This window comes from Pseudomonas sp. NPDC077649 (assembly GCF_044542855.1).
Lineage (GTDB): Bacteria > Pseudomonadota > Gammaproteobacteria > Pseudomonadales > Pseudomonadaceae > Aquipseudomonas.
In genome coordinates this window covers 1-112,953 of sequence record NZ_JBITVF010000002.1, presented here as the reverse complement: position 1 = coordinate 112,953, position 112,953 = coordinate 1, and the positions used below count along the sequence as shown (strand labels likewise).

Sequence of the window (112,953 nt, the reverse complement as noted above, 5' to 3'; positions counted from 1 at the left end):
TCCGCCTGCTCACGCGCATCCTGCGCAACTTCCTCAGCAACGCCTGTCGTTACACCGAACGCGGCGGCGTGCTGCTCGGCGCGCGGCGGCGCGGCCAGTTTCTCGAGCTGCAGGTGTGGGACAGCGGCCGCGGCATTCCCGCCGACCAACTGGACAAGATCTTCCTCGAGTTCAACCAGCTGGACGTCGGCCGCGCCACCGAGCGCAAGGGCGTCGGCCTCGGCCTGGCCATAGTCGAGCGTATCGCGCGCATGCTCGGTTATCCGGTGCGGGTGAGTTCGCAGCCGGGGCGCGGCTCGCTGTTCAGCATCCGCGTGCCGTTGGCCGCCGAGCGCCCGCAACGGCCGGCGCAGCCCATGCCGCAGCCGCTGCTCGGCGACCCGCTGCCGGGGCGGCGCCTGCTGGTGATCGACAACGAAGAGGCGATCCTGCACAGCATGGCCGCGCTGCTCGGCCAGTGGGGCTGCGAGGTGGTCACCGCACTGGATCTGCCCGAAGCGCTGCAGCGCCTGCAGGGCAGGGCGCCGGAGGTGATACTGGCGGATTTCCACCTCGATCACGGCGTGCTCGGCTGCCAGGTGATCCAGCAGCTGCGCGAGGCGTTCGCCCGGCCGATTCCCGCGCTGATCATCAGCGCCGACCGCAGCGACGCCTGCCGCCGCGAGCTGCAGGCGCTGGGTGCGCCGCTGCTGAACAAGCCGGTCAAGCCGGGCAAGTTGCGAGCGGTGCTCAGCCAGTTGCTGCAGGAAGTGTGAGCGGGTGCTGATTTTCGGGGTGAACCCGGACGCCTGCCATACTGTCTATTGGCTACCTAGCCGTCTCAGGAGACAACCACAATGACAATGTCCATGCACCCCGTTCTGCGCCGTCTGGCGTTCTTCACCGCATTGCTGCACCTGCTGCTGGTGGTGCAGATACCCGTCGCCAATGCGGCCATGATCGGCACCCACGAGGTGCTCGCCGAACAGCAGCACCAGGTGGATCAGGCGCAATTGATGGCCATGCTCGACGACGAGCAGGTCAAGGACAAACTGGTGGCCATGGGCGTCGAGCGCGAGCAGGTGGAGTCGCGTATCGCCAGCCTCACCCCGGCCGAGCTGGCGCAGTTCAACCAGCAGCTGGATCAGGCGCCCGCCGGTGCCGGCGTGGTCGGCATCATCGTGCTGTTCCTGGTGATCTTCATCATCACTGATATGCTGTGCGCCACCAACATCTTCAATTTCGTCAAATGCATCAATCGCTGATTCGCCTCGCCTGTATCGCTTCAGTCGTTCTACTCACAGCCTGCGCTCGGTCTCCGCTGTTATCGCCGGAGGCCGAGCGTTTGCCTGAGCGGGTCGAGCTGAGCGATGTGCCGTTCTTCCCGCAGGACGCCTACCAGTGCGGGCCGGCGGCGTTGGCCACCATGCTCAACCAGCGCGGTGTGCTGACCACCCCTGGCGTGCTCAAGGACAAGGTCTACCTGCCCGGTCGCGAAGGCAGTCTGCAGGTGGAGATGGTTGCCGCCGCACGCAGCCACGACATGCTGGTGTATCCGCTGCAGCCGCGTCTGGAGGCGCTGCTGGCCGAGGTGGCCGCCGGCAATCCGGTGCTGGTGCTGCAGAACCTGGCGTTCGACTTCTACCCGCAATGGCACTTCGCCGTGGTGGTCGGCTACGACCGTCGCGAGCGCACGCTGATCCTGCGCTCCGGCACCACGCGGCGCCTGGTGGATGATTTCGCCAGCTTCGACCAGAGCTGGGCGCGCGGCGGGCGCTGGGCGGTGCTGGCCTTGCCGCCGGAGCAATTGCCGGCGCAGGCCGACATGCGCGCCTGGCTCAAGGCCGCCAGCGATCTGGAGCAGACCGGGCGCAAGATGGCGGCGCAGCGTGCCTATCGACGCGCCACCCAGGCCTGGCCGGAGCAGGCGCTGAGCTGGTTCGCTCTGGCCAACAGCCGCTATGCCGAAGGTGATCGCCAAGGCGCCGAGCAGGCGCTGCGCGCCAGCCTGCAACGCGAGCCGGATTTCGCCGCCGGCTGGTTCAATCTGGCCCAGTTGCTCGGCGAGCAAGGCTGCGGCGAACGCGCGCAGCAGGCCCAGGCCTGCGCGCGGCGCCTGGCCCCGGAGGATGCGCGCTTTGCCGAGCCGCTGAAGGCGAGCGTCGCAACGGGTCAATGTCAGGCCTTGCCGGCCTGTCCATAAGGCAAACGAAAACGGCGCCCAAGGGCGCCGTTTTTGTTCCTGCGGTCGTTACACGCCCAGCTTGTCGCGCAGGGTGTAGTACCAGGCGCCGAGGGCGCTGAACGGTACCTGGAACATCCGCCCGCCCGGGAAGGGGTAGTGCGGCAGGTTGGCGAAGGCGTCGAAACGCTCGGCCTGGCCGCGCAGCGCCTCGGCCAGCACCTTGCCGGCCAGGTGGGTGTAGGTCACGCCATGGCCGCTGCAACCCTGCGAATAGTAGATGTTGTCGCCGAGGCGGCCGACCTGGGGCAGGCGCGACAGGGTCAGCAGGAAGTTGCCGGTCCAGGCGAAGTCGATCTTCACGTCCTTCAGCTGGGGGAAGGTCTTGAGCATCTTCGGCCGGATGATCGCCTCGATATTGGCCGGGTCGCGCGCGCCGTAGACCACGCCGCCGCCGAAGATCAGGCGCTTGTCGCCGGACAGGCGATAGTAGTCGAGCAGGTAGTTGCAGTCCTCGACGCAGTAATCCTGCGGCAGCAGGCTGGCGGCCAGTTCGTCGGGCAGCGGCTCGGTGGTGATCACCTGGGTACCGCAGGGCATCGACTTGGCCGACAGCTCCGGCATCAGGTTGCCGAGGTAGGCGTTGCCCGCCACCACCACGAACTTGGCCTTGATCCGCCCTTCGGGTGTGTGCACCACCGGGTTGGCGCCGCGGTCGATGCGGGTGGCCGGGGATTGCTCGTAGATCACCCCGCCGAGCGACTCCACCGCGGCGGCCTCGCCCAAGGCCAGGTTCAGCGGATGGATATGGCCGCCGCTCATGTCGAGCATGCCGCCGACATAGTTGTCGGTGGCCACCACCTCACGGATGCGCTTGGCGTCCATCAGTTCCAGCTGGGTGTGGCCATAGCGCTCCCACAGCTTCTTCTGCGCTTCCAGATGGCCCATCTGCTTGTCGGTGAGCGCGGCGAACACGCCGCCGTCCTTGAGGTCGCACTGGATGTCGTACTTGGCGATGCGCTCACGGATGATGCGGCCGCCCTCGAAAGCCATCTGCCCGAGCAGTTGCGCCTGCTTGGGGCCGACGCTGCGCTCGATCACGTCGATGTCGCGGCTGTAGCTGTTGACGATCTGCCCGCCGTTGCGCCCGGAGGCACCGAAGCCGACCTTGGCCGCCTCGACGATGCTCACCTTGAAGCCATTCTCCAGCAGAAACAGCGCGGTGGACAGGCCGGTGTAGCCGGCGCCGACGATGCAGACGTCCGTTTCCACTTCGCCTTGCAGGGCAGGGCGTTGGGGAACGGGGTTGGCAGAAGCGGCGTAGTAGGATTGTGGGTATGCCGTGTGCGCCATTTTGAACCTCTGTTCTTTATTTTTTACGAATGAGCCGATCCTACCTGAGTTGAAAATGCCCGGCTAGTGCCTGTGCAAAATATTCAACGAGCCTGGCTGAAATAAAAAATTTGGCCTATTTCAGTGAGTTAGCGAAAAAACCTGTTGACGGCCAAAAACTTCTGCGTAGAATGCGCACCCATCGAAGGCACATAGCTCAGTTGGTTAGAGCACCACCTTGACATGGTGGGGGTCGTTGGTTCGAGTCCAATTGTGCCTACCAAATCGATTAAAAGGGGTCGTTGATACGACCCCTTTTTTGTTGCTCGTCATTCGTGGCGGCAAAAACTTCCGGGGATTTCGCTCGGATATTGTCTGTGGTTGCTTGTCAGGGTTCAGGCTTTCTGAAAGCATCCGCACTCTTTACTTCCAGTGACTCTGGTTCGGTTCTGGTTGGCCCTTGGGGCTCCTGCCATCGTTCGGCAGGTATACCGCCGGATCGCTTCCTGGCTCATCCCAACCCACGTGACCTTTGGTAGGGGTCACCACTAGGAGAGGAGGCGCCATGCCCATCATTACTCTTCCCGACGGCAGTCAGCGTTCGTTCGATCATCCGGTTTCCGTGCTGGAGGTCGCCCAGTCCATTGGTGCGGGCCTGGCCAAGGCCACCCTGGCCGGTAAGGTCAATGGTCGCCAGGTCGATGCTTGCGACCTGATTGAGGCTGACGCGACCCTGCAGATCATCACGCCGAAGGACGAAGAGGGGCTGGAGATCATCCGCCACTCCTGCGCTCACCTGGTTGGGCATGCGGTCAAGCAGCTCTATCCGAACGCCAAGATGGTGATCGGTCCGGTCATCGATGAAGGCTTCTATTACGACATTGCCATTGACCGTCCCTTCACCCCGGAAGACATGGCGGCCATCGAAAAGCGTATGGCTGAGCTGATCGACAAGGACTACGACGTCATCAAGAAGATGACGCCGCGTGCCGAGGTCGTCGAGCTGTTCAGGGCGCGCGGCGAGGAATACAAGCTGCGCCTGATCGACGATATGCCGGACGAGCAGGCCATGGGGCTGTACTTCCATGAGGAGTACGTCGACATGTGCCGCGGTCCGCACGTCCCCAACACCCGTTTCCTCAAGGCGTTCAAGCTGACCCGTATATCCGGTGCCTACTGGCGCGGCGATTCGAAGAACGAGCAGCTGCAGCGCATCTATGGCACCGCCTGGGCGGACAAGAAGCAGCTGGCGGCCTATATCCAGCGCATCGAAGAAGCCGAGAAGCGCGATCACCGCAAGATCGGCAAGCGCCTGGACCTGTTCCATACCCAGGAAGAGGCGCCGGGCATGGTGTTCTGGCATCCCAATGGCTGGACCCTGTACCAAGTGCTCGAACAGTACATGCGTCAGGTGCAGCGCGAGCATGGTTACCTGGAGATCAAGACGCCGCAGGTGGTCGATCGCAGCCTGTGGGAGAAGTCCGGGCACTGGGCCAATTACGCCGAGAACATGTTCACCACCGAATCGGAAAGCCGCGATTACGCGATCAAGCCGATGAACTGCCCGTGCCACGTACAGGTATTCAATCAGGGTCTGAAGAGCTATCGCGAGCTGCCGATGCGCCTGGCCGAGTTCGGTGCCTGCCACCGCAACGAGCCGTCAGGTGCGCTGCACGGCATCATGCGCGTGCGCGGCTTCACTCAGGACGACGCGCACATCTTCTGCACCGAAGAGCAGATGCAGGCCGAATCCGCCGACTTCATCAAGCTGACCCAGGCGGTCTACGCCGACTTCGGCTTCACCGACATCCAGCTCAAGCTGTCCACTCGTCCGGAAAAGCGCGTGGGTTCCGATGAGCTGTGGGATCGCGCTGAGGCGGCCCTGGCGGCGGCGCTCGACAGTGCCGGGCTGGCCTATGACCTGCAGCCGGGCGAGGGCGCCTTCTATGGGCCGAAGATCGAGTTCTCGCTGAAGGATTGCCTGGGTCGTGTGTGGCAGTGCGGTACTCTGCAGCTGGACTTCAATCTGCCGGTGCGCCTGGGGGCGGAGTACGTTTCCGAGGACAACAACCGCAAGCATCCGGTCATGCTGCACCGGGCGATCCTCGGTTCCTTCGAGCGCTTCATCGGCATCCTCATCGAGCACTACGAAGGGGCGTTCCCGGCCTGGCTGGCGCCGACCCAGGCGGTGATCATGAATATCACCGACAAGCAGGCCGATTTTGCCCGCGAAGCAGAGAAAACTCTCAACCAAAGCGGTTTTCGTGCCAAGGCTGACTTGAGAAACGAAAAGATCGGCTTTAAAATCCGCGAGCATACTTTGCTCAAGGTTCCCTATCTCTTGGTTATTGGAGATCGGGAGGTTGAGACACGATCCGTTGCTGTGCGCACCCGTGAAGGCGTCGATCTGGGCTCCATGCCCCTCGAGCAGTTCGCCGCGCAATTGCAGCAAGCGGTTTCCCGGCGTGGTCGCCAAGATTCGGAGTAATAACTATTAAGCGTGAAATGAGACAGGATAAGCGGGCCGCTCCCAAGGCGCCGATCAACGAGAACATCACCGCACGTGAGGTTCGCCTGATTGGTGCGGACGGCGAGCAGGTTGGTATTGTTTCGATTGATGAGGCATTGCGCGTGGCTGAAGAAGCCAAGCTGGATCTGGTAGAGATCTCCGCTGACGCAGTCCCGCCGGTTTGCCGCATCATGGACTACGGCAAGCACCTGTTCGAAAAGAAAAAGCAGGCTGCTATTGCGAAGAAGAATCAGCACCAGCAACAGATCAAAGAGATCAAGTTTCGTCCAGGGACGGAAGAAGGGGATTACCAGGTAAAACTACGCAACCTGGTACGTTTCCTTGAAGATGGGGACAAGGCCAAGGTATCGCTACGATTCCGCGGCCGTGAGATGGCCCACCAGGAACTGGGCATGGAGCTGTTGAAGCGGGTCGAAGCCGACCTCGCCGAACTCGGCACCGTTGAACAGCATCCTAAGCTGGAAGGACGCCAGCTGATGATGGTCATCGCTCCCAAGAAGCGTAAATAACCTCCCGGGCACTGGCAGGCCTGATGGTTATCAGTTGTTAATGAATGCGGAGTACCAAACATGCCAAAGATGAAAACCAAGAGCGGCGCTGCAAAGCGCTTCCTGAAGACTGCTTCGGGCTTCAAGCACAAGCACGCTTTCAAGAGCCACATCCTGACCAAGATGTCCACCAAACGTAAGCGTCAGCTGCGCGGCAGCTCGCTGATCGGCCCGTCGGACAAAGCTAAAGTCGAGCGCATGCTGCGCGTTCGTTAATCGGTCAAGATATTTAGAGGTAATTACTCATGGCTCGTGTTAAGCGTGGCGTTATCGCTCGTGCTCGTCACAAAAAAATCCTGAAGCTCGCCAAGGGCTACTACGGTGCGCGTTCGCGCGTGTTCCGCGTCGCCAAGCAGGCGGTGATCAAGGCAGGCCAATACGCCTACCGCGACCGTCGTCAGCGCAAGCGTCAGTTCCGTGCTCTGTGGATCGCCCGTATCAACGCCGGTGCTCGCGTCAACGGTCTGTCCTACAGCCGTCTGATCGCTGGCCTGAAAAAGGCGTCGATCGAAATCGACCGTAAGGTCCTGGCCGATCTGGCAGTGAACGAAAAAGCGGCGTTTGCTGCGATTGTCGAGAAAGCTAAGGCCGTTCTGGCTTAAGTCCCCCGACAATCACCGGGCTTGCCCGGTGGCAACGTCAAAGATAGGGGAAGAGCCTTCAAGCTCTTCCCCTATTTCGTATCTGGAGTCCGTACATGGAAAACCTGGATGCATTGGTCTCGCAAGCGCTAGAGGCCGTGCAAAACACCGCAGACGTCAACGCCCTGGAACAACTCCGGGTTCAGTATCTCGGCAAGAAGGGCGAGCTGACCGCCCTGATGCAGACCCTGGGCAAGCTGTCGGCCGAGGAGCGTCCGCAGGCTGGCGCCCTGATCAACGCCGCCAAGAACCAGGTTCAGGACGCCCTGAACGCCCGCAAATCCGTGCTTGAGCAGGCCCTGCTCGCCGAGAAGCTGGCGTCCGAGCGCATCGACGTGACCCTGCCGGGCCGCGGCCAGGCTCCTGGCGGCCTGCACCCGGTCACCCGTACCCTCGAGCGTGTCGAGCAGTTCTTCACCCATATCGGCTACAACGTCGCCGAGGGTCCGGAAGTCGAAGACGATTACCACAACTTCGAAGCCCTCAACATCCCCGGCCACCATCCGGCGCGGGCGATGCACGACACCTTCTATTTCAACGCCAACATGCTGCTGCGCACCCACACCTCGCCGGTGCAGGTGCGCACCATGGAGTCGCAGCAGCCGCCGATCCGCATCGTCTGCCCCGGCCGCGTCTATCGCTGCGACTCCGATATCACCCACTCGCCGATGTTCCACCAGGTCGAAGGCCTGCTGGTCGACGAGGGTATCAGCTTCGCCGACCTCAAGGGCACCATCGAGGAGTTCCTCCGGGTGTTCTTCGAGAAGCCGCTGGGCGTGCGTTTCCGTCCGTCCTTCTTCCCCTTCACCGAGCCCTCGGCCGAAGTCGACATGCAGTGCGTGATGTGCTCGGGCAAGGGCTGTCGCGTGTGCAAGCAGACCGGCTGGCTGGAAGTGATGGGCTGCGGCATGGTGCATCCGGACGTGCTGCGCATGAGCGGCATCGATCCGGCGAAATACTCCGGCTTCGCCTTCGGCATGGGCGTCGAGCGCCTGGCCATGCTGCGTTATGGCGTCAATGACTTGCGCCTGTTCTTCGATAACGACCTGCGGTTTCTGGCGCAATTTCGCTAGTACCGCCTTCGTCATCGAATTCGTTTAAGGAGAACAGACAGTATGAAATTCAGTGAACAGTGGCTGCGCAGCTGGGTGAACCCGGACGTCTCGCGCGACGAGCTGGTGGCCCGCCTGTCCATGGTCGGCCTGGAAGTGGACGCGGTGATCCCGGTCGCCGGCCAGTTCAGCGGCGTGGTGGTGGGCGAGATCCTCAGCGCCGAGCAGCACCCGGACGCCGACAAGCTGCGTGTGTGCCAGGTCAGCAACGGCAGCGCCAACTTCCAGGTGGTTTGCGGTGCGCCCAACGCCCGTGCCGGCATCAAGATTCCCTTCGCCATGATCGGCGCCGAACTGCCGGGCGACTTCAAGATCAAGCAAGCCAAGCTGCGCGGCGTGGAGTCCCAGGGCATGCTCTGCTCGGCCTCCGAACTGCAGATCAGCGACGACAACAGCGGCCTGATGGAGCTGGCGGCGGATGCTCCGGTCGGCCAGGACATTCGCGCCTACCTGGGCCTGGACGATGCCAGCATCGAAATCGGCCTGACCCCCAACCGCGGCGACTGCCTGTCGCTGGCCGGCCTGGCACGCGAAGTCGGCGCCATCTACGCCGCCCCGGTAACAGCAGTCTCCGTCACCCCGGTCGCCGCTGCCCATGACGAAGTGCGTCCGGTTGAAGTGCTGGCGCCCAAGGCCTGCCCGCGCTACCTGGGTCGTGTCATTCGCAACGTTGACCTGTCCAAGCCGACCCCGCTGTGGATGGTCGAGCGCCTGCGCCGTTCCGACATCCGCAGCATCGACGCCGCCGTCGACATCACCAACTACGTGATGCTCGAGCTTGGTCAGCCGATGCACGCCTTCGATCTGGCCGAAATCAACGGCGGCATCCGCGTGCGCATGGCGGAAGAGGGCGAGAAGCTGGTCCTGCTGGATGGCCAGGAAGTCGGCCTGCGCGCCGACACCCTGGTGATCGCCGACCACGAGCGCGCCCTAGCCATTGCCGGCGTGATGGGTGGCGAGCACAGCGGTGTGAGCGGCAAGACCCGCGATCTGTTCCTCGAGAGCGCCTTCTTCGACAACATCGCCGTGGCCGGCAAGGCGCGCTCCTATGGCCTGCACACCGATTCCTCGCATCGCTTCGAGCGCGGCGTCGACTCGCAGCTGGCGCGCAGCGCCATGGAGCGCGCCACTGCGCTGCTGCTGGAGATCGTCGGCGGGGACGCCGGCCCGATCATCGAAGTGGCCAGTGCGGCCGACCTGCCAAACGTCGCGCCGATCACTCTGCGCGCCGAGCGCATCAGCCAGATGCTTGGCCTGGACATGGATGGCGCCGAAGTCGAGCGCCTGCTCAGCGCGCTCGGCCTGGGCGTGACCGCCGAGGGTGCCGGCCAGTGGCAGGTCAGCGTGCCGAGCCACCGCTTCGATATCAGCCTGGAAGTGGACCTGATCGAAGAGCTGGGTCGTCTGTATGGCTACAACCGCCTGCCGGTGCGTTACCCGCAGGCGCGCCTGGCCCCGCAGGCCAAGGCCGAAGCCCGTGCCGAGCTGCCGGCCCTGCGTCGCCTGCTGGTGGCGCGCGGTTACCAGGAAGCCATCACCTACAGCTTCATCGATCCCAAGCTGTTCGAGCTGTTCAACCCGGGTGTCGTCCCGCTGCAGCTGGCCAACCCGATCTCCGCCGACATGGCCGCCATGCGCTCCTCGCTGTGGCCGGGCCTGGTCAAGGCGCTGGAGCACAACCTCAATCGCCAGCAGTCGCGCGTGCGTCTGTTCGAGAGCGGCCTGCGTTTCGTCGGCCAGCTCGAAGGCCTCAAGCAGGAAGCCATGCTGGGCGGCGTGATCAGCGGCAGCCGTCTGCCGGAAGGCTGGGCCAATGGCCGCGAGAGTGTGGACTTCTACGATCTGAAGGCCGATGTCGAGGCGCTGCTGGGCTGTGCCGGCGCTGCCGATGCCTTCGCCTTCGTGCCGGGCGAGCATCCGGCACTGCACCCGGGTCAGACCGCGCGTATCGAGCGGGAGGGGCGTCTGGTCGGTTTCATGGGGGCCCTGCATCCGGAGCTGGCCAAGACCCTCGGTCTGGATCAGCCGGTGTTCCTCTTCGAGTTGCTGCTGGCCGAAGTGGCAGTCGGGCGCATGCCGGTGTTCAGCGAGTTGTCGCGCTTCCCCGAAGTACGCCGCGACCTGGCACTGCTGGTCGATCGTGAACAGCCGGCCGAAGCCGTGCTCACCGCCATTCGCGAGGCGGCGGGCGAGTGGCTGACAGACCTCAAGCTATTTGACGTCTATCACGGTAAAGGCATTGATCCGCTTAGAAAAAGCCTGGCAGTCGGCTTGACCTGGCAGCATCCATCGCGCACTCTTAATGACGATGAGGTGAGTACTACTACGCAAAATATCCTCACCTGCCTCGAACAAAGGTTCAACGCCACGTTAAGGAAGTAGCGTATGGGGGCTCTGACGAAAGCTGAAATGGCGGAACGTCTGTACGAAGAGCTCGGCCTGAACAAACGGGAAGCCAAGGAGCTGGTGGAGCTGTTTTTTGAAGAGATCCGCCAGGCTCTGGAGCTGAACGAACAGGTCAAGCTTTCCGGGTTCGGTAACTTCGACTTGCGCGACAAGCGCCAGCGACCCGGCCGCAACCCGAAAACAGGAGAGGAGATCCCGATCACGGCTCGCCGTGTGGTCACCTTTCGTCCAGGGCAAAAACTGAAAGCCAGGGTCGAGGCATATGCTGGAACCAAGTCATAACGACGAGCTACCGGCGATACCCGGCAAGCGCTACTTCACCATCGGCGAAGTCAGCGAGCTCTGCGCGGTCAAACCCCATGTCCTGCGTTATTGGGAACAGGAGTTTCCACAGCTCAATCCGGTCAAGCGGCGGGGCAACCGCCGTTACTACCAGCGCCAGGACGTACTGATGATCCGGCAGATTCGCGCGTTGCTCTACGATCAGGGCTTCACCATCGGCGGGGCGCGTCAGCGCCTCTCCGGCGACGAGGCCAAGGACGACACCACCCAGTATCGTCAGCTGATCAAGCAGATGATCGTCGAGCTCGAGGACGTGCTGCATGTTCTGCGGAAATAGGGCAAAAGAAAAAGTTGCCTTAATTCAAAAGCTTAATGTATAGTTCTTCCCGCTTTCGGTAACACGTAAGCATCATCGGGGCGTAGCGCAGCCCGGTAGCGCACTTGCATGGGGTGCAAGGGGTCGAGTGTTCGAATCACTCCGTCCCGACCAAAAAATCCCTAGAAAATCCAGTCACTTAGCGGTGACTGGATTTTTTTATGGGCGCTTCACACGCTCGAAGCGCAGGGACTTTTGCGGGACTTTTTTCATCCTGCCATTCTCCTCAAAATTGTCAGGGCCGGCCCGCGCGAGTCGGTGGCCGAAATCCTGTTGGCTTCATCGATCAGTTTGCCCAGCTCGGCGGCCGAGTAGTGACTGGTGATGCTGCCGTTCCTGTGGCCCAGCAGAGCCTTCCTGTCTTCCTCCGTTACCCCAGCAGCCCGAAGTCTTCGGCCGAAGGTGTGCTTCAGATCGTGAACGCGGATCGAAGCAAATCCAGCTGGGGCAGGGCGCAGAAAACGCTCCTGGAACTTCTTCGCTGCTCTGACCCTGGCTTTCTTCCATGCCGAATCGTTCATCCGGTGAACCGGAGTGGCCTTGCCGTTTCGATCGGGTTGTCCGTAAGGAAATACCCAAACTGGATCAAGCCCACGCTGTCCCTCGATGACCGACTTGGCTACGTTGTTGAGCACAACGAGGCGCTCGTCGCCGTTCTTGACCCCGGAGCTCTCATGTCGGCCACCAAAATCCGCCGGTATGAGAAATACGCTGGTGTTGAGCTCAGGAATCGGTATCTCCCAATCCCAGCGAAGCTTCACGACCTCCTGCTCGCGTGAGCCGCTGTTGACCTTGTACAGGGCCATGCGGCGCAAATGATCCGGCAGTTCGGCGAAGAGAATCGACTGCTCTTCCCAGGACATCGGGTAGGGCATGCGTCTGGTTTTCTTCTCTTCCAGCTTGGTGATCATCGGTACCACGTCGAGCCAGGGACGCTTCTGCTCATCACGCCATTTTCGGGCGCAAAGATTCAGGATACGTATGACGCGTTCCAGGGCGATGTTCACCGTGCGGTGTGAAACTCCTGGCTTCAACTTCCCATCGCTGGTTCTACGACTCTTGAGTCGATCCCTTATGTAGGGAGCCAGGGTCTCGTCGTCGACATGAGTCAGAGGCTGGTCGCCAATATACCGGTCCAACTGCTCCAGATAGATGGCCGTGAGGCCTATCGACGGCTGATTCTTGTACTCGGTCAGGTAACGCGTAGCAGCCTCCCGCCACGTTCTGATCTTGCGGACGCCGTAGATCTTCTGTTCCCGGAGCTTTTCCAGCTTGTGTATCAGGTACTGCTCTGCCTCCTTCCTATCGCTTGATCCAGTGCTTTCCTGAATTCGCTGACCTCTGAAGACCTTGTCGATGTGCCAGGTCCCGTTCCTTTTGTAGAGGCCGCTAATGGTTTTTCGCGCCATGGTTTTTCTCCTTGGCGCTCGCTGCGGGAGTGATCATGTCCCTTGGCACCTTCCTTTTCAATGATGGCCTGGTCGATGTAGGTGTCTGCCCAGGCATCCAGTTCTTCGCGATCAAAGCCGATGCCTTGCACCCCAATGCGGAATTCCCGCACGTGAGGCCGGACGGTTTTGTTGAATTCTGTGCGGCACATGCCGAGGTAGGCGGGGGCCGCACTGGCTCGCAAGATTCGGGGTGGGCAGGTGATCAAGCGTGCGGCTGTCTGTTCAGATGATGCGGGCATGAATGTCGCCTCCTTGTTGGCCCTGATCCGTGCTGCAGATGCTGTCCGCTGCTCGTTGGGTGGACAACGTGGTGGAGGGGGCTGCGGAGGGTTTGGTACAACAGCTGTTTTGGCTTGGTTTGACCTGATGGATCGTGGAGTGTGGCCAGTCGTTGGTTGGTACGGTGATATCAGGCTTAAGGATTGAAGCGTGTCTTCCGAAGAGGTATCTCAGCAACCTGGTTCCAGCTCTGGTGGCCCAGTCAGTCGTGAGGAGATGTACGCCGAGGTGTGGCGGCTTCCGATGACCAAGATCGCGGATCATCACCGTGTTTCCTCCAGCTTCTTGGCGCGCGTGTGTACCCGCATGAATGTCCCGCGGCCGCCGCGTGGGCACTGGGTAAAGCTGGAGAATGGAATACCGAGTCCTCAGCCACCCCTGCCTGAGGCTGGGCCTGGTGACCTACAGGTATGGCGCAGGGGAGATACTCTTGGTGCTGTTTCTCGACCGGTACCGAAGGCACCTGCACCGCGCAAAATCAAACCCGAACAGCTCCGCATATCGCGATCAAGGCAGCATCCTGTTGTCGTGGGAGCGTATGAGGTCTTTGAGCAGGGGCGCGTCATCGACCAAGGGTTCCTCAAGCCCGGGAGGCAGCGCCTGGTGGACGTTGTGGTGACCAAGCCGCAACTTGAGTCTGCCCTCAAGCTGGCGAATCAGCTGTTTCTCAAGCTGGAGGCTGCCGGTCATCGCGTGATGTTTGCTCCGAGTGACCGCACCTATGCCCGGGACTCGTTTGATGAGCATGAGCACCCTCCCAAGAAACCAAGGCATCGTCATCCGGCGTTGTGGTCACCATCCAAGCCCACAGTGGTTTTCGTCGGGACGGTTGCCATCGGGCTGACGGTGTTTGAGATGACTGAGGAGCTTGAGGCCCGCTACATCGATGGCAAGTACATCCCCACCTCCAAGATTCCGTCGCAGCAGATGCGTCGCTTAAGCTCAACTTGGAACTGGTCGACTCGCATGGACTTTGCGACCGGCCGCCTATGTATAAGGGCGTTCTCGCCATATCCGTGGACTGATTGGTCTCAGAGTTGGAAGGAGGCTAAGCAAGGCTCGCTACGTGGCCAGCTGGATGAGATCGTCCAGCAGCTCATAGACGCCGCGCCTGTAGTTGCCCGATTGGTAGAGGAGGCCGAGGAGCAGGCCAGAATTCGGCAGCAGGAGGGGATGGAACAGATTCGCCGGCGCGAGGAGAGAGAGCGGATTCAGAGGCAGAGCGAGGCAAGGGCGCAGGCGAGGACTGATTTGCTGAGCGCCATCAAGCAGTGGGATGACATAAAGCGGATCCAGGCCTTTTTCAGTGATGCGGAGAGCTCCGTATCGAATCTGCCCGAAGCTGCGCGATGCATTGCTATGGACAAGCTCGCCCAAGCGCGTGAGCTTGTTGGCGAGCTGGATCCGCTACAGGCATTGCTGGAATGGAAGGGGCCTAGGGAGCGCCTATAGCAATGGCCAAGAGTTCCTTGTGTGGGTTTATAAGAACTAAATTTTGCTCACTAATGGTGAGTATTTTTGGGTTTCTATAAACCTCTTCTTGCTGAAGGTTTAGAAAAGCTCTATTTTGCTCACTATGAGTGTGCAAAAATCTGAAAAACTAAACTCCTTGCTTGCAGGGCTCGGCGACAGCGATCTGGTGTCCAGTAGCTGGTTGAAGGCTCATGGCTACAGCAGCAACCTCGTAGCGCGATATATCGCGAGCGGCTGGCTGGAATCGCCTGCGCGTGGAATCTATCAGCGACGAGGCGGACGTCTCACCTGGGCTGCTGTAGTGCGTGCGCTGCAGGAAGGAGAGCGATTGCCGCTGCATGTTGGCGGGCGTTTTGCCTTGGCTTGGCATGGGCACGAGCACTACCTGCGGTTGGGCGAGCGTGAGAGGGTCACTCTATATGGCCCTGGAAGCCTCCCGGCCTGGGTGGAAAAGCTTCCCTTGAAGGCTGAGGTGATGCTGTGCGGCAAAAGTCCATTCAATCTGTCGGCATTGTCATTCAAGGCCGATATGGATGCCGAAGTCCTAAGAAATCTAGCGCTCGAATGGGTGGATGTTGATGGCGACCGCGGCCGCATCGTCGTCGCGACACCTGAACGCGCAATCCTCGAGCTGTGTGATGGCGTGTCAGACGCATCGCTCGTTTATGAAGTGGATGCGCTGATGCAGGGTGCGGACACCCTTCGTCCCCAAAGGGTAAGCATGCTGCTGCGGCATTGCACCAGCATAAAAGCCAAGCGCTTGTTCCTGGCGCTCGCAGAGCGTCATCGGCACGCCTGGTTGGATCATGTCTCGTTGGACGGCGTCTATCTAGGGAAGGGAAAGCGTTGCCTGGTTCCCGGTGGTCGCTTGAACCCAACCTACCAAATAACCTTGCCGGCGGATCTTGATGAGCACCTGGGATAAGCGCTACACCGACCGAGTCCAGTTATTGGTGGAAATTCTGCCGACCTTGGCGAAAGAAACACGATTTGCCCTCAAAGGGGGTACGGCGATCAACCTGTTCGAGCATGACTTGCCCAGGTTGTCTGTGGATATCGATCTGACCTGGTTGCCGATGCAGGACTATGCGCAGGATGCTAGTCAGATCTCCGATGCATTAGAAGGTCTGGGAAGGGCACTTGGCTCTGCGCCATTAAGGCTACAGGTACAAACATCAGCGCCCGAAAGAGGTGGCTTCATAAACAGGCTGATAGTGAGTCGTGGACGAGCCCGGGTGCAAATAGAAACGACCCCGGTTATGCGCGGCTCTGTGCATCCAGTACGAACAATGGTTGTCCAGCCGCAGGTCCAGGAGGCCTTTGGCTTTGCCTCGATCCAGGTGCTCGACTTTGCGGATCTATATGCGGGGAAAATGGCAGCAGCATTGTCGAGACAGCATCCGCGCGACCTGTTTGATATCGGCTTGCTTCTAGAGGATCCGCGCACAGATGAGCGCCTTTGGCGAACCTTCCTGATATACATGACCTGCAGTCCGAAGCCTGCCTGGGAGATGCTGGTTCCCAATGAGCCCAAGGATTTCGAGGCGATATACGAGACCCACTTCCGTGGTATGACTGCTGCCCCTGTCAGCTCAGAGATACTGCTGGAACACCGCGCCAGGCTTCTTCGACAAATTTCAGAGTGGCTTACCCCGCAGTCGAGAGCATTTCTGGAATCAGTCGAGATGGAGAATCCAGATTTTGACTTGATCGAGTTGCCACAGGCAGCAGAGCTACCTGCGATAAAACGGAAACTGCAGAATCTTGCTTCACGATCAGCTGCGAAGCGGGCTTCCGACCATTCTCAGTTGCAAGCGGCCTTCGAGATGTTCAAACGTTGATAGTGTCTGCAGGCTACCCAGGCTTGGCAGTCGGCGACGGCACTTTAAATTCCGTAAATCTGGATAAGTGGCATTAAAGTGCCTTTATTGCTCCATAAATGCACAAAATCGGCAACTTAATGCCGATTTTGCTTCGTAATATCGAGAGCCACAGTTTCCACATGGTGCATGTCAAGAATTCCTTTAGCTTGGCTCTGGTCCCCAGATTTTCTTGATTGAGACAGGAAAATCTTAAGTTTTGGCGGTTCAGCTGATTTTTTCTTAATTCATTCAGGTCAATTTCGTCCGAGTGCCTTTGGGGCGAAGGCTCGTGATCACATTTGTTACCAGCCTCTTCGGAGGCAAGGGCTTTACAGGCAGCCAGGGCAAAAGGACTCGGTTTTCAGCTCGTTGTACTAAGTCTCCTGAACACCCGATCCCTCGCCATGAAGGCCTCCAGCATGTGAGGGATGAGCGTCAGGGCATCGACTTCTTCACCATAGGTTTGTGAGTGCAGCGTCGCGTAGCGCTCGAGGTCGGCTTTCAGGTTAGCGGGGCAGGTGAAGGTCAGCTTCAGGTTCTCTGTTTTCGGCAGCGGGCCGAGGCGCAGCTTGGTCGTACTCATGGCAGGTTCCTCTGTTGAGCGGAGAAGGGCTGATAGGGGCGCAGCACCAGGTCGCGGTTGACGATCACGCGCAGGGGCAGGCCGGGACGCTGGGTCAGCGTGGGTTGGATATCGAGGTTGCGGCGGGTGACCTCCTGGCCGACCTGATTCACCGTGTCCTGCAGGCTGTCGCGACCGGCGATGATGATGCGGTCGCCGTCGGTGCGACTGGTCGGTGCCGCCAGCTCGGCACCGATGCCCAGCAGGCTGGTCATGGCCGCGCCGGCGACGATGCGATCCCAATGCCAGTCGACGCCATCCTCAAGGCCGGCATAGCCGGCGGCATCGGTACCGACCAGATTGTCGAGCTGGAAGGACGAGGTGTCCGGCAAGATCACCCGCTGCCATACCACCTGCACGCGGCTTTGCCCGTAGCTCACCTGGCTGTTGTAGCGGCCCAGCAGGCGCGCGCCTTGGGGGATCAGCACGTGCTGGCCGGTGGCGCTGTCGTAGACCGGTTCGGTCACCGTGGCGATCACGTCGCCGGGTAGATCCGACTTGATACCGGTGACCAGCGCCGCCGCGATCACGGTGCCGGCCATCACCTGGTAGGGCGAGTCAGACATCTGCAGTAATCCGGAATTACGGATTTGTGCATTTACGGATTTACTGAGAAACGTCTCGTTCCGTTCCTGCTGGGTCGGCGTTCCTGCAGTTGCGGCTACCACGCCTGACGAGGCCATACCCAGGATCATGGGATCGGGTTGGGCGCCCTCAGTGGATGCGACGTTCGATTTCCGCGCGCTGTTGGTCTGGAAAAACACCGAGGACAGCGCCGCTTCCTCGGCCTCCTTGAGCCGGGCAAGACGCTCGGCTTCAGCAGCGTCCGGACCATGGCCATAGCCCTGCGCCTGCTGCTCGGCCCTGAGGATCGGTCCGCCCAGGTCGCCGGGCAGCGGTGGGCCCAGTTGCGGTATCTCGGGAGCAGGTGGTGGTGGCAGCTGAGAGTAGTCTGCCGGTAGCTGCTCCAGTCCCTCCGAGCGCGCCACGCGGTCGACGTTGTACAGTTCGTTCGGCTCGTTGCCCTGGCGGCGCTGCTGCGGTTGCAGCGACCACAGCATGGCACCCAGTACCGCAGCCGATAGGCCACCGACCACTGCCGCCAGCATGCGTGGATTGAGGCGGGTGACAGGGCGCGGCTTGGCGCGCAGCTCCAGCGACTCCGGCGCTTCCTTCGGCGGGAGCGAGTTAGCCGGGCTTTGGAGGTCATCCTTGGCCGTCATGCTCAGCGCCTCCGTGCCACGCCATCGGTGCGCTCGATCCGCACCACGTCGCCCTTGTCGGCGCCCAGGCGCAACTCGGCCGCGCCGAACAGGCGATCGACGATGTAGTAGGGCGAGCGGAAGCGGTAGTTGACCAGTTGCCCGTCGCCCTCCGGGCCGATCACGAACAGCGGTGGCAGCTCGCCCTGGGCGATGCCGGCGGGGAACTGGATATACACCTTGCGCCCGTCATCGAAGGCGCGCAGCGGTTTCCAGGGCGGATTGCTACCGCTGATCGCGTATCGAAAGCGCAGCTGATCCAGCGCCAGGCCGGCATCCACCGGCGCCGCGGCCTGGGCGGCGCTGGCGCGACGTTGCAGGGCGAGCATGCGGTCCTGGGGGTAGTCCCAGGACACCGACGCCATCCAGGTGTGTTCGGTGGAAGTCAGTTCGATCAGGTAGGTGCGGCGCGTGGTGGTGATCACCAGGTTGGTCTTGAGATCGACCCGCGTCGGTTTGATCAGCACGCTGGTGCGTAGCTCGTCGCCGCTGCCGCTGGAGGTATCACCGACGATCCAGCGCACCGTGTCGCCGGCGGCCACGGTGACCAGCTCCTCGCCGGGCTGCAGGTTGATCGCCGTCACCCGACCAGGGCTGGCATACACCTGGTACAGCGCGCCATCGGAGTAGGGCCAGACTTGGATGGCGTTGATGTAGCCCTCGCGGCTCGGCGCGACTCGAGCTTCGCGATTGGCGCGCGAGACCCGCACGCGCTCATCGGCCGGTTCCTTGGCCGGTTTGCTACCTTGATTCGGCAACGTCTTGAGCTGCGCCGGCAGAGCCAAGGGCTTGGGCACTTCCACCACTTCGATGGGTTTGGGCGGCTCCGGCAGGCGCTGCGCCTTGATCGGTTCGTCCAGGGCGATCACCGGTGGCTGCTGGCTGGCGCAGCCGGCCAGCAGGCTCAGCAGCAGCGGGCAGACGCGGAGGTTCAGGGCGGTTTTCATGGTTTGTTGGCTCCTTCCGTAGTGTCCAGCTCACGGCTCCAGGACAGGCCGTTGACGTAGATGCCGAGCGGGTTGCGGCGCAGCTTTTCCTCGGTGCGTGGAGGCTGCAGTACCAGCGAGATCACCGCGGTCCAGCGCTCCAGGCCGGCGGCTGAACCATTCACGAAACGGCGTTCGATCCAGCGCACCTGGAACGAGCTGTCGCTGGCGCGCACCACGCTGGTGACTTCCACCGATACCGACTCCTTGCCGACCCGGGTGAAGGGATCGTTGGCGCGGGCATAGTCATTGAGGGTGGCCGCGCCGCGGTCGGTGGTGGAGTGATAGGCCTCCAGCCACTTCTGCCGCACCACCACCGGATCGATCGATAGCGAGCGCACCTGCTCGATAAAGCGCGCCAGGTGGTGGGCGATTTGCGCATCTTGGGGCTGGTAGGAACTGGCGGCTTCGCCTACGGCGCGCACCTGGCCGAGGTTGTCGACCTCCACCACGTAAGGCGTCACCGTCGACTGCGCCGAACGCCAGAGCAGCCCGCCAGTCATCAGCAGCGCCAGACCCAGGCAACCGAATGCCATCAGCCGCCAGTTGCGTGCCTGTGCCAGGCTGCTGCCCATGCGCAGGTCCCAGGCCTGTGCCGCTGCCTGGTAAGGGGTGACAGGTTGAGGGGTGTCGCTGTAGCGCACCCGTGGACGTCTGAATCGCATCCTCGTCCTCCTTTACGAATTCGATGGGTCGCGGATCTGCGGCCCAGGTGATGAGCCACCGCCATCGCCACCACGCAGGGTGTGGGCGACTGTGCTGGTGGCCTGTGAGAGTTGCTGCCTGCGCTGCAGGCGCTTAGCCCACGCGGGCGGCTTGGCGGGGGTCGCCGATGAGCCAGCAGCGGCCGACGTTCCAACAGCCGCAGTACCGCCGGCTGCAACTCCAAAGGGCGCGCCAGCCAAAGAATGGGCTCCACCCATTGCCACGCGCGCCGCACCGGGTGCCATGCGTGCACCGGCCAATACCGCGCCGCCGACACCTGTGGCTACTGCAGCCGCACCCACTGCCATGCCCGCCGCGCCGAGCGCGGTACCGGCTGCTGCGCCGGCACCGAGTTGAGGCGCGCCGGAGACCAGGCCGGTGGCAATACCCGGCCCGAAGATGCCCAAACCGAGCAATGCCAGCGAGGCGAGCATGACCACCAGCGCATGGTCGATGGAGGGCTCGTCCGGCACGGCCTGGAACTCGGCGAACAGCCCGCTGCCGATGCCGACGATCACCGCCAGCACCAGCACCTTGATGCCGGACGCCACCACGTTGCCCAGCACCTTCTCGGCGAGAAAGGCGGTCTTGTTCCACAGCGCAAAGGGCACCAGCACGAAGCCGGCGAGGGTGGTCAGCTTGAACTCGACCAAGGTGACGAACAGCTGGATGGCCAGGAAGAAGAAGCTGACGATCACCACCAGCCAGGCCAGAAACAGCACCAGGATGCTGTCCAGATTGCCGAACACCTTGGGAAAGCCGCTCAGGTGACGAATCTGCTCGAGCAGCGGCCGCCCGGCCTCGATACCGATCGAAGCCAGGTGCCCCGGCTGCAGGAACTCGGCCGGGCTCAGCGCCGAGCCCGCGGCCAGCAGGCCCAACCCGGCGAAGGAGTTGAAGACGATCTTGGCCAGGGCATTGAAGTTGCCGATGATGAAGGCGAAGGCGCCGACATAAAGCGTCTTGCGGATCAGCTTGGCGCTGACGTCCTCGCCGCCCATGGCCCAGAACAGCCCGGCCAGGGTCATGTCGATCACCACCAGTGTCATGGTGAGAAAGGCCACCTCGCCGCCTAGCAGGCCGAAGCCCGTGTCGATGTACAGCCCGAATACCTCGAGGAAGCGGTCGATCACGCTGACGTCGTTCATTGCACGTCCTCGTCGAAGCTCGGCGGGATCGCGGGCAAGTCGGTAGGCCGGAGAAATTCGCCGGGCCGGGCGCAGCCGGAGTAGAAGCGCTCAGTCGCATCGTCTTGCCGTGCCACGACGCCATCGTCGCCCCGTCCGCAGGCGGCTAGTACCAGCAGCGGCAGCAGTGCCAGGAATCTCATGAGGGCGCCTCCCTACCGATAGAACTGCACGGGGTAGGGGGTATAGGGCGTGCCGCTGCCCATAAAGCGTCGCCGCCGTTCGCGCGCCTCTTCGGCCGCAGCAGCCTGGCGGGCCAGCTCCAGGGCGATGGCGCGGTTCTGGGTGATCTGCAGCTGCTGCGCCTGGATCGACTGCTTGGCCTGCAGGGCCAGCAACTGGTTGGTGGCCTGGGCGGCCTGCAATGCGCCACCCACGGATTGGCTCTGCTGCACCAGAGCGGCCAAGGCGCTTTCGTCCTCGGCCAGGTTCTGCGTCACCTGCGCCTGCACGCGCAGCGCCGTATGCAGCCCGTCGAGGCCCTGCTGCCAGCGCTCGCGGGCTTCCTCGGCCAGGCGCTGGCTGCTGACGTCGCCGGTGTACTCGGCCGGATAGAGACGGACGAACTCCTGATCCAGGCGTTGCACTTCGTAGGCCAGCCCTCGCGCCTCGGCGAGCAGCCGCTCGGTAGTGGCCAGGCTCATGCGCAGGCGGTTGAGCACGTTGTAATCCAGACGCGCCAGGTGACGGCCCTGGTTCAGCAGCATCTGGGTTTCGTTCTGCAGTTGGCGAACCTGGTTGTTGACCATCTCCAGGGTGCGCACCGCGGTCAGGGTGTTCTGCGCCAGGTTGGTCGGGTCGATCACTGTCAGGGCGCTGGCCGGCTGCACGGCCAGCAGGCCAAGCACCAGCAGCGTGGTGCAGGGTAAACAGCGGGCAGGGGATCTCATGGCAGGCACTCCTTGCGTGACGAGGGATAGGCGGTGAGCAGGTCGGCGGCCCAGTCCAGGCCACGATGGCGCAACCAGGCAGGGGCAAAATCGGCGGCGCCGGACGCCTGCAGGATTCGGTCGATCTCGCGCTGCTCGGCCGGGCTGGCCGAGGCGGCGAAGGCCAGCGCCACCGGCCCCAGGCCGAGATCGAACAGGCGGTTGCCCAGGCGCGACTGGTAGTAGTAATCACGCTTGGGCGTGGCCTGGGCGATGATCTCGATCTGCCGTTCGTTGAGGCCGAATCCCTGGTAGATGCCACGGATCTGCGGCTCGCCCGCCTGCGGGTTGGGCAGGAAGATGCGGCTGGCGCAGCTCTCGATGATTGCCGCAGCGATGCTGGAGTCCTTGATGTCGGCCAGCGACTGGGTGGCGAAGATGACGCTGACGTTCTTCTTGCGCAGGGTCTTGAGCCACTGGCGGATGCGGGCGGCGAACAGCGGATCGTCGAGAAACAGCCAGGCCTCATCGAGGATCAGCAGGGTCGGCGCGCCGTCAAAGCGCTCCTCGAAACGGGCGAACAGGTAGCACAGCACGGCGGCCACCGCCGCCTTGCTGTGCATCAGTTCCTCCATCTCGAAGCACTGCACGTCGGCGCTGCCCAGACGATCCTGATCGGCATCCAGCAATGCGCCATGAGCACCGCCCAGCACGTAGGGCTGAAGTGCCTGGCGCAGGGCGTTGTCCTGCAGCAGCACGGACAAACCGGTCATTGTGCGCTGCGCCTCCGGCGCGCCGGCCAGGCTGTCCAGCGCCGTCCACAGCGCGGCCTTCTGCTCGGGGCCGACGGCCACGCCTTCCTGCAGCAGGCGAGCCTCCAGCCACTCGGCGGCCCAGGTTCGGTAGCCATGCTGATCGATGCGCGCCAGGGGCTGGAAGGCCAGGTCGCCGTCGCCGCCCAGGTCGTAGTGCTCGCCACCTAACCCCAGCATCGTCGCGTGCAGTGAACGGCCCATGTCGAAGAGAAACAGACGCGAACCCGGGTAGCGCCGGAACTGCAGGGCCAGGGTCGCCAGCAACACCGACTTGCCCATGCCAGTGGAGCCGGCCACCAGGGTGTGGCCGACATCGCCGACATGGGTGACCAGACGAAACGGCGTTGCGCCATCGGTGCGGGTGATCACCAATGGCGGGCCATCCAGATGGTCGTTGCGCGCCGGGCCGGCCCAGAGTGCCGAGACCGGCATCAGGTGCGCCAGGTTGAGCGTGGAGATCAGCGGCTGGCGGACATTGGCGTAGACGTTGCCGGGGATCGACGACAGCCAGGCCTCCACCGCGTTGAGACTCTCGGCGATGGTGACGAAGCCGCGGCCCTGGATCACCCGCTCGACCCGGCGCAGCTTCTCGTCGGCGACCTGGGCGTCGCAGTCGCTCACCGTCACGGTGGCCGTCACATAGCCGAAGGCGACCTGGTCGGCACCGAGTTCTTGCAGCGCCGCGTCGGCGTCGCAGGCCTTGTTCGCCGCGTCGCTGTCGAGCAGTGGGCTCTCCTGCTGGAAAATCGCTTCGCGCAGCAGCGCCAGGACACCCTTGCGCTTGGCAAACCACTGCCGGCGTAGGCGCACCAGTTCCTTCTCGGCCTCGTCCTTGTCCAAGCAGATGAAACGGGTCGACCAACGATAGGCGAAGCCCAGGCGGTTGAGGTCATCCAGCACGCCTGGCCAGGTCGAGGTGGGGAGGCCGCGCACCGAGAGCACGCGTAGGTGCTGTTCACCCAAGCGCGGCGCCAGGCCGGTGATCAGCGGACTGTCGGCCAGCAGGGTATCGAGGTGGAAGGGCACCTCGGGCACGACCAGCCGCTGGCGGTAGGTCGAAACCGTGGCATGCAGGTAGGTCAGCGTCTGGCTGTCGTCGAGCCAGGCGAGTTCCGACATCACCCCGTCCAACAGATCGAAGAAGCGATCCGTCTCGGCGACAAAGGCGGCCAGCCGTTCGCGCCAGTCGACGCCGCGCTGCGCCCGGTGCTCGTAGAGCAGGCCGGCGGCGCGCGAGCGCGACTCCTCCGGCGGCAGGTAGAGCAGCGTCAGGTGGTAGGTACTCTCGAAGTGGCTGCTTTGGCCCTCGAAGGCGGCGCGGCGCTCCTCGTCCACCAGCCAGGACAGCGGCTCGGGAAAGTCACTATCGGGGTAGTCCGCCGCCGCCAGACGCTCGGCCTCGACAAACAGCGCCCAGCCCGAGCCGAGGCGGCGCAGGGCGTTGTTCAGGCGCGCCGAGGTGGCCACCAACTCGCCCTGGGTGGCGCTGTCCAGGTCCGGACCGCGAAAACGCAGGCTGCGCTGGAACGAACCGTCCTTGTTCAGCACCACGCCGGGGGCGACCAGGCCGGCCCAGGGCAGCCAGTCGGCGAGTTGGGCGGGGCGACGCTGGTATTCGGTGAGGTTCAGCATGGCAGCGCTCCTCACACATCCAGCAGCGACGGCTGCTTGATATGCCGGGCGAAGACCTGGAGGAACTGCGGGTCCAGGCGGGCGCCCCACACCGCCAACGAATGACCGATCAGCCAGAGCGCAAGGCCCGGCAGCCAGAGTTGCAGGCCCAGGCCGACCACGGCCGCCAGGGTGCCGTTGAGGATCGCCACGTTGCGTGGCGCGCCGCCGAGCAGGATCGGCTCGGCCAGCGAGCGGTGCAGCGGCACCTCGAAGCCGGGGATGAGATCGCGCTCGCCGTTCATGCGACCACCGCCCCGCCGGCGAAGCTGAAGAAGCTGAGGAAGAACGACGACGCGGCGAAGGCGATCGACAGGCCGAAGACGATCTGGATCAGCTTGCGGAAGCCGCCGCTGGTGTCGCCGAAGGCCAGCGTCAGGCCGGTGGAAATGATGATGATCACCGCGATGATGCGCGCCACCGGGCCCTGTACGGATTCGAGGACTGCTTGCAGTGGTCCCTCCCAGGGCATGCCGGAGCCAGCGGCGAGCACGGGCAGGGAAGCGCCCAGGCAGAGCGCGCCGAGCATCAAGGCACCGACGAAGCAGCGACGATTAGCAACGCGAGGATGGCAGGCAGTCATGGCTGTTTTCCTGAGTCAGCGAAGGAATGTATGCGGGGGCGATGGAAGTGAGTTGGTAGCCGCGCTCGTCATAGCCGGTGACGCGGGCGATCTGCTGGACATAGCGCGTGCGGCCACGCCCGGCGAGAAACACCACTAGGTTGACCGACTCGGCGATCAACGCCCGCGGCGCGGTCAGGGCGACCTCCAGAATCAGTTGCTCCAGGCGCAGCAGTGCGCCCTGTGCAGATCCAGCGTGAATGGTGGCGATACCGCCGGGATGGCCGGTGCCCCAGGCCTTGACCAGATCCAGTGCCTCACCGCCGCGCACCTCGCCGACCACCACGCGGTCGGGGCGCAAACGCAGCGTGCTACGCACCAGATCCGCCATGGAGACCACGCCGGGCTTGGTGCGCAGAGCGACGTGATCGAGGGCCGGACACTGCAGTTCGACCGTGTCCTCCAGCACCAGCACGCGGTCACCACTGCCGGCCACCTCGACCAGCAGTGCATTGGCCAGGGTGGTCTTGCCGCTGCTCGTACCGCCGGCCACCAGGATGTTCTGCCGCTCGCGTACGGCCACGCGCAGGTGCTCTGCCTGGGTAGCGCTGAGGATGCCGTCGGCGACGTACTGCTGCAGCGGAATGATCCCGGCGGCACGCTTGCGCAGGGCGAAGGTCGGTCCGGCCACCACCGGCGGCAGCACGCCCTCGAAGCGCTCGCCGGTTTCCGGCAGCTCGGCGCTCAGCAGCGGCCTGCCACGATGCACTTCCGCGCCGACATGCGCGGCCACCAGGCGGATGATCCGCTCGCCGTCGGCAGCTGCCAGCGTGCCCAGATGGGCGCGGCCAACTGACAGGCGATCCAGCCAGAGCAGGCCGTCGGGGTTGAGCATCACCTCGACCACGTCCGGATCATCCAGGGCCGCCGCGATCAGCGGGCCCATCGCCGTGTGCAACATGCGGGTGCGACGATCCAAGGAGGTCGCCGCCGCGCTCAGCACGATGGAAGAGGAGCAGTTCATAGGCGCTCTCCAGTGGCCTGAGCCTCTGCCTGAACCTCCTCGTGCACCTCTCTGACCAAGCTGCGCCCGCGCTGCAGGTGACGCCCCAGTTGCTCGACAAACTGGCTGAAGCGCTGCTTGCCCTGCGCGCGTGCTGCTTCTTGGTGCGCCTCGGGTACAGGTGTGCTGACCGTGAGGTAGTAGCGCACATACAGCGCCACAGTCTCGATCAGGATGTGCTGGTCGCGCTCCAGGCGCTCGAACTGACGTGACAGGCGATCCAGGCGTTTGGCCATGGCCACCTCGCGCTGCTCGCCGGACTCGGGCGACAGCCAGGAGGCCAGCGCCGCGGCGATGATCGAGGACTTCGATACGCCCTTGGTGATCGCCAGTTCGTTCAGACGCTTGGCGTGCTCGGGTTGGATAAACAGGTTGAGGCGGGCTCGGCTCATAGGGCTATTCCATCGTCGGGGTCGAGGGCGGCCAGCCGCGCCACGCGTTGCAGGCGCGGATCCGGCTGGGTGGGGAAGGGAGTGGGGATGTCGTCCTCGTCGAGCAGCAGCAGATCGCTGGCCAGCTCGTCGTGATCCGGCAACTGGACGAGCTCCGCCAGCTCGGGCTGACGGCGTGGGCCGCCGTCCTCGACGCTCTCGACATCGGCCAGGCCAGTCGGCGCAGCGCCGGCGGCTGAAGGCACGGCCAGGCCGCTCCAGTCGTCTGGGCGTGGCGCCGGAGCGTCGGCGTAGCGGCCCGGCTGCAAGCGCGGCGCCGGCAGTACCCGGCTCTGGAAGTTGGCGTCGGTGAAGTAGCGCAGCTTCTTCGCGCGGATCGGCGCCAGGCCCGAAAGCATCACCACGGCTTCGTCGCTGGGCAGTTGCATGACCTCGCCCGGGGTCAGCAGCGGGCGGGCGGTTTCCTGGCGCGAGACCATCAGATGGCCCAGCCATGGCGCCAGACGGTGGCCGGCGTAGTTGCGCTGCGCGCGCAGTTCGGTGGCGGTGCCCAGGGTCTCGGAGATGCGCTTGGCGGTGCGTTCGTCGTTGGTGGCGAAGGTCACCCGCACATGGCAGTTATCGAGGATCGAGTGGTTCTGGCCATAGGCCTTGTCGATCTGGTTCAGCGACTGCGAGATGAGGAAGGCGCGCAGCCCATAGCCGGCCATGAAGGCCAGCGCCGTCTCGAAGAAATCCAGCCGCCCTAGCGCCGGAAACTCATCAAGCATCAGCAGCAGTTTGTGCCGGCGCTCGATGCCGTCGGAGCCGTCGAGCGACTCGGTCAGGCGCCGGCCGACCTGGTTGAGGATCAGGCGGATCAGCGGCTTGGTGCGGCTGATATCCGAGGGCGGCACCACCAGGTACAGCGAAACCGGATGCTCGGCCGAGATCAGGTCGGCGATGCGCCAGTCGCAACGTGAGGTGACCTCGGCCACTGTCGGGTCGCGGTACAGACCGAGGAACGACATCGCAGTGGACAGTACGCCCGAGCGCTCGTTGTCGCTCTTGTTGAGCACTTCCCGCGCGGCCGAGGCCACCACTGGATGCGGTGCATCGCCCAGGTGCGGCGTGGTCATCATCCGGTGCAGCGTCAGCTCGAAGGTGCAGGCTGGATCGGAGAGGAAGTTAGCAACGCCGCGCAGGGTCTTGTCCTGGCCGGCATAGAGCACGTGCAGGATGGCCCCGACCAGCAGTGCATGGCTGGTCTTCTCCCAGTGGTTGCGCCGCTCCAGCGCGCCCTCCGGGTCGACCAGGATATCTGCGATGTTCTGCACATCGCGCACCTCATGGGCGCCACGGCGCACTTCCAGCAGCGGGTTGTAGGCGGCCGAGGCCAGGTCGGTGGGGTTGAATAGGAGGCAGTGGGAGAAGCGCGAACGCCAGCCCGCGGTCAGGCTCCAGTTCTCGCCTTTGATGTCGTGAATGACCGCCGAGGCCGGCCAGGAGAGCAGGGTGGGGACTACCAGGCCAACGCCCTTGCCCGAGCGAGTCGGCGCGAAGGTCAGCACATGCTCGGGGCCTTCGTGGCGCAGGTACTGATCGTTGAACTGGCCGAGGAACACACCCGCCGGCTGGGTCAGGCCGGCCTTGCGCACCTCATCGGCATCGGCCCAACGCGCCGAACCGTAGGTGGTGACGCGGCGTGCCTGGCGCGCCCGCCAGATCGCCATGCCGATGGCCACCACCAATGCCAGCAGGCTGCTGCTGGCGGCGATGCTGCCGCCGACGTTGAAGACGTCCGGCGCATAGGCATCGAAGACGAACCACCACTCGAACAGACGCCAAGGGTGATAGACCGGAGTGCCCAGCAACTCGAACCAGGGTGCCCCCAGGCGGGCCTGGTAGCCGAACGCGGCAGCTGTCCACTGGGTAGCACTCCATATCCCGGACAGCGTGATGGCCAACACCACCAGCACCTGGCCGTAAAGCACCGTTGTCGCTTGCATCTCTGAACCCAACCTCCCAGACGAAAACGGACGGCACGCGGAGGTGCCGCAGGCGAAAGGTTCGGTACTGGGAGAGGAGGGGTCAAAGACCGTTTCGGCGGGGATTAAGACGGAGGGAAAAGGCTGCAGACTGTAGCGGTTCGCGAATAAGCTCAGCAGGGCATGGTGTACATGATCGGTAGGTGTCGATCCGCAGCGGCCGGTCGCATCAGGCGAAAACCAGCCAAAACCAGTCAGAAGCGGACTGTTCTACAGAGGCTTAACAGACCCCAAGCATAGGCCGGGGATGTCTACCGGAGCGGGGTAGTCCATCGGGCAGTGTACGAATACAGGAATACAGGGAGTGGGCTGCCGAGAGGATTGCCCTCTCGGCAGATCGGTCAGGCGATAAAACTCAGGTCGTGTAGTCGGCGTTGATCCGGATATAGCCTTCCGAAAGATCACACCCATAGACCGTGAACTGCCCCTGAGCGATGTTCAGATCCACCGAAATGAGTACTTCTTTGCCTTGCAGGTAACCTTTGACCACCTGCAAGCCGGCGTCGTCCAGCTGCTGTGGATAGGCCTCGGTATCGCCAAATACGACCCGTACCTTGTCCGGGTCAATATCATGTTCGGCCTCGCATTTGCCGATCGCCATAGCTACACGCCCCCAGTTCGGATCTGCTCCATGCACCGCAGTCTTGACCAATGGCGAGTTGACGATTGCTTTGGCTACACGTTTGGCTTGTGCATCATCTCGTGCTCCTGTGACCTGTACCTCCAGGGTTTTGCTCGCACCTTCGCCGTCCGAGGCGATCATGCGCACTAGAGTCAGGGCAATGTCGTAGAGTGCCTGCTCGAACTCGACCAGATCCACGTCACCCGCCAGCCCGTTGGCCAGGATTGCCGCCGAATCGCTGGTGGAGGTGTCGGTGTCGATGCTCAGGGCATTAAAGGTCTTGTCGATTACCCGGCGGAATAATAGATCCAGTACATCGGGAGTGATGTTCGCATCCGTGAAGAAGAAGGTCAGCAGGGTGGCCATGTTCGGCTCGATCATCCCCACGCCTTTGGCGATACCCACCAAACTTGCGTTGCCAATCTTGCGAGCAGCATGCTTGGAGCGGGTGTCCGTGGTCATGATCGCCGCTGCGCAACGCTGGAAATCGGCAGACTGCAATGCTGGCACGTTGCCCAGAAAGGTACGTATCTTCTCCATGGGGTACTGGCGACCGATCACGCCGGTCGAGGCGATCACCACTTCCTGTGGGTCGATCCCTACAGCCCGGGCCAGCCCCGTGCGCACTTCCTGAGCATTGGCCAGCCCTTCAGGTCCGGTAGCGACGTTGGCGTTGCGCGCGATCACTACCACTCCTCGCGCAGTATCACGTTTGGCGACCTCGCGGGACAGGGTGACACTGGGGCCAGCGAAGCGCGACTGGGTGAACACGGCGCTGATATTGGCCGGCACGTCGGAGATGACGGCCATGAAGTCGTCACGATCGTCCTTGATGCCCAGGTTGGCGATTATGCTGCGAAAACCTTTCGGTTGAATGTGCGAGTGGCTCATGTCAGGTCCTACAGATGGATGAGGGTTTCCTTGTCCGCGTGCTGTGCGTTGAGTAGCTTGCGCAGGCGCACACGGTCTGGCTTGCCGGTCGGCGTCAACGGTATCCGTTTGAGTACAGCGATACCAGCATCAATGCCCAATTGCTCCAGTATCTTGAGAAGTGCCGAGTGCTGCTCATGGACCGTGGCGATGCTGGTTTGCAGCACCACATGGGCACGACGATGATCGTGTTCGTCGACTAGTACTACCACTCGCTCGATCATCAGCGTCTGTGCGATATGCCCTTCCAGGGCAGGTGCGAATCGTGTGCCATGTGAGGTGAGTAGGGCATCGTTCACTCGTCCCAGGGGCATGAGGCTTCCGTCTTCGAGCCGTCGGGCGATATCTCCGGTGTGATAGGGAGCATCCTCGACCGGGTTGGCCGCGAGAGGGAAGTACCCCGAGCCACGATGCGTGGAGCAGGCGATTATCTCTCCGACATCGGGTTGTGCTGGATCGAGAGTTGCCAATGTGACCGTGACATCTCCCACCGGATACATACCGCAGCTCACTTGCAGGTCAGGTACGAAGTTGGCCAGGATCATGCCGAACTCTGTGGAACCGTAGATGCGCTTGATGTGCACACCCAGCCAGCGTTCGGCTTCTAGCACTACTTGATCGTCTAGGTAGGCACCTCCGCAGAACGGGTGAGTCAGTGCCGGCAAGCGTGTTCCGAGCTTCTGGGCTGCTTGCGCCAGCGCCAGGTACTGCGATGGTAGTGCGCTCATCACGCTGATGCGTTGTTCTTTGAGGATTCGCAGGATGTCGTCGATCTGCTCAGCTTCGCCCAGGTACAACGTGGCTCCGCTCAGCAGCGCAGGGAATACATGTAGATCTACAGCATGGCCGCCATCAAGCGTGTGGATGCTCAGGTATCGTGCGCTGGAATCTAGCCCGGTGCATTCGACCCAGTGAGTGATTTCCTGAAACAGGCGATCCTGACGCCACAAGGCGAGCTTCGGCGTGCCTGTGCTGCCAGAGGTTTCTTGCATGCGCATCAGCCCGGAGTATTCCCGGTATACAGGTGGCTCCAGAGCAGTGGGGGTCTCGGTATACAGGGCAAAGCCTGGCGTGCTCACGCCTTCCGGTACGATGCCGGATACGGTGACCAGTACGACGGCGTTTACTTGGGCAAGACGCATTGCTCGGTGATAGGCGTCGCTGGCTTGATTCACTGGGCAATGGACCAATCCCAGGCTGGCCAGGGCGAACAACAGCGCCACGTAGCCAGTACTGTTGTCCAGTTGGGTTGCCACTACGTCCCCTTCGTGCAGGCCGACTGCCTGCAGGCGCGCGCGCAACTGTTCGATGTCTTGCAGCAGGTTGCCGTAGGTAGTGACATTGCCGTGGTTGTCGATGACTGCCGGGTGATCCCGATGGCGTGCAACTACACTGAGGAACTGTCGCTGGAACATGTGCCGGTATCCTCGATTAGTGGCCGAAGTACAGCTTCAGGTGTTCTCCCGCCACGCTAAAGCCGATTTCACTCAGGCGATTGCGCAATGGGCCATCGACGCAGGTAAAAGTCAGCGGTTTACGCTGACGATGGTGAATGCTGGCGCACACGTCGCTTAGCAGCTTGTCCGAGACACCACGCAACCGGTGTTGTGCTTCGACGAAGATGAAGCCCAGTTGCTCGTGCTGCTCGTCTTGGCTAGTCAAGGCTACGCAGCCACCGAGCCGACCATCCACTTCAATTACGTACAGGGTCTGGCGCTGGGTAAGTTGGCGAACTGTCTGTGTGGCTTGCTCACGACTGGAGACCAGCTTCACGCTGGAGTCTTTCTCCATCTGGATGCGGTAGTCGACCAAGGTGGTTTCGTCCTCGGGCCTGGCCAGACGGGTAGCGAGTGCAGGGGATAAGTCGGTAGAGAAGGGCACGAACTGCTTCAGCAGCACTTCATCCCGCCTACCAATCGGAGGCAGCCAAGTTGCTGGCCAGTGTTCGAGGAGGCTTTCCAGAACGGACTTGGGGCCGATGGCCATCTTTGGGCTGGCATGGTCTTCGGCAATCTGTGCCAGCAGCGCTGCGTCAGGTTCGCCGGCAGCCAGGATAACCGGTACGGCAAATGGCGGTAGGCTCGGCAGCAGTGCGACAGCACCGAGCAAGCGGTTGTCGTCTTGTCGCACGAATACTTGCAGGCCCTCGGTGTGATTGCTCAAGGCTCCGACGAGGAACAGTTGGGCATCGGCATCATCCGATTGGCGGATGAGATCCAGCAGCTGCGGATAATGCTCCGGAGCGAGAGATTGAATGTTCAAGGCAGCGTTCTCGTTCTAGTGGGGTAAAGAGAAAGACAGGTTGTGCCAACTGGTGGCATCCAGTGGCGAAGAGCTGAAGTCCAGCCGCGATCGCTGTACGCCCAGTGCGAGACAGGCGGCTGACTGGGAGGCCCAGAGGCTGTCTCCGACGTTGCGCCGCCACATCAACGCATCGGCCGCGCTGCTGTACTGGCCATCGCCGGCCAATAGGTGAAGCCACTGAGCCCAGGCTTGTGCGGGGGGTTCTTCCTCTGGCCGAGGCAGAGGGCTGCCGGCGAAGCGGGGCAGATGGCGCGCCAGGCGAGGGTGATCCTGGTCGATACCGCGGTAGCATAGGCCGTGGATACCTTTGTCCAAGCGCACCGAACGCAGTGTCTGGGTGTCCCACTGATGAAGCGTCAGGCCGCTGGCATCGGCTTGTCCCAGGATGAAACCGTTGTACTGATGCAGGCTCTCGGTATCCCAGCGCCGCTTGGGCATCTGCAGAGCGATCAGCGGCAGGTCACCACGGCTGCGCGTTTTTCCGGTTGCCAGTTCCGGGCGGTTGACCAAGAAGCTGGCGCGATGCTGGTTCGTATCCAGTGCCAGCCATGTACCGCCAGATCGTAGATCCAGGCCACCTATGACGTGCGGATGATTCTCGGACCAGTGTGCTGCGGGGGATTGCCACGGGCGTTCAACCGACTCGTCCCGTACTGTCGCCAGTAGCACCGGCCACTGAGGTGAAAGGCCGACCGCGGCGATGATTGTACACACCCTCAAGCGCCCGCCAGCGTAGCGCCTGGTGCCGACGCGACCGTATCGAACGTCACTTGGCCGCGCAACAACTTGCGGCAGGTGTCGGGCTGTAACCCTCTACGGCCATGCAGGGTGCGTTGGTTGTCGATGATGAGCAGATCTCCCTTGCACCAGCGGTGGCAGTACAGGTAGGGGGCGGCGGTCAGGTGTTGCTCCAGTGCTGCGAACCAGGCAGCCGAATCCTTCTCGCTCATCCCCGGTACGCGCACGTCCCAGCTGGCCTTGGCCTGGCTCTCGAAGGGAAGAGCAAGGTTGAGCGAGCGGATGCGACCGTAGTCGCGGAAGGTGGAAATCGGATACCAGTCCTCCGGGACAGTGGCGAAATAGCCGCGTTCGAAGGCCAGGTACTCAAGCCGCCCTGTTAGCAAGGGCTGGCGTAGGGATTCAGGCATGTCCTGCCAGGCTGCGAGTTGGTCACACACGACCGTCGCACCATCTTCGTCGATGTTTTTGACGTCGGCGGCATACAGGATGATCAGGTCGACCTGGGTGCCGAGTAGGATACCGTCGGTATGCAGCGGTAGGCTGCCGCGACCTGTGATGACTTTCTCCTTGTCGTGGGTACCGTCTAGATTGAGGATATCGGTGAAACCGTATCCGACTTTGGCGTTGTTCTCGGAGTAGGACACTTTGTCGCCCAGGCTTTCTACGAACTGCCGGAAACTGCTTTCGTCAAACCGGACGTTCTGCAGCAGAGTGACGCCATGATCTAGCACTGCCTGGCGAATTGCGTCCAGAGGGGTGTCGTCCGGCAGATGGATGCCCAGACCAGAGACGGTCAAGGACTGGCTGGATAGGCTAGGTGTGGGAATTGATAAGTTCATGGGCTGCGCCTTCAGCGACGGTTAGCGATTGATTGCAGAGAGCGGTCGAGTATTTCTTCGGCAGGCAACGGCACCAGTGGGGTACGCATGGCCTGCTCCAACTGGACGATCAGGATTTGCCGGTACAGCATTGCCGCGCTGTCGGACTGGCCGGTCGTGGCGTCGATGAGTTGGGCCAGCGCTGAACCCAGTCCGTTACCATGGTGGATGGCGGTTTTCTTGCGCCAAGCAGCTTCGGTCGGAAGCCACTGCTCGGCGGCAAGTCGCAAATGGCCTTTTTCGCGGTTGCGGATGGTCTTTACCGAGGGGCAAGTGTCCAAGGCAGTGCGCAGGACTGGCAGATCCCAATAGGGGTGAGCCAGTTCGCTGCCGCAGGCCTGGGCAGCGATGCCTGTGAGTTCGCTTGAATAGCGGGTCTTGTTTACTTCAAGAGCAATGCTGCTCCGGATGTCTTTGGCCAGGCCGTCGCCAGTAGCCAGTCCGGAGTTGATCAGGTCGGAGCCGTACCCTGTGAAAATCAACCGGCCTTCTTCCAGCTGTCGACAGAACGCGGTGATCGCCACGCCGATTTCTATTGCCTGGGCCTGTGCGTGGCCAAAGGCACGGATAGTCTGGGGCAGTGCTAGCAGGATTGATTGCGGGTCAAGCTCAATACGCTTCAGCGTGAATCCGAGTGCGTCGGCCAGTTGCTGGGCATCATCGAACTCATTGCCCCATGGCGTGCCGATGCTGAATGCCTCGACATCGGGACATTGCGCGGCCAACAGCGCAGCTACCAGTCCGGAGTCAACACCACCGGAAACCAGCACGGCGGTCTTACTGGCTTTTTGCAGGTGTGTGGTGATGCTCTGTTGCAAGGCGCTGATCTGCGCTTGTCCGGCGAGCAGGGCATCATCGTAGAGATCGCTCTGTAGCGCGAGTTCGTCTTTCGTTGTTGTTTGCTCGATGTGCATCAGGTCGCCGAGCAGGGTGACCTCAAGACGGCTGCTATGGGGAAGTCGCTTGATACCATGGATACTTGAGCGATCATCCAAGTAGACGCCCGAGTCTTCACGTACGCCCGGCTGGCTATCTGTCAGGTTCGCCCAAGCACTGGCTGCGATGAGCAGGTCGGTCGAGAGGATGAAGTTTCCGTGGCTATCCGTGCACCAGTACAATGGAGTGACGTTACGACTACTGGTCGTCACAGTCAGCCGTTCGCCTTGTATTTCAATCAGGCTGTCGCCCCCGACACTGAAGCGTGTGCAGGGACGATTCAGGATATTGGGACGTTCCGGCCAGGCCGAGGCATAGATGTGGAAGGCTGTTGCGGTCGGTGCCCAATGGGCATCTTCGAACTGCCCGAGGGGGCGGCTGGAACATAATAGCCAGGGCTGTGCAGTCACGAGATCGCCTCCGCGCTCGCTTGCACAGTGGAACGGTTCAGCACCGTCTTCATACGGCCTTGTGCTTCTCCTGCGGCGAAGGCCGCGCGGTGTGCTTGTTTACCGGCGATGCGGGTTTGCTCCAATCCGGCGATGAAGTCCTTGTTGAGGTAAGTCTTGGTGTTGCGGAACGCTGGCCTGGTGAACGCTGCAGCCCGGCGGGCCTCTTCCAAGGCTTTGCTGCGCAGTTGTTCTGCATCGACCACGGCATGCAGCAGACCGTCGGTCATCGCGCGTTGCGCAGGCCAAGCTGCACAGGACATCAGCATGTTCTGCATCGAGCTGCGGCCGATGATTTTCTCGAGCATGAAGCCGCCAAACGTGCAGGCGATGCCCAGCTCGAACTCGGGCATCTTTAGTACGCAACGGTCGCTGCCAATCCGGTAGTCTGCGGTCAGGGCAATCTGCAGCCCAATACCAATGGCGTAGCCGTCGATGGCCGCGATCAATGGGCGGTTCAGTTGCAGAGCTGCAATGTACAGATCGGTGACGTGATCGATCCACACGTCGACCTCATCACCACCGGTGAATGTCGAGGTTTCGTGGAAGCTACCGCCGGCACCAAATGAGCGATCCTCACCGCTGTACAGCAGCACAGCGCCTACCGCGTCATCTTCATTCAGTTGTTTCAGCAGCCTAGTCAGCTGGGCCATTCGAGGCATTGACCATAGGTTGTGCCGGTGTGAATCGGTGAAGGCTACCAGCGCGACACTGTCCTCGAATGCAATGTCGAAATCGTAACTTAGGTAGTCTTTTTCAAAGCCTGACATTGATAACTTCCCCTTAGCGTTTCTAGTGCGAAGTGTTGCAGCCGTACCTTTATACAGACCGGCAAAACGCTAGTTAACAAGGGAGACGTACAGCCTGATACCTCCCGAGATAGGGAGGTTGTTCTGCTGCTGGCTGTGCACTATTTTCCGCCCGCCAAAATGCTGCCAGGGGCAGCATCTGTATGCCCAAGTCTCCATGGTGAATTAACAGGACTATTGATGTTATCCAAGCACCGATTCTCGAGAGAGATCAAGGAACAGATCAAGACGCTATATTTGTACGACAACCACCACGCCCCTCTCGCGTTATTGCAGAACTTGTTCTGGATAAGCTTGGCCATTTATTTGGGGGAGTCCAGTCCATGGTTATTACCGTTGGCTATTCTGTTGATCGGGGCGCGGCAACGTGCATTGGCTACTCTCCTCCATGAAGCGGCTCATGGGGCACTGTGCCGCAGTAAGCGGTTGGAGAGGTTTCTCGGAACTTGGTGCTCTGGCTACTTTATCTTCCAATCTTGGGTTAGCTACAAGCGCTCGCATACGTTGGATCACCATCACAAGCTAGGTGATTCAGAGCGTGATCCTGATTACCAGTACTATCGGCAATCTGGAGTGTTCGAAGATCGCTCGCCGTTCAGGTTCGCGCTCACGCATATGATAAAGCCGATTTTGTTCCTAAATGCACCTGAAAGCCTGAAGTACCTGCTGATCAATCGGCTGATTCGCTGCCCTAGTAAAGGTGAATTGCTTTCGGTGCTGGTCTGCCAGTGTCTGATCGCGCTATGCCTGACGATGACGATCGGGATAAAGGGCTACTTTCTTTATTGGCTGTTGCCATACCTCACGACCTTTCAGGCTCTGACGTGGTTTATTGAGCTCTCAGAGCACTACCCAATGATAGCCGAGGCCAAGACCGATCTTCAGGCTACTCGCAACCGTTTCAGTCATCCGGTCGAACACTTTTTCACAGCTATGCACGGTGAGAACTTCCATCTGATCCACCATCTCTTTCCTGCCATTCCGTACTGGAATCTGAAGAAGGCCCATCGAATCCTACTGACCGACCCGGCATATGCCTCTGTGAATGCTGGGTTTGGTGGGATCTTCGTATCGTCTAACTTCGCGCCGTCATTATGGGCAGGTATTTTATCTGGCGACAAATCAGCTACAGGGGTAGTTATCAATGCAAGCTAGTTTCACTAGAGGTGTCATCTTTGCGCTTTCAGCCGCCGCACTAAATGCAACGATCGGGGTGTTCAGCAAAGTGCTCATGAGCAATGGATTCGCCGCGAGTAGTGTTGCTGTCATCAAGACTATCTTGGGGTGTCTGCTGCTTTCGGCCTTGCTGCTGTTCCTCAAGAAACAACCGGCGTCGAAGGCCCGGTGGAGCCAGGCTGCGATCTGCGCATTTCTCGGTATCTTCGTGTTGTTCCATTTCGAAACCGCCGCGTACCAGCATTACGCTGCAGCTGGTGTGGTGGTGGTGCTGATGGCGAGCGCTGCTATCTCCGCGATCCTGCTGGGGCGCATATTCCTGAAGGATGCCATCACTGCTAACGCGACTGTGGGGGCTGCACTGGCTATAGCGGGAATCGTGGTGATTCTTGGCACTGACCTACGACAGGGGTTCACCTGGCAGGGGGCTGTGCTGGCCTCGATAGCTGGCTGTGGCTATGGGGCGTTTTCAGTTGCCATGAAGCGGATGCGGGTGTCTGGTGGACTGCACTTTACCCGCCAGTTGTTATTCTTCGGTAGCTTGTACCTGTTGATGCCGGCTGCCACCGATGGCTTTCAGATCGGTGAGCTGTCGATGCTCGCGATTGCAGCATTATTGGCATTGGCCGCTCTACCTACCATCCTCGGCTTCTTCTGCACCACCAAGGCTATCGAGTATCTGAAGCCATCCCAGGTACAGGCGCTGGAGCTTACCGAACCTCTGTTTGCCGCGTTGCTGGCGTTCGTAGTACTCAATGAAGTGCCGCGCGATAGTCTGTATCCAGGGGCTGCGCTGATCATCGTGGGGCTGTGCTTCTCGAATGAGCTCATCCGTTTGGGCAAAAAAGCCCCAGTGCCGTCGCGCGCCTGAGTCATCGCCGGAGGCTATCAACCTCAAAACGCTATATGCTACCCTCCCGACCCAATTTTTTGGGTGGGCGCGAATGCCCCTTCAAATGCGGTCAGGATGAGAGCACCGTTGAACGGTGCCCGAAGGTAGGATGCTTTCGTGCTAGCGATGGATGAGCTGATACATCTCTCCGAGATGGAGTGTTTTGAGGACTGGCTGGCAAGCCTGAAGAAGCTGACCAGCAGGCTGGGCTATGCGAATTTCCTGTTGGGTCTCAAGCCAGGACCTGCCGCAGCTAGCCAGCAGGTATTGATCTACAGTGACTATCCCGATGCCTGGCGTGCTCATTACGACTCCCGAGCCTACGATGCACTCGATCCGGTCGTTCACCACTGCCTGAACTCGAACAGGCCGTTGTTCTGGGATCGAGTGAATTACCACCAGCCCTCGGAATCGGAATTCTTCGAGGAGGCTGCAATGTATGGGCTTCATCAAGGTCTGGCGCTGCCCCTGCATGGCCCGAGGGGTGAGGCGGGTATGCTTTGCTTGAGGCCCTGCGAACCCGGTCCCCAGTCTACCCATGCGATGCTCCAGTCTCTGCCCGTAGTGACTGTGCTGCGCGACTATGCGACTGACTGGATTCTCAAGGCCCTGGCCGAGCAGAACGAACAGCCAATACACCTGACGAGTCGAGAAAAAGAGGTCTTGAAGTGGAGTGCAGTAGGCAAGACGACCTGGGAAATCGCGATGATACTTTCCTGTACAAGCTCAGCAGTTGATTTCCACTTCAAGAACATCCGCCGCAAGTTTCAGGTCAGTTCGCGTCAAATGGCCGTGCTCAAAGCTATCCAGCGGAGATTGATCATGCCTTGAGTTTCACCGCAAGTGCGGGATGAGGTCGCTTTCCTGTATGAACCCATTCAGGTATAGGCGCAGCAGGATATAGACTGGGGCTGGCACCTGGCAGGTGCTCTCGATGCGGCTGGCACAAGCTTGACTGATACCGAATCTTGACCAGAACTCGGTTTGGCTCTGTTTCAGATTCAAGCGCAGTCTAGTCGCTTGGTGCGCAGCTTCGCGTACTGCCGAGGTGTTGAGTAACTTCATCTGTAGTGAATCCTTAAAAAGCCAAAAATATCAAACAGGTGTGCCTTGAGTAACCTCCTTAATTTGGGAGGGTCACATTTATTCATAATGAATATACCGTATGCGGAAATTCTCATTCGGTCGGTATATTGGCATGCTTATTTCCATTGAACGTCGCAACAATATTAATCCTCAGGCTCTTAATGACATGCATAAACTTAGGGCGCGTGTTTTTAAGGCAAGAAAGAAGTGGGATCTGCCGCTCATTAATGGAATGGAAATAGATGGATATGATGCGCTTGATCCTTATTATATGATCATCAGTCGGGATGCCGAGCAATCGTATGTTTGTGGTTGCTGGCGGATTCTCCCTACAACAGGCCCGAATATGTTGGCGCATACATTCCCTGAACTGCTGCATGGCCAACCGGCACCTTGTTCCAAGTCGATCTGGGAGTTGAGTCGTTTTGCCATCGAGGCCCCCCATGACAACCAGTTTGGTTTCTCGCAAGGCACGACTCAGGCTATCCATGCCATTGTGAACTTTGCCATCAGGCGTGGAGTAAAGCAGTTCGTCACTGTTACTACAGTCGGTGTCGAGAAAATGCTGATTCGACTGGGGCTAGACATCAATCGTTTCGGTCCAGCGTTACAGGTAGGCGTAGAGCGAGCTGTGGCACTACGCATCGATCTGAATGATCGAACCGTGGCCATGCTGGAGAGCGCGGTTGCCAGTCTCCATCAAGAAGTAAGTCCACACGTTTACAGCTAAGTTGGCAATCTTCTCAAATCTGTACTCAACAACGCCGGCTACTTCATTAAAGTAGCTGGCGGCGCTGATATGTTGATCAACTTCTTAGCCATGCACCTTTCGTAGCGTTACTTCGCCACCTCATGCTATGGCTATCAGTAAACGAAGCATAGGCTAATGCCCGTTCCTGCCGGTTTCTACCTGTTTTCGCCAGCTGTTATGAGCCGACTTCAGCGGGCTATGATTGCTTGCAGAGGCGGGCTAGGCTGGTCAGCCCGCTTTCAGCTAAGTGGCTAGAAGTGTTGTGATCTGATTGACACTAATAACATGCTCGCTCCAGATCATCTCAAAATGAGCGCTCTGGATGATCGAGGTAACAGGTCGCGGCGTCATCAGTGCCCAACAGATGTTGCCGGGAGAGCGTACCGAGTTGTAGCGCAGACCCGTGCATCCTTCTCGTTTCACTTCGCTTCCCAATCGATTCGAGTGTGCGTAGTCATCCGGCGCATAGATGGGGTCTGAAAGCGGCAGTGCTGTGGCGTCCCTCATCTCACTGTCGCTGAAGCTGGCGGTCAGCCCTCTGAAGACGAAACGCTCATAGTTGAGCTCTGGCACATTTGACCAGTAGCGCTCCTGGTGATGGCGCACCTCGGCAATTGCGGTGTCCATCCTGTCGGCCAGGTAAAGCACGCCGAAGCTGCCGTTGCTGAAGCGTGAGCCGGCCGGGTTGACGTGGGTGAAGGGCGCTATCGCATACGAGCATCCGGGGATACCAAATGGGATCTGGTCGCGCGGAATCAACTCCAGGCGGCCAATCTCGTTCTGCAGCCGTGGATTGGTCAGCGCCTGGATCTGATAGAGGGCCTCGAAGTCCTTTGCGTCGGCGACATCGTCGAACAGGGCAATGGGCGGAAACTTGGAGTTGACCAGGCGGTAGGCCTGCAGGCTCTCACCTTCCAAGGGCGGAAGGTCGCCTAGCATTACCACTGGGCACCTCGCAGCGCGTCGATCCGACGGAATGTCTCGTACAGCGAGATCATGTCGCCCTGCGTCATGATCTCGAGCGGCTTACGGCCGTTGAAGAACTCATTGCGGTTCTCCATCGCGGGGAATCCGTAGACGTTCTCGGGGTTGTCGAACACAACGCGCAGTGCTGCGTGGATGTTCAGCACAAGACTGATGCGCTGCATCTGGTCAGAGTCCAGGCTCACCGCCCACGCCGAATCCTTCTGACTGGCGCGGGTGTAGGTGCTGCGGGAAATCCGCAGCACCCGGCAGGCCTGCTCGCAAGAGGCCTTCCACTTGTCCAGGATGTTCAGCGCGGCACGCAGGCCGGCTGCGCACTGGTTTTTCGAGAAGTCCTGAGCTTGGATGGCGGCAGCTGTCATGGGGAGCCCTTGATTTAATCTGTAGAGCAAAATATAGCATATATGGCTCTGCAGATTGAAGGTGGCCATTTCACCGGTGCCGTCCCTAGCGTCCATCTTCAGTGCCCGAGTGGAAGAATTGGATGGGGTGAGGAGTGTAGGGTGTGCCTTTGCCCATAAAGCGTATGCGCTGGGCATCGCTAACTGCGTTGCACTGGGCCTCACCCAACTTTGCTCGATTGTCCCGGCACTGCAGTCGCAGTTCCTTGAGCCGCTCGGGATTCTCCGCAAGCGCTTCAGCCGACTCAAACGGCATCGGCTTTTCGCAAGCGCTCAACAGCAGGGCAGTCAGTAGCAATGGCATCTTCTTCATCAAGCGATCTCCTCGTGGGATGTGTGGTCAGGCAATAGCGCCTGGCTTTCCGCCGGGCTCACCCGCCCGATAAACCGCGCCAATTGCTCGGCCGGCTCGCCTTCGCGTCGTACCAAGTAGGTGGTCAGCATGGTTGCGCAGCCGTCTAGCGGCCTGGCCACGACGTCCGGATTGTTGAGTTCGTTGATGCGCGCCAGGCTGGAGAAGCCCAGCCCGTATCCCGCGGCGACTAGCGCCATCATCAAGTCCAGGGTGGGGACGCGGTCGGCGATGGTTAGCCGCATGTCCACGGTGCCCAGCACGCGCTGCAGCTGTTGCCAGAATCCCTCGCAGACCTGCGGATCGCAGAGCACCAGCGGGTAGCGCAGCACCTCGTCGAGCGGCACGCGCCGATAGGTCAGTAGCGGGTGGCGGGCAGGTACCGCCACAACCAATGGATCGAACCAGACCGGCTCGGCCACCAGTCCATCGCCCACCTCGTCGGACTGTGCAAGCCCGATGTCGAACAGGTCATCGCTCAGGCCTCTGACCTGTTCGCTGAAGGTGACTTCCGACAGGCAGATCTCGACCTCGGGTTCTTCCTCACGGCACTGGGCGAGCAGGGCTGCCAGGCGCGCCTGGGGAATACCGTCGGACAGTGCTACGCGAATACGCCCACGGTAGCCGGCCGCCGCGCTCTTGACGCTGGCCTTGGCCTGGTCGACCACGGCCAGCACCCGGCGCGCTTCTTCCAAGAGCACCTTGCCGGCCCAGGTCAGGCGCGTGCGCCGCGTGGTGCGCTCGAACAGCTGGACGCCCAGGCGGTACTCCAGCTCCTTGATGATCCGCGATAGGGGCGACTGTTCGATATGCAGGCGCGCGGCGGCACGCGCAAAGTGCAGTTCTTCTGCGACGGCGATGAAACAGCGAAGGTGGCGCAGTTCCACGGCCTTTCCTCCGTCAGTTGTAGGGTTCGGCTTGCACGTCGCCGTTCCAGGTTGGCTGGCGACGCAGGTTGACGATCTGCAGCAGGGCGCCCAGCGCGGCGACACCACCGGCGCTGGCGGCCAGGGTCCAGGTGGGCATCTGCAACAGCAGCGCGAAGCCGCCGGCCGCGGCGCCGATGGCGCTGCCCAGGTAGAGCGCCGACTCGTTCAGGGCGATGGCCAGGTTGCCGTCGCCTTGGGCCTGGCGCGCCAGGATCAGCTCGTTGTTCTGCGGCACCTGCAGCGCCCAGCCGACCGCGCCCCACAGGGCGATGGGCAGCATCACCAGCCAGGTGCTGAGGGCCGCCGCCAGCGGCAGCACGAACAGCGATACGGCGAGGATCAGCATGATGGCGAAGGTCAGCACCGGGCCCTTGATGCGATCCACCAGCGGACCGATCAGGAAGCTGCCCAGCACGCCGCCGATGCCCCAGACCCACAGATAGGGCGTGACCGAACGCACCGCGCCGTAGGCTGCAGCGGGGCGATGAAGGTGTACATGCCCAGGCTGGCGATGGCGGCCAGCAGCGAGACCAGCAGGATGACCAGCACATGGCCGTCGCCGAGGATAGCCAGCTTCTGGCCCAGCGTGGTGGCGGTGGCTGCCGGCAGGGAAGGGAGCTTCAGCAGCAGGCCGAAGAAGGCCACCAGGCCAAGCAGGGTGACCAGCCAAAGGGCGGCCTGCCAGCCGAGCTGTTCGGCGATCAGCAGGCTGAGCGGAACGCCGAGCACCACGCCACTGGCCATGCCACCCATGATGATGGCAATGGCCTTGCCGCGGCGTTCCGGGGTGGACACGGCGGCCGAGGCGCCGATGCCCATGGCCAGGTAGACGCCGGCGCCGATGCCAGCGATGGCCCGCCAGACCATCAACGCGGTGAAGCTCTCGGCCAGCGCGCTGGCAGCATTAGCGATGACGAACAGGCCTAGGGCCAGCAACAAGCCGGCGCGCTGGCGATGCGCCGGCGTCAGGGCCACGAAGATCGGCGAACCCAGTCCGTAGGCCAGGGTGAAGGCGGTGACCAGTTGTGCGGCCACCGCGACGGAGACTGCGAACGAGGCCTCGATCATCGGGATCAACCCGGCGGTGACGTAGGAGGCCATACCGAGGGCAAAGGCCCCCAGCGCTATGAGGTAGATGGGTGATTGGTTGGGTGTGTGCATGCTCGGACTCGCTTGCGTTGCAGGAACGCGTGGGTGGTACAGCGAATGGATGCGGCCCCGCACCGGGGCCGCATCCGGTTGGGGACTAGAGTTCGAGGCTGACGTCGTACTCGTTCAGCCAGGTGTTGAGGCCGACCGCCAGCTCCATGCCCATGCGTTCGTACATGGGCGAGACACCGCCGAGCGGCTTGGCCAAGGTTTGCTGGATACGGCCGCTGTCGAGCAGGGGCGTCACCGGCGCATTGCGATCCGCCTGGATGGCGGCCAGGGCGGATCGCAGCGCCTGCTCGTAGGCCGGATCCTGCGTCGAGGGGTAGGGGCTCTTGACCCGCTCGCTGATCGATTCGGGCAGCAGGTCGCGGGTCGCCGCGCGCAGGATGCTTTTCTCCCGCCCGTCGAAGGCCTTCATCGCCCAGGGGATATTGAAGGCGTACTCGACCAGGCGGTGGTCGCAGAAAGGCACCCGCACCTCAAGGCCGACAGCCATGCTCATGCGATCCTTGCGGTCGAGCAGGGTCTGCACGAAGCGTGTCAGGTTGACGTAGCTCATCTGCCGCATGCGCTGGTCGACCGCGCTTTCGCCCGGCAGCACCGGCGCCTCGGCAATGGCCTGGGTGTAGCTGTCGCGCAGGAAACTGTGCATGTCGAGTTGGGCCAGCAGTCCTGGATCGAACAGGGTCTTACCGTCGAAGTACTTGCCGGTGACCGAGGCCAGCCAGGGGAAGGTATCGGCCTGGATCGCTTCCGGATCGTGGAACCAGCGGTAGCCACCGAACACCTCATCCGCGCTCTCGCCGGACAGTGCCACCGTCGAGTGTTTGCGCACTTCTTGGAACAGTCGGTAGAGCGATGGCCACATGTCGCCCCAGAAGGCCGGAGGGAGGTCAAGGGCGCGAACGATCTGCGCACGCAACGCCGGATCGGCCAGCTCGCGGCTGTCGAGGACGATTTCCTGGTGGCTAGAGCGGATCTTCTCCACCAGTTCACGTACGAAGGGCGCATCCGGCGTGCCGCGCACGGCGTCGCCGGTGAAGCCGCTGCCATGGTCGACGAAGTCGACGGAGAAGGAGCGGATGTTCTCCTTGCCTGCGGCCAGCAGCTTCTTCGACGCCAGCGCGGTGATGATCGAAGAATCCAGGCCGCCTGAGAGCAGGCTGCACAGCGGCACGTCGGCGACGATCTGGCGATCTACGATGTCCTCCAGCAGGTTGCGGGTGTGGCGGATGGTCTCGTCCAGCGTGTGCTCGTGCTCGCGCGCTTCCAGCTTCCAGTAGTGGCGACGGCCCAGGCCTTGGCGGTTGATGCGTACGATCTCGCCCGGCATCACCTCGCGCATGCCGTCGAACACGGCATGGCCTGGCGTCTTCGCCATTTCCAGGATCTCGCGCAGGCCGTCTGCACGTACCTTGCGCGGTACCAGCGGGTTGGCCAGTAGCGCCTTGGGTTCGGAGCCGAACACCACGCCGTCTGTGGTGGGGAAGTAATACAGCGGCTTGACGCCCATGCGGTCGCGAATCAGCAGCAGCTCTTGCGAACGCAGATCCCAGATGGCGAAGGCATACATGCCGTTGAGTTGCTCGACGAAGGCTTCGCCCCATTCGACATAGGCGCGCAGCACCACCTCGGTGTCGCTGCGGGTCTCGAAACGGTGGCCGAGTCGCTGCAGCTCGGTGCGCAGCTCGCGGAAGTTGTAGACCTCGCCGCTGTAGGTGATCGCGGCGACCTCGCGCGGGCCACCGTGCATCGCCGTCATTGGTTGGCGGCCGCCCTCCAGGTCGATGATCGACAGGCGCCGATGACCCAGACCGACCGGGCCGTCGATCCACAGCCCGCCGGCATCCGGGCCGCGCAGCGCCATGGTGTCGGTCATACGCTGCAGGGTGTCGCGTTGCATTTCCAGGTTCTGGCTGTAGGACAGCCATCCAGCGATTCCACACATAGTCGTTCTCCTTGTGATTGGGTTACCCGAGGCTTTCCAGGTCGCTGTCCTCGGCCAGCAGCACGCGCGTCTCGCCATGGACGTAGCGCGCCGGTGCAGGGGTTTGGGCGTGGGTGTCGAGCTCTTTGAGCAGGCGCTGCAGCGCCACAGCGGTGTCGAGGCCGCCGAAGGGCTGGCGGGGCGGTTCCTTGAGCGCCACGGCGCGCACCACCTGCCGGCACAGCCGCGAAAGCTTGTGCAGGGTGTCCAGCCCTGGCTCGTCGGGAGCTGTGGCGAACGCGTGCAGCAGCTCCTCGGCACCGTTGGCGCCGCGCGTCCAGATACGCAACTGGTCGTGATCCCAGCGCGGGGTGTCGAACACCAGGCGCGCATGGATCAGCCGGGCATCGCGGTCGACGAAGCTGAAATCCACGGTGCGCTGACGCACGATGTTGACGAAGCTGGCGTAACCGGTGACCCGCGCTTCGCCCAGGCTGGCGGTGAGTTGCACGGTGTCGAGTACCTCTGCGCCGGAGACGGAGAAGTCCGAGCGCACACCGAGCACACCATCGAGCTTGAGCTGGCCAGCGTGCGGGCAGATCCAGCCGACCAGATCTAGGGCGTGGATCACCTCGCTAGTCACGCCGCAGGTGGGGCGGTAGTCGTTGATGCGGTCCTTGCCCCAGTGGAAGTTGGCGCGCACCAGTTGCCAATCGTGGCGCTCGACCCACTCGCACAACTGCCGGGTTGCGTCCGAGTAGCGCTCCACCAGATCCAGGGCAAAGCCACTGACCTGATCCAGCGCACCTAGCAGCTCGTCCAGGTCGTCACCGGGCGTGACCAGTGGCTTTTCGCAGAGCACGAAGCCCCGGTAGCCGGCGAGCTGCTTGAGCACAGGCGCATGGCTGTGGTCGTTGACGCTGACCACCACGATGTCCGGCTCAAATACCTGTAGCGCCCGCTCGACGCTGTCGAAGTAGGGCAGTTCGGTCGCCTTCTGCCGGCGCCCGACATAGGCCAGCGACAGCGGCAGGCCAGTGCTCGTGGCGATATGCTCGAAGGCTCGGCGGTAGCGGTTGCCGGCGTAGCCCAGGCCGATGATCAGGATCTTCATGCCGAGGCCTCCTGACGGATCAGCAAGCGCTCTTCGCTGACGACGAAACCCAGTGCCTGGTAAAGCGTGCCGGCATCCGCGGTGCTCTGCAGCACAACGCAGCCGACACCTCGGTTGGCGAACCAGCGCAGCAGGTGCTGCATCAGTTGCTTGGCGATGCCACGGCCCCGCCACTGCGGCTCGACCACCACCGACTGCACCCAGCCGGACAGGCCATTGAGGCAGCCTGGTGCCGGCGCGCGCTGGTCGATGATGGCGGTCGCACAGCCCAGCACCTGGCCGGATTCCCTGTGCTCGGCGGTGAGGATCTGAACGCAGTCGCTGTCGTTCAGGCGGCTATTCAGCCAGGTGCGGTAGGCCGCCCGCCAGCGCGCCGCGTCTTCTGGTGTCTTGCTCGAATAGCTGGCGTTGGTATCGTCCAGCAGATACGCGCGCAGCTCTACCAGACTGGCCAGGTCGGCCTGGGTCGCCGGACGTACTGTGAAGAAGGACTGTTCCATCTCAGGCCACCTCCGCAGCAAACACCTCGGATGCCAATGGGATACTGAAGTGGTCGAAGGTCTCGCGCAGCGACACCGCCAGATGTTCGATCTGCGCATCGCTGTGGTTCGGCGTAGCATTGACGCGGAAGCGCTCCGTCCCTACCGGCACAGATGGATAGTTGATCGGCTGCAGGTACACACCATGGTTATGCAGCAGGCGTTCGGCCGCTGCCTTGCAGCGCTTGGCTTCACCTACCAGCACCGGCAGCACATGGGTTTGTGAGCAGGGCATCACCGGCACGTCATGGTGCTTGAGGCGCTTCCGCAGCTTGGCGGTCTGGGCATGCAGGCGATCGCGCTCGGTGCGGCTGGCCTTGAGGTGTTCGACGCTGGCCAGACAGCCTGCGGTAATTGCCGGCGGCAGCGAGGTGGTGAAGATGAAGCCGGTGGCGAAGGAGCGCACGGCATCGACGATCACCTGGGTCGAGGCGATATAGCCGCCGATTACGCCGATGGCCTTGGCCATGGTGCCCTGGATTATGTCTACCTGATCGGCTACGCCCAGTTCGGCCGCGATACCGGCGCCGCGCGGGCCGTACATGCCCACCGCATGCACTTCGTCGAGGTAGGTGAGGGCGTTATAGCGCTTGGCGACCGCGACGATTTCGGCGATAGGGGCAATGTCCCCGTCCATCGAGTAGATCGACTCGAACACCACGATCTTCGGCTGGTCCTGCGGGTAGCTGGCGAGGATCTGCTCCAGATGCTCGACGTCGTTGTGGCGGAAGATCTTGCGTTCGTTGGGTGTCGAGCGAATGCCGTTGACGATGGAGGCATGGTTCAGTTCGTCACTGATTACTACGCAATCGGGAATACGCCGCAGCAGACACTGGAGGGTGGCGTCGTTAGAGCCAAAGCCGGTAGGAAAGACCAGCGCCGCCTCCTTGTCGTGCCAGTCGGCCAGGCTCGCCTCCAGGCTGGCGTACAGCTCGTGCGAGCCGCCGATATTGCGCGAACCGCCGGAGCCGGCGCCGTAGGTCTCCAGCGCGTCGTGCATCTGCTCGCGCACGGCGGGATGTTGCGACATGCCGAGGTAGTCGTTGCTGCACCAGACCACCACCGGTTCCTGCTCGCGACCATCCAGCTTGGCCAGTGGGTACTGGCCACAGATGCGGCTGAGGGTGGTGAAGGTGCGGTACTGGTTGGAAGACTTCAATGTCTCCAGCTGTTCCCGAAGAAGTGCTTGGTACATCCGTTTATCTCCTTAGCGAGTTGATGACATGTCTCTGTGTGGTTCCTCATCAAGCAAGAGCCCTGGCTCGGTCATTCGCGGCCAGGTCGGGGTATTCTTCTCGGGATTTATAGGGGTTACAATTTGACTGTTTATCCTAGTACTAGAGGTAACCGGATGAGCGCGCCCCGCACAGCCGAACGCACTCGGGTAGAGCTGGCCGAGTTCCTGCGTAGTCGCCGCGAACGCATTTCGCCGGAGGAGGTGGGCTTGCCCGCCGGTAGTCGGCGGCGCACGCCTGGGCTGCGCCGCGAGGAGGTCGCGGCCCTGGCCGGGGTGGGTTTATCCTGGTACACCTGGCTGGAACAAGGGCGGGATATCAGCGTGTCCGCGACCTTTCTCGATAACCTCTCACGAGCGCTCAAGCTGGACGCCACCGAGCGCCGCCACCTGTTCCTGCTCGCTCACCAGCGCCTGCCGCCCGAGCCGGGCAAGACCTGGTGCACGGTGCCGGTGCTGATTCACCGGCTGATGGCCGACCTGCCGTCACGTCCGGCCTACGTACTCAACCTGCGCTGGGATGTGTTGGCCTGGAACGCCGCAGCGGATCGGGTGTTCGGTTTCTCCGCGCTGCCGGCGGACCGCCGCAACCTGCTGTGGATGCTATTCACCAGTCCGGCCATGCGCGAGCTGTTCAACCCTTGGGATGAGCAGGCGCTACAGATCCTCTCCAGCTTCCGCCGCGACTTCGTGCGGGCGACCCAGGATCCGGATATCGCTGCGCTGGTAAAGGACCTGGAGAAGGCCTCGCCGGATTTCAGGGGCTGGTGGCGGCAGCAAGACATCCACGGCCCGTGCCAGGGGATCCGCCACCTGCACATCGAAGCGGTTGGCCAGGTGGTGTTCGAACACACCACGCTGACCATCGACGAGGATCGCCACCTGCGGCTGGTCTACTACGCGGCCAAGGAGGGCAGGCCGCAAAGCCGATCCTTCGAGCAGTGGCTGCAGCAGGAGCCGGCGCTGGTCTAGGCCCCGGTGCCTGTTGCTCAACCAATCGACGGCCCGCGCTGGCGACCCAGTTGCCAGGAGACGCTGTTGCCCTGGATCACCGCCGACACGCTCTGCCCGAGCCTCTGCTCGATCACCGGCTTCCATGGCACCAGGCTGAAGCCGATGCCATCGTCGAGCAGGGCATAACGGCCACTGGCCAACTGCACGCTACGCCGGTAGATCCCACTGACGCTCTGGCCCTCGACCGCCGGATGGTACTGCATGCCCGTCTGCGCCGAAATCTCGCGCGCCGCCGCGGTCAGCTCCCGGCCGCGCAAGGTGGCCAGCAGGTTGCGTGCGAGCACCACGCGCTGGCCCTGGCATTCTGCCAGGCCCTGTTCCACCAGAAAGTCCGCACGCTGCCGCAACGCTTCGCGCACCTCCTTGCCGAAGCCCTTGTCGACTAGCTCGCGGTTGCCACTGATTAGCTGTTGGTCCAGCCAGGTCGCACCGACGGCGCGCACCTGCTGCTCGAGGGGCAGCGGCGTGCGCAGCTCGACGGCGACGTCGCCCAGGCGGCGGGCGTCATGCTGCCGGCCTTGCTCGGGCAGATCGGTCGGCACCCGCCAGACGCCCTCGGCCAGCCGCTCAACGATACCGGCCCGGCGCAAGGCTTCCAGGCGGCGCACATGGCGTTCAACCAATGCCTCGGGATCCTGTCCTTCGACTGCCTGTGATCGTGCCAGGGCCGCGTGATGATCGGTGCGATAAAGGCCGTCCGCAGCCAGTGCGGCAATCGAGCGATCCACCGTGCACGGCTCGCTCAGGCTGCGCGTTTCCACCAGGCCGCCGATGGGGTAGTCGGCCAGCTCCGCGCGGGCAGGCAGGGCCAGGTAGTGGGCCTTGCCGTCGAGACCGTCGACCACCAGATATCCGCGGTCGTTGAGCTCGTCGGCCAGCCCCTTGGCCATGATCCGACCGACCACTTCGGGACCATCCTTGCCCGGCTTGAAGACCGCCAGCTCTCGCTGCACGCTACCCATGGCCCGCTGCATCGTGCGCACGATATCGCCACGCTCGCCCATGGCGCGCAGGGTCACCTCAACGTCGTCACGTAGGATCCATTGCCCGGGGCGAACCTCACGAGCCAGCTCAAGCCTCTGCAGCTGCTGCAGGCGGCCGATCAGCAGCTGCCGACGTGGATGGTCGGCGAGCGATTTCAGGCTGAGCACGCCGGCTTGGTGTTCGCGCAGCAGGGTGCAATCCAGGCTGGTGAAACGCTCCTGCTGCACCTCGCGCTGCAGACTCTGCTGGATCTCCAGTTCGGTGCGCGGCCCCAGCCATTCGGTGGCCAGCTCCGAGGCGCGGTTGCGCATGCCCTCGGCGATGTAGTCGCGGGCGATCACCAGGTCCTTGCCGGTGTCGTCCTTGCCGCGCAGGACGATATGGGTGTGCGGGTTGTCGGTGTTCCAATGATCGACCGCCACCCAGTCGAGGCGCGTACCGAGGTCGGCCTCCATCCGGCTCATCAGGTGGCGGGTATAGGTGCGCAGGTCGTCGAGTTGCTCGGCATCCTCGGGCGAGACGATGAAGCGAAACTGATGGCGGTCATCCCGGCCACGTTCCTCGAACGCATTGAGGTTGGCCTGGTCGGTCAATGGCCCGTAGGCCTTGCCCGGATCGCCCTCGCGACTGACGCCGTCGCGCTCGATGTAGCGCAGGTGGCTGAGCGTCGAGCGCTTGCCGGCCTGATGCAGGTTCACCAGGCGCGTCTTGATGGTGACGCGGCGGGCGTTGGACGGCAGTTGCTGCGCGCTGAAACGAGCGGCGACATGCCCGCGGCCGAGGCGGGCGCCGGGCTGGTGGCCCGCCTTGCGCGGCTTTCCGGTGCCGGCCTTGTTGGCCTGGCGCAGCACCTGGTTGATGAAGGGTTGACCGCGTTGCTGCGGCTTGCCCGGCTGTGGGCGAAAGCGCAACTCGTCGTCCGGAAGGCTTCCCTTACTCATATCTAAGACTCCTCCAAGTTGATCGCAGTACGGCGTATCAGGCACGCTCCCAGGCCGTTGCCCATGTGGGGCGAACACGATTGCGGCACCTGACGACGCAGGCGCTGTGTCGCCGCCACCCCCCGTGCAGACTGATTTCCGGGCCAGCGAAGTGCCGCCCCCTTTTATCTTGCCCTCTGCTCTTGCCGTACCTTTGCGCTGCTGGGGTGGGTAATCAGGAGAGGCGGGACGGCGACTTCCACAGCCCCTGGCCGGCAGGCGAGGGCAGAGGTATCTGCAGCCGGGCGGTCCACGACTGTGCACGCCGAGCGCATGCGGTCGGCAGGCGGATCGACACGGAGAAGGCCTGTTCATCGACGCGACTCCAGCCACAAGGGCTGCGCCCGACCGATCACCGCGTCGGCGGATATCGGGCCGAAGTAACGGCTGTCGAACGACGCCGGGTTGGCGGTGCTGAGCAGGAACAGCTCGTCGCCAACCAGGCGCCGACAGGCCTGCCAGGTTGGCAGCGCGCGACCCTGTCGATCCCACCTCAAGCGCCTGGCCACAAGGACGCCATCGATGCGCACCTGGCTGCCCTGTACGCATACCCGCTGCGGCGCCATCGCCGCCACGGTCTTCAGCAGCGGTACGTTCGCCGGTAGGTAGCCGCGCTGCGCCGCCAGCGACCTCACCTCTGCTAGCAGGCGAACCAGCACCAGGTCGCCAGGCGCCAACGAGTTGGCCGGCGAAATGCGGTACCAGCCGACGGGCACGCTGTCGGAGGCGTTGTAGACCAGCCGTGGTGGCGACGTTGTGAGGGCTGCCCAACCCAGGGCAAACAAGCTGCCGGCTAGCAGCGCCAGTGGCCACCTCGCGCCGCGAGCACCCAAGGTCATGAAGTAGCCTCCGGAAACTGTCGCTCCAGCACCTCGCGCAGCATCTCCGCCATGGTCACACCACGGTCGAAGGCCGCCAGCTTGATCCGTGTGCGCAGCGCCGGCGTCACGTCCAGCGTCAGCCGGGCGCTGTAGCGCTCGGCCTTGCCATGGTCGATGGCAGTGCCCTGGCGTATCCAGGTTTCGGCCTGTGGATCGGCCAGCGGGCGTGCACCGATACCGATGCGCTTGCCGCTCATGGCGACCACCTCAGCAACTCGTCCACCAGGCTGCTGACCTCGCGCGCGGCGGCGCTGTCCGGCGCCAATTCGCGCGCCAGGCGACCGGCTGCCACGCTCTCGGCGAAGACGATGCGCTGGCGTACTTCGGCTTGCAGTGCTGGTAGCGGTTGGTCGGCCAAGGCGCCGCGTGCTTCGCGGCCGATCACCGTGGTGCTGACTCGGCGATTGATGGCGAATGCCGCGCGCAGCGTCGGTCTGAACACCTGCGCCTCGCGGATCAGGTTGACCATCTCCGCGCTGGCCCACAGGTCGTAGGGGCTGGGTTGTACCGGGATCAATACGCGATCCGCCGCCAGCAACGCCGAGCGGGCGAGGGCGGCGATGCGCGGTGGCCCGTCGATGATCACGTGATCGGCACGACGAGCCAGCTCCGGGGCTTCCTGGTGCAGCGTCTCGCGCGCCAGGCCGACGGCGCTGAACAGCCTGGGCAAGCCCTGCTGGCTGCGCCGCTGCGTCCAGTCCAGTGCCGAGCCCTGCGGGTCGGTATCGAGCAGGATGACGTTCTGTCCGCGCAGGGCCAGTTCGCCGGCGATGTGGGTGGCCAGGGTGGTCTTGCCCACCCCGCCTTTCTGGTTGAGCAGGGCGACGATCATGGCCGAATCTCCCTGGCCAAACAGCCCCAATCCGCACCTGTCCACACACAGGCGCTGCCCCAATAACAAGTTAGAGCTTTTAAGTTAGTTAAGTTAAGGGCGGCTGGAAGCCCCGCCAGCCGTGGCCTGCAGAGGCGTTCGTGCGCCTGAAGGCACGTGCACCGCGCTCCTGATAGCACGGGCCGGCGTGCGCCTGAAAGCACGTCGGGATTCACAGCTTTTCCCGAAGTTATCCCCGTGCCATCTAAGGCACGCGCCGGAAGGCCAGCAGTTCGGTCGAGCGGGACAGACGCACCACTTCCAGGCGATACCCGGGCAGCGACTGGCGAGCCGCCAGCGCACGCAGGTCGAGGGCGAAGTCCGAGTAGCGCGCCGAGCTGCCGGATTTGCGGTACAGGTGGCGAAAGTCGAACTGCCAGCCGTCCTCCTGCTTGCCGCCGTGCTTGCGCACCAGGCGATACAACCAGCGCTCGATGCCGCCGGTGAGGCGGAAATAGGCCGGGTCGATGGTCAGCACCAGGGCCTGATCCAGCACCCCGCTGTAGAACCAGTCCGGCAGGATCAGCTCGATACCCAGTGGCCGGCCATCCACCGCGGCCAGCTCCTTCCACTCGTTGATCCAGGAAAAACGGTGCAGCCGCCGGCCAGTAGTCTCGCGGATCGAGGTAGCTACGCTGGTCGACTGCAGCCGATCCAGCGCCGCCTTCAGGCGCTGGTAGTCGCGCAGCGAGGTACCGCGGCCGATGAAGCGCAGGATCTGGTAGGGCGTCGCACGCATCAGGCGAGAGGTGGGGATGCCCGCATCGCGCGCCTCGACCAGCTGGCTGGCCGCCCAGATCAGGATGTCGGCATCCCAGATCGTGGCAATGCCATGCTCCAGCGTGCCCTCCACGCGGACCGTCACCTCGCCCGAGCGAAAGTCGATCGGCACGGTGCGTCGCGACTTGGCCAGCGAGAAGAACGGATGCGCCATCAGGTCCTGGGCGTCGCGCGGCGCCATGTCGCCCGGCAGCGCGCGGAACAAATCCAGTTGCCCACTCTGGGCAGGCGAGTCCTGAGAGTTGCGGCTCATGGACAAGGGCTTCACTGATCATCACGCTGCGCTCCCGGGTGGCGGTCGATGTACTCAGGATCGAAGGTGGTCTCGAAGCTGCGCTCACCGGCCCAGGACTCGAGATCGGCGAGCGCGTACATCACCCGCCGGCCAAACTTGTGAAAGCGCGGCCCGCCGCCGATCACCCGCTGCTTTTCCAGCGTGCGCGGAGACAGCCGCAGGAAGGCCGCTGCTTCGTTGTTGGTGAGGTAGCGAGGGGCAGGGCAGGCCTGTGGCGCTTGCGCCTCAATAGCGCCTTCCACGGGCCGCATGGCATGCGCCGTCGGCCCGGCCTTGCGGTGCAGCGACGAATCGAGATCGATGCGGCGCGGCTGACGGGAAAGATCGGTTGAGTGCGACATGGTGTGTCCTCCGTTGACGTGGGAGGTGCACCGTGCGGCAGCCGTCGCGCTCGATCATGCCGGGTTGGGTCTGGGCGAATGCGCAGGCAGGAGGGGCGAGGATTGATACCGGGAAGGTCTGGACGCTGACCGGGTACGCCCAGCTACGCGCGTCACCGGCCACGGTGCCCAATCACGCCAAGCTCCGCGTGCGCAGCGCTACGGATTTACGGGTCTACGGCTTTCTGTAATACCGGATAACCGTATCGGCGGATTTCCGTAAATCCGTAAAAGCGTAGATCCGCTTCCCCACCAATCCATAAATTTGTGGATACGGATCGACGGATTTGGGCAAAACCGTAAGACCACAACGGTCTCAATCAGCAAGCGGTACAACGTGGTTGCTCCAGGCTGATCACCGGGTGCTCGCCCCGTGCATCAGCCTTGCGGGTGGGGCGCGCGGGTGGCCGGCAGGACAGGGGCGCAAAAAACAAGGCACCGGGTCGCCCCGGTGCCTTCCGCAGGCCTAGCGATTCCAGAACACATGCACCTGCTCGAAGCCGGTCTCCAGGGTGAACAGGTCCCCGCTGTACTCCATGTCGCGGGCCATGGCGCGGTAGTCGATGTACATGGCCAGGTGCTGCGGAACGCTGGTGGTTTCCTCGGTCAGCTCCTGGGCGTAGTCGGCCAGCGAGCTGTAGCAGCCGCAGTAATCTTCCTCGGCCGCCTTGCGCGCCTGCTCCAGATCGTTGAAATGCGCGAGCAGGGCGCCGCCGAATTCGGGGTACTCCTCGATGAAACACGCGATCTCATGGGCGTTTTCGAGGCCTTCATACTCGTCGAGACGGTAGCCGTCGAAGCCCTCAAAGTCATGGATGGCGTACTCCTCCGCGCCCTCGACCGGCGAGGCCGCCAGCATGGCACTGACTTGCGCCTGGATGTCGTCCAGCTCCAGGGTGGCATCGATCCAGACGCCATGCAGGTAACCGGCGTTATAGGCGGCCAGGTCGGCAACGTAGATCCTGATTTCTTCGCTCATGGCTTTCGCTCCTTCGTCTTCAGGGTTCTGCGCTTGCGCTGCGCATGAACCCCTGCCGACTAGGGCGACTAAGGCGGTCGTGAAAAAATCAGGAAAAATCGCGGAGGCTCCACCCAGCGCAGCGGCCGGGTGGAAACCGTCTATTTTTCTTGATTTTGAGGGGGCAAGAACCCCTGCGTTTGGAGCAAGGAAAGCGTCGCCACAGGTGGTGACAGCATTGTGGTTCTCATCCGGCAACTGGTAGAAATCGGCCTCTGCAAGCGGACGCTGACCATCTCTAGGACTAGCAGGGTGATTGGTTAAGCCTGTTTTCTTCCATCCATTTCTTCATTTTCCATGATTCTCCAGCTCTGCGGCGATATCCCCATCCAAGTCCTGAAGGCACGAGAGAATGCGTTGGGGTCTCGATACTGCAAAGTTTGGGCAACGGTGGAAATCGGCAGGACTGTATGCCTGAGAAGTTGCAAGGCCAAATCCCGCCTGGACTCGGAGATCAACTGCTGCAAATGGGTACCTTCGAGATCCAGGCGACGCCTTAGCGTGCGCTCATGCAGTGCGATTCGAGTAGCGATATGCTCGGTACGTGCTTTCCCCTCGAGCAGTAAGGGGTATAGAAGCCGCCGTACTTGCTCCGAAGTAGTCAGGCTGGCGGTGGTCGTCGTTATGGCTCGTTGCAGCAAATGGTGTAGGCGCGGCGCTGCCGAAGCTTGTCTCCGATGCAGCTGATGATTGTTGATGACCAACCCTGAAACAGGCGCATCGAATTGGACCGGGCAGTGGAAGGCCTTCTGGTGGTAGGCGGTATTGGCGGGTTGGCGGTAGGCCAGCTGTACCCGGACAGGAGTCCAACCAGGACCAAGTAGCTCCCGAAGCATCCGAAAGCCGATCATGATCACGCTGTCTATGACGGGGGCAGGATTGCTCAAGTCGTGACGGTGAATCACATATCCCAGCAAACTGAATTGGCCTGATAGAGGAAGAAGCAGAGGTGTGCCGCCCCGATCGTGCAACTGGGTGTGAGCCGTCAGGTCGTGCAGCGCCTCGTGAACTGTCCCGGCAAAGCGCATGAGCTGGCCTACCGGTCCGAGGTCTTTGAGCATGAAACGTCTCCCTACTAGCAGCCCAATGTGGTCGCAGCGGGTATGTTGAACGGCGGTGCTGAAAAGACGCGCGATATCCTGGTAATCGAGACAGTGCTCACCATCGTTGATGAACTGGTCCAAGTCGAGCCTTGCGCTTCTGAATACCTGCTGTGGGCTTCCCCCTAACTGAGCGATGACTTGCGGTAGAACCTGTACGGGCCCAGTGCGCAGTTCTCCAGGGGTGCTTGCAGATAGCGGGAGGCGGGCGTAATCGCGGATGGCGGGCTGCGAGTGTGGCAAGGCGGTCTTCCTTGTGTTGCCGAGGTGGGGAGTCATGGTGTGACTCAGGAAAGAAAGATAGACGTTGTCGCGAGCACCTCTCCACTTCCGTGAGGTTCGATGCGGTGGATGCGACCCGCAGATTCAGCTCCTTTCGCTACATGGGGACGGCCTGCGATGTGGCTCACGCTGTGTACGTCAGGGCTTCAGCACTATCTTAGGTGTCCAGCCCAGCCAGCTTTCGTCCGGCTCGTCGAACAATGCGAAGGTCTGTCCCGGCTGGGCCGGTCCGCCCATCATCGGGTTGTCCGGCGTAGCGAAGGCGATTCCACCTTCGATCAGCGCTTCCAGCGATTCAGTGCGCACCTTCATGCCTTTGAATAGCCCTGCTTCCACGCCGATGCCGCTGGCGTTCCAGAAGCGGCTGCCGGAACGCACCAATGGCGCATACTGCCGCTCGATCAGAGCATGGATCAGCACGCGGTCCGAGGTCGGCCCAAGCTCGTAGTCCACCACCTTGCCCACCGGCACCTCGCGGTAGCTGATCAGTACCCCCGGCTTGATCGAGCCGCGTCTTGGCGAGCTGAGCACCAGGCGCAGGCCTTCCTCGTGCTGCGCCTGGCTGGGGGGACCGTTCAATGCGACGAATTCTAACCGACGTGCTCCGGGTTGAGCCGCCGGCAGGACCTCAAGGTACTGACCGCTGACCAGGGTACTGAGATTGGCCGTTCGAATCAGGCCCAGCTCCGGCCTGACCACCCAGAACTGTGTGCCCTCACGAGCGATGCGCTCGGCCGCGTCGGTGATTCGCACGTCCAACATTACAGCCTGCAGGTCATCAGTAAGCGCCAGGGTCTCGACCTTGCCGACCTCCAGCCCTTTGTAGCGGATCACAGTACCGGGTTGCAGACCGTCGCCATTGCCAACCCGGATACCGATTCTCTGCCCATGTTGTAGCGCGCTGTCACGATCGGAGTGGAGCGTAAAGCTCTGCACCCGCCGGTCGCTCTTCGCCGCTTGTGGCTCTAGGGTTTCAAACGCAATGCCGCCGGCCAGCAGGGTCTGCAACGACTCGCTCTTCACCTCCACCCCAGACAGTCCACCCTTGAGGGTGATGCCGCTGGCGTTCCAGAATCGGGTAGAACTGTTAATCAGGTGGGCGTATTCCGGCTCGATGTGCACACCGAGCACTACCTGGCTGTCGTCCCGTGACAATTGGAAGCTTTGCACCGAGCCTACCTTGACCTGCCGGTAGAGAATCGGACTGCCTACCTCGAGCGAGCCGAGCCCCTCGCTGAACAACACCAGATGCAGTCCTGGTGCGCCGAGGTCCAGCGGTGGGGCCTTGTCCCGTGCCTCGAACTCGTGCTGCGGCGGGTTGCCGCTTTCGCCGGGGCGGACGGCGATGTAGTTGCCTTTGACCAGGGCCTCCAGGCCGGTGATGCCGGCCAGCGAGATCGAAGGTTTGACCATCCAGAACTCGGTCCCTTTGACCAAGTGTTCCTCGGTACGGGGATCGAGTATCAACTCGGCCCGGGCTGCTCTAAGATCGCTGTCGACCTTGAACGTTTTCAGGTGGCCAACTTGGATGCCCTTGTACATCACCGGCGTACGTCCCGGCTCGAGCCCTTCGAAGTCCCGTAGCTTCAGCACGACCCGGACGCCGGCCTGGGCGGCGTCGTAGTTCTCGTAGAGGCGGAAGGGAATACCCGGCTCGGCGGCCGGGCTGTCCTGGCGATGCTCGGGTGTAGCGAAGGCGATACCACCAGCGACGATACTTGCCAAAGACTCACTGCGCAGCTTGAGGCCGGACAGGTCAGCATCGATGCTGATGCCGCTGGCGTTCCAGAAGCGCGTGTGCTTGCGCACCAGGTTGGCATATTCCGGCCGGATGAAGATCTTCACCTGCACCGTGGTCTGGTCCGCGGCGAGCATGAAGCTCTTCACGTGGCCGACCTGGATCTGTTTGTAGAACACTGGGCTGTCCTTGTTCAGTGATCCCAGGCGTTCGGCCTCGAGGCTCAGGTGAAGACCTGGGACGTCGTCGGCAAGTGGCGGGGCATCGGGGAGTGCGGTGAACTGGCGGGTCGATTCACCCTCGCCGGGGCTCACCGCGATATAGTTGCCCGACACCAGCGTCTCCAACCCGCTGATACCGCTCAGGGTGACGCTGGGCCTGACCAGCCAGAAGCGTGTATCGCTGAGTAGATGCGGCTCGGTGTCCTTGTTCATCTCCAGCGTGGCAATCACCCCGGCTCGCTCACTGCTACGATCGAGCGTCAGTGCGACAACTTTGCCGACCGCTATTCCCTTGTAGATCACCTCGGTTTTTCCGGCCTGGATGCCGGAGCCGTTTTCGAACAGCACTTGGATCTCGATGCCGGTCTCGGTGTAGGCGCGCCAGGCCAGCCACGTACCTATCGCCAGCGCTAGCAGTGGCAGAACCCAAATGGCGGACCAGTTGGAGGCCGGGCGAGTCTTGGCCGTTGGCAGTTCAGTCATGAGCAGCTTCCGTGTTGTCCCAGATCAGGCGGGGATCGAAGGTCAGGGCTGCAAGCATGGTGAGCATGACCACGCTGGCGAAGGCGGCTGCGCCAGCGCCAGGGGCTATGCTGGCCAGACTGCCGAAATTCACCACCGCCACCAGAATGGCGATGACGAAGATATCGAGCATGGACCAGCGGCCGATCCACTCGATGAAGCGATACATCAGAACACGTTGGCGCGCCGACATCGGTTGATGCCGCTGCACCGAGTACAGCAGCGCGATGCCCACCAGCTTGAAGGTCGGCACCAGAATGCTGGCGACGAACACCACCGCGGCAACCGGCAGCATGCCGAGCTGGATCAGCTCAATCACCCCGCCGATGATGGTCGAGGGCTCACCCTTACCGAGGCTGTTGACCGCCATGATCGGCAACAAATTCGCCGGGACGTAGAGAATGGTCGCGGTGAGCAGCAGAGCCCAGGTGCGCCTGAGGCTGTGGGGTTTGCGCGCGTGCAATCGCGCGCCACAGCGACTGCAGTGTCCATGCTCGGCACCAGGAGCGTGCGGATTGAGCTGATGGCACTCACAGCAGATCAGAAGGTCCGCATCAATCGCCCGCATGGCGCTCCCTCCCGGGCATGTTTTCCACCGATGCTGTGGCAATGCAAGTCATACCAGTACCGATACGACGAAACGGTGTGTCCCACATGGGCTCCGTCCACTCGTTCCGCAAGAGGCTCACTTAGCGCTTCCTGCGGGTAACGTGAAAGGGTACGGCATCGTTCCGACTACCGTACCGTGTCGGCTTACTCTGAGGGATGCTGTTTCAGGCTCACTTCAGGTACTCCACCTTCAAGGCCGAAATCTTGCCGCTGAACTCGAAGGGCTTGCGATCGAAATAGGCGAGAGACACCGGAGAGTAGCTGTCTCGACCCACATCGAAGGCATCGTTGGCCGTAAAGGTCAGCGGGGCTGAGCGCGGAACCTGGCCTTTGATGACCTCCTTGCCGTCGATACGAATGGCAACAGAAAGGGGGCCGGCGCGCTTGTCGTCGAGCTTGTGCGTTTCGACTTCTATCTTGACCTTGCCGGTGGGCAGAGGCGTGGAGGACTCCAGCAACGTCCTTTCGATCTCGAACAGGTTGTATTCGTAGGACAGTTTGCCCTTGTCGACCCATAAGGCGAGGCCGCCGGAGAAGGCGCCCAGCGCATAAAGTACGCCCTGGGAGTCGGGGGCCAGCTCGGCCTCGATGGTGACCAGGTTGCTCCGCGCGCCTACTTTGGGGGCGGTGAATTCCGGGACGCCGAATACCTCTTGCGTATAGTGGAACTCCGTTGCGGGGTTTTTCGGCGCATCTTCTGGATGGAACACCGCGGACCACAGGCCGCCGCCGACCGGATATACCTTGTTGGCTTCGGCGTCTGCTGCAAAGGCCTTCTGGAGCTCTTCAACCTTCTTCGGATGGTCTTTGGCCACGTTATTGGCCTGCGAGAAATCTTTATTCAGGTCGTGGAGTTCCCAGGCATCCTGGTCCGGTGACCATTTCAGAATGGCCGGATCGACACCTGGCACCCAGGGCACGCGAGGGCCGAACACCGAGGCAATCCAATCGTCCTTGTAGTAACTGCGGCTGCCCATCACCTCAAAGTACTGGCCTTTCTTCTGGCCCTTGGCATTCGGTGCATTGAACGAATAGGCCATGCTGACGCCGTCTAGGGGGTCTTGGCTGATGCCGTCGACCAGTTTGGGTGGCTGGATGTCCAGCACATCGTAAATGGTCGGGACGATGTCGTTGACGTGGTGGAATTGCGAACGTGGCTTTGGGTCGGGCTTGATCTGCTTCGGCCAGGACACCACCAGCGGCGTGCGGGTGCCGCCGAAGTGCGCTGCTACGAGTTTGGTGGAACGATGAGGCGTGGAACCCGCCCAGGCCCAGCCCGCGTGGTACATATTGTCGGCCTTGGGCGAGCCGAGCACCTCCATGCCGCCGAGCTCGTTCATCGTGCGGATATGGTCTTTGATCTCGGTGGCGATACCGTTCTGTGCCAGCAGCTCGCTGATGGTGCCGTTCTGGCCTTCGGCGCTGGAGCCGTTGTCACCCCATACGTAGAAGATCAGCGTGTTGTCGCGAACCCCCAGCTCATCGAGGGTTTCCAGCAGGCGGCCGGCCTGGGTGTCGGCATGCTCGGTGTAGCCTGCAAATACTTCCATGAGCCGGCGTTGGAACGGTTTCTCGTCGTCCGGAATGTCCTCCCAGGCGGCAAGGGATTCGGGACGGGGCGTCAGCTCGGTGTTTTGAGGAATCCAGCCAAGCTTTTTCTGCCGGGTATAGATTTCCTCGCGCATGGCATCCCAGCCGCCGTCGAATCTACCTTTGTACTTGTCGGCCCACTCCTTGAAAATGTGGTGCGGACCATGGGAGGCGCCCGGCGCCCAATAGACGAAGAAGGGGCGATCCGGCGTCAGCGCGCGAACCTGCTTGATCCAGGAGACGGCCTTGTCGGTCATATCCTCGGTGAAGTGGTAACCCTCTTTGCCGTGGGAGGGGTCGAGGCGAACGGTGTTCTCGACGACTGCTGGCTCCCATTGCGACGACTCGCCGGCGAGGAAGCCATAGAAGTAGTCGAAACCAACCCCCTCGCCAGCCGGCCAATCGGTGTAGGGGCCTACCGCGGTGGTCTCGTTGGCGGGCGTGTTGTGCCATTTGCCGAAGGCGGCGGTCGCGTAGCCATAGTAGCCCAGCACCTTGGCCACGGTGGCTGAGGTCCGTGGGATACGGCCGGTATAGCCGTCCCAGTCGTTGGCCAGCTCGGCGATCTGGCCATAACCGACGCGGTGGTGGTTTCGCCCTGTGAGCAAGGCCGCTCGGGTGGGTGAACACATGGCGGCGTTATGGAAGCGGTTGTAGGACACCCCCTCTTTGGCCAAGCGATCGAGCGTGGGTGTCTGGATTACGCCGCCAAAGGTATGTGGCAGCGCCGGGCCTACGTCGTCGAGCATGACGACGACAATGTTGGGCGCGTTCGCTGGTATGTGCGATTGCTTCGGCAGCGGGCTGTAGGTCGAGGTCGCTAGGGTTGGGCCGGCCTTGCTCCCTGAAGGTGTGGGAGGAAAGGGGAGCGAGTTCTGGGCGTGAGCCGGAGTGCCCAAAGTCATGGCGGTACTTACCGCCAGCGCCAAGAGACTGCACTTGTAGTGAAACGCGGACTTTTTCATGGTGATTCTCCTTACCTGCTGACACATCTGAAGCCCACATGACACGTAGAGGTGTCTATGGCTTCCGCATGCCGCGCTGCGGGGCGATAGCGACGACAGTAGTTGGGCGCGCACAGATGCGACCCGCCCTTCAAGACCTTGCGAGGAATCTTGACTTCGGGCTGACAGGGGTCATAGCTTTCCGCCTCCCTGCCGCCTCGTGGGTTCTTGGGAATACAGCAGGGCTTCTTTGCATCGGCTTCGTGTCCGGACGCATACCAGTCCGAGGTCCATTCCCATACGTTGCCGATCATGTCGAACAGACCATAGCCATTAGCAGGGAAGGCCCGGACCGGGGACGTCCGCAGGTATCCATCCTGCAGCTCGTTGACGGAAGGGAAGCTGCCCTGCCAGGTGTTGGCCATATGCCGTCCTTCTGGTGTGAACTCATGGCCCCAGGCGTATTCGGCGCGCTCCAATCCGCCCCGGGCGGCCAGTTCCCACTCGGCCTCGGTGGGCAGGTCCTTGCCTTGCCAGTGCGCATAGGCCAGTGCGTCCCGGTAGGCAATGTGCACCACTGGATGATCGTCCAATCCTGCCAGGTCGCTGCCAGGACCATAGGGGCGGTACCAGCAGGCGCCTTCCAGAAAGCTCCACCATTGCGTCCAGTCGCGCAGGTCGATCACCCCTCGGCGAGGCTGAAAGACCAGGGAGCCCGCATAGAGCATGTCTGGCCGGATGCCGGGGTAATCGGCGGGGTCGGGGAGCAACTCGGCGAATGTCTGGTAGCCCGTCGCTGCGACGAACCTGGCGAACTCCGCGTTTGTCACTGGGGTCTCGTCGATGAAGAAGTCGTCGACCGCGACCCGATGTGCCGGTGCCTCCTCTGGATAGTGTTCATCCGAGCCCATCCAGAAGGTTTGTCCGCGGACCAGAATCATGCCCTCTCGTGAGGGGAGGGGGTTCTCCATCTTCCGTATGCTTTCCAGAACCATGTCGTTTCCTTACTTGGAAGTTGCTGGTACGGTTCCGGCCCGCTCCTTTCGCGGATAGAGGCCGGTATAAAACACGTCCCCGAACGCTTGGTTGGAGCTGGCTTCCTCGGGGCATCGAATAGCCTGTGATATCGAGGCGCAGCAGTTGCGGTAGGCCTCCTGCCACCAGCGCGTTCGAATTCCCGTGTCGTCTTAGCGGAACTTCAGCACGTCGGTGGTGAGTTCATCGATGACCGACTTAAGATCGGCAAAGGTGATGGCCTGCTTGTCATTGCTCAGTGTCTTGCCGAAACCTTTGCGTACGACGCGCATCACGGGCTTGCCGGTGCTGGCGTCGATGAACTCACCTTCTAGAAACAGCTCGGAGTTCTGATCGCGTTCGCCTGTAGCGGCCATGGTGCCTGCGACTACCAGAGCGACGGGGATGACCTCGTAAGGCTTGAGTCCTTCGGTTTCAGCACTGATGCCTGTGATCGCACCGCGAAACGCCAGAGTGCCAGGGCCGGATGAAAAGCCCACCAACTGGAATCGCTCTGAAAAAGCCTGGCTCAACCGGGTATTGGCATATCTCAGCAAGTCATCGTAGGTCTGTTGATTGATACGGTCGGTGCTCTGCGGTGTGGGATAAAAATTCACCGGTTGGTAGATCAGTTTGTCGTAGTTGGCCACATTGAACCCCGGGGCCACCCAGCGCAGGGCTTTCTGGCCACTTGCAGTTTCGACGGGCATCAACCCCTCATAACCGGGTAAGAACCCCGAGTACTGGGCTTGGCTAACCGTCTTGCTGGTGCAGCCGGTCAATAACAACGTGGCTGCAATCGCGCTGCCGAGAAACACAATCTTCATCTTCATGGATCAATTTCCTTGTTGAGTATCATCGGGCGAGGCAGGAATATCTCTGGAGTGCGCATTCCTGAGGCGGTGCCAGGGCGGGGCGAGCGAGCTCAGAAACGCCAGCTCGCACTGGCGCTGAGTGCCTGGATCCAAGCGTCTTCGAATTCGCCGGAAACCCGTTTGGGGGCATTCGGAGGCAGTGGTTTCGTTTGCTCAATCGGCATGTCTCCGAGCCAGACCAGTTCATAGCTCAGGTTCAAGTCGGTCTGGCTATCCAGGGCATAGGTCAGCCCTGTGCCAAAGCGCCAGGCTTCCCCCATTGGCACGGTAAGGGTGCGGTCATCATCGTCCACTGGCGAGCTGTCGTAGCCGACGCCGAAGCTCCACATCCATTTGGTGTCGAATTTGTACTGAGTACCGATGGAAAGGTGCCAGGTATCGCGGTAGTTCGCCTTGACGGTGGCGGAACGGGGAGTATCGCTGTCCAAGTCGATCCCCACCTCACCGAACCTGGACCAGTCCTGCCAGTTGGCGCTGGCCAATAAGGCCCAGCGCGCATCGAGCTGATGGAAGAGGCTAAGAGTGAGGGTCTGCGGCACGTGCATCTTGATGCGCGTATCAGCGCCGAGTACGCCGCGATCGCGTAGACGGTCGAGGACGAAGGGAGTAATGCCTTCGAGATCCAAGCCATCTTCGAAGGTGATGTCGACCTCGCTGGTATAGCTCAAGCCAAGGCGAGTTCCATGGCGCGGGGCATAGATGAGCCCAAGGTTGGCACCGTAGCCCCAGTCGTGATCACGATATTTCATCTGGCCATCCGGACGGTCCAGCACGCCCAGGGGGTTGTTATCCACGGCCATCTTGGTATCGAGCATCCCGTAGAAGGCCCGTAGGCCGACGCCCACGGCCCATTGTTCGTCGATGCGATAGGCCAGCGTCGGCATCAGCGTCATACCGAGGATTTCTCCTTCCTGCATGAAGTAGCGGCCGCTCCAGTCGTTCGCGTAGTCGAGGCTGAGACCGAAGTCGCCATAGCTGGCAAAACCGATCGACCAACCATCACCCAGCTCGTGACTGACGAAGAAACTGCCGCCCGGCGACCATTCCATAGCGTTGCCGCTATCGCCGCCCATGATGTTGGTGTCGCCGTCGGTCTTGAAATCCAGATTGCTGTGCAGAACCTGAAGACCGGCGCTGATCTGTGTGCCCGACAGCCAGGCGATGCCGGCCACGTTACTGGCGAGGGTAGCGGGGCCCTGGGCCCGGGCTGCGGCACCCGCATTGGCCAGGCCCACATTGTCCGTTGCGGTTTCGTAGAGCATTAGCCCACCCGCGAGCAATTGGCTGGGTAGCGCCAGCAGGGCTGCTGTAATGGCCTTACAAAGACGTGAATCCATCTCATTATCCTTGGCCGGATTGGTTTTTTGAGCACTAGCGCAGCCCTTCAGGGTGCACCTGTCCTCCAACGGACAAAGCGAGCAACGATCATCCCCTGGTAGGAGGCAGGACTGATCTGTTGGCTGCCGTACGGTAGCTAGGGATGTTCTGAAAAAGCCATTTATCGTCACTCCCGCGAAGGCGGGAGCCCAGGGACTACGCAGGTTCTGGATTATTCCCCTGCGGGCCAGCGCAAGCGCTGTTCAGCGATAAAGCTGCTGTCCCGCCTGCGCGGGAATGACGGCTATTTCAGAGTTTCCCTAGCTCGACTTTACTGTAGACCTTCAAAAAATATCTTGCATTTTTGGACACATCGTGGAAATGGGGGGTAGAACCCAATCAGCGGCGGCGGACTCAATGCTTCAATTTCAACTTCTCGAGTTTCACCGCGGCCGTACCAACAACTCAAACTGGTATACCGTCGTGCTTGCTGGCGAGGTGGTGAACGGTTCAAACGGCTCGGCGAGCAACCGGTCGAGGTGCGTTTTAGGGGCGAGGCCGACTGTAAGGTTCAAGATGTTGCTGGCTTTCGAGTACCGACCAGTACGGGGATATGCGGCCTTCGGGAATGGGGGCTGGTTCGACCAAGTCCTTGCCCGTCCCGATGAGCGTATTTTGATAAAAATAAGCGCAATTGCTGAAAGGCACCTGCGTGACGTCGGGCCAAGATGCTGTGGTGAAACATTCGGAACCGATGAGCAAGTGCCGATGCAGACTTGTTCGCCCGGTTCCATATTCGCGACGGATGGGTCGCAGCCGGTGCAATGGTGTGCCTGTTACGCGATACCTCCCGTTCGATAATAATCAAGAGCATGCAAAGGAACAGCTTCCGATGAAACCCAAACATAGGATGTGCCTGGCCGCCCTGGCCCTGCTGAGTTGCGGATCGGTTGCGGCGGCCGAGAACAAGACGCCGGGCTACAACTATCGGATTCCCGACAAGGTGATGACCCCGGACTCGGTCGAAACCCGGCTCGGTACGTTGCGTTTCTTCGACGGCATGCCGGATGCGCCGACGGTCGCGGCGCTATACGACAACCTCGATTTGATGCGAGGCGTGGAGACCTTCCTCAATGGTATCCCCGCCACCTCCATCGAGGGGCTGCGCCTCGGTCACCTCAGCATGGGGGTGGATGCCTCGAACAAGGCACTGATCATGGACAAGTTGCTGGATTCGGCGCCGCTGATGCTGACCGGCAACACCGACACGGTCTATTTGTCGGTGTTCCTGAATCTCGAGAAGGACGGCGCAACCGTGGTCGAGATACCGCCAGGCTCGGGCCCGGGCACCGTCAACGACGCCTACTTTCGCTTCGTCGCGGACATGGGCGCGCCCGGCCTCGACCGCGGCAAGGGCGGCAAGTACCTGATCCTGCCGCCTGACTACCAAGGCGATCTGGAGCCGCCGGTTGGCGGCATGGAAGCGGTCGTCGAAGGCGAGAAATACTTCGTGTCCAAGTCGACCAGCTACGTCAACTGGCTGATCCTGCGCGGCTTCCTGGTGGACGGCAAACCCGATGCCGCCACCCGGATGTTCGAGAACGGGGTCAGGGTCTACCCGTTGGCCAGCAAGGGCAATCCTCCCAAGATGGAGTTCGTCAGCGCCTCGCGGAAGTTCTTCAACACCATCCACGCCAACGACTTCAATTTCTACGAAGAACTGCATACGGTGATTGATCGCGAGCCGGTGTCGATGCTCGACCCAGAGCTGCGCGGCCTTTTCGCCGCTGTCGGCATCGAGAAGGGCAAGCCTTTCGCCCCGGACGCGCGGATGCAGAAGCTCCTTACCGAGGCGGTCGCCATCGGTAACGCCACCGCCCGCGCGATCAGCTTCCGCCCGCGTTTTGCAGACGCCCCTCTGTACCCGGGGAGTGCATGGACCCATGCCTTCATCGGCGGCGACTATCAGTGGCTGGCGAACAAGGGCCTGGGCGGCCGTAACCTGGATGCGCGGACGCTGTTCTTCTACCAGGCCACGGTCAATACCCCGGCCATGGTGCTGAAGATGGTCGGGGTGGGCTCGCAGTACGCCTACGCCGCGACCGACAGCCAGGGCGCCTATCTGGACGGCAGCAAGACCTACCGGCTGAACATCCCCGGCAATGCCCCGGCCAAGGATTTCTGGTCCGTGGTGATCTACGACCCGCAGACCCGCTCCGAGCTGCAGACAGGCCAGACCTTCCCCAGCAAGAACAACAAGCGCGACGAGCTGATCGCCAACGCCGACGGCTCCGTTGACCTGTATTTCGGTCCGCAGGCGCCTGAAGGCAAGCAGGCGAACTGGATCCAGACCGTACCCGGAAAAGCCTGGTACACGCTGTTCCGGCTGTACGGCCCGCTTGAGCCCTGGTTCGATCAGAGCTGGCGCCTCGGTGAAATCGAAGAGGTGAAATAGCGGCACCGACAGCCGTTGCCGGCTACGCAGGATGGGGGGCAGGTCTCGCAAGGCTTGCCCCCGTTTTTCTGTGGGCTGGGTATTGACGGCATTTCCCCCTGCAACCTCGCAGAGCGCAAAGCGCAGGCCACTACTGCCGGCGGCTGGCGAGCCGGGTGCGAAACTGTGCGGGGGTCACCGCATGGATCGTGCGGAAGCTGGCGGTCAGGTGGCTCTGGCTGCTGAAACCGCATTCTTGGGCGATGCGCGCTATGGGCATCTCCGACAGAGTCAGCAGCTTGCGCGCCTGCTCTATGCGCGCCGCCAGCACATAACGGTGTGGGGCCATGCCCACCGACTCCTGAAACAGACGCCGGAAATGTGCCTGGCTGATGCCGGCGATGCGCGCTAGCGTATCGGCGGCGAGGTCGCCGGAGAGGTTCTGGTGAATGTGATTGAGCACTGCCTGCAGACGCGAGAAGTGAGCGTGGCGCGGGCTGATGCCGCCGGTGGTGGGAGTGGTCAGCACTCGGTAGGTCTGTTCCAGCATCAGCGCCGCCAGGCGCGCCATAAAGGCCTGGTCCGCCCCCGGCCCCTTGTGCAGTTCGCTCACCAGTTGTTGCGCTGCGGCCCCTGTCAGTTGATCGCTGAAGGATAGCGGCTGTCCGCGCGACTCGGCCAGAAGCTCCAGGTTGGCCATGGTGCCGCTGCTGCCGTCGAGAAAATAGAAAACCACGAAGTCTACTGCGCCCGAGTAGTGCCAGTGCGTGGGGACGCCCCGCGGCACCAGTATCGACTGGGTGGGTAAGTTCTGGCTGCGCCAGTGATTCTGCTGACCTTCAAGTACCGAGCCGCCGCCGAACTGATTGACCAGGCCGGTACAGCTCAGTCCGGAGACGGTGCGCTCGATGGTCTGGTACATGTAGCGCTCCACGAACAGGGGCGTCTCGCCTTCGATAAAGCCTTCGAGAATGGGCTTCTGCCCCAATTCCTCGCGCACCTGCAGCCAACTGGATTGCGGCAACCTTCGCCCCTTCTAAATGATCGTATTTTGATAAAGATACGCACGTTTACTGAAAGTCACCAGTGCCGGCCGGGGGCACCATGACTGCGGAAAATAATAAACACGAGGCACCGAAGACGATGCATCTGAGAATTCGAAGTCCCATGAATCAGACGGTTTCCGCCGCTGTCGGTCTGCTCCTCGCCGCAGCATCTTTGCATGTGGCGGCGCAGGTTCCGGAGTCGACAGTGGAATCCATATCGATGCCGGACAAGGTGGAGACCCCCATCGGTACCCTCGAGGCCCTCAATGGCGTGCCCACGGAGGATACCGCGCGCAAGGTGGCCGACACGCTGGTCTTCACTCATGCCCTCAACGTCTTCAACAACAGCTTCCGCGGCGCTTCCGCCTATGCGATCCGGCAGGGCATGCGCAGCATCGGCGTCGAGGACAATACAGTCCTTCTTTATCCCAAACTGATGGACTCCACCCCGCTGTGGCTGACTGGTAACGCCGATACCATCTACTACATGTCGTCGCTGGATCTGAGCAAGGGCCCTCTGGTAATCGAGCAGCCGCCCATGGGCCTCGGTACCATCAACGATATGTGGTTCTCCTGGGTCATCGACGTCGGCTTTTCCGGTCCCGACCGGGGCGCGGGCGGCAAGTACCTGATAGTGCCGCCGGGCTATGACGGGCCGCTGCCCGAAGGCGGTTTCTTCGTCGCCCACGCCAAGACCAATCACGCGCTCTATGCCGTGCGCTCTTTCCTCGTCGACAACGCCCCCGAACCGACTGTCGAGCTGATCAAGAAGAACCTGAAGATTTACCCCTACACCCCAGGCGGTTTCGGTACCAGCTTCGCTACGGCGCTGGAAGGCGAAACCCGTCTCAGCCGGGATCCGCAGGTTGCCGAAACCAAGTTCGTGGACGCGAGCGGTAAGGCCTTCAATACCATCCCGCCCAGCGACTTCGGCTTCTTCGAGATGATCGACGCCAATGTGCAGGACGAGCCCGCGGACAGCTACGACGTGGAGCTCGCCGGGCAGTTGGCCGCCATCGGCATCGTCAAGGGCAAAGCGTTCGAGCCGGACGCGCGCATGAAGAAGATCCTCACGGACGCGGCCGCGGTGGGCAATGCGGCCGGGCGTACCCTGACCTACCGCTACCAGGAGGCTAACCCGGGCTGGGCCCAATACCCCGACTCCCGCTGGGGCAGCATGCTGTGGCAGGGCGGCGCCTATTTCGAGACGCCGCCGCCACTCTTCGAGAGCGGGATGTTCAAACCCCTCCCGCCCACCGGCGCGCGCACCCTCGACTCGCGCACCGCCTTCTACTACGGCGCCATCCTCGACTCCCCGGCGATGATCATGCGTATGCCCAGCGCGGGCTCCCAGTACCTGATGGGTTACCAGGATAGTGCGGGCCAGCCGTTCGACGGTGCCAGGACCTACAGGGTGACCCTGCCCAAGGATATCCCCGCCGCGAAGTTCTGGTCGCTCACCCTCTACGACAACCAGACCCGTTCCATGCTGAAGACGCCGCAGAAATTCCCGCGTGCCGGCAGCCAGAGTTATCCCTCGCCGGCCGCGGAGCCGGCCGCCAACGGTGCCACCACCGTCTGGTTCTCGCCGCAACAGCCCAAGGGCGTGCCCCGTGGCAACTGGATACAGACGATGCCCGGTCAGGGCTGGTTCGTCCTCCTGCGTCTCTATAGCCCGGGAGAGTCCTTCTTCACCAAGGCGTGGCGCCCGGGTGAAATTGAACGGGTCGATTGAGGGGGAAAGACACTCAGCCCCCCCGTCCTGGGGGAGGCGGGCGCCTTCCATAGTCAATTTAATGGCCCCGACCGGTTTCGACACTCGGCTTGGCGAAGGGGCGCTTGCGGACCTCGTACATAGAGTCGCCCGCGAAGTAATGCGGATTATGGCCGCCGCACAGGACAGGCCGTACCCAAGCCTGGTGGCGCGGCGCAAAGGTTTTCCTGTCCCCGGCGGTGGTCGCCTGACAAGGCGCTGTCCTCTCGGCTCCGGTTGGCGTTCCCGTGCGAGCAGCCGATGTCCCACCTGCTCGGCGCCGGGTTCAAGCCCAATGACAGCAGCCATACCCACGTGGTGTTACCTAGCTGCCCAGCGCGCTTCCCATGTGCGCCAGTTGGCGACCTGATTGTCGGCACGCCATGAAGCCCTGAGGAGGTACATGCATTTGATGAGAGCCATCACCAAACACGTCGTTCTAAACATCCTGGTGTCGGTGGCCGTGATTGCCACGCTGCACTGCTACTTCTACCTCTTCGGTTGAGATCGCTTTCATGAAATTGCTCTACCCCCTCAGCCTGCTCGCCCTGTTTATGAGCGGCACCGCCCTGGCTGGCACCCTCAGCGGCACCGTGCTGACCGGCGATGGCACGCCGGTCGCCGGCGCCATGGTCACTGTGTGGAACGAGGCCCGCAATCGCAAGGAAACGGTCTACAGCGACGCCGATGGTCGCTACATGCTGGTCACCAGCTTCTCTGGCAAGCTGCAGCTGCGTGCACGCACGCCCTATTTCAAGGATATCGTGCAACCGCTGGAGCTGGATGCCGACGCCTCGCATCGTGTCGACTTCAGCGTGGAGAAGATCGCCTCGGTGGCGGAGCTGTCCAACACACTGACCGCCTCGGCGCATGCCGCCATGCTGCCGTTCCCCGACCAGGCCACCAGGGAGGCCTTCATTTCCCAGTGCAGCTTCTGCCACCAGCAGGGCAACGCCATGACCCGCATACCGCGTGGTGAGGAGCAGTGGGCACAGACCATCGACCGTATGGAGGGCTACCTGGCGACCCTGACCTACCGAGAAGAGAAGAACATAGCCAAGATGCTCGCCGAGGGTTTCAGCGGAAAGCCGGTGGCAGCCATACAGAGCCATGACTTCACCCAGGAACTGGCTCGGGCCCGGGTAGAGGAGTGGCATGCGGCCACGCCCATGTCTTTCCTGCACGACGCCATTGTGCTGAGCGATGATCGGCTGATGGGCATCGACGAGGGGCGCGACGAGGTCTACATCCTCGACCGCAAGAGTGGGCAGATTGACAAGTACGAGATGCCGGTGACCGACGAGGTCAAGGGCGGCAACTTCCGCGGCATGCAGTTGCCCATCGGCATCTTCACCGGCAAACACGGTCCGCACAGCGGTGTGCAAATCTCCGATGGGCGCATCTTCTTCACCGGCGCGCTGTCGAGCAACCTGCTCATGTTCAATCCGGCTACCAAGGAGTGGAAGCTCTACCCGATTCCCCAGGGTTTCCTCTGGCGCAAGGGGCTGTACTCGCACACCATTCGCGCGGACAAGGACGACAACGTCTGGTTCACCGTGCTGGTGTCCAACACGGTGATGAAGTTCGACACCAAGAGCGGGGAGTTCACCGAGGTCGAGACCCCGCACAATGGCGTGCTGCGCTGGATCACCGATACCTTCATCGGCGTGGTGCTGAAGATATCCGCCTGGTTCCCGGAGAAGAACTATCACCTCTGGCTGTCCCACCACAAATGGCTGAACGGCGGTCGCGATGTGTTCAACTGGCCCTATGGCATCGACATCAATCCGGTCGATGGCGGGGTCTGGTACAGCAAGCTGCTGGCCAACAAGATCGGCCATATCGACCCGGTCACGCTCGAAGTGACCGAGTTCGACGTGCCGCACAAAGGCCCGCGCCGCCTGCGCTTCGATAGCGCCGGCAACCTATGGATTCCTTCCTTCGACGAAGGCTATCTGATGCGCTTCGATACCAAGAGCAAATCCTTCGAGAGCATCCCGCTGCCGTTGCTGGCGCCCAATGAATACGAGCTGCCCTATGCGCTCAACGTCGACAAGCGCGGCGATGTGTGGATTGCCGCCAATAACACCGATCGGGTGATGCGCTATATCCCCGGCGAGAAGCGTTTCATCGCCTACCCGATGCCCAACCGGGTGATCTGGTTCCGCGACTTCGAGTTCACCCAGGATGGGCGCGTCTGCACGTCGAACTCCAACCTGCCGGCCTATGCCCATGAGGACGGCCTGCCCGCGTTCGTCTGCATCCAGCCGAACGTGGCCGACTCCACGTCATTGCAGCCGGCGCATCAGCACTCGGCCGTGATGGCTGCGCGTCGAGAATAGGGCATGAGGGATAGGCGTCTTTCGGACAGGCTGGTGTCGATTAGCGGTGCTACCTGGGGCTCAGGCCGTGGCAGATCCTTTTCGAGATCGGCATGGCGGCAGGTGCCGAGGTCGCAGCAGGGACGGCAGACAGTTAGCCAATAATCGGGGCTGCTTCGTGGGGTGCGTAAGGCGCACCCGACGGCTCGAAGAAAAAACAGGGGACTTATGAAGATTCCACATTACATGGCTTACGTACTGGGCCTGGTTTTCATCATCGGCGAAACCTCCCGCCGCGGCTTCGCATACTTTTCGGTCAACATCACCACGATGGTCGAAGACTATTCGGCCGGAATTTTTTTGCTGACCGCCGCGCTATGGTGGTCGAAAAAATATGCCAAGGCGCCAGCTCTGATGGCGGCAGCCTGGGGCTACTCCGCCGGTGGCATGCTCGTTCCCTTCTTCGCCCACCTCGAAGCCTATGTTCGAGGTGCAACATTCAGACCGGATCACCTCCATGAGGATCTGAATGCTGTCATTGCGAAAGGGATCATCTGGGGCATTTGCCTGGCGTGTCTGGTGATCACTTTACGAAACGGTGATGTCGGCAGGCAGCGGGCCGACATGGCCACCTGAACCGCCCAGCACCGGCGCGCCGCACGGTACCAGTCGCAAATTTATTCACCCTCAGGCTAGGGTCTGTTGCCGTTTCGCTGCAACGCGGCTTGCGCCGAAACGGCAACAGACCCTAATGCGGCTTCTGAGCGCCGAACAGGACAGGATTGCCGTACCCGGCTCCCCTTGCTGCTGCGTTATCGCCGAGTACGACAACCGGGCGTGAGCCCGGAGCTGCCGTCGAATATGGGGCCTGGTTGGCGAGGGGGCGGACACCATGGAGGCGCTACTCGAATTGCCGCAGACCGCCCCGCAATTATCCAGAAACGCGGCCTGCGCGAGCTGTTTCAAAGACCACCGCCTGCCCCAGTGGAGGGATAAACGCCATGACTCAAGATCCGAGCATCACCGCTGAAATGAGCCGCTATGCGCACTTTATCCGGCCGGAGCGGGGGCGCTGGCAGCGGGTCCTCGTGAACCTGCTGCTGCGCCTGCTGGTGAAGTGGCGTATCACCCCCGACACCCTGGTCGAGCGACTGCGCTCGGTCACGGCGCAGGTCAATCGCCGTGCCGCGCAAAAACCGCTGCGCGTCGTCCAACAGCAGGTCGACTGCAACGGCGTCGCCGCCGAATGGCTGATACCGTCGTCCTGCAAGCCATCGAGAGTGCTGCTGTACCTGCACGGCGGCGCCTTCATCGCGCACGCGCCGGATGCCTACGCCGCCATGCTGGCGCCCTGGTGCGAAGCGCTGCAGGCCCGGGCGCTGATGGTGGATTATCGCCTGGCGCCGGAACACACCTGGCCCGCGGCGCCGGACGATTGCTACGCGGCCTGGAGTTGGCTGCTGGAGCAGGGCCATGCGCCCGCGGACATCGTCATCGCCGGCAATTCGGCGGGCGGCAATCTGGCCCTGGCCACTCTGCACAGAATCAAGGCCGCGGGAACGGCCATGCCGGCTTGCGCGGTGCTGTTGTCTCCGTTCGTGGATTTCACCCTCGCCGGCGAAAGCATGGTTCGCAACGCGCGCCGCGACCCCATATTCAGTCAGGCGTTCGCCAACAGCTTCCGTCACCATTACATCGGCCCCGAACACTATCTGGAACCTTCGGCATCGCCCCTGTTCGGCAACTTCGCCGGCCTGCCGCCGCTGCTGCTGCAGACTGGCAGCATGGAAGTGGTGCGGGATGATTCCGTGCGCACGGCGGCGCGTGCCCATGCCGCCGGCGTGGAGGTTCGGCTCGAAATCTGGGAGCGAATGCCGCATGACTTCCAAGTGATGGCCGACTTGCCACAGGCGCTGCAGGCCGCCGTCAGTATCCTGAGTTTCATCGATCTACACACGGCCTGGCAGTCGGCGCCTGATGTCGATGGACCAGCCACCGGAACCTGTCCTCAGGTTTGAGAAGCAGCATCCTGCAGGACTGCTCCGGTATCGGCGCCGCCAGTCGCGCCATAAAGCACCTGGCCTACCCTGGAATCCTTGTGCAATTCGCTCACCGGTGGCTGAGCGGCGGCGCCCACCAGCGCGCGAGTCTGCCAGCGGCTCCAGGCTAGGCCATGGGGTCGCTGCCAGCGCCGAGAAAATAGAAAACCGCACAATTCACGGTGTCCGAATAGGCCAGTGGGCGGGCTCGCCGGGCGGCCTCGAACTGCTTGGTGCACCGTGCATTCGAGGCCGGAAACGGTGCGCTCGCTAGCCGAGCACGGTGGGGTAGCGCTCCGCGAGCGGGGGGCATTTCGCCGTGGATATAGCCTTCGACGAGGATCTGGCCAGGCTCCTTTGGCACCGGCGGCCAGCAGGGTACTTTCCTGTCGTTCGGGATGAGCGGATTTTGACAAATATGAGGGCGATTACTGAAAGGCATCATCGCGCTGCAGGGGCAAGATGAGAGCCGTGACAACAAGAGCGCGAGGCGCCGAAGAAAATGCAACTGAAAACCCAACTGACCCTGCCAAGCGTGGGCCTGACTGGCTTCGAGACGCCGCTTGCCGAAGAGGAAGCTGCCACCCAGGCCTCGGTTCACCGATTTGCCCGCGAGGTCCTGCGCCCCCTGGGCGCCGAGCTGGACAAGATGAGCGCCGATGAGGTGGTCGCCCCCGGCTCCCCTTACTACGAGGTTTTCGCCGAGTACGCCAAGCTGGGCCTGAGCCCGGAGCTGCTCGGCGAGCTGCCGCCGGAGATGGCCGTGCGCCTGGAGTCGCTGATCGGCGAGGAGCTGGGCTGGGGCGACGCCGGTCTCGGCGTGTCCCTCGGCGCGGCCGGCTTTCCGCTGCAGATGGCGGTGGCGAGCGGCAATCGGGAACTGGTGGAGCTGTGTGCCGACAAGATCGGCTGCTGGGTGATCACCCAGCCCGACAAGGGCAGCGATGTGCAGGTGTTCGACATGGCCCGCGAGTGGGTCCCCGGCCAGCCCGGCAACAAGGGCAACCTGTGGGGGCAACTGCGCGGCGACGACATCGTGATCAATGGCCAGTGCTCCGCCTGGGTGTCGAACGGCGCGGTGGCCCAGGTGGCTCTGTGCTACATCGGTGCCGACTATGGCGACGGTTTCTTCGCCGCCGATGGCCGCCCCCACGGCATGGCGGTGATCGTTCCGCTGGACCTGCCGGGGGTGACCCGCGGCAGGGCGTTGGACAAGATCGGCCAGCGCGCCCTGCCGCAGGGCGAGATCTACTTCGACAATGTGCGGCTGCCCAAGCGCTATGCGGTGGCCTTGCGCGACGAGTATTACGGCAACATGGCTTCGGCCTGGTCCTTCGCCGGCACCCATATGTCCCAGGTGTTCACCGGGCTGGCACGCGCCGCCTTCGAGATGGCGCTGCAGTACTGCCACGAGCGCAAGCAGGGCGGCCGCCTGCTGATCGACCATCAGCTGACCCGCTACCGCCTCGGCGACATGCTGCGCCGGGTCGAACTGGCGCGCGCCACGGCGCGCCGCTCGCTGGCCTATGCGCGTCTTTCCCCCAGCAGCCATCCCTACGCCACCGCTTCGGCCAAGGTGACGGTCACCGAACAGGCCATGCGCGTGGCCGACGAGGCGCTGCAGCTGTTCGGCGGCGCCGGCACTTCGCGCGAGTACCCCATCGAAAAGCTGTTCCGCGACGCCCGCGCCGCGCTGATCGAGGATGGCGAAAACCGAGTGCTCACCATGCGCCTGGGGCTGCTGGCTCAGCAGCTGTATGCCGAAGGCTGGGCGCACAACTGACTTCCTTATCCAACAAGAATCAAGAGGACATGCAATGGCCAAGTATCCAGTAGTTGTCTACGGCGCCAGCGGTTACACCGGTATGCTGATCGTGGACTGGTTGATCGACCAGAACATTCCCTTCACCGCCGTGGCGCGCAGCGCCGCCCGCGTCAAGGAAATGATGGCGCAGCGCGTGGTGCGCCTGGAGTCGGCCACCTACGAGATCATCGAGTGCGAGCACAACGTGGAGGCGCTGACCAAGGCCTTCACGGGCGCCAAGGTGGTGTGCAACACCGTCGGGCCCTTCGTCAACTTCGGCCTGGTCGGCGTCGAGGCGGCGCTCAAGGCCGGCTGCCATCACATCGACACCACCGGTGAGCAGGGTTATATCCGCGCGGTGCGCGACCAGTTCGGCGAGCTGTATCGCCAGGCGGGCCTGCTGGTGTCGCCGTCCATCGCCTATATGTACAGCTACTCGGAGATCGCCGCCGAGCTGGCGCTGGAAACCCCCGGCATCGACACCCTGGAGACCGCGGCCCTGGCCCGTGGCCCGCGCGCGGCGGCCGGCGTGACCGTGGGTTCCACCGCCTCCATCTTCGAGCTGTATCGTCAGGAGCAGTGCTTCCTGTGGGAGAACGAACTGGTGCCCCATGCAGCAGACGCCTCCTTCAATGTCGCCTCGCCAGACTTCATGCAATCGGTGTTCGCGCTGCCCTGGGGCGGCACTTCGCTGCCGATCTACTTTCAGCAGGATCCGCGGGTGCGCGCCTGCACCTCCTGCGTCGGCTTCTACGACAACGACGTGATGCGCACCGTGCATGCGCTCGGCGCCAAGTGGGAGACCGAGTACAAGCACCTGCCCAGGGGGCAGCAGGACGTGGTGATCAAGCAGATCGTCGAGTCCACCACCCCGGCCATGCCGCCGCGCGAGCGCACGACCTTGCAGCGCACCGTGGACTTCGCCATCGGCCGAGGCCAGATGGCGGCGGTGCGCGCGACTCTGCACGGTGTCACGCCTTATATCGCTACCGGCGCCTTGCAGGCTGCGGCGGCGATCAGGTTGCTCGACAACGACACCAGCAAGGTGGGCTTCGCCTCCGGCTCCAAGGCCTTCGGCCACCGCTACCTGCTCGGTTTCCTGGAAGAGCGCGGCCTGGCCCGCGCCACCGTCACCCAGCTGTAACCATCTGTCAGGGGCACGGCTCTCGCGACGAGGGCCGTGCCCGTCGCGAGGAGCCCCATGGCCATCATCGATTTTTTTGACCGCGGCTGGCGCGGCAATCCGCAGGGCAGCGCCTATATCCAGGACGACCGCCACCACAGCTTCGAGGAGGTGGGCGCGCTGTCCTGCCGTATCGCCAACGCCCTGCTGGCGGCAGGCCTGCCCAAGGGGACCAAGGGTGCCGTCTGGGCCGGCAACGATGTCACCGCCTGGACCTGCACCCTGGGGCTGTGGCGCGCCAACATGTGCTGGATTCCGGTCGGCGCGCGCAACTCGGTGGAAGAGAACCAGCATGTGCTGGGCAGCTTCGATTGCGAGGTCCTGTTCTTCCAGCAGGCCTTCGCCGACATCCTCGCCGGGCTGCAACCGCGCCTGCCGAAGATCAGGTACTGGATCTGCGTGGATGGCGAGGCGCCGGCGGTCGCCGGCAGTCTCTCGCTGCAACGCTGGGTGGCGCATCAGCTGGCCGACAGGCCCGCGGTGCAGGTGGATCTGGACGATGTGGTCATGCTCTCCGCCACCGGCGGCACCACCGGTGCACCCAAGGGGGTGATGAATACCCACCGCAGCGCACAGACCTTCTGCGCGCACTTCATGATGCGCTGCAGCTACGGCGGCAACGAGCACCCGGTCAACCTCGCGGCGGCGCCCATGACCCACACCGCCGGGCTGCTGTCGCTGCCCTGCACCGCGCTGGGCGGCACCGTGGTGGTGGTGACCAAGCCCGATCCGGCGCTGCTGCTCGGCGCCATTGCCAGGTACCGGGTCACGGAATTCTTCCTGCCGCCCACGGTGATCTACCGCCTGCTCGATATTCCGGGTCTGAAGGAGAAGGTGGATTTCTCCTCCCTGCGCTACTTCATGTACGGCGCCGCGCCAATGTCGGTGGACAAGCTCAAGCTGGCCATCGAGACCTTCGGCCCGGTGATGATGGGCGGCTATGGCCAGACCGAAGCGCCGGCCTCCATCGCCTTCCTGAGCCCGGACGAGCACTTCGACGGCGCCGGCAATATCGCCTCGGACGAGCGCCTGTCCTCGGTGGGGCGTCCCAATCCGTTGATCCGCTGCGAAGTCATGAGCGACGAGGGCAGGATCCTGCCCCAGGGCCAGACCGGCGAAATCTGCGTGCGCGGCGACCTGGTGATGAAGGGCTATTACCGAGCCCCGGACAAGACCGCCGAAACCATAGTCGATGGCTGGCTGCACACCGGCGATATCGGTCATCTCGACGCCGAAGGCTACCTGCATATCACCGATCGCAAGAAGGACATGATCATTTCCGGCGGCTTCAACGTCTATCCCAGCGAAGTGGAGCAGGTGCTGTGGAGCCACCCGGCGGTACAGGACTGCGCGGTGATCGGCGTGCCCGACGCGCAGTGGGGCGAGGCGGTGAAGGCGGTGGTGGAACTCAACGCCGGCCAGGAGGTGGATGCCGCAGAGCTGATCGCGCTGTGCAAGGAAAGGCTCGGTTCGGTGAAGGCGCCCAAGAGCGTCGACTTCGTCGAGGCGCTGCCGCGCAGCCCGGTAGGCAAGGTACTGAAGAAAGACCTGCGGGCCCGCTACTGGAGCGCCAGCGCGCGCAATATCTAGGAGAATTCCCATGAGCACTATCTATATTGCCGGTATCGCCATGACGGTGTTCGGCAGGCACCTGCAGCGCAGCCTCGAAGAGCTGGCCGGCGAGGCCCTGCATGGCGCCTTGAGGGATGCCGGCTGCAGTGCCGCCGACATAGGCTTGGCCTATTACTCGGGCATGACCAATGGCCTGTTGCAGGGCCAGATCTCCATTCCCGGCCAGGTCGTATTCAGCAAGATCGGCATTCACAGCATTCCGATCTTCAATGTGGAGAACGCTTGTGCCTCCGGCAGCTCGGCCGTGCATCTGGCCGTGCAGAGCCTCAAGGCTGGCGCCGCGGATGTGGCACTGGCGCTGGGGGCGGAGAAGATGAACATCAGCGACAAGGCCAAAGCCTTCGCCGTGTTCGAAGGCGGCTGGGATGTAGCGCGGGCCGAGGAAAACTACCGGACCCTGGTGAGGATGGGCGAGGGGGTGGCGATTCCCGAGGGTTCCGAGTCGGACCGCCCCTACAGCAAGTTCATGGCCATCTATGCCGCCATGTGCCGTTTTCATATGCGCACTTTCGGCACCACCCAGCGGCAGATCGCCGCCATATCGGCCAAGAATCATGGGCACTCGGTGCACAACCCCTATTCGCAGTTCCGCAAGCCGTTCACCGTCGACGAGATCCTCGCGGCACCGCCCATCACCTATCCCATCACCCTGCCGATGTGTGCGCCCCTATCCGACGGTGCCGCGGCGGCGATCCTCTGTACCGAGGATGGGCTGAAGCGGATTGGTGCGGACAGGAAGCGCTGCATCCGCATCGCCGCCAGTGTGATCCAGAGCTTCAGCCATCGGCCGCTGGAACGGCCGGAGCTGCATGTGGGCCGGCGCGCCGCCGACCTGGCCTACGAGATGGCCGGCCTGGGGCCGCAGGACATGCATGTGGCCGAGGTGCACGACGCTTCTGCCATGGGCGAGATCATTCAGGCGGAAAACCTGGGCCTGGTGCCGCTGGGCGAGGGTGGACCGGCCGCTGAGCGCGGCGATTTCACGCTCGGTGGACGCATCCCGATCAACACCTCCGGGGGGCTGGAATCCAAGGGTCATCCATTGGGTGCCACGGGCATCGGCCAGTTGTACGAGCTGGTGACGCAACTGCGTGGTGAAGCGGGTGAGCGCCAGGTCGTGGGCGCGCGCCATGCCATCCAGGAAAACGGCGGCGGCCTGCAGGGCGTTGAAGAGGCCGCGCTGGCCGTCCACATTCTGAGCAAATAGAGCACGACAAGAAGATGAACGCACTCCTGAAAATCGGCTGCCTGGCCATCTACCTGCTGGCCTTGGTCGGCCTCTTCCTGCCGCTGCCTTTCGGCGCCGAAACGGCGCTGTGCTATGTGGCCGCCATGCTGCTCGCGGCCCATCTGCTGGAGGCATTGGTCATGTTCCGCCATGTGCGCCGCTACCCGGGGCCACTGGCAACGAGCCTGCTGCTGACGCTGCTGTTCGGCTTCCTGCACTGGTGGCCGCTGCGCCAACAGGAATCCCGCTAACCGACTGCACCCAGAGCAGCGCTAAGGAGATGAAGATGTTCGAGAACAAAGTGGTGGTGATCACCGGCGCCGGCTCCGGCATCGGCCGGGCGCTGGCGGTACAGCTCGCCGAGGCGGGCGCGCGCCTCGCGCTGTCCGACATCAATGAGGCGGATCTGCAGGACACCCTGAAGCAGCTCGCGCCCGGCACTGATGTGCGTGCCTACCGCGTGGACGTGGCGGCCCGGGACCAGGTGTTCGCCCATGCCGACCAGGTGCTGCGCGACTTCGGCGCCGTCCATTACCTGATCAACAATGCCGGCGCCACCCTGGTCGGTTCCGTGGCCAATACCGATATCGACGAGTACGAGTGGCTGCTGAACATCAACCTGTACGGCGTGCTCTACGGCACCAAGGCGTTCCTGCCGATCATGCAGCGCCAGGACGAAGGTTGCATCGTCAATGTTTCCAGCATCTTCGGCCTATTCGCTTATCCCTGCCAGAGCGCCTACAACATCTCCAAGTTCGCGGTGCGCGCTCTTACCGAGTGCCTGTGGCAGGAGCTACGCGGGACGGGGGTGCGTGCCGTGTGCGTGCACCCGGGCGGAATCAAGACCAATATCGAGCGCGCGGGTCGCCGCGTGAAACTGGCCGGAGACATGGAAGGGGAATTTGCCGGCAAGGCCGAAAAGCTGCTGGTGACGCCGCCGGAGCAGTGCGCGACCGAGATCATCGCCGGCCTGCGCAAGCGCAGGAAGCGCATCCTCACCGGGCATCTGTCGCGCACGACCCATTGGCTCGTACGGCTGTTGCCCAACGCCTACCCGAGCATCTTGCGCTGGATCGGCTGACCGGCTCGCGTATCGAGCAGTGAAGGGTTCCCCCCCGTCGAAGGGGGCGTTCGATCAGGCCGAATCGCCGTACTTTGTCTCGCCACGAGAGGCGGGGCAGGGCTTCGTCAGCCATGTCCCGCCTCGCACAACAAGAACAATGGAGCGAAGCCATGCTGGGTTTGATGCAGGATCACCCCCTACTTATTTCCTCGGTTCTCGAACATGCCTTGAGATGCCATCCGACCGGGCAGATTGCCTCGCGGACGGTCGAAGGCCCCATGCACCACTGCACCTACGCCGATATAGGGCGCCGCGCCAAGCAGATGGCCAACGCCCTGACCCGGCTCGGCGTCGAACCGGGCGAGCGCATCGGCACCCTGGCGTGGAACGGTTATCGGCACCTGGAACTGTACTTCGCCGTGTCCGGCATGGGCGCCGTGCTCCACACCGTCAATCCACGCCTGTTTCCCGAGCAAATCGAGTTCATCGTCCGCCATGCCGAGGATCGCGTGCTGTTCTTCGATCTGAGCTTCGCCGCGCTGGTCGAGCAACTGGCGCCGCAGCTACCCGGCGTCCAGGCCTTCGTCGCCATGACCGAGCGCAGCCATATGCCCGATATCCAGGTGCCCAATCTGCTGTGTTTCGAGGAGCTGATCGCCGACCAGAGCGAGGACTTCGCCTGGCCGAGTTTCGACGAGCGCCTGGCGTCCTCCATGTGCTACACCTCCGGCACCACCGGCAACCCCAAGGGCGTGCTGTATTCCCATCGCTCCTCGCTGCTGCATTCGCTGGCGCTGTGCACCCGCGAGGGGTTCGGCCTGTCTTCGCTGGACTCGGCGCTGCTGGTGGTGCCCATGTTCCACGTCAACGCCTGGGGCATGCCCTATGCCTGTGCCATGAGCGGCGCCAAGCTGGTGCTGCCGGGGCCGGCCCTGGACGGCGAGAGCATCTACGAGCTGATGCGCAGCGAGCGGGTGACCCTGGCATTGGGCGTACCCACGGTGTGGATGATGCTGCAGCAGCATGTCGAGGCCCGGGGCCTGGCGCCGGCCGCCGAACTGTGCCTGGAACGGGTGGTGATCGGCGGCGCGGCGGCTCCGCGCAGCCAGGTCGAGCGCTTCGAGCGCGACTTCGATACCCGGGTCATGCACGCCTGGGGCATGACCGAGATGTCGCCGTTGGGCACCCTCTGCGCGCCCTTGCCTAAGCATGCCGGCGCCAATCTGCAGGCGCGCCTGGATCTGCAGGCCAAGCAGGGCAGGGCGCTGTTCGGCGTGGCGATGAAGGTGGTCGACGAGGATGGCGCCGAGCTGCCGCGCGACGGCCGCTCGGCCGGGCACCTGCTGGTGAAGGGGCCGTGGATCGCCAGCCACTACTACCGACAGGCCGAGACCATCCTCGATGCCGAGGGCTGGTTCGATACCGGCGACGTCGCCACCATCGATGCCGACGGCTACATGCAGATCACCGACCGTGCCAAGGACGTGATCAAGTCGGGCGGCGAGTGGATCTCCTCCATCGATCTGGAGAATGCCGCGATGGGACACCCGGCGGTCGCCGAGGCAGCGGTGATCGGCATCCCCCACGAGAAGTGGCAGGAGCGTCCGTTGCTGGTGGTGGTGCTGAAGCCGGGCAAGTCGGCGAGCAAGACGGAGCTGCGTGACTTCCTCGCCGAGCGCGTGGCCAGGTGGTGGCTGCCGGACGACGTGGTGTTCGTCGACCAACTGCCGCACACCGCCACCGGCAAGCTGCAGAAGATGAAGCTGCGTGAACAGTTTCGCGACCATGTGCTCGAGGGAGACTGAGACCAAGGCCCTGTTTGCCGACTGGCGCAGTAGCGGAATCTGCACCGATACTGGTGGGCACCGCAGTTCTTCCCTGTCCGAGGCACCGTAAGTGGAAAGGATCGAGCCAGAGCTGGTACTCAAGACCACCCCGCCAAGAAGCCAGAAGAGCGCCTACCGCCGCGAGCGGCTGAGTCTGGAGGTGGACGGGCTGGCCTCGCGTACGGCTATTTCAGTGCATGCGCCGGCTGGCTTCGGCAAGACCTGGCTGCTGACGCAATGGCGCCGCGAGCTGCTGGCGCGGGGGGCTGTCGTCGGTTGGCTGACGCTGGACAGTCGCGACGACGGCGTGCGTTTCGTTCAAGGGCTGACGGCTGCCATGCTGCTGGCCAGCGGTCGGCAGGTATTCGCCAGCTCGGCCAACCAGATCATGAGCAGGCATGACGCCCTCGGCGATATGACCGAGTGGTTGGCCGAGGTGGCCGACATGGGCGGCGAAGTGGCTCTGCTGCTCGATGAGGTCGATACGCTACCCGATGCCACCGTCCGCGGCGTACTGACCTACCTCTTGCACAATGCTCCGGCAAATCTGCGGGTATTGATGGCTTCGCGCCGCCGCCTCAACCTGCAAGCCGCCGAGCTGCAGGCGCGCGGCGCCTTTCTCGGGCTCGGCCTGGAGGCCCTGCGCTTTCGTGTCGAGGAAACCATCGCGGTGCTGGCCGGCCGCTTCGGCGAGGGTCTCGACATCGACCTGCGGGTGGAACTGCACGAGCTTACCGAGGGCTGGCCGCTGGGTCTGCAACTGGCAGTGGCGGCCATCGAGAGAAGCACGGGGCCCGAGCGGGCGATACACGAGCTCAAGGCCTGCACCGGGGATATCCGTCGCTATTTCGTCGACAGCCTGGTGGCGAAACTCAAGCCGGAGCAGATCGACTTCCTTACCTGTATCGCCCTGCCGGAAAACCTGCACCCTGAGCTGTGCAGCGCGCTGAGCGCCGACCCGCGGGCAGGCGAGCGGATGACCGAACTCTGTGCCAGTACGCCGATCTTTGCCGAGGGCCAGGGCAGCGATTGGGTGCGCATCCATCCGCTGGCCCGTGAGTTCCTCCTGCAGCGCGTGGCGCTGCTGCCGCAGATGCGGCGCAACGAACTGCACCAGCGGGCCGCTGCCTGGCTGGAGGCGCGCGGCTTCTTCGAGGAGGCCGCACGGCACTACCTGAGCGCCGATCTTCCGGCCCAGGCCTATGACATGATCGAACAGTGCCTGTACGAGATCATGCTGCGTGGCCAGTTCAGCCGGGTCATCGAGTGGGTCGGCGAACTGCCCGCCGAGGAGGTCGAGTCACGTCCGCGCATGTGCCTGGCGGCGGCCTGGGCATTGGCCATGAGCGATCATCCGGAGCAGGCCACGCGCCTGATCGCCAAGCTGCAGTCCGACCCCTCGATCGACGAGGAAGCCAGTTGCGAGGCCGCTGCCATTGCCTCCGCGGCGGCATATTTCTCCGATCGCCCGGACGAGTCGCAGGCCATCATCGGGCGCTGGATCGAGTCCCCGCCCACCTCTTCGGTAAAGGCGCTTGCCTTGCTGGCCAACCAGCAGTCGCGCCTGGCATTGTTTCGTGGCCAGGCGGAGATAGCGCGACGGGTTTGCCGTCGAGCGCCCCAGTACAGCTGGACGGATGGTCTGGATGCCATCCGTGGTTTTGCTGAGTGGGTCATCGGCGCCAGCTACCTGTGGGAGGGGCGCATGCTGCCTGCCGCAGAGAGCCTGCGGCGGACCTTGCAGCAGGCCGAGCATGATATAGGTCGACGCAGCACAGTGGCGACCTTCCTCGCCAGCTCCCTGGCAGCGGTTCTGCTGGAAAGCAACGAGCTCGACGAGGCAGCCACCATACTGGCGAACCGTCTGGACGTGATCGAGCGCCTGGCCAGCCCCGATGCGATAGTGTTCGGTTTCGTCACGGCGGCGCGGTTGGCCAGCCTCAACGGGCAGGCGCACCGCAGTCACGACCTGCTCGAGGCGCTGTACGCGCTCGGCGAAGAACGCGATGTGCCGCGGTTCCAGATCGTATCGCTGGGCGAGCAGATTCGCCTGCATGCGCTGCAGGGCCGGGTGGATACCTGCCAGGCGCTCTGGCAGCGGCTTGAAGAGGTGATTCCGCCCTGTTTCCACGACCCCGACAGCCTGCTGGCGCCGGAACTGCGCCTGCACGTCGGGGTCGCCCGCGCCTACGTGCTGCTGGCGCAGCGCGGCTGGCCCGAGTTGCTGGCGGTCGCCGCCGAACTGCATGAGCTCGCCAGCAGGGTGCGGCGCGGTCGGGAGCTGATCCAGGCGCTGCTGTTCAAGGCCCTGGCGCTGCGTGAGACTGGACGCGACGGCCAGGCTAGCCTGCAGGAAGCGCACAGCCTGGCGGCTGAGTACGGCATGTGTCGGGTACTGCTGGATACCCACCCGCTGCTGGCGCGCTGGAGCCAGGAGGACATCGGGCCGCAGGCCGCGGCCGTGCCAGCGCCAGCGGCGGAGCCCGTTGCCCGTGCCGCGCCGGCCAAGGTGGCGCCGAGTCGCCTGCTGACGCCCAAGGAGCAGGAAGTCCTGCAACTGCTGGCGCGCAATCTCTCCAACAAGCAGATCGCTCTCGCCCTCAACGTCGGCGAAGAGACGGTCAAGTGGCACCTGAAGAACCTGTTCGGCAAGTTCCAGGCCGGCACCCGCCGGCATGTGGTGGATCGCGCCTACATGCTCGGCATCCTCGAGGTGGATCGCTAGGTCGCGTTGCGCGCTGGGCTGGCGCCACGCATAGCCCCCGTTGGCCGTGCACGGCCCCCCCAGACGCAGGGGGGGGCACAAGTGCCGAACGGGCATACCTTCTTCTCCATCGAATTCATGGCCCGCAGTCGTGCTCCGGCGGGCGCCGAACCATGGGGAAGCATCATGTCGCAACGAGTGCTGATCGCAGGAGTAGGGGTCACCCCCTTCACCCCGTTGACCACGCGAAGCCCGCTGCCCGAACTCGTCGGGCAGGCGGTGCGCATGGCGCTCGACGATGCGCGCATCGACTACGACCTGGTCGATCAGGTGTTCATGGCCAGCGTCAACTGCGGCGTCGGCGTCAGCGAGCAGTTGCTGATGCAGATCGGCCTGTCCGGCGTGCCGATGTTCTGCATGCGCGACGGCGGCGTATCGGCCAGCACCGCGGTGCACCTGGCGCGCAACAGCATTCTGGCCGGCGAGGCCGAGGCGATACTGGTGCTCGGCTTCGAAGACATGCGCGCCGGCATCAGCAAGCGGACCCTGTTCGGCCTGGACGACTTTCCCAGTGAAGACCAGGGCGATGCGCTGTTACCCGCCAACCCCTTGAGCATGATCGCCCAGCGCGACCACCCGGCCGCGCTGTATGCGGCGCAAATGGCCTGGCTGAAAGACCAGCTGGGGGTCACCGATGCCTGCTTCGAGGCGGTGGTCGAGCGGGCCCGGAAACAAGCCCGACAGTACCGCGCGGCCCTGGCCGATGCGTTCCAGCAGGACGGCTGGCTGCCACCCTACCTGTGTCCGCCGGCCTCTGGCGCGGCGGCGCTGCTGCTCTGTTCGCAGGCCTTCGCCGCGCGCTACGGCGCGCGCGGCGGGGTGGCCATGCTCGGCAGCGCGCGGGCCGGCGAGACGCTCAGCGAGCTGGCCGCCGGCAACCTGCTCGACGTGCTGGGTCGCGCGGCCACCCGCAGGGCCTGCGCCCAGGCCTGCGCTCAGGCCGGCATCGGCGTCGAGGACCTGGACGTCGTCGAACTGCACGACCAGAGCGTGGGCGACTTCCTGATGTTCAGCGCCGCGCTTGGGCTGTGCGAGGAGGAGGGCATCGGCGAGTTCGCGTTGCGCAGCGCGACGCGCCCCGTCGTCTGTCCTTCGGGAGGGCTGCTCGGATGTGGCCTGGTGCCGGGGGCCAGCGCCCTGGCGCAACTGGCGGAGCTGGTTCGCCAGCTGCGCGGCGAGGCGGGCGCCCGCCAGGTCGCGGGGGCCCGCACCGGCCTCCAGCACAGCGCCGCGGTCGGGCGTTCGGTCACGGTCGCGATTCTCCAGCGGCTATGAGGCCGCGACCGCAGCATTCATCACCACACAGCGAGTACCACGATGTACAACAACAATAAAAACTGCCACCCCCTGCGGCTGAGCCTGCTGGCCTCGGCCGTGCTGGTCGGCCTGGGCAGCCTGCCCGTGCACGCCTTCGAGCTGGATACCGGCATCGACGACCTGCAGGTACGCTTCGACAACACGCTTAAGCTCAACTACGCCCAGCGCGTGGAGAGCGCCAACTCCAAGCTGGCCAATGCCTGGAACAACAACGACGGCAACCGCAACTTCTCGGCCGGCAGCGCGGTGTCCCAGCGCATCGACGTGCTGCACGAACTGGATGTGGTCTACCGCCGCCAGTTCGGTTTCCGCATCAGCGGCAACAGCTGGTACGACCATGCCTACGACAAGGTCGGCAGCGCCAATGCCGCGACCAATCAGTACGAGGGCGGCGTCGCCGATTCGCGCGGGCTGAGCAGCTACGCCGAGCGCTATTTCAACGGGCCGTCTTCGGAAGTGCTGGATGCCTTCGTCTTCGGCAGCGTGGAGCTGGGTGAGGAGTCGCTGCTCAGCGCCAAGCTCGGCAGCCATACCCAGTACTGGGGCGAGAGCATCCTGGCCTTCGCCCATGGCAACAGCTACGGCCAGTCCGGCTTGGACATCGCAAAGGCCCTGGCGGTGCCGGGTACCGAGGCCAAGGAGCTGTTCATCCCGCGCAACCAGATCTCGATGAACCTCAACCTGACCCCGGAGCTGTCGTTCGGCGCCCAGTACTTCCTCGACTGGGATGCCTCGCGCCTGCCCGAGTCCGGCACCTACCTGGGCTTCAACGACGCGATCCAGCATGGCAGCGACGACCTGGCGCTGATCGCCCAGCCCAATCCGGGCTTCGGCCTGCTACCCGGCGCGCCGCAGTTCCTCTACCTGACCGGCGGGCACACCCATACCCCGGACAAGCGCGGCGACTTCGGACTGATGGTCAAGTGGAGCCCGGAGTGGCTCGACGGCACCCTCGGCCTGTACTACCGCAACACCTCCGACGTGCTGCCGAACCTGGCGCTGCAACCCGGGGCGGTCGGCATACCGCAACTGATCTCCGGCGTGGTCGGCAGCTACAACCAGTTCTATGTCGACGACATCGATGTGTACGGCATCAGCCTGTCGAAGAACATCGCCGGCGTCAGCGTGGGCGTGGACCTCAACTATCGCGAGAACATGCCGCTGGCCAGCGTTCCGGCCAACGTCAACCCGGCCGCTGCGGCCATCGGCGCGCCGGGATTCATCGCCGGCTTCGACGGCGACAACGGCGTGGCGCGCGGCAAGACGGTGCATGCGGTGATCAACGGCCTGACCACCTTCGCCGACACCCCGGCGTGGGACGGCGCCTCGTTGCTGGTCGAACTGGCCTACAGCCGTTGGCTGGACGTGACGGAGAATCAGCAGTTGTTCAAGGGCGAGGACTGGTACCGCGGCGTCGACAAGGTCACCCGCGACAACTATGTCCTCGGCGTCAACTTCACCCCGACCTGGTACCAGGTCTTCCCCGGCGTCGATATCCATCTGCCGCTGACCTACAACGTCGGCCTCAACGGCCACTCGGCCGTGCAACTGGGCGGCAACGAGGACTCCGGCAGCTACTCGGTGGGGATCGCCGCCGACGTGCGCAACCGGTACCGCTTCGACCTCAAGTACGTGGACAACTTCGGCCCGTTCGACACCTGCGAGTCGCCGACCGACGGCGCGGCGCCGGGCAATCCGGCCAGCCCGTACGCCTGCGTACCGGGCCAGACCACCGCATTCGCCGGGACCCCTGCTCAGCTGAAAGATCGCGGCATGGTCACCTTCACCTTCAAGACAACCTTCTGAGCACAGATCCGGGAGATCAGAGATGACCCTTATCCAATCCTTGATGGTCAGCGCGCTGTCGCTGGCCGTGGTCGCGGCGGCCCAGGCCGCGGTGTCGCCGGAGCAGGCCGCGCAGCTGGGGCAGAGCCTCACCGCAGTCGGCGCCGAGCAGGCCGGCAACGCCGACGGCAGTATCCCCGCCTACGATGGCGGCCTGACCACCCCGCCGGGCGGCTATCAGGCCGGCAGCTCCATGCGCGTAGACCCCTTCGCCGACGAACAGCCGCGGCTGGTGATCGATGGTAAGAAAGCGGCCGAGCACGCCGACAAGCTGACCGTCGCAACCCAGGAACTGCTCAAGCGTTTCCCGTCGTACCGCCTGGATGTCTATCCCACCCATCGCACCGTCGCCTTGCCGCAGCGGCTGCTGGATAACACCCGCAAGAACGCCACGGCGGCACGCACCACGGGTGAGGGGCTGGCGCTGGAGAACGTCCTGCCGGGCGTGCCCTTCCCGATTCCCAACGATGGCTACGAGGCCATGTGGAACCACCTGCTGCGTTACCAGGGCCATGCGATCAACTCCAAGTACGATTCGTGGAACGTCGACGCCTCGGGTAACGCTTCCCTGGCGACCACCGGCGACGCCTACCTGGAGTACCCGCTGTTCGCACCCGAACGCAACGACGTGCCGGCCAACCCGGAGGACCTGTACTTCAAGACCAAGCTCTACTACCAGGGCCCGGCGCGTCGCGCCGGCGAGGCCATCCTGCTGATCGACGCGGTGAACCCGCTGAAGAAGCCGCGTCGCGGCTGGCAGTACCTGCCCGGGCAGCGCCGGGTCAAGCTGGCCCCCGACATCGCCTACGACACGCCGAACCCCGGTTCGGCCGGCAGTTCGACCTACGACGACGCCTGGGTGTTCAACGGCGCGATGGACCGCTTCGACTTCAAGCTGGTAGGCAAGAAGGAGATGTACGTGCCGTACAACACCTACAGGCTCAACTACCACCCGAAAGCGGCCGACATCACCACGGCGAACCACGTCAATCCCGACCTGCTGCGCTGGGAGTTGCACCGCGTGTGGGTGGTCGAGGCCACGCTCAAACCCGGCAAGCGCCATATCTACAGCAAGCGCACCTTCTACCTCGACGAGGACAGCTGGATCGCCCTGGCCTCCGATGCCTTCGATGCCCGTGGCCAGCTCTATCGCGGTGCCTTCGCCCACATGGCCTACAGCTACGACGTGCAGGCGCCGAACTCGGACAACCACATGTTCTACGACTTCGTCTCCGGCAGCTACAACATCACCGGCATCTACGGCCCGCACGGCGGCGTGAAGTACATCGAACCGCTCTCCAAGATCCAGTGGGCACCCGATTCCCTCGCCGGAACCGGTATCCGCTGATTCAGCGCCATGCCACCGGAGCCTGAAGGCGCCGGTGGCCCTCGACGAGATCGACGCATGAACATTCTCAAGTGGGCCCAGCTGATCGCCCTCGCCGGAGCGCTGAGCGCGCCGTTCTGCCGCCCGGTGGTGGCGCAGGGCTTCGTCGACGTGCTGGATACGCCGGCACAAATCAGCCCGCTCGCCCAGCACGGCCTGTTGCTGGGCCTGGCCGAAGTCGGCGAGCGCCTGGTGGCGGTCGGTCAGCGCGGCCACATCCTCTATTCCGACGACCGTGGCCAGAGTTGGCGGCAGGCCAGCGTGCCGGTCAGCTCCGACCTGGTGGCGGTGCAATTCCCCACGCCCAGCCACGGCTGGGCCGTCGGTCACGACGGGGTGGTGCTGCACAGCGCCGATGGCGGGTCGAGCTGGCAGCGCCAGTTCGACGGTCGCCGGGTCGGCCCGGTGATGCTCGAACACTACCGCGAGCTGGCGCGCGCCAACCCGGACGACGAAGCCCTGGCCGCGCTGGTCGGCGAGGCCCAGCGCATGACCGAGGAGGGCGCCGACAAGCCGTTCCTGGATGTCTGGTTCGAGAGCGAGCGGGTCGGCTACATAGTCGGCGCCTTCAACCTGATCTTCCGCACCGAGGACGGCGGCCATAGCTGGACGCCCTGGATGGAGCGCACGGACAACCCCAGCGCGCTCAACCTGCATGCTATCCGCCCGGCCGGCGGCGAGCTGTTCATCGCCGGCGAGCAGGGCCTGCTGCTGAAACTCGATCGCGCCAGCGGGCGCTTCCAATCCAGCCCCACGGCCTACGCCGGCAGCTTCTTCGGCCTACTCGGCAAGCCGGGTGTGGCCCTGGTGTTCGGTCTGCGCGGCAACGTCTTTCGCAGCGTCGACGCTGGCGCCAGCTGGGACCAGGTCGAGACCGACCTGCCGGTGAGCATCACCGCGGGCAGCGTACTCGCCGACGGTCGCCTGGCGCTGCTCAGTCAGGCCGGCCACCTGCTGCTGAGCCGCGACGACGGCGCCAGCTTCCAGCTGCAGCCCCAGACCGCCATGGCGCCGGTGGCTGCGGCCCTGGCGTCCGGGCCGCAGGCTCTGGTGCTGGTCGGCACGCGCGGCGTGCGCCAGCTGCCCGTGCAATGACAGAGAGATAGAGAAATGGGTAACTACGAGCACGACGGCATGCCGGTGGTGCGGGAACTGCCGGGCTTCGATTCGCGCTCCGGCAGCCTGCTGGAACGCAGCATCTTCAACAACCGCCTGCTGGTGGTGCTGGCCTGCATGCTGGTCACCCTGGCGCTGGGTTATGCGGCGGCGACCCGCCTGAGCCTGACGGCCAGCTTCGAGAAGATGCTGCCGCAGAGCCAGCCCTTCATCAAAAACTACCTGGACAACCGCGACTCGTTGCGCGGCCTGGGCAACGCCGTGCGGGTGGTGGTGGAGAGCACTGAGGGCGACATCTTCGACCCTGCCTACCTGCAGGTGCTCAAGGAGGTCAACGACGAGCTGTTCGTTACCCCTGGCGTCGACCGCGCCTGGATGAAGTCGCTGTGGACCCCGGCGGTGCGCTGGACCGAGGTGACCGAGGAGGGCTTCCAGGGCGGACCGGTGATGCCGGACTCCTACGACGGCTCGGCGGCCGGCGTCGAGCAGCTGCGCCTGAACATCGCCCGCTCCGGCATAGTCGGCAGCCTGGTGGGCAACAACTTCCGTTCCAGCATGATCTTCGTGCCACTGCTGGACAAGGATCCGGTCAGCGGCCAGGCCATCGACTATCACGCCTTCTCCAGGGTGATAGAGGACAAGCTGCGGGCCAGGTACGAGAGCCAGGACGGCGCGGCGGTGAAGATCCGCGTGATCGGCTTCGCCAAGCTGATCGGCGACCTGCTCGACGGCCTGCTGCAGGTGATGGCCTACTTCGCCGCCGCGGCGGCGATCGCCACCGCCGTCATCTACGCCTACACCCGCTGCGTGCGCAGCACCACACTGGTGGTGTGCTGCTCGCTGATCGCCGTGGTCTGGCAGCTGGGCCTGGTGGCGTTGCTCGGCTACGCCCTGGACCCGTTCTCCATCCTGGTGCCCTTCCTGGTGTTCGCCATCGGCGTGTCCCATGGCGCGCAGAAGATGAACGGCATCATGCAGGACGTCGGCCGCGGCACCCACCAGCTGGTGGCGGCACGCTACACCTTCCGCCGCCTGTTCCTCGCCGGTCTCACCGCGTTGCTGGCCGACGCCGTGGGCTTCGCCGTGCTGATGCTGATCGACATCCCGGTGATCCAGGATCTGGCGATCACCGCCAGCATCGGCGTGGCGGTGCTGATCTTCACCAACCTGGTGCTGCTGCCGGTGCTGCTGTCCTACCTGGGCGTCAGCGAGCGTGCCGCCGCGCGCAGCCTGCGCCACGAGCGCGAGGAGGAGCGCGGGCGCGGCCTGGGTGCTGTCTGGGGCTGGCTCGACCGCTTCACCGAGCGGCGCTGGGCGAGCGTCACCCTGGCGGTGGCGGCGATCCTGGCGGTGGCCGGCTTCGTCGTCAGCCTGCAGCTGAAGATCGGCGACCTCGACCCCGGCGCCCCCGAGCTGCGCGCCGATTCACGCTACAACCTGGACAACGCCTACATCACCGCCAACTACTCGCTGTCCAGCGACCTGTTCGCGGTGATGCTGAAGACGCCGAGCGAGGGCTGCCTGAAATACGAGAGCCTGGTCGAGGCCGACCGCCTGGGCTGGCTGCTACAGCAGCAAACCGGGGTGCAGACCACCGTGTCGCTGGTCAACGCGGTGCGCCAGATCACCGCCGGCTCCTACGAGGGCAACCCCAAGTGGCTGACCATCGCGCGCAACCAGAACGTGCTGAACTACGGCGCCCAGCAGGCCTCGGTGAACAATCCCGAGCTGTTCAACACCGACTGCTCGATGATGCCGGTGGTGGCCTACCTGAGCGACCACAAGGCCGAGACCCTCGACCATATGGTGCAGGTGGCCGAAGGCTTCGTGCGCGAGCACAGCACCGACGAGCGCCAGTTCCTGCTGGTGGCCGGCAGCGCCGGGATCGAGGCCGCCACCAATATCGTGGTGCGCGAGGCCAACCGGATCATGCTGCTGTACGTCTACGCCGCGGTGATCCTGCTCTGTTTCGTGACCTTCCGCAGCTGGCGCGCGGTGCTGGTGGCCGTACTGCCGCTGATGCTCACCTCGATCCTCTGCGAGGCGCTGATGGTCTGGCTGGACATGGGAGTGAAGGTGGCCACCTTGCCGGTGATCGCCCTCGGCGTCGGCATCGGCGTGGACTACGCGTTGTACCTGCTCAGCGTGCAGCTGGCTCAGCAGCGCGCCGGGGTACCGCTGGCCACGGCCTACCGCAACGCGGTGGCCTTCACCGGCAAGGTGGTCGCCTTGGTCGGCGTCACCCTGGCTGCCGGCGTGGTCACCTGGGCCTGGTCGCCGATCAAGTTCCAGGCCGACATGGGCATCCTGCTGACCTTCATGTTCCTCTGGAACATGATCGGCGCGCTGCTGCTGATTCCTGCGCTGTCGCACTTCCTGCTGAGGAAGGCGCCCTGACGGCGGGCAGGCGCCATGCGTCGCTGGGCATCTCGGCTCTGCCTGCTGCTGGGGCTGTGCGCCTCCGCGCCGGCAGCGGCGAAGGACCTGCAGATCTGTGTGAGCGATCGCGAGTTACCGCCGCTGACCTTCCCGGATCGGGACGGCCAGGCCCAGTACCTGATTCGGCGCGCGGCCGCGCAGATCGAGTGGCGGGTCGAGTTCGTCGCATTGCCCTGGCGGCGCTGCCTGCAGGCGGCAATCTCGGGGGAACTCGAGGGCGTCGCCACCGTCGCCGCCACCGCGGAACTGCGCCGTAGCCTGGCCTTGCCTCTGCACCATGGCGGGGAGGATCCGGCCCGGGCTCTGGGGGAAATAGACACGGTCGTGATCAAGCGGCGCGACAGCCGGGTCGCATGGGACGGCGCTCGCTTCAGCGGGCTGCATTCCCCGGTGCAGCATGAGGCCGGTCTCTCGGCGCTCGGCGCGCGGCTCAAGCAACTGGGCCTGCCGGCCAGGGATATTGCGCATTCGCCCGAGCAACTGCTGCATATGCTTGTGCAACGCCGCGCAGAGGTGGCGCTGGTCCTGGAGCCGCGAGCCGGCGAACTGCTGGCGCGCCCCGAGTTCCAGGCTCTGCAGCGCCTGCCCGAGCCGTTCCTGCAGCGCCATATCTACCTGGGCTTTAATCGGGTCTTCTACAGGCGCGAGAGGAAGGCTCTGCAGCGGATCTGGCAGGAGATCGGGCATACGCGCGGTTCCGAGGAGTGGCGCGCACTGGGCCCCAGGATCTACCCGGGATGGCGTAATCCGGTGCCCCCCCGTCCTGGGGGAGGCGGGCACCGTCCATAGTCGATTTCATGACAGCCTTCATCGGCTTGGCGAGGGAACCGATATGCGCCTGGGTGGGCTGTTGTTGCTGGGATGGCTGTATGCGCTGAGCGCCTGTGCGGACGAACGGGCGCAGCACCTGCACGAGATTCGCACGCGCAGCGCGCTGCTGTGCTCCAGCGCCTTGCTCTATTTCAATCCGGCCCACAAGGAACCGGACTCGCGGGCGCTGGCGGCCAGCTACGACAGCCTGAACCTGCTGGCGACCCGCACGGTTCAGCTCGGCCAGCCGGAGCCGATGGCCACGCACCTGCGCGACATGCAGCGTCTGTTCAAGGACCTCGAGCGCCTGCCCCGGCAGGAGGCCGCCAGCTATCCGCTGTTGTTGCAGCAGATGCTGCGCCTGCAGCGAGCCATGGCGGCCTGGGCCTCGTCGCAACTGGCGCAGGACGAGCTCGCAGTGGGTTCGCTGACCCAGGCGCTGCGCCAGCAGAGCCTGGACATGGCGTATTTGCTGCTCGACTACCAGGCGCGCAGCTATCCCCTGGCCGGCGAAGCCGTTGCGGTGCTGACGGCGAGCGAGCGCCAGGCCCTGGATCGACGCCTTAACCAGGGCTTTGTGTCGCTACGCGCGACCGAGGCCGCCCTGGCCGAGCCGCTCGATGCGGCGCGCAAGGGCTATCGCTTCGTGCGCACGCGGATCCTGGTGAGCACCACCGGGCAACCTTCGGGCGGCGTGGAGTTCTACCTGGCGCGGAGCGTCGTCGACATGGACGAGCTGGCCGCCCAGACCGATTCACCCGGCGCGCTCTAGGGCTTGCGGCGCGCGTTGGTGTGGCGAATGCGGCGGGTTGGCCGAGCGCATCTTCCGGAGAATGGCTCACAACCCGTAACGCTGGCGAATCTGCTCCACCTGCGCGGCCTGCTCCAGCAGGAAACGGTCGAATTCGGCGATCAGCTGTGGTCTCCCAGCACTGGACAGGTAGTAATGATCCTCCACATAGGCCAACTGCGGGTCGAACACCAGCGCGTTGGGGGGGAGACCCAGCTGCCGCAATTGGCGGGCAGCCACCCTTGGGCTGAGGTACACCGCGTCGACCCTGTCGGCCAGCGCCATGCGCAGCAGGTAGTCAATGCGGCTGTTCTGCACCAGGCGGGTGCGCCCGGCGCGGATGTCCTCCAGGTAGGGCCAGGGGGTGAAGCCGTTCACCGTGCCGAGTCGGCGGATGCGCCCTGAGTCCTGGTCGAGGTGCGCCGGCTTGACCAGGACTCCGTCGAGGTAGGGTACCGTCGGCTGGCTGTAGTGGATCAGGTGACCGGCCTTCTCCTCGGCGTTCCATAGCGGGTGGTCGGGGTACCTGAGGTCGACGCGGCCGGCGAGGAAGTCGCGGTCCAGGCGCCGCACCGGCAGCGCCGTGTAGACGAAGCGGTAGCCGCGCTCGGCGGCGAAGGCGTCCAGCAGTTCGCGGGCGTAGCCGCGGTACTCGCCGTCCTGCACCTCGTAGTAGGGCAGGTAGGGTTGCAGCTCGACGCCGACGCGGATCGTCTCCCGGGCCTGGGCATGCAGGTACAGGCAGAGCAGGGGCAGGCAGAGCAGCGTCTTCATCGCAGCGGCCGCCTCAGGTGCGAAAGCGTACCGCCTGCTGCTGCAGGCCGCTGGCCAGTTGCGCCAGTTCGCGGCTGGCTGCGGAGTTCTGTTGGGCGGCGCTGACGACCTCCTGAATGCTGTCGTTGAGGTTGGTGATGTTCAGGCTGATGTCGCTGGCTACTGCGGTCTGTTCCTCGGTGGCGGTGGAGATCTGCACGCTGCCGTCGGCGATGCAGTCGACTGCCGTGGCGATATGCTGCAGCACTTCGCCCGAGCGTCTGGCGTGGCCGACGCTCTCGTCGGCCTGGGCGCAGGACTGGCGCATGGCCTCGACCGCCTGGCGCGCGCCTTCCTGCAGGGCGGCGATCATGCCGTGGATGGATTCGGTGGCTTGCTGGGTATTGCTCGCCAGGCTGCGCACCTCGTCCGCGACCACGGCGAATCCGCGTCCGGCCTCGCCAGCCCGGGCGGCCTCGATGGCCGCATTGAGGGCCAGCAGATTGGTCTGTCCGGCGATGTTCTGAATGACCGTCAGCACGCTGCCAATCTCCTCGCTCTTGGCATGCAGGCGGTCGATCACGCCGGCGCCGTGCTGGACCCGGGCGCTGAGCTGTTCGATGGCCTGCACGTTGGACTGCACCAGGCCACTACCCAGATGGGCCTCTCGCCGGGCGTCGCCGGCATTGCCGGAGGTGTTCTGCGCACTGCCGGCTACCTCCTGGATGGCCGCGCTCATCTCGTGTACCGCCGTAGCGACCAGGGCCGCCTGCTGGCCCTGCTGGGCGGTGGCGTCGCTGACCTGGATGCTGATCGTGCTCATCTGCTCGGAGGCCGCCGCCAGCTGGCTGGCCGTGTCGCCGAGGTGGCGGATCAGGCCGTGGAAGTGCTCGAGCAGGGCATTGAGCTCCTGCGCGGTGGTAGCCAGCTCGTCACGACCCTCGACTGGTGCGCGCAGGGTCAGGTCGCAGTTGTGGCGAACCTCGCCGATGAGGCTGCACAGGCGGCGCAGGGGACGGATGATCGAGAGGGCGATGGTCCAGGAGGCGGCGAGCACCAGCAGCAGGGCGAGCAGGCCCACCGCGACGAAGAGACTGCGCGTCTGCAGGTAGTCGCTGTGCGTCGACTCGCTCAGTTTTTGGCCTTCGTCCAGCTGCAGTTGCACCAGGCCGTCCAGCTCGCTGCTCAGCGGGTCGAAGACATGGTAGAGCCGGCGGTTGAAGCTGCCGGCTTCCTGTGCGCGCAGCGGTTCGCCGAGTTGGCGCAGATAGCTTGCAGCCAGGCCATCGGCCTCCTGCAGCAACGCCCGGATGCGCTCTAGGTGCTGGCGTTCCTGGGCGGTCAGGCGCGTCGCAGCATAGCTGCTCAGGGCCTTGCCCGCCTCCTGGCGGGATATGGCGAAAGTCTGGCGCAGCTGTTCTTCACCGAGCAGCCCGGCGCGGTACTTGTGCAGGGCATCGACCATGTCCACCGCATAGGCATCGGCCACGCTCTTGATCTGGCTGATCGGCTGCATGCGGTCGACGAACAGTTCCTCGAAGTGCCGGTTGAGCCGGCTGGCGATGTCGAGGGCCAGGGCCATCACCAGCAGCAGGGCCGCGAGCGGCGCCAGGGTCAGGATCAGCAGGCGCCGCTGGATGGAGAGGCTGGCCAGCATGGTGGGTCTCCTTGGACTGGGGGCTACAGCTTGATCAGCAGCGGGCCGTGGAAGGCCTGCATGATCAGCTCGGCGGGCTGGCCATGGGCGATGAGCTTGGCCATGGCGTTGAGGTAGGGGGTGAGGTGGCGGAAGTAGCGCTGGTAGCCGGCGCACAGGTAGTTGAGCCCGGGCTTGCCGTCCGGAGTTTCGATGAAGCGGTTCTTTGGGCACTCGCCGTGGCAGGCGAACAGGTAGTCGCATCTGCGGCAGTAGTCCGGCAGCGCCTCCTCCTTGGCCGCGCCGAAGGCCTGCTGGGCGGGCGAGGCGAGCAGCTCGGCCGGGTCTTGCTCGCGGATGTTGCCGAGACGGTATTCGGGATACATGTAGTGGTCGCAGGAGTACAGGCTGCCGTCGTGCTCGACTATCGCCGCCTTGCCGCAGCGCGGGGCGAACAGGCAGACGCTGGGCGGCAGCTGGCACCAGGCGGCCAGCGCCCACTCGAAGTTCATCACGTGGACGCTGCCGACATCCTGGCGCACCCATTCGTCGAAGATGGCCACGAGGAATTCGCCATAGGCCTCGGCCTCGACGCTCTGCGCCGTCACCGCCGTGTTGGTTGCCTGCACGTCGCGCAGGCGCAGCTCGGGCGGGGTGGCGAACTGTTGACCGCGTGCAGCGTCGGGCTGGGTCGGTGCGCGCTCGACCACCGGGTTGAACTGGATATAGCGCACGCCGGCGTCCCTGAGGAAGCGGTACAGTGCCAGCGGCTGCGCGGTGGCCTCGCGGGTCACGGTCACCAGGACGTTGTAGGCCACCTGGTGCTGCTGCAGCAGGCGCAGGCCGCGCATCACCTGGTCGAAACTGGAACGTCCACGCTTGTCCGGACGGTGCAGGTCGTGCAGCGGCTGCGGGCCGTCGAGGCTGATGCCGACGGTGAAGCCCTCGCGGGCGAGGAAGACACACCAATCTTCGTCGAGCAGGGTGCCGTTGGTCTGCAGGGTGTTGCGAATGTGCTTGCCGCCGGCGAACTCGCGCTGGTAGTCCATGGCGCGCTGGAAGAACTCCAGACCGAGTAGGGTGGGTTCGCCGCCCTGCCAGGTGAACTCCACTTCCGGATTGCGCTGCGCCGCGATATAGCGCTGTACGTAGGCGCGCAGTACCTCGTCGGACATGCGGAAGCGGTTGCCGGCAGGGTGCAACCGCTCCTTCTCCAGGTAGAAGCAGTAGTCGCAATCGAGGTTGCAGATCGGCCCGACGGGCTTGGCCATCAGGTGCAGGCCTTGCGGTTGGCGGTCGCTCATGGTGCAGGCTCAGAGATAGCCGATCTTGCGCGCGTCCCTGAGCATGAGGCTGCGCAGCAGACCCAGCGACAGGCGCTTGAGCTGAAAGATCAGGCGGGCGAAGGGACCGACCAAAATCAGATCGCGACCTTCCTTCACCGCGCGCACCATGCTCTCGGCCACCAGATCCGGGCTGCAGCCCTTGCGCAGGTAGTAGTTCTGCAGACGGCCGAGCTGCTCGTCGCTTACCGAGGCGGCAATATTATTGCGGTTGGCCACGATCGGCGTGTTGATCACGCCCGGGCAGAGGGTGGTGACTTGTACCTCGGTATCGCTCAGCTCCATCTTCAGCACCTCGCCGAGGCCATAGACCGCATGCTTGGACGCCGCATAAGCGGCCATGCTGGGGGAGGGGAAGAGAGCGGCGGCCGAGGCCACATTGATCACCTGGCGCGGCCCGCCGGCCTCGATCATGTGTGGGATAAAGCAGTAGCAGCCATGCACGACGCCCATCAGGTTGATATCCAGCACCCGCTGCCAGTGTTTCAGATCGCTGTCTAGAAAGCGCCCCAGGTAGCCGACGCCAGCATTATTGACCAGTATGTCGAGCGCGCCCTGGGCCACCTGGATACGCGCCGCCAACTCCGACATGGCGGTGGCGTCGCTGACATCCACGGTATAGGCAAAACAATCGCTGCCGGTATCCTCGATCTGCCGGCGCAGCGACTCCAGGGCGGCCGTATCGATATCGCACAGCAGCAGGGTGGCGCCTTGGCGAGCGAAGGCCAGCGCGGCGGCGCGGCCGATGCCGGAGGCGGCGCCGGTGATCAGGACTTTCTTGTGCTTCAGGTCGGCGATGGCCATCTGTGCTCCTCGGGGCCACGCCAAGCGTGGCCCCTGCAGTTGGGTCAGGGGGTGTAGCGGACGAGCAGGTCCCGCACCTTGCCCTCGAAGGCGAAGGGCGCGCGCTCGAAGTAGTCCAGGGCCACCGGCGAGCCGAGGTCCTGGGCGACGTCAAAGGTCTCGCTGGCGGTGAAGGTCAGCGGCGGGGCGAAGGGCGTAACCCCGCTGGCTACTTCCTCGCCATCGACCAGCAGGCTCAGTTGCACCGGCGCGCCCGGTTTGGCGGCGGTCGTCTGGGTGCGCACCTCGATGGTCGCGCTGCCGGCGCCCAGCGGCCGCTCGGCGCGCAGCTTGATGCGCGCCACGGCCATTGCGTTGTACTCGTAGACCACGTGTCCCTGGTCGAGATAGAGGGTCACGCCGCCACTGATGCCGCCCAGTGCGTAGATCACCCCGCTGGCCTTTTCCGGTAGCTCGACCTGGGCGCGCACCAGGCTGCCACGGCTGCGCAGATTGGGCGCGGCGAACTCCGGCAGGCGCTTGGTGCGCGCGTCGAAGCGCCATTCCTGGCGACCGTCGCCGGCCAGCACCGTCGGGTCGAGGAAGGGATACAGCCCCGCGCCTATGGGGTAGACGTGGTTGGCCTTGGCCTGCGCGTCGAATTCGGCCTGCAACTCGGCGAGCTTCTCGGGGTATTTGTCCGCCAGGTCGGTGGCCTGCGAATAATCGCTGCGCAGGTCGTACAACGCCCAGCGGTCGTTCTGCGGCTGCCAGCCCATGAACTGGGCGAAACCCTGCACCCAGGGCTTGCGCGGGCCGAACACCGAGGCCATCCAGCCGTCCTTGTAGAGGCCGCGGCTGCCGAGTACCTCGAAGTACTGCGGAGGCTTGCGCGACTCGGCATGCGCCTCGGCGAAGCTGTATCGCATGCTCACGCCGTCCAACGGATCCTGGGCGACGCCGTTGACCGACAGCGGTGGCGCTATGTCGAGGAGGTCGTAGACGGTCGGGGCGATGTCGTTGACGTGGTGGAACTGGCTACGGACCCGCTTGTCCGCCGCGATGCCGTTGGGCCAGGACACCGCCAGCGGCGTGCGCGTGCCGCCGAAGTAGCCGGCCACCAGCTTGGTGCCGGGGAAGGGACCGGAGCCGGCCCAGGCCCAGGTGGCGTTGTACATGCTTTCCAACTTGGCGCCGCCCAGCGCCGGCAGGCCGCCGTACATGCTGTCGAGCACCTGCACTTGCTGTTCCTTGGGGAAGGGGATGCCGTTCTGCGCCAGCAGCTCGCTAATGCTGCCCTCCATGCCCTCGGCAGAGGCGCCGTTGTCGCCGAACACGTAGAAGATCAGGGTATTGTCGCGTTCGCCCTGGCGTTCCAGCTCGTCGAGAATCTTGCCGGCCTGGGTGTCGGCATGCTCCATGAAGCCGGCATACACCTCCATCAGGCGGGCCTGGTAGCGCTGCTGCTCGGCGCTGAGACTGTCCCAGGCCGGCAGCTCGGCCGGACGCGGGGTCAGCTGGGCGTTCTGCGGAATGAAGCCGAGATCCTTCTGGCGGGCGAAGGTCTCTTCGCGGTAGCGATCCCAGCCGCTGTCGAATTTGCCCTTGTACTTGTCCGCCCAGCTCGCGCTGACCTGATGCGGGCCGTGCACGGCGCCCGGGGTCCAATAGAGGAAGAACGGCTTGTCCGGTGCCAGGGTCTGCTGCTCGTGCAGCCAGTTCACCGCCTGCTCGGCGAGATCCTCGCTGAGGTGGTAGCCCGGTTCGCGGGGCGGCTCGATGGGGCTGGTGTTGCGGTACAGGCGCGGCTCGTACTGGGAGGTCTCGCCAGCGAGGAAACCGTAGAAATACTCGAAGCCGTAGCCGGTGGGCCAGGTATCGAAGGGGCCGGCCGCCGTGGTGTGGTGGGTCGGGGTGTTGTGCCACTTGCCGAAGGCCGCAGTGCTGTAGCCATACTGTTTGAGCACTTCGGCCATGGTCGCCGAACTCTTGGGGATTTCCCCGGTGTAGCCGTCCCAGTCGGTGGCCAGCTCGGATATCACGCCGTTGCCCACTCGGTGATGGTTGCGCCCGGTGAGCAGCGCGGCGCGCGTCGCCGAGCTGATGGCGGTGGTGTGGAAGGCGTTGTAGCGGATGCCGCTGTCGGCGACCCGGCTGAGGGTCGGCGTATGGATGCCGCCACCGACGGTATCGGCCTGGGCGAAGCCGGCATCGTCGAGCATGATCACCAGAATGTTCGGCGCATCGGCCGGCAGGTGCGTCTGCGTCTGACGCTTCTGGTGGCGGGACTCCTGCAGGGTCGGGCCGGCATCGCTGGCGGACGGCGCCGGAGGAAAGGGCAGGCTGTCCTGCGCCGCGGCAATCGAGGTGCCGAGGAGCGTACCGACCGCCAGGGCGATCTCTCCCGCACGAGGCTTGTTGATCATCTGGGCTTCCGTCTTGTTGTTCTATGACGAGACCCGCCGGCCCGGAGCAGGCGGGTGGACAGCGCAATTAGGCCGCGAAACTGGTGATGTCCTTAGCCTCGATGCCGTTGGCTGCACAGTAGGCCAGATAACGCTCGACACCTGACCTCCAGTTCTCGATGGCGCAGAGGGTGTCGTTCTCGTCGAAGTACAACAGGTCGCCTTGGGTGATGTTCAGGGTGATGATCTCGTCGCCATACTCGGTCAGGGCGATGGGTGTGTGACTGGTGCCGGCAGTTTCGAACACCACGCCGCCTTCCTTGGAAATCCAGTCGTGTTCAATGTATTTCCAGGCACCCTTGATGGTGTAGACGATCACCGTGCCAGAGTGATGATGCTTTGGTAGCGAAGCGCCCGCCGGGACCTTGAGTAAGGTGATGGTCTCTCCGCGTACGGGATCGCACTTGATGTACTTCAGGAAAACCTCATTGCTGAATGGAGTAAAAGGAATCCAGGGCAGGTCTTCGTCGTTGATGGCGGCGGTATCGATCGATTCGTACAGCATGGAGGTTGCTCCTTGGCTCAGACACAGTGGATTTACACATCGCCGATTGTGAGTAGGAGCTCATTTCCTTCACCCCCCCTTGTTAGGGGGTGAGTGACGGGTTAGCGGAGTCTTGACATCGAGAACGGATTTTGTGCCGGCGGAAGATGGAATGGTCCTGACGGTATCGGTCAGCCGACGCCGTTGGTTTTTACGTAGCAATGCCGAGATTGAGTGATGTTTTAGCTGCCGAGAAGCAGCTCCCTCGGAGACCGACTTTTTCAACAGAATCGGCCGAAAGAGGCCGACTTATTAGATGTCACCCAGTTTGCCACCATGGCCATCCGCGTAGCTTGCATATGGCTGTTCGGGGACGGCCATGGTGGTGGCGAGTCAGTCGACCAGCGTCAGGGTGACGTCGATATTGCCGCGAGTGGCGTTGGAGTACGGGCAGACAATGTGCGCACGATCGATCAGGGTTTGCGCCTGCTCGCGGTCCAGGCCTGGCAGGCTGATGCGTAGCTCGACCTCGATACCAAAGCCGTTGGGGATCGCCCCTATCCCCACTACCCCCTCAATCGAGGCATCTGCCGGAACGGCCAGCTTGTCGCGGCCGGCGACGAATTTCATCGCGCCGAGGAAGCAGGCCGAGTAACCGGCGGCGAACAACTGCTCCGGGTTGGTGCCCTGGCCGCCGGCGCCGCCGAGTTCTTTCGAGGTGGCCAGGGCGACGTCGAGTACGCCGTCGGAGGAGATGGCACCTCACTGCTGCTCTGAATGGCATGCCTCAGTAGATGACGAAAAAGCGACGAGTTTTACGCAATTGCATCAGGCGACCTCTGCACTGAGCGGAGCGCCTGAGAATAAACCCTGGCTCGCTCTTGTGAGGTTTGCAGATGGCGTGTCACTGCTCCGGAACCGTCTCTGCCGATTTTTGATGTAGATGTGCAGCGCGCTCAAGCAGCTCTGAACGCAAGATGAGGGCGCCCCATGGGGCTTCAATGTGAATTCGTGCCTTCGATCTTATCTGGTTGATCTCCACCAGATTGATCGTTATGCCCTTGCGCAGCAGTTCGTCCAGCTCTGCTGCCGACATGGTCGGGTCAAATTGGATATACAGCCCTTGACCGGGTCTGCGCTCGACAACCAATCCCATTTCGCTCTCCTTGCTGGGTATTTGAGCCAGTAGGATAGACCACAACTTGGCCTTATGGCTGAGCCTGGAGATTTACTTCCAGTACCCTCCTGCTGCAGGAGTAGAAGGGGGGCTCGAAGTACCCCCTAAGTTGATTGCCTACTCCGCTTAGGCTCGCACCTCCGATCCCAGTTCGGTTCAGACTCTTGGGCCGACGTCAGTTGTTGAACAAGGGCAGATAGCCCAGCTCGACGAGCTTAGTGTCCAGCGTGCCGACGATGCGGGAGTGCTCTCGATTCCTTTCATCCATGACCTGGGCACAGCTCACCATCAGCGTGCCGCGCTCCGGTATGTCGATCAGCTCGTCCGCATCCGGGAAATCGCCGGGGTTCAGCAAACGTGGGCAGAAGCCGATCCAGCCGATGGTCTGCCGGCCCGGGAAAACCTGTTCGTCCAGGTAGTAACGACCTGGCGCGATCACCACCCAATCGATTTCAGGCCAGATCGATACCGCCAAATGCAGCATCGCCACCAGCACCGGCCTTGGGTTTTTCAGCGCCGAAACCAGCGCTCCGGCGTCCTCGAAATCCATGCTGGATATGGATTCCATATCATGTGCGTCGTAGCTGAAGGCCAGGCCACCTTGCAGCGGATCTTCCTGCCCGTTCCAGACCGAGAGTGAAAGCCATGTCGGAAACTCTGTGTCGAAACGCGCGGCTGCAGCTTGCGACAGGATTCGAGCCTCGCTCAACACCTCATGGCTAAGCACCTCCTGAACGGAGGCGCCCTGCAGGTACCATTTGCCAAGAAGTGGGTGCACCTCACCCAGCGCACCTAGATAGCGGCGTATGCACTCCAACTGTTCCTCATGAGGTACAGCGGCTATGGTCTGCTTGTCGAAGCGTATCTTGAACACGAAAGACCGGAAAGAATTTGCCATGCCCACTCTTCAAGCAATCAGATCGTTCTACAAGCGCTCTGGTAGGGTATTGGTGGCATCCAGATAGGGCTCACTATTGAGCAGTTTGTCGTGCCAGCCGGGTAGGTCGCCATCATCCACGTCAAGGCGCTTGAGCCACTGATCAGCTGACCAGCCTACCAACCGTAGCTCCCCGTCATGTGAGCCACCATGCAAGGAGCCTACGGTTTCGTAGCGGATGCCCTTGAGTGCACGGTTCAGCAGCACATAGGGAGCAGGTCTCGGGTCGTCAGCATCTCCGCCAAGGTAGGGGTGAGCGCCTGCTTGAATGACTACGCCGTTGCCGCACCCATAGAAAGCGAAATGACTCGACGGTAGTTGACCGCGCAGCACGTCCAGGCCGTCCACCTGATCCAAACGCACCTGGTCGAGTAAGGTCAGCCAGTTGATGCTCTTGATCTTGGCGTGCTTGAACGCCGGGCGATTAGCGAGCAGCGCTGCGGTACCTACATCCAGGCCGGGCATGCGTTGAGCCATAAAGGCTTCGGTGGGTTCGTTGTCATCGCGCCGAGTCGGTGACAGGTTGAAGGCCAGGCCGGCGTAACCCTGCTCGGGATCCAGCCGACGGGCGAAGCTCAGGAATAGCTGCTGAAAAAACAGGGGGTTCTGTTCCTGGTAAAGCAGTGGAGCCGAGAACTCCAGAACGCTTAGGCCGTCCCCCATCTTGGCTTGCCACCCACGCTTGCCGTAGATATCGAAGAGCCAAGCGCCGGCATCATGGGCGTTTTTTCCATTGGTGTAGGAGAAGCTGAGGTGATCATCCTCATCCATCTCCTGCATCATTTCCCGCAGCGGCTTTGCGTCCTTGTAGGCGATAAGCGGCTTACCCTTGGGGGGCTCTTCCCGCCACAACCAAGTCAGATGCGGTTCTGCCACCTTCTTGAACTCGTCGAAGCATTGGCAAAGCGCTTCACGTACCAAGGGCGTGTGTGCCTCTCTGAAGTAGAGCGTGCCGCGCACGCAAAGTACTGCCCCAATGTAGTCCTCTGGGCCGCCTTTCATCAGCAGGCTACCGGGCATTTCCAGTAGGTGAGGCTGCTTGGCCAGTTCCTCGGCCAGGTCGAATGGTTGTGCCATGGGTGTTCCTCGAAATCAGTAAGCAGGTGCTGGAAGCGGCGGGCGTGGCGAGCGGCCACGGGTCAGGATATACATCAGAGCGCTTGCCGCCGCAGCGGCCCAGCCCAGTTGTTCGACGGGTACCTCGGACTGCTGGTTTTCCTGGCTGCAGTCGCACTCGGTTGATTTCATTTCCACCACTTTTCGCTCATCCCCAGCGATAGCTGCGTATGCTTCAGTTTGCTCGCGATTCTTCTGATCCGGTGGGAACTTCATCTCCACCACCTGCTTGATATTGTCCTGCGTCGGCGGCTTGCTGGGATCCATGACGATCACCACGTCAGGACGGCGAATCATCCCCTTGCCCGGTTTGAAGGGCGGATGCTCCGGGTCATCATTCCAGTACTTGCTGATCCACCCCGGTATCCAGCCGTGAGCGCTGCTGCCCGTCTGGCTGTCGAGAATGGGCTGCGGTGGGTTCTTGGTCATGTCGTAGCTGACTTCGGGCCGATAAGGACTATGCCCTTGAAGCACCTCATTCAGCTCGCCGAGTCGTTGGGCAACACAGGACTGTTTGAGGTTCTTGCCATCCTGGCTGATGTTAGGCGTGCTGCTGCAGTAGCAGATAGCCGAGCACAACACCTTCTTGTCCTGCGGATCGAGCTTAGGCTCCAGCACACCTACTGGATTGACCTTGCCAGTCGGGCTCATGCCACCTTGGGAGAGGCTTGGCTGATCGCTCATTGCCCATCCCCCTGAACCAGATCGATATGCAGGGTTTCAGAGGCGTTGTGATTGACCCAGGAGGTCATGCCTTCTGCATCTGTCGTGTCGATGGCACTCCACCCGCCGCTCGACCAGACTTTCACCCTACGACCGGCAACAGGTTTGCCGGTCTCCTGGTCGATCAATTGGAAGCGTCCGGAGAAGGGGGCAGTGGAGTTGCTTAGGGCAGCAGGAGGCGTGAAGGCAGCCACGACCGAGGCATCGCCGATCAGCACAGTTGCTGAGCCCCCGACGATCACATTGCCGTGCGCGCCGACACTCCCCAGTGTGGCCGCCGGCAAGCCGTTGATGAACACGGTGGAGGCCACCGCTGAAGCGATTGGGCTTCCACAGGCAGAAACGTCAGTCTGCCTGGCTGCTGGCAGCCCGTCGAACAGGACGTTGGGCGAGCCGGCAGCGATGGGATTGGTGCCATGGCCTGGCAGCGGGCAGGCCGTAGGGTCGGTAACGCGAGCTGCTGGTTTTCCACTCATTCTGCAGATCCTTGCATGAGCGCGATGTCGCTTCGAAGAAGATGGCCAGAGGGGCGGCCGGGACCATCGAGAGGCCCGGACACGACTCGCACCAGCCAGATTTCGCACGCGACCTTAGCAGGACGGAGTTGCGCAGAATTTTGCGCGAATGGCCCCGAAGCCCCGTAAAGTGTGGGCTTGCGGCGAATGTAAGGAAATATTGCGTGCGCCAGCCGAAGGGAGCGACGGACGATCATGCTGTCGCTCCCCATGTGATCCAGCAGCGCTGGGCTGGGAAAGCTGGTCGAGACTCGAGTATCAAGAGATGGAAAGGGCGGATGTGAATCGCCAAGGCTTAAAGCGCTGCTGATGAAGGTTTGCTCTGTGGAGGTGTGGATCGTAGTGATCGGCGAGAGGTCAGCCGCGGCAAGACAATGTTGCCGCTTAGGTTGGTCGTTTCGGTGCAGCTGGCGCCGATGATTACATTGCGTTGACTTGCCCACGCCGCCCTGTGCATCGTTGGCTTGTGGGACTGGTTTGAACAAAAGCCTCCCGGTCAACTGGGATCACTCGATAGGAGCAGGGATGGGAGCTTTCACTCCGGCTGGAGAAACGCGTGTAGCTGTTCTGGTGGATTGCGACAACGTATCGCCCGAGATTCTGGAACACGCATTGCGCGTTGTGGCCCAGTTCGGACGTGTCGTCCTGAGAAGGGGGTATGGCAATCACGGCACCTTGGCGAACAAGTGGCAGGAGGCTCTGGTTCGACTGGCCTTCACGCCATGCCTGCAGTACCAGTATGCAGCCGGCAAGAATACCTCCGATATCGCCTTGGCCCTGGATGCAATGGAGGCGCTCTTCGATCACCGTGCGGATACGTTTTGCCTGGTGACCAGCGATTCTGATTTCGCCTACCTGTGCCGCAAGCTCAGGGAGCGCGGCGCAACCGTCTGCATCGTCGGTGAATCCAAGACTCCCGATGCACTGCGCAACGCCAGCGACCAGTTCTTTGAGTGGCGCCGCGAGGAGCACTTCCAGGAGCCTGTTGCGGAGCAGGCTGACAAGCCCGCAGCCAAGGCTGAATCAAGCGCCAAGCAGGAAACCGCCAAGCCTGAACCCAGCAAGCCAGTCGTTAAACGGCGGCCCCGATTCGTGGTGGATGCCGTATCTCTTCTTGCAGGCGGAACCAGTGAAGGCAAGGTCACCCTGAGCGTCCTCGGGCAGTACCTCAAGCGTACCGATCCGGCGTTCTCGCCAAACGCCTACGGCCATTCTGGTCTGCTCGACATGATCAGAACCTACGACCTGCTGCACCTGATCCAAGAGAACGGCGGACACTGGACTGTGGGGCTGGCAGCCAAGGAAGATGAACCGGCTGAACACGCTGCACACGCCTGAAAGGGCGCAGCAAAAAGGGGGCTCAGCCCCCTTGGTTCATAGCAACCCAAGCTCAGCGAAAGATACTGTGCGTTGGCCTGCCACGATGATGTGATCCAGCGAGCGGACATCGACCAGCGCCAAGGCTTCCTTCAAGCGTTGTGTTAGTACCTTGTCAGCCTGGCTTGGCTCTGGATTTCCGCTTGGATGGTTGTGCGCGAAGATCACAGCAGCTGCATTCAGGCGCAGTGCTTCCTTGACCACCTCGCGCGGGTACACAGACGCACTGTCGATGGTGCCGCGGAACATCTCGACGTACTGGATCAGGCGATGCTTGGCATCCAGAAACAACGCTGAGAAAACCTCGTGCTCAAAGCCAGCCAGCTTCGCGATCAGGTACTCCTTGACCATCTCCGAAGATGTGAAGGCTGCGCCTCGCTGAACCTTCTGATCGATCACCTTGCGAGCGGCATCCAGGATCTGCTCAGCAGTGGCAGGCAAATAACGACCTTGCTCGTCACGAATCATCAGAGAAGCGTCAAAGGCGAGAGAAAGCTGCGACATGATCATGCTCCAGTTGCTCGGGCGGAATTGCCCGGAACCGGCCCAGCGCGGCGCAGCGCAGCAGTCAGGGGGCGATAGCCGGCTCCGCCGCAAGCGCGCGAAGCGCGTGCAGCCCTTGACGGCGAGAACGCCGTGATAGGGTGAGAGGAAACAGCAAGACCGTCATTCCACCGATCTCACAGGCGCCACCAGCAAGCGGAGCGCGCAGGCTCTTTTGACCCCACAACAAGCGCCCAGAGGCGTTGTTGGCGAGTAGCAGAAATGCAGCCATGGTGTGCAGCAGTCAGTGCGAGAGGCGGGAGACAAGTTCTCGCTATGTGACCAATGACCCATCCTGCTGGGTTGGCAGATGGCCGCTATCGAAATACCCTCTGGTCGCTGGGCTAACGAAGTGCAAACAGGCAGGACGCTGACCCCATGCACTCCGTTAGCTCAGAACCTTCCTTCCTGGTCTGTTTTAACAGGCCACTTCATTGGCATTTGCCATGGCTCAGGTCAGCCCTGACACCTCGCTTCGGCGAGCGTCAGGGTCTTTCTGTGGCCGAAGTGTTCACCAGTGTTGTAGGTCTTTGCCTGCTCACCGCAGCCTTGGTGTGAGCACATGCGCTGATGGATACGACTCAGGAAACCCACCTCAAAAGCTCGCCTCTCAATAGCGCAGGGCAGCAGATCGCGCTCCGCGATCATCACTGCCCAGAGCCATCCACTGCGGGCGTTGTCGAGCCAGGTCTGGGCCAGCCTCACGCCTTGGTTGAATGCTTCCCTGCAGTCGGCTGCCCAGGTGATCTCCACGCCTGGGTGGCCATCATGAGGTGGCAGACAAGTCATGACGCCATTGCTCATCTGGCACCTCCTCGCACTTCGGAGAGGGCTCGTCGATAGAGCAAGACCATCTCATCGAGCAGATCCAGGGCTGAGTAAGCAGCGATACGCACGCGCAGATCTGCCGGCTGCAAGCCGTCAGGTTCAGCCAGTTGATCGAGCAGATTGCCGAGCATTACGCCGCGTAGTTCAGCCGCAGCTTCAGAGGGTAGGGGAGAGCGTTCGGACTCATGCAGCGGGCTTCGCTGCAGCGGAAAAGGTACGACGCAGGATTCGAACTCAGCCATGGCGCACCTCCAGATCAGAGGTGAACAGCAAGACCTGAAGCCCAAGGCGGAGCTCTTGGGTAAAAAGGGGGTAGCGCATTTTCCTTATGCTCCTCAGACGATTAAGGAGCCGCCTACCGCCGTTGCTACACGGTAATGGAGGCGGACCGTGCGGGGGTAGCAAACCGGCGTCCGAGGGAACCGGCCAGGCAAAAGCCTGCCCCACACGGCCCACCATAGAAGTTAAGCAACCAAGCACATGAATGCTGGCAGCCTAAGCTATGGCGCTACCGCGCCTCGAACGATTCAGGTTGCTACACCCGGTCGCGGGATTGACCACGACGGGCGCACTCTAGCCCGAGGGTTTCCGGATGGCAACCTACTGTGGCGTAGTCGGGTTTCTAGTTTCGTGCGGCCGCCCTATGGGTCACCTGATTGGGGTAGCTGAGGGAGTACCCCGCTTGTGGTTTTCGGCTTACGCGTCGGCCAACTCGCAGCGGAGGTCAATCAGCTATGCTGAGAGTCACTCTCAAAAGGAGCAACCTATGTCTGCTAGGGAAGAGCAGTTGACCCAACTGCTGGGCCTGATGGCCCGCAGCATGACCCACATGACCGCATCCGTTACCGCCATGGCGTTCGAGCAGCTCAGGTGCAAGGACGAAGCTTTACAAGCCTCAGCCCGGCGAATGATCGAGCGCATGCAGGCCATCAGCGAAGAGCTGGATCAGCAGTGGGAACTGATCGGCCGCATTACCGGCCAGGAGGAGCGGGAGTTTCTGGTCGAGGAGCTGGATATAGCCTCGGTGCGCGTGCATAAGGAGGCGGGCGTTTCCTTAGTCAGCAACTAGTCTGTCCCGGGCTGTGTTGGTCGCACTTCCAGAATTCCGGGAATGCCCCGGATGAACAACCTACTGAGAGATCACACTGAATCGACCCTAGTTTCGTAGACACCTTCAAGCCTCATAATGAGGCCCATCAGGAGGTGCCATGAGCAACCAGCGTTACCCCGAAGAATTCAAG

Annotated in this window: 102 protein-coding genes, 2 tRNA genes and 2 pseudogenes (1 of these 106 only partly in view); 44 read left to right on the top strand and 62 right to left on the bottom strand. The window is 63.0% G+C overall.

The genetic code is table 11. From position 1 onward, the window contains the following. From ACIGFL_RS07585 to ACIGFL_RS07575, 3 genes are all read left to right on the top strand, one after another. Positions 1-755, top strand: the 3' portion of a protein-coding gene (locus ACIGFL_RS07585; RefSeq protein WP_397496731.1) for a NahK/ErcS family hybrid sensor histidine kinase/response regulator. It extends 970 nt beyond the left edge of the window; the window shows 755 of its 1,725 coding nt (coding positions 971-1,725); its start codon lies beyond the left edge, outside the window; it ends in the stop codon at positions 753-755. An 87-nt stretch (positions 756-842) separates the two neighbouring features. Next, a complete protein-coding gene (locus tag ACIGFL_RS07580) occupies positions 843-1,244 on the top strand; it encodes a PA2779 family protein (RefSeq protein WP_021441980.1) in 402 nt (133 codons plus the stop codon). Further along, positions 1,229-2,182 carry a PA2778 family cysteine peptidase gene (locus ACIGFL_RS07575; RefSeq protein WP_397496730.1) on the top strand — a complete coding sequence of 318 codons (954 nt, stop codon included), beginning with the start codon at positions 1,229-1,231 and terminating at the stop codon, positions 2,180-2,182. The genes ACIGFL_RS07580 and ACIGFL_RS07575 overlap by 16 nt, the downstream gene beginning before the upstream one ends. Before the next feature lie 48 nt (positions 2,183-2,230). Here ACIGFL_RS07575 and ACIGFL_RS07570 read toward each other — a convergent pair whose 3' ends face one another. Beyond that, complete coding sequence (locus ACIGFL_RS07570; RefSeq protein ID WP_397496729.1) at positions 2,231-3,514, bottom strand: NAD(P)/FAD-dependent oxidoreductase; 1,284 nt, start codon at positions 3,512-3,514, stop codon at positions 2,231-2,233. A gap of 185 nt (positions 3,515-3,699) precedes the next feature. Between ACIGFL_RS07570 and ACIGFL_RS07565 the strand changes: the two genes are divergently transcribed. From ACIGFL_RS07565 to ACIGFL_RS07520, 10 genes are all read left to right on the top strand, one after another. Continuing rightward, a tRNA-Val gene (locus ACIGFL_RS07565) sits at positions 3,700-3,776 on the top strand. 282 nt (positions 3,777-4,058) lie between these two features. Further along, entirely contained in the window at positions 4,059-5,981 is a 1,923-nt protein-coding gene (gene thrS / locus ACIGFL_RS07560) for a threonine--tRNA ligase (RefSeq protein ID WP_021441983.1), read from the top strand. Next, positions 5,981-6,532 carry a translation initiation factor IF-3 gene (gene infC, locus ACIGFL_RS07555; protein WP_177342863.1) on the top strand — a complete coding sequence of 184 codons (552 nt, stop codon included), beginning with the start codon at positions 5,981-5,983 and terminating at the stop codon, positions 6,530-6,532. The genes thrS and infC overlap by 1 nt, the downstream gene beginning before the upstream one ends. 60 nt (positions 6,533-6,592) lie before the next feature. Then, positions 6,593-6,787 (top strand): 50S ribosomal protein L35, encoded by a 195-nt coding sequence (rpmI, locus tag ACIGFL_RS07550; RefSeq protein ID WP_031302581.1) that lies wholly within the window; start codon positions 6,593-6,595, stop codon positions 6,785-6,787. A 29-nt stretch (positions 6,788-6,816) separates the two neighbouring features. Next, positions 6,817-7,173: a 50S ribosomal protein L20 gene (gene rplT / locus ACIGFL_RS07545; protein WP_003243409.1), complete on the top strand. Its 357-nt coding sequence runs from the start codon at positions 6,817-6,819 to the stop codon at positions 7,171-7,173. Between the two features lie 95 nt (positions 7,174-7,268). Then, positions 7,269-8,285: a phenylalanine--tRNA ligase subunit alpha gene (gene pheS / locus ACIGFL_RS07540; RefSeq protein ID WP_397496728.1), complete on the top strand. Its 1,017-nt coding sequence runs from the start codon at positions 7,269-7,271 to the stop codon at positions 8,283-8,285. A 42-nt stretch (positions 8,286-8,327) separates the two neighbouring features. Beyond that, entirely contained in the window at positions 8,328-10,706 is a 2,379-nt protein-coding gene (gene pheT / locus ACIGFL_RS07535; protein ID WP_397496727.1) for a phenylalanine--tRNA ligase subunit beta, read from the top strand. Positions 10,707-10,709: 3 nt separating this feature from the next. Further along, positions 10,710-11,012: an integration host factor subunit alpha gene (gene ihfA, locus ACIGFL_RS07530; RefSeq protein WP_003243414.1), complete on the top strand. Its 303-nt coding sequence runs from the start codon at positions 10,710-10,712 to the stop codon at positions 11,010-11,012. Further along, the gene (locus ACIGFL_RS07525) at positions 10,993-11,349 is read left to right on the top strand and encodes a MerR family transcriptional regulator (RefSeq protein WP_021441988.1); all 357 of its coding nucleotides are present in this window, start codon (positions 10,993-10,995) and stop codon (positions 11,347-11,349) included. The genes ihfA and ACIGFL_RS07525 overlap by 20 nt, the downstream gene beginning before the upstream one ends. Positions 11,350-11,425: 76 nt before the next feature. After that, positions 11,426-11,502 (top strand) — tRNA-Pro (locus ACIGFL_RS07520). A gap of 95 nt (positions 11,503-11,597) precedes the next feature. Here the strand turns inward: ACIGFL_RS07520 and ACIGFL_RS07515 are convergent. Next, entirely contained in the window at positions 11,598-12,797 is a 1,200-nt protein-coding gene (locus ACIGFL_RS07515; RefSeq protein WP_397496726.1) for a tyrosine-type recombinase/integrase, read from the bottom strand. A gap of 35 nt (positions 12,798-12,832) precedes the next feature. Here ACIGFL_RS07515 and ACIGFL_RS07510 point away from each other — a divergent pair, with 35 nt between their 5' ends. From ACIGFL_RS07510 to ACIGFL_RS07495, 4 genes are all read left to right on the top strand, one after another. Further along, positions 12,833-13,069: a hypothetical protein gene (locus tag ACIGFL_RS07510; RefSeq protein ID WP_397496725.1), complete on the top strand. Its 237-nt coding sequence runs from the start codon at positions 12,833-12,835 to the stop codon at positions 13,067-13,069. Positions 13,070-13,733: 664 nt separating this feature from the next. Beyond that, positions 13,734-14,570 (top strand): hypothetical protein, encoded by an 837-nt coding sequence (locus tag ACIGFL_RS07505; protein WP_397496724.1) that lies wholly within the window; start codon positions 13,734-13,736, stop codon positions 14,568-14,570. A 124-nt stretch (positions 14,571-14,694) separates the two neighbouring features. Continuing rightward, positions 14,695-15,516 (top strand): type IV toxin-antitoxin system AbiEi family antitoxin domain-containing protein, encoded by an 822-nt coding sequence (locus ACIGFL_RS07500; RefSeq protein WP_397496723.1) that lies wholly within the window; start codon positions 14,695-14,697, stop codon positions 15,514-15,516. Beyond that, the gene (locus tag ACIGFL_RS07495) at positions 15,500-16,432 is read left to right on the top strand and encodes a nucleotidyl transferase AbiEii/AbiGii toxin family protein (RefSeq protein WP_397496722.1); all 933 of its coding nucleotides are present in this window, start codon (positions 15,500-15,502) and stop codon (positions 16,430-16,432) included. The genes ACIGFL_RS07500 and ACIGFL_RS07495 overlap by 17 nt, the downstream gene beginning before the upstream one ends. A gap of 382 nt (positions 16,433-16,814) precedes the next feature. On the opposite strand, the gene ACIGFL_RS07490 is transcribed toward ACIGFL_RS07495, so the two are convergent. The 20 genes from ACIGFL_RS07490 to ACIGFL_RS07395 all read right to left on the bottom strand — a co-directional run bounded on the left by ACIGFL_RS07490 (position 16,815) and on the right by ACIGFL_RS07395 (position 36,244). Next, the gene (locus ACIGFL_RS07490) at positions 16,815-17,036 is read right to left on the bottom strand and encodes a DUF2274 domain-containing protein (RefSeq protein WP_397496721.1); all 222 of its coding nucleotides are present in this window, start codon (positions 17,034-17,036) and stop codon (positions 16,815-16,817) included. After that, the gene (locus tag ACIGFL_RS07485) at positions 17,033-18,298 is read right to left on the bottom strand and encodes a TrbI/VirB10 family protein (RefSeq protein WP_397496720.1); all 1,266 of its coding nucleotides are present in this window, start codon (positions 18,296-18,298) and stop codon (positions 17,033-17,035) included. The genes ACIGFL_RS07490 and ACIGFL_RS07485 overlap by 4 nt, the downstream gene beginning before the upstream one ends. Positions 18,299-18,300: 2 nt before the next feature. Next, on the bottom strand, positions 18,301-19,284 hold the full coding sequence (trbG, locus tag ACIGFL_RS07480) for a P-type conjugative transfer protein TrbG (RefSeq protein ID WP_397496719.1): 984 nt from the start codon (positions 19,282-19,284) through the stop codon (positions 18,301-18,303). After that, positions 19,281-19,988, bottom strand: a complete 708-nt coding sequence (gene trbF, locus ACIGFL_RS07475) for a conjugal transfer protein TrbF (protein WP_397496718.1) — start codon at positions 19,986-19,988, stop codon at positions 19,281-19,283. The genes trbG and trbF overlap by 4 nt, the downstream gene beginning before the upstream one ends. Positions 19,989-20,000: 12 nt before the next feature. Continuing rightward, a complete protein-coding gene (gene trbL, locus ACIGFL_RS07470; protein WP_397496717.1) occupies positions 20,001-21,176 on the bottom strand; it encodes a P-type conjugative transfer protein TrbL in 1,176 nt (391 codons plus the stop codon). Then, a complete protein-coding gene (locus ACIGFL_RS07465; protein ID WP_397496716.1) occupies positions 21,173-21,358 on the bottom strand; it encodes a hypothetical protein in 186 nt (61 codons plus the stop codon). Before ACIGFL_RS07465 ends, trbL begins: the two co-directional genes overlap by 4 nt. Positions 21,359-21,370: 12 nt before the next feature. After that, the gene (trbJ, locus tag ACIGFL_RS07460) at positions 21,371-22,105 is read right to left on the bottom strand and encodes a P-type conjugative transfer protein TrbJ (protein WP_397496715.1); all 735 of its coding nucleotides are present in this window, start codon (positions 22,103-22,105) and stop codon (positions 21,371-21,373) included. Further along, positions 22,102-24,531 (bottom strand): conjugal transfer protein TrbE, encoded by a 2,430-nt coding sequence (trbE, locus tag ACIGFL_RS07455; RefSeq protein WP_397496714.1) that lies wholly within the window; start codon positions 24,529-24,531, stop codon positions 22,102-22,104. The genes trbJ and trbE overlap by 4 nt, the downstream gene beginning before the upstream one ends. A gap of 11 nt (positions 24,532-24,542) precedes the next feature. Then, the gene (locus tag ACIGFL_RS07450; RefSeq protein ID WP_017678233.1) at positions 24,543-24,815 is read right to left on the bottom strand and encodes a VirB3 family type IV secretion system protein; all 273 of its coding nucleotides are present in this window, start codon (positions 24,813-24,815) and stop codon (positions 24,543-24,545) included. Continuing rightward, positions 24,812-25,153, bottom strand: a complete 342-nt coding sequence (locus ACIGFL_RS07445) for a TrbC/VirB2 family protein (RefSeq protein WP_397496713.1) — start codon at positions 25,151-25,153, stop codon at positions 24,812-24,814. Before ACIGFL_RS07445 ends, ACIGFL_RS07450 begins: the two co-directional genes overlap by 4 nt. Next, positions 25,125-26,093 carry a P-type conjugative transfer ATPase TrbB gene (gene trbB / locus ACIGFL_RS07440; RefSeq protein ID WP_397497101.1) on the bottom strand — a complete coding sequence of 323 codons (969 nt, stop codon included), beginning with the start codon at positions 26,091-26,093 and terminating at the stop codon, positions 25,125-25,127. Before trbB ends, ACIGFL_RS07445 begins: the two co-directional genes overlap by 29 nt. A 59-nt stretch (positions 26,094-26,152) precedes the next feature. After that, positions 26,153-26,587 carry a CopG family transcriptional regulator gene (locus tag ACIGFL_RS07435; protein WP_397496712.1) on the bottom strand — a complete coding sequence of 145 codons (435 nt, stop codon included), beginning with the start codon at positions 26,585-26,587 and terminating at the stop codon, positions 26,153-26,155. Next, on the bottom strand, positions 26,584-28,575 hold the full coding sequence (locus ACIGFL_RS07430) for a conjugal transfer protein TraG (protein WP_397496711.1): 1,992 nt from the start codon (positions 28,573-28,575) through the stop codon (positions 26,584-26,586). Before ACIGFL_RS07430 ends, ACIGFL_RS07435 begins: the two co-directional genes overlap by 4 nt. 394 nt (positions 28,576-28,969) lie before the next feature. After that, a complete protein-coding gene (gene argJ / locus ACIGFL_RS07425; protein ID WP_397496710.1) occupies positions 28,970-30,127 on the bottom strand; it encodes a bifunctional glutamate N-acetyltransferase/amino-acid acetyltransferase ArgJ in 1,158 nt (385 codons plus the stop codon). An 8-nt stretch (positions 30,128-30,135) separates the two neighbouring features. Beyond that, entirely contained in the window at positions 30,136-31,581 is a 1,446-nt protein-coding gene (locus ACIGFL_RS07420; protein WP_397496709.1) for a class I adenylate-forming enzyme family protein, read from the bottom strand. A gap of 16 nt (positions 31,582-31,597) precedes the next feature. After that, on the bottom strand, positions 31,598-32,428 hold the full coding sequence (locus ACIGFL_RS07415) for a GNAT family N-acetyltransferase (protein WP_397496708.1): 831 nt from the start codon (positions 32,426-32,428) through the stop codon (positions 31,598-31,600). A 15-nt stretch (positions 32,429-32,443) separates the two neighbouring features. Further along, positions 32,444-33,184 carry an NRDE family protein gene (locus ACIGFL_RS07410; RefSeq protein WP_397496707.1) on the bottom strand — a complete coding sequence of 247 codons (741 nt, stop codon included), beginning with the start codon at positions 33,182-33,184 and terminating at the stop codon, positions 32,444-32,446. Between the two features lie 2 nt (positions 33,185-33,186). Next, positions 33,187-34,050, bottom strand: coding sequence for a TauD/TfdA dioxygenase family protein (locus ACIGFL_RS07405; RefSeq protein WP_397496706.1), 864 nt, complete (start codon positions 34,048-34,050; stop codon positions 33,187-33,189). An 11-nt stretch (positions 34,051-34,061) separates the two neighbouring features. Continuing rightward, positions 34,062-35,435: an asparagine synthase-related protein gene (locus tag ACIGFL_RS07400; RefSeq protein WP_397496705.1), complete on the bottom strand. Its 1,374-nt coding sequence runs from the start codon at positions 35,433-35,435 to the stop codon at positions 34,062-34,064. Continuing rightward, positions 35,432-36,244 carry an enoyl-CoA hydratase/isomerase family protein gene (locus ACIGFL_RS07395; RefSeq protein WP_397496704.1) on the bottom strand — a complete coding sequence of 271 codons (813 nt, stop codon included), beginning with the start codon at positions 36,242-36,244 and terminating at the stop codon, positions 35,432-35,434. Before ACIGFL_RS07395 ends, ACIGFL_RS07400 begins: the two co-directional genes overlap by 4 nt. 219 nt (positions 36,245-36,463) lie before the next feature. Between ACIGFL_RS07395 and gntB the strand changes: the two genes are divergently transcribed. The 3 genes from gntB to ACIGFL_RS07380 all read left to right on the top strand — a co-directional run bounded on the left by gntB (position 36,464) and on the right by ACIGFL_RS07380 (position 39,182). After that, on the top strand, positions 36,464-37,438 hold the full coding sequence (gntB, locus tag ACIGFL_RS07390; RefSeq protein ID WP_397496703.1) for a guanitoxin biosynthesis L-arginine gamma (S) hydroxylase: 975 nt from the start codon (positions 36,464-36,466) through the stop codon (positions 37,436-37,438). Continuing rightward, complete coding sequence (locus tag ACIGFL_RS07385; RefSeq protein WP_247735091.1) at positions 37,428-38,330, top strand: DMT family transporter; 903 nt, start codon at positions 37,428-37,430, stop codon at positions 38,328-38,330. The genes gntB and ACIGFL_RS07385 overlap by 11 nt, the downstream gene beginning before the upstream one ends. A 147-nt stretch (positions 38,331-38,477) precedes the next feature. After that, the gene (locus ACIGFL_RS07380; RefSeq protein WP_397496702.1) at positions 38,478-39,182 is read left to right on the top strand and encodes a LuxR family transcriptional regulator; all 705 of its coding nucleotides are present in this window, start codon (positions 38,478-38,480) and stop codon (positions 39,180-39,182) included. 3 nt (positions 39,183-39,185) lie between these two features. On the opposite strand, the gene ACIGFL_RS07375 is transcribed toward ACIGFL_RS07380, so the two are convergent. Further along, positions 39,186-39,416: a hypothetical protein gene (locus ACIGFL_RS07375; RefSeq protein WP_397496701.1), complete on the bottom strand. Its 231-nt coding sequence runs from the start codon at positions 39,414-39,416 to the stop codon at positions 39,186-39,188. Between the two features lie 133 nt (positions 39,417-39,549). Between ACIGFL_RS07375 and ACIGFL_RS07370 the strand changes: the two genes are divergently transcribed. Then, complete coding sequence (locus ACIGFL_RS07370; protein ID WP_397496700.1) at positions 39,550-40,167, top strand: acyl-homoserine-lactone synthase; 618 nt, start codon at positions 39,550-39,552, stop codon at positions 40,165-40,167. Positions 40,168-40,431: 264 nt separating this feature from the next. Here the strand turns inward: ACIGFL_RS07370 and ACIGFL_RS07365 are convergent, their stop codons facing one another. The 9 genes and pseudogenes from ACIGFL_RS07365 to hemA all read right to left on the bottom strand — a co-directional run bounded on the left by ACIGFL_RS07365 (position 40,432) and on the right by hemA (position 48,781). Continuing rightward, a complete protein-coding gene (locus ACIGFL_RS07365; protein WP_397496699.1) occupies positions 40,432-41,127 on the bottom strand; it encodes an RES family NAD+ phosphorylase in 696 nt (231 codons plus the stop codon). Beyond that, a complete protein-coding gene (locus ACIGFL_RS07360; protein WP_397496698.1) occupies positions 41,127-41,534 on the bottom strand; it encodes an antitoxin Xre-like helix-turn-helix domain-containing protein in 408 nt (135 codons plus the stop codon). Before ACIGFL_RS07360 ends, ACIGFL_RS07365 begins: the two co-directional genes overlap by 1 nt. 85 nt (positions 41,535-41,619) lie before the next feature. Next, positions 41,620-41,886, bottom strand: coding sequence for an EexN family lipoprotein (locus ACIGFL_RS07355; protein WP_397496697.1), 267 nt, complete (start codon positions 41,884-41,886; stop codon positions 41,620-41,622). Beyond that, the gene (locus ACIGFL_RS07350) at positions 41,886-42,812 is read right to left on the bottom strand and encodes a LysR family transcriptional regulator (RefSeq protein ID WP_397496696.1); all 927 of its coding nucleotides are present in this window, start codon (positions 42,810-42,812) and stop codon (positions 41,886-41,888) included. Before ACIGFL_RS07350 ends, ACIGFL_RS07355 begins: the two co-directional genes overlap by 1 nt. Before the next feature lie 13 nt (positions 42,813-42,825). Further along, a pseudogene (locus ACIGFL_RS07345) lies at positions 42,826-44,015 on the bottom strand (MFS transporter). Between the two features lie 85 nt (positions 44,016-44,100). Then, complete coding sequence (gene asnB / locus ACIGFL_RS07340; RefSeq protein WP_397496695.1) at positions 44,101-45,954, bottom strand: asparagine synthase (glutamine-hydrolyzing); 1,854 nt, start codon at positions 45,952-45,954, stop codon at positions 44,101-44,103. Positions 45,955-45,976: 22 nt separating this feature from the next. Further along, positions 45,977-47,047: a Gfo/Idh/MocA family oxidoreductase gene (locus ACIGFL_RS07335; protein WP_397496694.1), complete on the bottom strand. Its 1,071-nt coding sequence runs from the start codon at positions 47,045-47,047 to the stop codon at positions 45,977-45,979. Further along, complete coding sequence (locus ACIGFL_RS07330; protein ID WP_397496693.1) at positions 47,044-47,547, bottom strand: GNAT family N-acetyltransferase; 504 nt, start codon at positions 47,545-47,547, stop codon at positions 47,044-47,046. Before ACIGFL_RS07330 ends, ACIGFL_RS07335 begins: the two co-directional genes overlap by 4 nt. A 1-nt stretch (position 47,548) precedes the next feature. After that, entirely contained in the window at positions 47,549-48,781 is a 1,233-nt protein-coding gene (gene hemA, locus ACIGFL_RS07325) for a 5-aminolevulinate synthase (RefSeq protein WP_397496692.1), read from the bottom strand. A 156-nt stretch (positions 48,782-48,937) separates the two neighbouring features. Here hemA and ACIGFL_RS07320 point away from each other — a divergent pair, with 156 nt between their 5' ends. Beyond that, positions 48,938-49,792: a helix-turn-helix transcriptional regulator gene (locus ACIGFL_RS07320; protein WP_397496691.1), complete on the top strand. Its 855-nt coding sequence runs from the start codon at positions 48,938-48,940 to the stop codon at positions 49,790-49,792. Between the two features lie 17 nt (positions 49,793-49,809). Here ACIGFL_RS07320 and ACIGFL_RS07315 read toward each other — a convergent pair whose 3' ends face one another. The 14 genes from ACIGFL_RS07315 to ACIGFL_RS07250 all read right to left on the bottom strand — a co-directional run bounded on the left by ACIGFL_RS07315 (position 49,810) and on the right by ACIGFL_RS07250 (position 66,255). Beyond that, a complete protein-coding gene (locus ACIGFL_RS07315) occupies positions 49,810-51,759 on the bottom strand; it encodes a DUF3363 domain-containing protein (protein ID WP_397496690.1) in 1,950 nt (649 codons plus the stop codon). A 350-nt stretch (positions 51,760-52,109) separates the two neighbouring features. Further along, positions 52,110-52,637 carry a S26 family signal peptidase gene (locus ACIGFL_RS07310; protein ID WP_397496689.1) on the bottom strand — a complete coding sequence of 176 codons (528 nt, stop codon included), beginning with the start codon at positions 52,635-52,637 and terminating at the stop codon, positions 52,110-52,112. Continuing rightward, complete coding sequence (locus ACIGFL_RS07305; RefSeq protein WP_397496688.1) at positions 52,634-52,876, bottom strand: hypothetical protein; 243 nt, start codon at positions 52,874-52,876, stop codon at positions 52,634-52,636. Before ACIGFL_RS07305 ends, ACIGFL_RS07310 begins: the two co-directional genes overlap by 4 nt. Beyond that, on the bottom strand, positions 52,873-53,511 hold the full coding sequence (parA, locus tag ACIGFL_RS07300) for a ParA family partition ATPase (RefSeq protein WP_397496687.1): 639 nt from the start codon (positions 53,509-53,511) through the stop codon (positions 52,873-52,875). Before parA ends, ACIGFL_RS07305 begins: the two co-directional genes overlap by 4 nt. 244 nt (positions 53,512-53,755) lie before the next feature. After that, positions 53,756-54,583 carry a replication initiator protein A gene (locus ACIGFL_RS07295; protein ID WP_397496686.1) on the bottom strand — a complete coding sequence of 276 codons (828 nt, stop codon included), beginning with the start codon at positions 54,581-54,583 and terminating at the stop codon, positions 53,756-53,758. 11 nt (positions 54,584-54,594) lie between these two features. Then, a complete protein-coding gene (locus ACIGFL_RS07290; protein WP_162884254.1) occupies positions 54,595-54,876 on the bottom strand; it encodes an AlpA family transcriptional regulator in 282 nt (93 codons plus the stop codon). Between the two features lie 595 nt (positions 54,877-55,471). Beyond that, a complete protein-coding gene (locus tag ACIGFL_RS07285) occupies positions 55,472-55,984 on the bottom strand; it encodes an antirestriction protein ArdA (protein ID WP_397496685.1) in 513 nt (170 codons plus the stop codon). Between the two features lie 299 nt (positions 55,985-56,283). Next, positions 56,284-57,402 (bottom strand): AraC family transcriptional regulator, encoded by a 1,119-nt coding sequence (locus ACIGFL_RS07280; RefSeq protein ID WP_397496684.1) that lies wholly within the window; start codon positions 57,400-57,402, stop codon positions 56,284-56,286. A 141-nt stretch (positions 57,403-57,543) separates the two neighbouring features. After that, positions 57,544-59,847 (bottom strand): MlaD family protein, encoded by a 2,304-nt coding sequence (locus tag ACIGFL_RS07275; protein ID WP_397496683.1) that lies wholly within the window; start codon positions 59,845-59,847, stop codon positions 57,544-57,546. Beyond that, on the bottom strand, positions 59,840-60,454 hold the full coding sequence (locus ACIGFL_RS07270) for a paraquat-inducible protein A (RefSeq protein WP_397496682.1): 615 nt from the start codon (positions 60,452-60,454) through the stop codon (positions 59,840-59,842). The genes ACIGFL_RS07275 and ACIGFL_RS07270 overlap by 8 nt, the downstream gene beginning before the upstream one ends. A 211-nt stretch (positions 60,455-60,665) precedes the next feature. Then, on the bottom strand, positions 60,666-63,050 hold the full coding sequence (locus ACIGFL_RS07265) for an arylsulfatase (RefSeq protein WP_397496681.1): 2,385 nt from the start codon (positions 63,048-63,050) through the stop codon (positions 60,666-60,668). Between the two features lie 11 nt (positions 63,051-63,061). Then, positions 63,062-63,970: a formylglycine-generating enzyme family protein gene (locus ACIGFL_RS07260; RefSeq protein WP_397496680.1), complete on the bottom strand. Its 909-nt coding sequence runs from the start codon at positions 63,968-63,970 to the stop codon at positions 63,062-63,064. Positions 63,971-64,216: 246 nt separating this feature from the next. After that, positions 64,217-64,876: a DUF3313 domain-containing protein gene (locus ACIGFL_RS07255; protein ID WP_397496679.1), complete on the bottom strand. Its 660-nt coding sequence runs from the start codon at positions 64,874-64,876 to the stop codon at positions 64,217-64,219. A gap of 92 nt (positions 64,877-64,968) precedes the next feature. Further along, entirely contained in the window at positions 64,969-66,255 is a 1,287-nt protein-coding gene (locus ACIGFL_RS07250) for an OmpP1/FadL family transporter (RefSeq protein ID WP_397496678.1), read from the bottom strand. Positions 66,256-67,127: 872 nt separating this feature from the next. Here ACIGFL_RS07250 and ACIGFL_RS07245 point away from each other — a divergent pair. Continuing rightward, positions 67,128-68,690 (top strand): DUF1254 domain-containing protein, encoded by a 1,563-nt coding sequence (locus tag ACIGFL_RS07245; protein WP_397496677.1) that lies wholly within the window; start codon positions 67,128-67,130, stop codon positions 68,688-68,690. A gap of 130 nt (positions 68,691-68,820) precedes the next feature. Here ACIGFL_RS07245 and ACIGFL_RS07240 read toward each other — a convergent pair whose 3' ends face one another. Beyond that, positions 68,821-69,693, bottom strand: a complete 873-nt coding sequence (locus ACIGFL_RS07240; RefSeq protein ID WP_397496676.1) for a helix-turn-helix domain-containing protein — start codon at positions 69,691-69,693, stop codon at positions 68,821-68,823. 143 nt (positions 69,694-69,836) lie between these two features. Between ACIGFL_RS07240 and ACIGFL_RS07235 the strand changes: the two genes are divergently transcribed. The 19 genes from ACIGFL_RS07235 (at position 69,837) to ACIGFL_RS07145 (ending at position 97,014) form a co-directional block, all read left to right on the top strand. Next, entirely contained in the window at positions 69,837-71,450 is a 1,614-nt protein-coding gene (locus tag ACIGFL_RS07235) for a DUF1254 domain-containing protein (RefSeq protein ID WP_397496675.1), read from the top strand. Positions 71,451-71,983: 533 nt separating this feature from the next. Continuing rightward, the gene (locus ACIGFL_RS07230) at positions 71,984-73,810 is read left to right on the top strand and encodes a carboxypeptidase regulatory-like domain-containing protein (RefSeq protein WP_397496674.1); all 1,827 of its coding nucleotides are present in this window, start codon (positions 71,984-71,986) and stop codon (positions 73,808-73,810) included. 225 nt (positions 73,811-74,035) lie between these two features. Further along, on the top strand, positions 74,036-74,425 hold the full coding sequence (locus ACIGFL_RS07225) for a hypothetical protein (protein ID WP_397496673.1): 390 nt from the start codon (positions 74,036-74,038) through the stop codon (positions 74,423-74,425). Between the two features lie 365 nt (positions 74,426-74,790). Further along, entirely contained in the window at positions 74,791-75,807 is a 1,017-nt protein-coding gene (locus ACIGFL_RS07220; protein WP_397496672.1) for an alpha/beta hydrolase, read from the top strand. A gap of 523 nt (positions 75,808-76,330) precedes the next feature. Then, positions 76,331-77,611 (top strand): acyl-CoA dehydrogenase family protein, encoded by a 1,281-nt coding sequence (locus tag ACIGFL_RS07215; RefSeq protein ID WP_397496671.1) that lies wholly within the window; start codon positions 76,331-76,333, stop codon positions 77,609-77,611. Positions 77,612-77,645: 34 nt separating this feature from the next. Continuing rightward, entirely contained in the window at positions 77,646-78,776 is a 1,131-nt protein-coding gene (locus ACIGFL_RS07210) for a saccharopine dehydrogenase family protein (RefSeq protein WP_397496670.1), read from the top strand. A gap of 57 nt (positions 78,777-78,833) precedes the next feature. After that, a complete protein-coding gene (locus ACIGFL_RS07205; RefSeq protein WP_397496669.1) occupies positions 78,834-80,405 on the top strand; it encodes a class I adenylate-forming enzyme family protein in 1,572 nt (523 codons plus the stop codon). Positions 80,406-80,415: 10 nt separating this feature from the next. Further along, positions 80,416-81,654, top strand: a complete 1,239-nt coding sequence (locus tag ACIGFL_RS07200; protein ID WP_397496668.1) for a thiolase family protein — start codon at positions 80,416-80,418, stop codon at positions 81,652-81,654. A 14-nt stretch (positions 81,655-81,668) separates the two neighbouring features. Further along, positions 81,669-81,926 (top strand): hypothetical protein, encoded by a 258-nt coding sequence (locus tag ACIGFL_RS07195; protein ID WP_397496667.1) that lies wholly within the window; start codon positions 81,669-81,671, stop codon positions 81,924-81,926. Between the two features lie 35 nt (positions 81,927-81,961). Beyond that, positions 81,962-82,756 carry an SDR family NAD(P)-dependent oxidoreductase gene (locus tag ACIGFL_RS07190; RefSeq protein WP_397496666.1) on the top strand — a complete coding sequence of 265 codons (795 nt, stop codon included), beginning with the start codon at positions 81,962-81,964 and terminating at the stop codon, positions 82,754-82,756. A gap of 113 nt (positions 82,757-82,869) precedes the next feature. Further along, positions 82,870-84,543: a 3-(methylthio)propionyl-CoA ligase gene (locus ACIGFL_RS07185; protein WP_397496664.1), complete on the top strand. Its 1,674-nt coding sequence runs from the start codon at positions 82,870-82,872 to the stop codon at positions 84,541-84,543. A gap of 91 nt (positions 84,544-84,634) precedes the next feature. Next, positions 84,635-87,289 (top strand): LuxR C-terminal-related transcriptional regulator, encoded by a 2,655-nt coding sequence (locus ACIGFL_RS07180; protein WP_397496663.1) that lies wholly within the window; start codon positions 84,635-84,637, stop codon positions 87,287-87,289. Positions 87,290-87,454: 165 nt separating this feature from the next. Continuing rightward, complete coding sequence (locus ACIGFL_RS07175; RefSeq protein WP_397496662.1) at positions 87,455-88,603, top strand: thiolase C-terminal domain-containing protein; 1,149 nt, start codon at positions 87,455-87,457, stop codon at positions 88,601-88,603. Positions 88,604-88,645: 42 nt separating this feature from the next. Continuing rightward, on the top strand, positions 88,646-90,451 hold the full coding sequence (locus ACIGFL_RS07170) for a DUF1302 domain-containing protein (RefSeq protein WP_397496661.1): 1,806 nt from the start codon (positions 88,646-88,648) through the stop codon (positions 90,449-90,451). Between the two features lie 22 nt (positions 90,452-90,473). After that, on the top strand, positions 90,474-91,838 hold the full coding sequence (locus ACIGFL_RS07165) for a DUF1329 domain-containing protein (RefSeq protein ID WP_397496660.1): 1,365 nt from the start codon (positions 90,474-90,476) through the stop codon (positions 91,836-91,838). Positions 91,839-91,895: 57 nt separating this feature from the next. Next, positions 91,896-92,972, top strand: coding sequence for a WD40/YVTN/BNR-like repeat-containing protein (locus ACIGFL_RS07160; protein ID WP_397496659.1), 1,077 nt, complete (start codon positions 91,896-91,898; stop codon positions 92,970-92,972). Between the two features lie 15 nt (positions 92,973-92,987). Next, positions 92,988-95,390: an RND family transporter gene (locus tag ACIGFL_RS07155; RefSeq protein ID WP_397496658.1), complete on the top strand. Its 2,403-nt coding sequence runs from the start codon at positions 92,988-92,990 to the stop codon at positions 95,388-95,390. Positions 95,391-95,405: 15 nt separating this feature from the next. Then, a complete protein-coding gene (locus ACIGFL_RS07150) occupies positions 95,406-96,221 on the top strand; it encodes a substrate-binding periplasmic protein (protein WP_397496657.1) in 816 nt (271 codons plus the stop codon). A gap of 43 nt (positions 96,222-96,264) precedes the next feature. Then, positions 96,265-97,014: a hypothetical protein gene (locus ACIGFL_RS07145; RefSeq protein ID WP_397496656.1), complete on the top strand. Its 750-nt coding sequence runs from the start codon at positions 96,265-96,267 to the stop codon at positions 97,012-97,014. Positions 97,015-97,080: 66 nt separating this feature from the next. Here ACIGFL_RS07145 and ACIGFL_RS07140 read toward each other — a convergent pair whose 3' ends face one another. The 12 genes and pseudogenes from ACIGFL_RS07140 to ACIGFL_RS07085 all read right to left on the bottom strand — a co-directional run bounded on the left by ACIGFL_RS07140 (position 97,081) and on the right by ACIGFL_RS07085 (position 108,925). Then, positions 97,081-97,806, bottom strand: coding sequence for a substrate-binding periplasmic protein (locus ACIGFL_RS07140; RefSeq protein WP_397496655.1), 726 nt, complete (start codon positions 97,804-97,806; stop codon positions 97,081-97,083). A gap of 13 nt (positions 97,807-97,819) precedes the next feature. After that, positions 97,820-99,442, bottom strand: coding sequence for a methyl-accepting chemotaxis protein (locus ACIGFL_RS07135; RefSeq protein WP_397496654.1), 1,623 nt, complete (start codon positions 99,440-99,442; stop codon positions 97,820-97,822). A 23-nt stretch (positions 99,443-99,465) separates the two neighbouring features. After that, a complete protein-coding gene (locus tag ACIGFL_RS07130; RefSeq protein WP_397496653.1) occupies positions 99,466-100,725 on the bottom strand; it encodes an anaerobic sulfatase maturase in 1,260 nt (419 codons plus the stop codon). 9 nt (positions 100,726-100,734) lie between these two features. Beyond that, on the bottom strand, positions 100,735-101,568 hold the full coding sequence (locus tag ACIGFL_RS07125; protein WP_397496652.1) for an SDR family NAD(P)-dependent oxidoreductase: 834 nt from the start codon (positions 101,566-101,568) through the stop codon (positions 100,735-100,737). Between the two features lie 44 nt (positions 101,569-101,612). Further along, entirely contained in the window at positions 101,613-103,973 is a 2,361-nt protein-coding gene (locus ACIGFL_RS07120) for an arylsulfatase (RefSeq protein ID WP_397496651.1), read from the bottom strand. Positions 103,974-104,040: 67 nt separating this feature from the next. Continuing rightward, positions 104,041-104,517: a 2,4'-dihydroxyacetophenone dioxygenase family protein gene (locus tag ACIGFL_RS07115; RefSeq protein WP_397496650.1), complete on the bottom strand. Its 477-nt coding sequence runs from the start codon at positions 104,515-104,517 to the stop codon at positions 104,041-104,043. A 372-nt stretch (positions 104,518-104,889) separates the two neighbouring features. Then, positions 104,890-105,255 (bottom strand): annotated as a pseudogene (locus tag ACIGFL_RS07110) (organic hydroperoxide resistance protein); the annotation flags it as partial. Positions 105,256-105,400: 145 nt separating this feature from the next. Further along, positions 105,401-105,652 carry a hypothetical protein gene (locus ACIGFL_RS07105; RefSeq protein WP_397496649.1) on the bottom strand — a complete coding sequence of 84 codons (252 nt, stop codon included), beginning with the start codon at positions 105,650-105,652 and terminating at the stop codon, positions 105,401-105,403. Between the two features lie 196 nt (positions 105,653-105,848). After that, entirely contained in the window at positions 105,849-106,571 is a 723-nt protein-coding gene (locus ACIGFL_RS07100; protein WP_397496648.1) for an Imm52 family immunity protein, read from the bottom strand. A gap of 27 nt (positions 106,572-106,598) precedes the next feature. Beyond that, positions 106,599-107,687, bottom strand: a complete 1,089-nt coding sequence (locus ACIGFL_RS07095; protein WP_397496647.1) for a DUF3396 domain-containing protein — start codon at positions 107,685-107,687, stop codon at positions 106,599-106,601. Positions 107,688-107,702: 15 nt separating this feature from the next. Then, positions 107,703-108,410 carry a VRR-NUC domain-containing protein gene (locus ACIGFL_RS07090; RefSeq protein WP_397496646.1) on the bottom strand — a complete coding sequence of 236 codons (708 nt, stop codon included), beginning with the start codon at positions 108,408-108,410 and terminating at the stop codon, positions 107,703-107,705. Next, positions 108,407-108,925 (bottom strand): PAAR domain-containing protein, encoded by a 519-nt coding sequence (locus ACIGFL_RS07085; protein ID WP_397496645.1) that lies wholly within the window; start codon positions 108,923-108,925, stop codon positions 108,407-108,409. Before ACIGFL_RS07085 ends, ACIGFL_RS07090 begins: the two co-directional genes overlap by 4 nt. 564 nt (positions 108,926-109,489) lie before the next feature. Between ACIGFL_RS07085 and ACIGFL_RS07080 the strand changes: the two genes are divergently transcribed. Further along, a complete protein-coding gene (locus ACIGFL_RS07080) occupies positions 109,490-110,302 on the top strand; it encodes an NYN domain-containing protein (RefSeq protein WP_397496644.1) in 813 nt (270 codons plus the stop codon). A 36-nt stretch (positions 110,303-110,338) separates the two neighbouring features. Here ACIGFL_RS07080 and radC read toward each other — a convergent pair whose 3' ends face one another. From radC to ACIGFL_RS07065, 3 genes are all read right to left on the bottom strand, one after another. Next, complete coding sequence (gene radC / locus ACIGFL_RS07075; protein WP_397496643.1) at positions 110,339-110,845, bottom strand: DNA repair protein RadC; 507 nt, start codon at positions 110,843-110,845, stop codon at positions 110,339-110,341. 495 nt (positions 110,846-111,340) lie between these two features. Then, complete coding sequence (locus tag ACIGFL_RS07070; protein ID WP_397496641.1) at positions 111,341-111,688, bottom strand: LasR-specific antiactivator QslA; 348 nt, start codon at positions 111,686-111,688, stop codon at positions 111,341-111,343. Continuing rightward, positions 111,685-111,954 (bottom strand): hypothetical protein, encoded by a 270-nt coding sequence (locus ACIGFL_RS07065; RefSeq protein ID WP_397496640.1) that lies wholly within the window; start codon positions 111,952-111,954, stop codon positions 111,685-111,687. The genes ACIGFL_RS07070 and ACIGFL_RS07065 overlap by 4 nt, the downstream gene beginning before the upstream one ends. Positions 111,955-112,499: 545 nt before the next feature. On the opposite strand from ACIGFL_RS07065, the gene ACIGFL_RS07060 reads away from it, so the two are divergent. Continuing rightward, positions 112,500-112,781 carry a hypothetical protein gene (locus ACIGFL_RS07060; protein ID WP_397496639.1) on the top strand — a complete coding sequence of 94 codons (282 nt, stop codon included), beginning with the start codon at positions 112,500-112,502 and terminating at the stop codon, positions 112,779-112,781. Positions 112,782-112,953: the final 172 nt, after the last annotated feature.

Excerpts from the sequence above, each read along its gene's own strand:
- ACIGFL_RS07580 (WP_021441980.1), top strand. The coding sequence starts at position 843 with ATGTCCATGCACCCCGTTCTGCGCCGTCTGGCGTTCTTCACCGCATTG.
- ACIGFL_RS07575 (WP_397496730.1), top strand. The coding sequence starts at position 1,229 with ATGCATCAATCGCTGATTCGCCTCGCCTGTATCGCTTCAGTCGTTCTA.
- ACIGFL_RS07570 (WP_397496729.1), bottom strand. The coding sequence starts at position 3,514 with ATGGCGCACACGGCATACCCACAATCCTACTACGCCGCTTCTGCCAAC.
- thrS (WP_021441983.1), top strand. The coding sequence starts at position 4,059 with ATGCCCATCATTACTCTTCCCGACGGCAGTCAGCGTTCGTTCGATCAT.
- rpmI (WP_031302581.1), top strand. The coding sequence starts at position 6,593 with ATGCCAAAGATGAAAACCAAGAGCGGCGCTGCAAAGCGCTTCCTGAAG.
- rplT (WP_003243409.1), top strand. The coding sequence starts at position 6,817 with ATGGCTCGTGTTAAGCGTGGCGTTATCGCTCGTGCTCGTCACAAAAAA.
- pheS (WP_397496728.1), top strand. The coding sequence starts at position 7,269 with ATGGAAAACCTGGATGCATTGGTCTCGCAAGCGCTAGAGGCCGTGCAA.
- pheT (WP_397496727.1), top strand. The coding sequence starts at position 8,328 with ATGAAATTCAGTGAACAGTGGCTGCGCAGCTGGGTGAACCCGGACGTC.
- ihfA (WP_003243414.1), top strand. The coding sequence starts at position 10,710 with ATGGGGGCTCTGACGAAAGCTGAAATGGCGGAACGTCTGTACGAAGAG.
- ACIGFL_RS07525 (WP_021441988.1), top strand. The coding sequence starts at position 10,993 with ATGCTGGAACCAAGTCATAACGACGAGCTACCGGCGATACCCGGCAAG.
- ACIGFL_RS07515 (WP_397496726.1), bottom strand. The coding sequence starts at position 12,797 with ATGGCGCGAAAAACCATTAGCGGCCTCTACAAAAGGAACGGGACCTGG.
- ACIGFL_RS07510 (WP_397496725.1), top strand. The coding sequence starts at position 12,833 with ATGTCCCTTGGCACCTTCCTTTTCAATGATGGCCTGGTCGATGTAGGT.
- ACIGFL_RS07500 (WP_397496723.1), top strand. The coding sequence starts at position 14,695 with ATGAGTGTGCAAAAATCTGAAAAACTAAACTCCTTGCTTGCAGGGCTC.
- ACIGFL_RS07495 (WP_397496722.1), top strand. The coding sequence starts at position 15,500 with ATGAGCACCTGGGATAAGCGCTACACCGACCGAGTCCAGTTATTGGTG.
- ACIGFL_RS07490 (WP_397496721.1), bottom strand. The coding sequence starts at position 17,036 with ATGAGTACGACCAAGCTGCGCCTCGGCCCGCTGCCGAAAACAGAGAAC.
- ACIGFL_RS07485 (WP_397496720.1), bottom strand. The coding sequence starts at position 18,298 with ATGACGGCCAAGGATGACCTCCAAAGCCCGGCTAACTCGCTCCCGCCG.
- trbG (WP_397496719.1), bottom strand. The coding sequence starts at position 19,284 with ATGAAAACCGCCCTGAACCTCCGCGTCTGCCCGCTGCTGCTGAGCCTG.
- trbF (WP_397496718.1), bottom strand. The coding sequence starts at position 19,988 with ATGCGATTCAGACGTCCACGGGTGCGCTACAGCGACACCCCTCAACCT.
- trbL (WP_397496717.1), bottom strand. The coding sequence starts at position 21,176 with ATGAACGACGTCAGCGTGATCGACCGCTTCCTCGAGGTATTCGGGCTG.
- ACIGFL_RS07465 (WP_397496716.1), bottom strand. The coding sequence starts at position 21,358 with ATGAGATTCCTGGCACTGCTGCCGCTGCTGGTACTAGCCGCCTGCGGA.
- trbJ (WP_397496715.1), bottom strand. The coding sequence starts at position 22,105 with ATGAGATCCCCTGCCCGCTGTTTACCCTGCACCACGCTGCTGGTGCTT.
- trbE (WP_397496714.1), bottom strand. The coding sequence starts at position 24,531 with ATGCTGAACCTCACCGAATACCAGCGTCGCCCCGCCCAACTCGCCGAC.
- ACIGFL_RS07450 (WP_017678233.1), bottom strand. The coding sequence starts at position 24,815 with ATGAACGGCGAGCGCGATCTCATCCCCGGCTTCGAGGTGCCGCTGCAC.
- ACIGFL_RS07445 (WP_397496713.1), bottom strand. The coding sequence starts at position 25,153 with ATGACTGCCTGCCATCCTCGCGTTGCTAATCGTCGCTGCTTCGTCGGT.
- trbB (WP_397497101.1), bottom strand. The coding sequence starts at position 26,093 with ATGTTGCACACGGCGATGGGCCCGCTGATCGCGGCGGCCCTGGATGAT.
- ACIGFL_RS07435 (WP_397496712.1), bottom strand. The coding sequence starts at position 26,587 with ATGAGCCGAGCCCGCCTCAACCTGTTTATCCAACCCGAGCACGCCAAG.
- ACIGFL_RS07430 (WP_397496711.1), bottom strand. The coding sequence starts at position 28,575 with ATGCAAGCGACAACGGTGCTTTACGGCCAGGTGCTGGTGGTGTTGGCC.
- argJ (WP_397496710.1), bottom strand. The coding sequence starts at position 30,127 with ATGAGCCACTCGCACATTCAACCGAAAGGTTTTCGCAGCATAATCGCC.
- ACIGFL_RS07420 (WP_397496709.1), bottom strand. The coding sequence starts at position 31,581 with ATGTTCCAGCGACAGTTCCTCAGTGTAGTTGCACGCCATCGGGATCAC.
- ACIGFL_RS07405 (WP_397496706.1), bottom strand. The coding sequence starts at position 34,050 with ATGAACTTATCAATTCCCACACCTAGCCTATCCAGCCAGTCCTTGACC.
- ACIGFL_RS07395 (WP_397496704.1), bottom strand. The coding sequence starts at position 36,244 with ATGTCAGGCTTTGAAAAAGACTACCTAAGTTACGATTTCGACATTGCA.
- gntB (WP_397496703.1), top strand. The coding sequence starts at position 36,464 with ATGTTATCCAAGCACCGATTCTCGAGAGAGATCAAGGAACAGATCAAG.
- ACIGFL_RS07385 (WP_247735091.1), top strand. The coding sequence starts at position 37,428 with ATGCAAGCTAGTTTCACTAGAGGTGTCATCTTTGCGCTTTCAGCCGCC.
- ACIGFL_RS07380 (WP_397496702.1), top strand. The coding sequence starts at position 38,478 with ATGGATGAGCTGATACATCTCTCCGAGATGGAGTGTTTTGAGGACTGG.
- ACIGFL_RS07375 (WP_397496701.1), bottom strand. The coding sequence starts at position 39,416 with ATGAAGTTACTCAACACCTCGGCAGTACGCGAAGCTGCGCACCAAGCG.
- ACIGFL_RS07370 (WP_397496700.1), top strand. The coding sequence starts at position 39,550 with ATGCTTATTTCCATTGAACGTCGCAACAATATTAATCCTCAGGCTCTT.
- ACIGFL_RS07365 (WP_397496699.1), bottom strand. The coding sequence starts at position 41,127 with ATGCTAGGCGACCTTCCGCCCTTGGAAGGTGAGAGCCTGCAGGCCTAC.
- ACIGFL_RS07360 (WP_397496698.1), bottom strand. The coding sequence starts at position 41,534 with ATGACAGCTGCCGCCATCCAAGCTCAGGACTTCTCGAAAAACCAGTGC.
- ACIGFL_RS07355 (WP_397496697.1), bottom strand. The coding sequence starts at position 41,886 with ATGAAGAAGATGCCATTGCTACTGACTGCCCTGCTGTTGAGCGCTTGC.
- asnB (WP_397496695.1), bottom strand. The coding sequence starts at position 45,954 with ATGTGTGGAATCGCTGGATGGCTGTCCTACAGCCAGAACCTGGAAATG.
- ACIGFL_RS07335 (WP_397496694.1), bottom strand. The coding sequence starts at position 47,047 with ATGAAGATCCTGATCATCGGCCTGGGCTACGCCGGCAACCGCTACCGC.
- ACIGFL_RS07330 (WP_397496693.1), bottom strand. The coding sequence starts at position 47,547 with ATGGAACAGTCCTTCTTCACAGTACGTCCGGCGACCCAGGCCGACCTG.
- hemA (WP_397496692.1), bottom strand. The coding sequence starts at position 48,781 with ATGTACCAAGCACTTCTTCGGGAACAGCTGGAGACATTGAAGTCTTCC.
- ACIGFL_RS07320 (WP_397496691.1), top strand. The coding sequence starts at position 48,938 with ATGAGCGCGCCCCGCACAGCCGAACGCACTCGGGTAGAGCTGGCCGAG.
- ACIGFL_RS07315 (WP_397496690.1), bottom strand. The coding sequence starts at position 51,759 with ATGAGTAAGGGAAGCCTTCCGGACGACGAGTTGCGCTTTCGCCCACAG.
- ACIGFL_RS07310 (WP_397496689.1), bottom strand. The coding sequence starts at position 52,637 with ATGACCTTGGGTGCTCGCGGCGCGAGGTGGCCACTGGCGCTGCTAGCC.
- ACIGFL_RS07305 (WP_397496688.1), bottom strand. The coding sequence starts at position 52,876 with ATGAGCGGCAAGCGCATCGGTATCGGTGCACGCCCGCTGGCCGATCCA.
- parA (WP_397496687.1), bottom strand. The coding sequence starts at position 53,511 with ATGATCGTCGCCCTGCTCAACCAGAAAGGCGGGGTGGGCAAGACCACC.
- ACIGFL_RS07295 (WP_397496686.1), bottom strand. The coding sequence starts at position 54,583 with ATGAGCCGCAACTCTCAGGACTCGCCTGCCCAGAGTGGGCAACTGGAT.
- ACIGFL_RS07290 (WP_162884254.1), bottom strand. The coding sequence starts at position 54,876 with ATGCGGCCCGTGGAAGGCGCTATTGAGGCGCAAGCGCCACAGGCCTGC.
- ACIGFL_RS07285 (WP_397496685.1), bottom strand. The coding sequence starts at position 55,984 with ATGAGCGAAGAAATCAGGATCTACGTTGCCGACCTGGCCGCCTATAAC.
- ACIGFL_RS07280 (WP_397496684.1), bottom strand. The coding sequence starts at position 57,402 with ATGACTCCCCACCTCGGCAACACAAGGAAGACCGCCTTGCCACACTCG.
- ACIGFL_RS07275 (WP_397496683.1), bottom strand. The coding sequence starts at position 59,847 with ATGACTGAACTGCCAACGGCCAAGACTCGCCCGGCCTCCAACTGGTCC.
- ACIGFL_RS07270 (WP_397496682.1), bottom strand. The coding sequence starts at position 60,454 with ATGCGGGCGATTGATGCGGACCTTCTGATCTGCTGTGAGTGCCATCAG.
- ACIGFL_RS07265 (WP_397496681.1), bottom strand. The coding sequence starts at position 63,050 with ATGAAAAAGTCCGCGTTTCACTACAAGTGCAGTCTCTTGGCGCTGGCG.
- ACIGFL_RS07260 (WP_397496680.1), bottom strand. The coding sequence starts at position 63,970 with ATGATTCTGGTCCGCGGACAAACCTTCTGGATGGGCTCGGATGAACAC.
- ACIGFL_RS07255 (WP_397496679.1), bottom strand. The coding sequence starts at position 64,876 with ATGAAGATGAAGATTGTGTTTCTCGGCAGCGCGATTGCAGCCACGTTG.
- ACIGFL_RS07250 (WP_397496678.1), bottom strand. The coding sequence starts at position 66,255 with ATGGATTCACGTCTTTGTAAGGCCATTACAGCAGCCCTGCTGGCGCTA.
- ACIGFL_RS07245 (WP_397496677.1), top strand. The coding sequence starts at position 67,128 with ATGAAACCCAAACATAGGATGTGCCTGGCCGCCCTGGCCCTGCTGAGT.
- ACIGFL_RS07235 (WP_397496675.1), top strand. The coding sequence starts at position 69,837 with ATGAATCAGACGGTTTCCGCCGCTGTCGGTCTGCTCCTCGCCGCAGCA.
- ACIGFL_RS07230 (WP_397496674.1), top strand. The coding sequence starts at position 71,984 with ATGAAATTGCTCTACCCCCTCAGCCTGCTCGCCCTGTTTATGAGCGGC.
- ACIGFL_RS07225 (WP_397496673.1), top strand. The coding sequence starts at position 74,036 with ATGGCTTACGTACTGGGCCTGGTTTTCATCATCGGCGAAACCTCCCGC.
- ACIGFL_RS07220 (WP_397496672.1), top strand. The coding sequence starts at position 74,791 with ATGACTCAAGATCCGAGCATCACCGCTGAAATGAGCCGCTATGCGCAC.
- ACIGFL_RS07215 (WP_397496671.1), top strand. The coding sequence starts at position 76,331 with ATGCAACTGAAAACCCAACTGACCCTGCCAAGCGTGGGCCTGACTGGC.
- ACIGFL_RS07210 (WP_397496670.1), top strand. The coding sequence starts at position 77,646 with ATGGCCAAGTATCCAGTAGTTGTCTACGGCGCCAGCGGTTACACCGGT.
- ACIGFL_RS07205 (WP_397496669.1), top strand. The coding sequence starts at position 78,834 with ATGGCCATCATCGATTTTTTTGACCGCGGCTGGCGCGGCAATCCGCAG.
- ACIGFL_RS07200 (WP_397496668.1), top strand. The coding sequence starts at position 80,416 with ATGAGCACTATCTATATTGCCGGTATCGCCATGACGGTGTTCGGCAGG.
- ACIGFL_RS07195 (WP_397496667.1), top strand. The coding sequence starts at position 81,669 with ATGAACGCACTCCTGAAAATCGGCTGCCTGGCCATCTACCTGCTGGCC.
- ACIGFL_RS07190 (WP_397496666.1), top strand. The coding sequence starts at position 81,962 with ATGTTCGAGAACAAAGTGGTGGTGATCACCGGCGCCGGCTCCGGCATC.
- ACIGFL_RS07185 (WP_397496664.1), top strand. The coding sequence starts at position 82,870 with ATGTCCCGCCTCGCACAACAAGAACAATGGAGCGAAGCCATGCTGGGT.
- ACIGFL_RS07175 (WP_397496662.1), top strand. The coding sequence starts at position 87,455 with ATGTCGCAACGAGTGCTGATCGCAGGAGTAGGGGTCACCCCCTTCACC.
- ACIGFL_RS07170 (WP_397496661.1), top strand. The coding sequence starts at position 88,646 with ATGTACAACAACAATAAAAACTGCCACCCCCTGCGGCTGAGCCTGCTG.
- ACIGFL_RS07165 (WP_397496660.1), top strand. The coding sequence starts at position 90,474 with ATGACCCTTATCCAATCCTTGATGGTCAGCGCGCTGTCGCTGGCCGTG.
- ACIGFL_RS07160 (WP_397496659.1), top strand. The coding sequence starts at position 91,896 with ATGAACATTCTCAAGTGGGCCCAGCTGATCGCCCTCGCCGGAGCGCTG.
- ACIGFL_RS07155 (WP_397496658.1), top strand. The coding sequence starts at position 92,988 with ATGGGTAACTACGAGCACGACGGCATGCCGGTGGTGCGGGAACTGCCG.
- ACIGFL_RS07150 (WP_397496657.1), top strand. The coding sequence starts at position 95,406 with ATGCGTCGCTGGGCATCTCGGCTCTGCCTGCTGCTGGGGCTGTGCGCC.
- ACIGFL_RS07145 (WP_397496656.1), top strand. The coding sequence starts at position 96,265 with ATGCGCCTGGGTGGGCTGTTGTTGCTGGGATGGCTGTATGCGCTGAGC.
- ACIGFL_RS07140 (WP_397496655.1), bottom strand. The coding sequence starts at position 97,806 with ATGAAGACGCTGCTCTGCCTGCCCCTGCTCTGCCTGTACCTGCATGCC.
- ACIGFL_RS07135 (WP_397496654.1), bottom strand. The coding sequence starts at position 99,442 with ATGCTGGCCAGCCTCTCCATCCAGCGGCGCCTGCTGATCCTGACCCTG.
- ACIGFL_RS07130 (WP_397496653.1), bottom strand. The coding sequence starts at position 100,725 with ATGAGCGACCGCCAACCGCAAGGCCTGCACCTGATGGCCAAGCCCGTC.
- ACIGFL_RS07125 (WP_397496652.1), bottom strand. The coding sequence starts at position 101,568 with ATGGCCATCGCCGACCTGAAGCACAAGAAAGTCCTGATCACCGGCGCC.
- ACIGFL_RS07120 (WP_397496651.1), bottom strand. The coding sequence starts at position 103,973 with ATGATCAACAAGCCTCGTGCGGGAGAGATCGCCCTGGCGGTCGGTACG.
- ACIGFL_RS07115 (WP_397496650.1), bottom strand. The coding sequence starts at position 104,517 with ATGCTGTACGAATCGATCGATACCGCCGCCATCAACGACGAAGACCTG.
- ACIGFL_RS07105 (WP_397496649.1), bottom strand. The coding sequence starts at position 105,652 with ATGGGATTGGTTGTCGAGCGCAGACCCGGTCAAGGGCTGTATATCCAA.
- ACIGFL_RS07100 (WP_397496648.1), bottom strand. The coding sequence starts at position 106,571 with ATGGCAAATTCTTTCCGGTCTTTCGTGTTCAAGATACGCTTCGACAAG.
- ACIGFL_RS07095 (WP_397496647.1), bottom strand. The coding sequence starts at position 107,687 with ATGGCACAACCATTCGACCTGGCCGAGGAACTGGCCAAGCAGCCTCAC.
- ACIGFL_RS07090 (WP_397496646.1), bottom strand. The coding sequence starts at position 108,410 with ATGAGCGATCAGCCAAGCCTCTCCCAAGGTGGCATGAGCCCGACTGGC.
- ACIGFL_RS07085 (WP_397496645.1), bottom strand. The coding sequence starts at position 108,925 with ATGAGTGGAAAACCAGCAGCTCGCGTTACCGACCCTACGGCCTGCCCG.
- ACIGFL_RS07080 (WP_397496644.1), top strand. The coding sequence starts at position 109,490 with ATGGGAGCTTTCACTCCGGCTGGAGAAACGCGTGTAGCTGTTCTGGTG.
- radC (WP_397496643.1), bottom strand. The coding sequence starts at position 110,845 with ATGTCGCAGCTTTCTCTCGCCTTTGACGCTTCTCTGATGATTCGTGAC.
- ACIGFL_RS07070 (WP_397496641.1), bottom strand. The coding sequence starts at position 111,688 with ATGAGCAATGGCGTCATGACTTGTCTGCCACCTCATGATGGCCACCCA.
- ACIGFL_RS07065 (WP_397496640.1), bottom strand. The coding sequence starts at position 111,954 with ATGGCTGAGTTCGAATCCTGCGTCGTACCTTTTCCGCTGCAGCGAAGC.